The organism is Lutibacter maritimus, from assembly GCF_900116115.1.
GTDB lineage: Bacteria > Bacteroidota > Bacteroidia > Flavobacteriales > Flavobacteriaceae > Lutibacter > Lutibacter maritimus.
This window is the reverse complement of sequence record NZ_FOZP01000001.1, coordinates 539,444-654,786: the sequence shown is the minus strand read 5'-3', so window position 1 is coordinate 654,786 and position 115,343 is coordinate 539,444. Positions and strand designations below refer to the sequence as shown.

The following is a 115,343-nucleotide window of genomic DNA, read 5'->3' as shown; positions in this document are numbered from 1 at the left end:
GGCAATTTATTCTGAAAATCCAGAGTATGATGATACGTATCTTCAAAATTATTTAAATATAAATATAAAACCAGAATTATTACGTGTAAATGGAGTAGGTGCTTTAAATGTATTTGGAGGAAAAGATTACGCGATGCGCGTTTGGTTAGATCCGAATAAAATGGCTAATTACCAATTGGTTCCTTCAGATGTTATTGCAGCAATTAATGAACAAAGTTTAGAAGCTGCAGCAGGTTCGTTAGGCCAAAATGCCGGTGAATCTTTTGAATATGTAATAAAATATAAAGGACGTTATAAAACAGCTACAGAATATGGTGATATCATTATTAAAGCTTTAGAAAACGGTCAGTTTTTAAGGGTTAAAGATGTTGCTAAAATTGAATTAGATGCGTTTTCGTACTCAAGTACTTCGCGTTCTAAAGGTTTTCCATCATTAAATTTTGGTGTATTTCAAACACCAGGTTCTAATGCTCAGGAAATCATTAAAAATATTTATAACAAATTTGATGAATTAGAAAAAGATTTTCCTGAAGGTGTTCATTATTTAGTAAATTATGATACCAATAAATTTTTAACAGCATCAATAGGTAAAGTTAAAACAACCATAATTGAAGCATTTTTATTGGTTTTTGTGGTGGTGTTTATTTTTTTACAAGATTTAAAATCTACAATAATACCAGCAATTGCTGTACCCGTTTCAATTATTGGAACGTTCTTTTTCTTAAATTTATTCGGATATTCCATAAACTTATTAACGCTATTTGCTTTAATATTATCTATAGGTATTGTTGTTGATGATGCTATTGTTGTTGTGGAGGCTGTACACGTAAAATTAGAAAGAGGAATGAAAGATGCGCGAAAAGCATCAGTTTCTGCTATGAGCGAAATAAGTGGAGCAATTGTTTCAATTACATTGGTTATGATTGCGGTGTTTTTACCAATTACTTTTATAACAGGACCTTCGGGTGTGTTTTATCAACAGTTTGGTGTAACACTTATGATTGCTATATTTATTTCGGCCTTAAATGCACTAACATTAACTCCTGCATTATGTGCAATATTTTTAAGAAAATATAAACATGCTGATGAAAAAAATCAAAGTTTATTGCAACGTTTTTATGGTGCATTTAATACGGGCTTTAATGCTACAGCAAACAAGTATGCAAAATCTTTAGGTTTTTTAATTAAATTTAAATGGGTTACTGTTGGTATTTTAGCAATAAGTATTGCAATTATTGTTTTTATAGGTAAAATTATTCCAACTGGATTTGTACCAACAGAAGATCGTGGGGTTATTTTTGCAAATATAGAATTGCCAGCAGGTTCATCTTTAGATAGAACATTTCAAGTAACTGAAGAGCTTTCAAAAATAATTAAAACCATAAAAGGAATTAAAACAGGTTCATTTGTAAATGGTAGAAATTTTTTTGCTGGTGAAGGAAGTTCTAACGCATTAGGATTTATTATTTTAGAAGATTGGGCAGATAGAAAATCGGCTCAAGAATCTGTAAATGCTATTGTTGGACAACTTTTTCAGAAAACAGCAACTATAAGTGAAGCTAATATCATTTTTTTTACACCACCTAGTGTTCCAGGTTTTGGTTCATCTGAAGGATTTGAAATGCGTATTTTAGATAAGTCTGCTGGTGAATTAAAAAAATTAGATGAAACATCTAAAAGCTTTTTAAACACCTTAAGGCAACAACCTGAAATTGCGTTTGTTTCAAACTCATTTAGTACAAATTACCCACAATTAGAATTAAATATAAACGAAGAAAGAGCTAAACAAGCCGGCGTTTCTATCAATACTATTTTAGCTACTATTCAAGGATATATTGGTGGTTATTATGCTGCCGATTTTAGTAGATTTGGAAAGCAATTTAGAGTATTTATTCAAGCGTTACCAGATGATAGAACTAATGAAGCTAGTTTAAATAGTATGTTTGTTAAAACTCCAAGTGGTGAAATGGCACCTATTTCTCAATTTGTAACTTTAAATAGAGTTTATGGACCTCAAACAATTAATCGTTTTAATTTATTTAATTCTGTTACTGTAAACGGATCTCCAGTTCCTGGATATAGTTCAGGTGATGCAATTAAGATAATTGATAAATTAGCTGAAACTGAATTACCTGATGGTTATTCAATTGCTTATTCTGGAATTACACGTGAAGAAATAGCTTCTGCTGGGCAAAGTATTATTATTTTCATTATTAGCATACTCTTTGTTTACTTTTTACTTGCAGCCCAATATGAAAGTTACTTATTGCCATTATCGGTTATATTTTCATTGCCAGTAGGTATTGCCGGAGCATATTTAACCACCTATTTTTCAGGATTAGAAAACAACATTTACTTTCAAATTGCTTTAATTATGTTAATTGGTTTATTAGCTAAAAATGCCATTTTAATTGTAGAATTTGCAATACAAAAACGTAAACAAGGATTTACATTAACCGATGCAGCAATAGAAGGAGCAAAAGTAAGATTGCGTCCAATTTTAATGACATCATTTGCTTTTATTTTGGGGTTATTGCCATTGGTGTTAGCAAAAGGAGTTGGTGCAGAAGGAAATAATTCTATTGGTACAGGAGCTGCTGGTGGTTTGTTGATTGGAACTATTTTTGGAATTTTTGTAATACCAGTTTTGTTTGTTGTATTTCAATGGTTACAAGAAAAAATTACTGGTGCTCCAACACCAATTATTGTTGAAAATTTAGAAGAAAAAGCTTAAAAATGAAAACACAAAAAATATATAAAATACTTTTAATTATTGGTTTGCCAATACTTTTATCATCGTGTTTTGCAGCAAAAGAGTATAGTAGACCAGAAACGATTATTTCAGAAAATAGTTTTAGAACAGATGCCATTTCTAAAGATAGTTTATCAATGGCTGTAGTTTCTTGGAAAGAACTATTTACTGATCAATTTCTTCAAAAATATATTAATGAAGGGTTGATAAATAATATTGATAATAGAGTTGCTTTACAACAAATTATTGCTGCTCAAGCTTATTTAAAGCAAGGAAAAGCAGGTTATTTACCTACTTTAAATGGAAGTTTGCAATTTAATCATCAAGAAAATTCAGATAATATGGGCTACGCTATATCATCTGCAAATCAATATAGTTTAGGAGCTAATTTATCTTGGGAAGCTGATATATGGGGAAAGATACGAAGTAATAAACGTGCATTTGAGGCATCGTATTTGCAATCTGTTGCTGCACATCAGGCAATAAAAACTACCTTGGTTTCTCAAATAGCTGCTGTTTATTATCAATTATTATCGTTAGATGAACAGGTGAAAATAACTAAAGAAACTATTGAAACCAGAGAAAAAGGTTTAACAACAACACAAGCGCTAAAAGAATCTGGATATGTTACCGAAATTGCAGTAAAACAAACAGAAGCTCAATTATATACAGCAAAATCTATTTTAATTGATTTAAATGAGCAAATTCATTTGTTAGAAAATACCATGTCTATTTTGTTGGGAAAATCTTCATCAAAAATTGAAAGAAGTACTTTTAGTGAACAAAAAATAGCGATTCCTTTAGAAATAGGAGTTCCAGCTTTGTTACTGAGTAATAGACCAGATGTAATAGCAGCAGAATCGCGTTTTATGCAGGCATTTGAGTTAACAAATGTGGCAAGAAGTAATTTTTATCCAACTATTACTTTAACTGCATCTGGTGGATTTCAAAGTTTAGATTTTGATAATTTTTTTAATGCTAGCTCTTTGTTTTCAAATGTATTAGGTGGGCTAACTCAACCAATTTTTAATAGTAAAAAAATTAAAACGCAATATGAAGTTTCAAAAGCACAACAAGAGCAAGCGTTGTTGAGATTTAAAGAAACGCTGTTAAATGCTAGTAAAGAAGTGTCTGATGCAATGTATAGTTATAAAGCTGCAACAGAAAAAATTGCAATTAAAGAAAAAGAGTTTAATGCTTATAATACAGCAAGTAGCTATTCACAAGAGTTATTAAATAATGGTTTAGCAAATTATTTAGAAGTGCTTAATGCACAAGAAAATGCTTTGAATTCGCAACTAGGATTAATAAACGCACAATTCAATCAATTAAAATATACTATTGATTTATATAAAGCATTAGGTGGTGGTTGGCGATAAATTTTGAGTTTGGTTGATTAAAAAGCCTTTTAGTTTTGATACTAAAAGGCTTTTGTTTTTTTACGAAAATGCTAACTAATACTATTTAATTTATCCTCTTCTACTTCTTGAATCGGAGTCTGAACTACGCACTTTAGATTTTGAAGCATTATTTTTAGTTCTACTTGATTCTCTAGTATTTTTATTAGAAGTATTAAAAACACGTTTATTATTATCTGAACTTTTATAATTTCTGTTTTCTACTTTAGTTCTATCTGTTTTTACAGATTTTTCAGGTGAACGTTTAGTAATTGTTGCAGTTCTATCATTTGAATTTCTATTACCGTTTGTTCTATCTTTATAAACTGTTCTATCAACATTATTTCTATTTTTATCTATAGTACGTTCAACATTTGTATTTCTATTAGTACTATTTTTACCGTAATTTATAGATCTGTTTGTTGCGTTTCCTCTATTAGTATTATTGTTTGAAGTATTAGCAGTTCTTCTATTGGTACTTTCCACTCTTGAATAACTTCTATCATCATTTATTTTAGGAATTTTAATAGTTGCTACTCTTGAATGATTAGTGTTTCCATTATTTCTTTGATTATAATTTCTATAGTTTTTATTGTAATATTTATTTCTAGAATGATCACTATAATATGTATAACGTATTGGTTTGTAGTGATTTCTATATGGTTTGTAGCTTACAATTCTAAAATCAAACAATGGTCTTACAAAGTAATTATGATATGGATGGTACACATAATGACGGTTGTATGTATTTATATATCCTGAACAATGTGAATATAATCCTCGGCTATTATAATAAACGTGCAATCCGCCTAAAGTTATTAATCTACCATTTCTATAATTTATTTGTGTATTTCCAATTCTTGAAACTCTACCATAATAATCATAATCTATATAAATATCTTCAACTTGAATAACTGCGCCAAAATCGTCATATTGTACATAAGCATCATAGTTATAACCAGAGTTAAAAGTGATATCCATGCCGTTTCCGTGATATCCTACATGCAATCCGTTTCTTGGGTTAATGTAAAAATCAAATTCTCCATTTTGGAAAATGGCAAAAGTTACGCCTCTTTCTACAAAAGTGAATGAATTATCATAATTATTATAATCTGGATATACATATGCAGAACTTACAGTATTGTTAGTTGAAGCAATAGATCCAAAGCTAACTAATACAAATGTTGCGAATAAAAATAATGTGTTTTTCATAATAAAAAATTTAAAGGGTTCATACTAAATATTATTGGTTAGCATTCTGCATAATAGGAAGCAAACAGCGTGCCAAAAAAATATGCCCAATAAAATTGGGCATATATAGTTCTTAAAATCAGGGTATTAAAAATATATTTTAAATGTTTTTAGGTAGCTCACCTGTTAAAGAATTTAAAAATGAAATCAAGGAATTCAAATCTTTTTCTGAAAGATCTTTATTTAATTGTATCTTTCCCATTATTCTAATAGCTTCTTTTAAATCTGAAACGCTTCCGTCATGAAAATATGGATATGTTTTTTCAATATTTCTTAAAGAAGGTGATTTAAAAACATATTTATCATTTTCATTTTTTGTAACTTCAAACTTTCCTTCGTCAATTTTTGTGCTTTTTGTATATTTCCAATAATTATCATACACTCCAAATTTTTGATAGATATTTCCTCCTAACACATTTCCAGAATGACAAGCTACACAACCTGTACTAATAAATAATTTTAAACCTTCTTTTTCATCAGTTGTTAGGGCATTTAAATCTCCATTAATAAATTCATCAAATCTAGAAGGAGTTACTAACGTTCGTTCAAAAGCTCCAATAGCATTTTGAATATTTTTATAGTTAATAGGGTTTTTATCAGTTGGGAAAACTTTTGCAAACAGGCTGTTGTACTCATCAATTGCAGATAATCGCTCAACAACAATAGTTTCACTTGGCATAGCCATTTCTACCGGATTTAAAATTGGTCCGCCAGCTTGCGCTTCTACATCAGGTTCTCTACCATCCCAAAATTGTGACATGTGTAATGCTGCATTAAAAACTGTTGGTGAATTTCTAGCACCAAAACCACCATCATTTCCTGGTGAAGTCCTCAAATTATCAACACCATATGTTTCTAAATTATGACACGTGTTACAACTTTGCGTATTGTCTTTAGATAATCTGTTATCGAAAAATAGTTTTTTACCTAACTCCACTTTTTCTTGGGTTACTTTATTATTCGGATTTTCAACTATTTTAGGTAATTTACCAAACATAGAGGAAGCTGTTTTTTGTAAAGCTACGTACTCTGGATTTTCGTCTACTTTTTTATCATTTTTAGATTCTTTACAACTAATCATGCTAATTATAAAAACGAACAGTATAAATATATTTTTCATTATAAATATTTTAAAAAATTAATATAAATTTATTTAAAAATGAATGGGTTAAAGCAACTTAAATTACCTAAGGAAGCAAATAAAGTGACATAAATTATAAATTGCTTTTGTAGACATTTTAATTTGAATACTTTTACTTTTTATTTTTATGAATTGAATAATTTTATAAACGTCATATTACCAATTCCGCTTCAAAAGCAATTTACCTATAAAATTACAGAAGCCGAAGCTGCATTTTTAAAGTCAGGAATGCGTGTTGCTGTAGAATTTGGAAAATCTAAAATTTATACAGCGTTGGTATATACTATCCATAACGAACCGCCAGTAGGTTATGAAGCCAAAGAAATATTTCAAATTTTAGATGAAACTCCTATTGTAAATGAAATTCAGTTAGCGCATTGGGAATGGATTTCAAATTATTATATGTGTTCTTTAGGTGAAGTTTTTAGAGCAGCATTACCATCAGCCTTTTTATTAGAAAGCGAAACAGTAATTCAGCAAAATATTGGGTTTACAACTGAAGAACTATTAAATGATGATGAGTTTTTAATTTATGAAGCGCTGCAACATCAAACGCAATTAACCATAAATCAGATAGTTGAAATACTTGGAAAAAAGGCAGTTTTTCCAGTGATTAAAGATTTAATTGAAAAAAATGTAATCAACGTAAAAGAACAAATTTACGAACAATACAAACCTAAATTAATAAAATATGTTCGGTTAAATGCTGTTTGGAATGAAAAAGAAAAACTTTCAGAATTATTAGAAACTTTAAGCAGAGCGCAAAAACAGCGCGATGTTATTTTAACATATTTTCAGCTTCAAACCACTAAAAAACCAATAAAGGTTGTAGATCTTCAAGAAAAAGCGAATAGTTCAGCAGCTGTTATAAAATCGTTGGTTGATAAAGATATTTTGGAATATTATTTTATTCAAACCGATAGAATAAATTTTGATGGTAATTCAAAAGAAATAAAAATATTAACATCACATCAAGAAGAAGCTTTTTTAGCTATTAAAAAATGTTTTGAAACTAAACAAGTAACTTTGTTAAAAGGAATTACAAGTAGCGGGAAAACAGAGATTTATGCTAAATTAATAAAGCAACAATTAGAACAAGGGAAACAAGTTTTGTATTTATTACCAGAAATTGCCCTAACCACCCAACTAATAGAGCGTTTGCAAATTTATTTTGGTGAATATTTATCCATATTTCATTCTAAATATTCTATGAATGAACGTGTAGAAGTATGGAATAATGTTTTAGAAAATAATCAAAAAGCACAACTTATTTTAGGAGCACGTTCCTCGTTATTTTTGCCATTTTCTGATTTAGGTTTAATTATAGTTGATGAAGAGCACGAACCATCGTTTAAACAATATGATCCGTCGCCACGATATCATGCTCGTGATGCTGCAATTGTTTTAGCAAATCAACATAACACAAAAGTATTGTTGGGTTCTGCAACGCCAAGTATAGAAACATTTTACAACGCGCAACAAGGCAAATATGGGTTTGTAGAGTTAAACAGACGTTTTGGAAATGTATTATTACCAGAAATAGAATTGGTAGATGTTAAAGAAAAGCATCGAAAAAAAAGAATGAAAGGTCATTTTTCTGATCGATTATTAGAAATGATTTCAGATGCACTTAAAGAAAAAGAGCAAGTTATTTTATTTCAAAATAGAAGAGGATTTGCGCCAGTTGTTGAGTGCGAAACTTGTGGCGTTTCTCCACAATGTCCGCAATGCGATGTTAGCTTAACCTTTCATAGTTATAGAAAGGAATTACGTTGCCATTACTGTGGTTACCGTCAAGCAATGTTGCATAATTGTGGTGCTTGTGGCAGCGAAAAATTAAATACAAAAGGTTTTGGAACTGAACAAATAGAGTTGGAATTGCAGGAACTGTTTCCAAATGTTAATATTGGTCGAATGGATTTAGATACTACACGAGGAAAATATGGCTATCAAAAAATATTAGGGCAATTTCAGGCTCAGGAAATAGATATTTTAGTGGGAACGCAAATGCTATCAAAAGGATTGGATTTTGCAAATGTATCGTTGGTTGGTATTATGAATGCCGATAACATGCTAAATTTTCCAGATTTTAGAGCGCATGAGCGTAGTTATCAATTAATGGTGCAAGTTTCGGGTAGGGCAGGGCGTGATCAAAAAAGAGGGAAAGTAGCTATACAAACATTTAATCCGTATCATCAAATATTGCAACAAGTTTCTACAAATTCTTATGATGAAATGTTTAAGGAACAGTTGCAAGAACGCTGGCAATACCATTATCCGCCATTTTATAGAATTATTAAAATTACGTTACGACACAAAAATTTTAATTCTGTAGAAGATGGAGCAAATTGGTTGGGGAAATCTTTAACTGCTAATGTAAAAGAACAGATTTTAGGACCTACAACACCAGCCATTTCGAAAATTAGAAATTATTATATTCGTCAAATTATTATAAAAATTCCACCAAAACAATCTATTGCAGCATCAAAAAATAAAATAATTAGAGTGGTAAATGCTTTTCAGGCAATAAAAGAGTTTCGTTCAATTAAATTAACAATTGATGTAGATAATTATTAAATTGGCGTTGATTTTATGCTTTTAGTTAAGTTGCTAAAAATCTATATTAAATTTGTGGCTTTAGCACTTGCCATTTAATTAAATAACAGTATATTTGCACCCTTAAAAGTAAAAACTTAAATAATTAATTATGAATCATTACGAAACTGTTTTCATTTTGAATCCCGTTTTATCTGATGTTCAGGTAAAGGAAACAGTAAAGAAGTTTGAGGACTATCTTGTTTCTAAAGGTGCCGAAATGATATCAAAAGAAGATTGGGGGCTAAAAAAATTAGCTTACACAATCCAACACAAAAAAAGTGGATTTTATCACTTATTTGAATACAAAGTTGCTGGAGAAGTAATTGCTCCGTTTGAACTTGAATTTAGAAGAGATGATAGCATTATGCGTTATTTAACCGTAGCGTTAGATAAACATGCTGTTGCTTGGGCTGAAAAGAGAAGACAAAGAAATAGTAACGCTAAAGCAGCTAAAAAATAAGAGATATGTCTATAGAACAACAAGCAAAAGGAGGAAAAACTGGTGATGTTCGTTACCTAACTCCGTTAGATATTGATACTAAAGAAGTAAAAAAATACTGTCGTTTCAAAAAGAACGGTATCAAGTATATTGATTATAAAGATGCTGATTTCTTATTATATTTAGTAAATGAGCAAGGTAAAATTTTACCTCGTCGTTTAACTGGAACTTCATTAAAATATCAACGTAAAGTGTCTGTTGCTATTAAAAGAGCACGTCACTTAGCTTTAATGCCATATGTTGGTGATTTATTAAAATAAAAGAAGAAGGATTATGGAAATTATATTAAAACAAGACGTTGAAAACTTAGGTTTTATTGACGATATTGTAACTGTAAAAAACGGTTACGGACGTAACTTCTTAATTCCTCAGGGATTAGCAGTATTAGCAACAACATCAGCAAAAAAAGTATTAGCTGAAACTTTAAAGCAACGTGCTTTTAAAGAAGAAAAGTTAATAAAAGACGCTACTGTTATTGCAGACGCTTTAAAAGAATTAGATATTAAAATTACTGCAAAAACTGCTGATAGTTCAAAATTATTTGGTTCAGTTAACAATGCAGATGTTGCAGAGGCTTTAGCTGCTGCAGGTCAAGTAGTTGATAAAAAATATATTAAAGTTGAAGGTGGTAATATTAAAAGAATTGGAAAATACAATGCTACTATTAGATTACATAGATCAGTAGTTGTTGAATTACCTATTGATATTATTGCTGAAGCAAAATAATATTTATAACTTTTTAGTTATTAAAACCCACTTTATAGTGGGTTTTTTTATGATTAAATTATACCAAAAGGGTTAAAATTTAATATATTTGAACCGCTTTTATTTGGCGGTTTTTTATTCAAAAAAATATGAAATACAGACTTTTAACAAAAGAACAATTACAAGAACTACACGAAGAATTTTCAAAGTTTTTAGCAACCCAACAAATTGATTCGGAAGAATGGAAAACTATAAAAAAAGAAAAACCATCTATGGCAGATGAAGAATTGGCTGTTTTTAGTGATGTTGTTTGGGAAGATGTACTAACAAAAACATCCTTTTTAGAACATATATCAGAAAATCACATGAATTTGTTTAAATGTGACGCAACTAAAATTTTTAGAATTTATATAAAACTAAATGATTCTTCAAAAAGCTTTTTAAATAATGATGATTTTAACTGGTTTATTAATAATCCATTAGATAATTCTATTGAATATTTTAAGGCATCAAAAAAATATGATTTAGAGAGAAATTTAGAACTTTTTAAATTAATAGAGTTAGGAAGTGTTATTTCAAAAGGTGAGTTATATACTTCTATAAGTCAATTAATTGATTAACAACTTTTGGAACACCTGTAGAAGCATTTTCTGCGATAATTTTTAAATTAGGAAAATAGTTTTTTTGAATAACTGGTTGAGGGTCAATAAAATAAATATGAGTAGCTAAACTTACATAATTAATTAAATTGGCAGCAGGATACACTTGCATAGACGTACCAACTATAATTAAAACATCAGCCTGTGAAGTAATTCTTGCGGCAGTACTAAGCAAAGGTACTTCTTCTCCAAACCAAACAATATGAGGACGTAGTTGTGAGCCAAGCTCGCAGGTATCACCAATATTGATATCGTTTAAGCATTCATAAATTAATTTTGGATTTACCGTGCTTCTAGATTTTAATAATTCGCCGTGTAAATGAATAATATTTGTACTTCCAGCGCACTCATGTAAATCATCAATATTTTGAGTTATAATAGTTACATTGTATTTGTACTCTAATAATTTTAAAGCTGAATGAGCTAAATTTGGTTCAACAGTAAGTAATTGTGAGCGTCTTTGATTGTAAAAATCGAGTACCAATTGTTGATTTTTTTCCCAACCAATAGGCGAGGCAACTTCCATTACGTCGTGACCTTCCCATAAACCATCAGCACCTCTAAATGTTTGTATGCCGCTTTCTGCACTTATACCTGCACCTGTTAAAATAACAATATTTTTCACTCTTAATTTTTTTTTTAAAAGTAAAATTTTAATTGATAAAAACAATACAATTTTTTATTTCCTCAATCAAATTATTTAGTTCGCTCATTTAAAAATGTTTGTAGCCAATACTCCAATTTTTTAATTGTTCTTTTCTGAGTGTTTAAATCATTATGAATTCCCATAAAAAAAATTCTAACCAATAATTAAATCAGTTAGAATTTTTCAGCTAATCTTCTTTCAAAATGTTGTTAATCACAATCATAAACATATTGTGTTGTACTCGTAATATTAAATCCAAAAGTAATAATAGTTGCTACACTGGTGCGTAATAATTTTTGTGCATCAATTGTATTTGTTACTTCTCCTATTACAGTGCCGCTTCCATCTTTTGAAACGGTACTTTTTAATTGACAATCTTGATACGTGTGTACATCGGTTTGCGTAATTGCATTACTTGCATTGTAGGTTTGAACTAACTGCGGAAAACTTCCGGTAATATTCAAGAAATTTGAATAAACAGTATACCCAGTTAATGCTCCTGTAGCTGTATAATTATCGGTACGTGTAAGACGCATAGATGTGTCATAGGTACTTATAGTATAACTCGTTAATGTTCCTCCTGCATCATAAGTATTTGCTCTTACCGTTTTATCACCATTGCTATAGCTATATTCAATAGAGTTTTGAAGAGTACCTCCAACTCTAGATTCATCCTTAATTCTTCTTCCCTGTGCATCATATTGAATGCTTACTACAACATTTCCAAAGCCAGTAAAAGTATCAATTGAAGCAATCATTTTTTTCCCATTCACTGTGGTATAGCCATAGGTGATTGTTGTTGTAACACCTGTAGAAACGGTTGTTGTTTTTTGAACATAACAATCAGGTAAATTACACGGATTACTATTGCCTCCAGATTCAGCCGTTACAGTAACTTGTTTTGTTATTTCATTAGTTCCTGTAGCATTTGTAACTACTAATTTTACGTTATAATTACCTGCCGTAGTAAAGGTAAATTTAGGATTTTGAGCAGTAGAGCTAAAACTTGTTCCTGCTGCCGACCATTGGTACGAAGTGGCATTGGTACTTGTGCTAGTAAATGTTACTTCTTCGCCTATTTTTGGGCTTGCTGGTGCAAAATTAAAGTTTGCAACCGGCGCTGGTAACGTTGCTGTTACAGTAACTTGTTTTGTTATTTCATTAGTTCCTGTAGCATTGGTAACTACTAATTTTACGTTATAATTACCTGCCGTAGTAAAGGTAAATTTAGGATTTTGAGCAGTGGAGCTAAAACTTGTTCCTGCTGCCGACCATTGGTACGAAGTGGCATTGGTACTTGTGTTAGTAAATGTTACTTCTTCGCCTGTTTTTGGGCTTGCTGGTGCAAAATTAAAGTTTGCAACCGGCGCTGGTAACGCTGCTGTTACAGTAACTTGTTTTGTTATTTCATTAGTTCCTGTAGCATTTGTAACTACTAATTTTACGTTATAATTACCTACCGTAGTAAAGGTAAATTTAGGATTTTGAGCAGTAGAGCTAAAACTTGTTCCTGTTGCCGACCATTGGTACGAAGTGGCATTGGTACTTGTGCTAGTAAATGTTACTTCTTCGCCTGTTTTTGGACTTGTAGGTGAAAAGCTGAATCCTGCAACTGGTGCTGGTTGTACTGCCGATACTGTTACTTTTTTGGTTATTTCAGCTGTTCCTCCAGGTCCTGTTGCTATTAATTTCACATCAAAGTCACCTGCCGCAGTAAAGGTAAATTTAGGATTTTGAGCAGTAGAGCTAAAACTTGTTCCTGCTGCTGACCATTGGTACGAAGTGGCATCAGTACTTGTATTGGTAAAGGTTACTTCTTCGCCTGTTTTTGGACTTGTAGGTGAAAAACTAAAGCCTGCAACTGGTAAGGCTAACACGGTAACTTTTTTAATAATTTCCGTTGTTCCTCCAGGTCCTGTTGCTATTAATTTCACATCAAAATCACCTGCCGTTGAGAAGATGAATTTTGGATTTTGCGATGTAGAGGTTAAGCTCGTTCCTGCTACCGACCATTGGTAAGAAGTAGCATCAGTACTTGTATTGGTAAAGGTTACTTCTTCGCCTGTTTTTGGGCTTGTAGGTGAAAAACTAAAACCTGCAACTGGTAGGGCTAACACCGTAACTTTTTTAATAATTTCCGTTGTTCCTCCTGCTCCTGTAGCAACTAATTTCACATTGAAATCGCCTGCTGTAGTAAAGGTAAATTTTGGGTTTTGAGCAGTAGAGCTAAAACTTGTTCCTGCTGCCGACCATTGGTATGAAGTTGCATTGGTACTTGAATTACTAAAAGTAACTTCTTCATTTACCTTAGGACTTATAGGAGAAAATGTAAATTCAGCTGTAGGAGGTTCTTCCTCTTCTTTGGAACAACTTACAGCGATTGTTAGGACTATAAAAGAAAAAAAGATTCCTTTTAATATGGTTGAAAAATGATGTAATTTCATAATAAAAATGATTTTAATTAGATTAATAGCTTTTTATTTCGATAAAATTATTTTTTTTAATTCGTAATTGTTATACGGCATTTGCCCTATATTTTTTATAAGAAGTTGCTATTTCTTAAAGAAATCATTAAAAACGTGCTTTTTTTTATCGTTTCTCTAATTTTATAATAAAACACAAGCGCCTTAAAAAGCGCTTGTGTTTATAGGTTTTGTACAACAGATACCATTGTTGGTGCTAATTATTCTTTATTACTATTTTAACGATTCAATTATACATTATTTCTAACATATATAACCATCAAAATTTACTGTGTTTGCAAATCGTATAACCACAGCTTCAATATCCTAATGATACGTAGCAATAGTTTGGTATCCAGGTAGTAAGCCAGTGTGCTCATACTTATAAATGGAAGTGTATATTTTTTGCTCTTTTTTATTTCTGAATACAGAGCCATCATTCAATGTTTCAATAAATTTGCTCAAATCTTCTCCTGTTGCTAGTATTGAGTCTGTATCAATGTAATGTTGATATAATTTCGCGCTTAAATCAAGGAAGTTAACAGTGACTTTTCCTAATATTGGAATATCTTACTTTACTCTCATTGTTTATTTTTAATGTTGCCTACTCATTTATATGACCACCAAAGTCACACAAAGCTACCCCCATCTTGTTTGTATATGTGCGATAGCAATCACACAAAAAATATTTTAAACTATTCTATTTTTATCATTGCAATTCACCAAAATGGAAACATCATCAGCTTTCAATTTTTTTATAAGAGTTGTAATTTTTCAAGAATAGAAGTAATAAAAAATAAGAAATTAATCACTTTTTTAGTGGTAAAATTAAAATTTTGTTATTTCTATACATACTTCAATAAATGTATGCTGATACTTTTTGAAGCCCTTATGTATAGGCTAAAATAGCTTAATTGTAATTGTAATTGTAAATTAATTAATATAATGGTTATTTTTATGCTTCATAAAACTAACGGTAACCATTATGATTAAATTCGCTATTAGTTGGTAAAAGTGTTTAAATCTATTAAAAACGTTAAAACCATGATAAAAACACTTTTTGGGAGGCTTTTTTTATATTATGAGCACCTTTTTTTAAAAGTTGGGCAACTTATTTCAATAGTTTTGCAACTTATTTTATTTGTTGTGCAACTTTTTCCAAAAAAAAACGCTCAAATAGTTGTGCTATTTGAGCATTTTTATGCACGTTTTTGATGTGCGTTTTACACGCCAAAGTTGCTAAAATTGCGTTGTTTTTGTCGGTTTATTTATACAAACCTAAGGTTGTTATGGACTTATTTTGCTTAAATAAAAAGTGTATTGCGTTGTTTTTAGTTGCAATGTGTTAAGTAGGGGCATTGGGGTGTATAAGGGTTTTTTCATAGCAGGTATTTTTTATTTTTTTAATTCTTAAATTTACAAAATAATGGAATTATAAATAGTATTTTTATTTTATTTTATTTTAATAACAATTTTATGTTGAAAAGTATATTTTTTTCCAACAACAATGCGCAGTACAATTAATTTTCTTCTATTGGTTTTGGTAGGTTTTATTGCAACTTTGTTAAAATGATAATGGTTTCTTTAATGTTTACAGTTTACAATTGTTTTGTAGGGTTGTAATGTTGAATGATAGTTGCAATAGGGTTCCATTTTTTAGCGGATTGCAAATAGCCAACAGTTATTAATTTTAATTATCCAACCAACCGAAAAATACCGTTTTATTGATGTTTTCCAGTGTTTGGGGCTATTCTTTTATACTCAAAAACCCGTATAGGGAATCTTAAAACCAAAAGAAAATCTGTACCTTTGGTTGCTAATAAAATTAAAAATGATTGATCACCAATACATAGCCTATTTAGAAAAATTGGTAACAGCTAAGCGAAAGGACTTGTTTAAAAAAGTTTTAGAAGAGCGCACTAAGCATTTTACAGTGGCTGTTGAAGATTTATTTCAGCCACATAATGCGAGTGCTGTTGTAAGAAGTTGTGAAGTTTTTGGGGTTCAAGAAGTTCATATTATTGAAAATAAGTATAAATTTTATGCTTCAAGAAAAATTGCAAAAGGCGCTCAAAAATGGTTAGATTTTTCTTTATATAATGAGTTAAACACAAACAATACATTAAAATGTATTGATAATTTAAAAGCAAAAGGTTATAAAATAATTGCAACTACACCACACAACAATTCTTGTGTTTTACAAGATTTTGATATTACACAAAAATCGGCGTTCTTTTTTGGAGTTGAAAAAGCGGGATTATCACATAATGTTTTAGATAATGCTGATGGATATTTGCAAATACCTATGGTTGGATTTACAGAGAGTTTAAATATATCTGTTGCTGCTGCAATCATTCTTCAAAACGTAACTGAGCGTTTGAAGCAATCAAAAGTACAATGGCAATTGACTGAACAAGAAAAAGCAGAAAAATACCTCGATTGGCTGGAAAAATCAATAAAAAGTATTAAGAAAATAAAAACAAATTATTATTCTAAAATTATTTCTGAATAGTAATTTTTTCAATAAAAGCTACTGAATCACAGTTTTTTACAATAATTGAAATATGTTTTAATTCATTATTTCCAGTAATTGAATATTGAATGCAAGTGTCTAATTTAACTTTGTTCCACATATCCGCATCACCATCTTTTAATATTTGAGAGATAGTGGCTGTATCAATTTCAAAAGTTTTTAGTGTTGATAAAGCTTCATTAGAAAAAATGCGTTCTTTCAATCGAATATTTTTAAGTAATCTGGCATTAGGACCGTAATCAAAAGTGGTATTCTTTTTTCCTAAAAAAAACACTACAATAATAATTCCTACTGTTAACCCACCTAAAAAAAATGGTAATCGTTGCTTAAATGTCATGCTACAAAAATAATAAATTTATATCTCTAAAAGGTAAATTAAACCAATCAGCAACTGTTTTGTTTGTTAAAATTCCGTGATAAAAATACATGCCTCTTTGTAAACTTTTATTTATGCGAGAGGCATTTTCAAAACCTCCTTCTTCAGCAATATTCATTAAATAAGGAGTGAAAATATTACTAATTGATACTGAGGCAGTTCTGGAATATCGAGACGGAATATTAGGTACGCAATAATGTATTACTCCGTGTTTTATAAAGGTTGGATTTTTATGTGTTGTAACTTCAGAAGTTTCAATACAACCGCCTCTATCTATGCTAACATCAACTACTACAGCACCTTCTTTCATTTGTTCAACCATGGTTTCAGTAACTAAAACTGGCGAACGAGCATCGCCACGTGCTGCTCCAATTACAACATCGCAACGCATTAAAGCTTTTTGAAGTGTTTTGGGTTGTATTGTTGAAGTATAAATTAACTGACCTAAATTATGTTGAAGTGCTCTTAACTTGGTGATTGAATTGTCAAAAACTTTAACACTTGCTCCTAAACCAATGGCAGATCTTGCCGCAAACTCAGCTACTGTTCCTGCTCCTAAAATTACAACTTCACAAGGCGGAACACCTCCAATATTACCAAGTAGCAAACCATTTCCACCATTATCATTGCTCATTATTTCTCCGGCAATTAATATGGAAGCAGTTCCTGCAATTTCACTTAATGATTTTACAACCGAATAAACACCATGTTCATCTCTAATATAATCAAACGCAATGGCTGTAATTCTTTTACTTGCCAAAGCTTCAAAATATTTTTTTGTTTGCGTTTTTAATTGCAAAGCTGAAAATAAAATACTTTGCGGATTAATATATTGAATTTCATCTAAAGATGGTGGTTCAACTTTTAAAATAATATGGCAACCAAAGGCTTCTTTAACATCGTATGATATTTTTGCACCAGCTTCAGAATATTCTTTATCTGAAAATTTAGCGCCATCTCCTGCGCCCGTTTCAATAACAAATTTATGTCCTTGTGCAGTTAGTGCCGCAACTGCATCGGGTGTCAAACAAACTCTTTTTTCTTGATAATGCGTTTCTTTTGGTATTCCAATAACAAGTGAACCTTTGTGTTTAGCAATTTCTAAACACTCTTCTTGTGGAATTAATTCGAATTTACTGAACGGAGAAGAAATTTGTTTACCCATTATTTTTTAGTGTAATAGTTCGTAGTTGATTTTTATTTGATGTAATTGTAATACTTACAGCATTTAAAGGTACTAAATTTTCAACTTTATTTGGCCATTCTACTAAACACCAGTTATTACTATAAAAATATTCTTCAACGCCCATATCTAAGGCTTCATCTTCTTTATTAATTCTATAAAAGTCGAAATGATAAATTTTTTCTCCAGTTGTAGTATGATATTCGTTTACTAAAGAAAAAGTAGGGGAGCTAACGTTATCATTTACGCCTAATTGTTTTACAATTTCTTTAATAAGTGTTGTTTTTCCAACACCCATTTCGCCATAAAAAAGCAATACTTTGTTAGCTGCGTTTTTTATCACTTCATTTGCAATTTCAGATAAATCTGATAATGTATAATTTAAAATCATTATATGTAACTATAAATTAATTAAGCACAAATATAGTAAGTATTAAATAATGTTAAATTAATTATGGTATAAGTTATTAAACTATTTTGGTTCAAAAATAGCACAAGGAATTATCATTTCTTCTAAAGAAATACCTCCGTGTTGATAGGTGTTTTTATAATATTGAACAAAATGATTGTAATTATTTGGGTACGCAAAAAAGTAATCTTCTTTTGCAAAAATAAAGGAACTACTAATATGAAGTGTTGGCAGCATAATATCCTTTGGATTTTTTACTGCAAAAACCTCTTTATCTTCATACGTAAGACTACGTCCTGTTTTGTAACGTAAATTAGAACTGATATTTTTATCGCCAATTACTTTTGTAGGTACTTTAGAATTTATGGTTCCGTGATCGGTAGTAATTATAAGTTTTAAACCTAATTTTTGGGCTTTTTGTATAATTTCTAATAAAGGAGAATTTATAAACCAGCTATTTGTAAGCGATCGGTACGCCTTGTCATCACTTGCTAATTCTTTTATAACTTCCATTTCAGTTTTAGAGTGTGAAAGCATATCAACAAAATTATAGACAATAACCGTTAAATCATTTTCTTTAGTTGCGTTAAAGTTTTCAGCTAGTTGTTTACCATTTTTTATATTGGTAATTTTATGAAATCCTACTTTTAAATTTTGTCGCAATCTTTTTAATTGTTCGAATAAAAATTCTTCTTCAAATAAATTTTTACCACCTTCATCCGTATCATTTTTCCAATAATTTGGATGCTTCTTTTCCATTTCAAGCGGCATTAAACCAGAAAATATAGCATTTCTGGCATATTGTGTTGCTGTTGGTAAAATACTGAAATAAGATTTTTCTTCTTGTTTTTTATAATAGTTATTAATGGTAAGTTCCAATATTCTAAACTGATCATATCTTAAATTATCAATCACGACCAATAATGTTCCTTTTGAATTTAAAACTTCTGGTAAAATTATTTTTTTAAATAAAGTGTGTGATAAAATTGGAGCATCATCATCCTGTAACCAGTCTTGATAATTAGATTTTATAAACTTAAAAAAAAGTGAATTAGCTTCTTTTTTTTGACTTTCTAATATTTCAACCATTCCAGTATCTGAAATATTTTCCAATTCTAATTCCCAGTAAATTAGATTTTTATAAATTTCAACCCATTCGTCTATTGAATTAACCATCATTAAATCCATAGAAATTTTTCTAAACTCTTGTTGATAATTTAACGTCGTTTTTTGTGAAATTAATCTAGAATGATCTAAGTTTTTTTTTAAACTTAAAAGTATTTGATTTGGGTTTACGGGTTTAATTAAATAATCGGCAATTTTACTACCTATAGCATCTTCCATTATATATTCTTCCTCACTTTTTGTAATCATAACAATAGGAAGATTTTGATGCTTATTTTTAATTTTAGAAAGCGTTTCTAAACCACTTAATCCGGGCATATTTTCATCTAAAAAAACAATATCAAAACCATCGGTTTCGCATAAATCAATAGCATCTGCACCATTGTTGCATTTAGTAACATTATAGCCCTTTTTTTCTAAAAAGAGAATGTGAGGTTTTAATAAATCTATTTCATCATCTACCCATAAAATTTTTATTGCGCCCATATTACTATATTTGTATATTATTTAAACATTGATTTTGATAGAAAAACAAACCAACAAACTAAAAATATTAAACGATCCAATTTACGGATTTATTACTATTCCTAATGCTTTAATTTACGATTTAATAGAACATCCTTATTTTCAACGTTTAAGAAGAGTTTCGCAAATGGGATTATCTTATTTGGTATATCCAGGAGCGCACCATACCAGATTTCACCACGCAATTGGTAGTATGTATTTAATGCAAAACGCCATTAGAATTTTACGCTTTAAAGGTGTTGAAATTTCTTTAGATGAAGAAAATGCAGTATACATTGCTATTTTATTGCACGATATTGGTCACGGACCATTTTCTCACGCTTTAGAAAAAAGCATTGTAACAGGTGTTACACACGAAAGTATTTCATTAAAATTTATGGTAGCTTTAAACGAAGAATTTAAAGGTAAGTTAGCTTTAGCGATTACCATTTTTAAAGATGAATATCATAGAAAATTCTTACATCAATTAATTGCTAGTCAATTAGATATGGATAGGCTTGATTATTTGAAAAGAGATAGCTTTTATACAGGTGTTGCTGAAGGAAATATAAATTCAGAAAGAATTTTAACCATGTTAAATGTAAAAGATGATACATTAATGGTAGAAGAAAAAGGAATTTATTCTGTAGAAAAATTTATTGTAGCACGCCGATTAATGTATTGGCAAGCGTATTTGCATAAAGCAGGTTTAGGAGCAGAAAAATTAATGGAAAAAGTGTTAGTTAGAGCTAACGAATTAACCTTAAAAGGTGTTGAATTACCCGCTAGCAAAGCTTTTAAGTACTTTTTAAAAAATCAAATTAATGAAGATAATTTTACCAATGAAACTTTAAAAACCTTTTCAAGATTAGATGATTATGATGTGTTTTCATCCATAAAAGAGTGGATTTCTAATGACGATTTTATTTTATCAACATTATCAGAAAATTTAATAAATAGAAAGTTACCAAAAGTTAAATTACAAAGTCAACCATTAAGTTTAACACAAATAAATAAAGTTAAAAATAAAGTAAAAACCAGTTTAAATTTAAGTGATAACGAAGTTGATTATTTTGTGTATTCAGGCGAAATTTTTAACCAAGCATACGATTCAACTAAAAATAATATCCAAATTTTATATAAAAATGGCAAGATAAAAGATATTACAGAAGCATCAGACCACTTGAATATTCAAGCATTATCTAAACCTGTTTATAAGTACTATTTCTGCTATCCAAAGAAATAGGTATAGTTCAACTTTTTTTTTACTTTTGTCGTGATGAAATTTACAGCAAATCAAATAGCAGAAATTTTAGAAGGTGAAATTGTCGGAAATGAAAATGTAGAAGTTTTTAAACTATCTAAAATAGAAGAAGGAGAAGAAGGTTCGTTAACCTTTCTATCCAATCCAAAATACAAAAATTTTATTTATGCTACAAAGGCATCAATTGCCATTGTAAATAAAGATTTTGTACCAGAAAAAGAAATAACCACAACCTTAATTAAGGTTGATGATGCTTATAAAGCATTTTCTAAATTATTAGAATTTTATAACCAGGTAAAACTTAATAAACAAGGTATAGAGCAACCAACAGTTATAAGTGAAACCGCTATAATAGGAAAAAATTTATATTTAGGAGCTTTTTCTTACATAGGTAATAATGTAAAAATTGGAGATAATGTAAAAATTTATCCAAATGTTTATATTGGTGATAATGTTGAAATAGGTTCAAACACAACCATATTTGCTGGTGGTAAAATTTATTCTGAAACCATTATTGGTAATAATTGTTCCATTCATTCAGGAGCAATAATTGGTGCTGATGGCTTTGGATTTGCACCTAATGCTGAAGGGCATTACAGTAAAATTCCACAAATTGGTAATGTTGTTATTGAAGATAATGTAGATATTGGTGCAGCTACTACCATTGATCGAGCAACTTTAGGTTCTACAATTATTAGAAAAGGCGTTAAATTAGATAACCAAATTCAAGTTGCACATAACGTTGAAATTGGTATCAATACAGTTATTGCTGCTCAAACAGGTATTGCAGGCTCAACAAAAATTGGAGAAAATTGTAAAATTGGTGGACAAGTTGGTATTGTTGGTCACATTACAATTGGAAATAACGTACAAATACAAGCCCAAAGTGGTATTGCAAGAAATATTGCCGATAATGATGTTATTCAAGGCACACCCGCAATAGGTTACAGTGATTTTAATAAATCATATGTATATTTCAAAAAATTACCACAAATGGCAGCAACATTGTATTCCATTGAAAAAGAAGTTAAAGCTTTAAAAGAAGAAGAATAATGTGTAAAAAACAAAAAACAATCAAAAACGAAGTAACGCTATCTGGTGTTGGTTTGCACACAGGTAATAAAGTTACAATGACATTTAAACCTGCACCAATAAATCACGGCTATGCTTTTGTTAGAATTGATTTAGAAGGTGAACCTATTATTGAAGCCAGTGCAGAATATGTTATAAACACACAAAGAGGTACAAATCTTGAAAAAAGAGGTGTTTTTGTAAATACATCAGAACATGTACTTGCTGCAGTAGTTGCTTTAGATATAGATAATATTATTATTGAATTAAATGCACCAGAACCTCCAATAATGGATGGTTCATCTAAACATTTTATTGCTGCTTTAGAAAAAGCTGGAATTGAAGAACAAGACTGTGAAAGAGAAGAATATATTGTTAAAGAGGTAATTACATATAAAGATGAAGAAACTGGCAGCGAAATTATATTAATGCCAAGTTCTGAATATCAAATTACTACAATGGTTGATTTTGGGACAAAAGTTTTAGGAACTCAAAATGCAACACTTGAAAGACTTTCTGATTTTAAAGATGAAATTGCAGATGCTAGAACATTTAGTTTTCTTCATGAATTAGAAATGTTATTAGATAATAATTTAATAAAAGGAGGTGATTTAAATAATGCAATTGTTTATGTTGATAAAGAAATATCAAACGAAACAATGTCAAAACTAAAAACAGCATTTGGTAAAGAAACTTTAACAGTTAAACCTAATGGAATTTTAGATAACTTAACATTGCGTTGGGCCAATGAAGCAGCTCGTCATAAATTACTTGATGTAATTGGAGATTTAGCGTTAGTTGGAACAAGAATTAGAGGTAAAGTTATTGCAAATAAACCAGGACATTTGGTAAATACTATTTTTGCCAAAAAACTGCAAAAAATTATAAAACAAGAAAAACGTAATAACGTTCCTTCGTTCGATTTAAATTTACCGCCGTTAATGGATATTCATAAAATTATGAGTATTTTACCACACAGACCACCTTTTTTATTGATAGATAGAATTATAGAACTTTCAGAAAATCATGTGGTTGGTATGAAGAATGTGACAATGAATGAGTCGTTTTTTGTTGGACATTTTCCAGATGCACCAGTAATGCCAGGAGTTTTACAAGTTGAAGCAATGGCGCAATGTGGTGGTATTTTAGTATTGAGTTCAGTGCCAGATCCTGAAAATTATTTAACGTATTTCATGAAAATGGATAAAGTTAAATTTAAACAAAAAGTATTACCAGGTGATACTTTAATTTTTAAAGCAGAACTTATAACACCTATAAGAAGAGGAATTTGCCACATGCAAGCATGTGCTTATGCAAATGGTAAACTTGTTGCCGAAGCAGAATTAATGGCTCAAATTGCAAAAAAACCAACAGAATAATGAATCAACCTTTAGCATATATACATCCAGGAGCAAAAATTGCAACCAATGTGGTAGTAGAACCATTTACAACAATTCACAATAACGTAATTATTGGTTCAGGAACTTGGATAGGTTCAAATGTAACCATTATGGAAGGAGCAAGAATAGGAAAAAATTGTAGAATTTTTCCTGGAGCAGTAATTTCCGCAATTCCACAAGATTTAAAATTTGATGGAGAAGATTCTTTAGCAATTATTGGAGACAATACTACTATAAGAGAATGTGTAACTGTTAATAGAGGAACCAAAGCATTAGGCAAAACTCAAATTGGTGATAATTGTTTAATTATGGCAACATCTCATATAGCGCATGATTGCGTGATTGGAGATAACTGTATTTTGGCAAACGGTTCAGTAATTGCTGGTCACGTAACCGTGGGTGATTATGCTATATTAAGTGGGTTGGTTGCTGTACATCAATTTATACATATTGGAGAACATGCAATGGTATCTGGAGGATCTTTGGTTCGAAAAGATGTTCCTCCGTTTGCAAAAGCAGGAAAAGAACCATTATCATACATTGGTATAAACTCAATTGGATTACGAAGAAGAGGATTTTCAACTGAAAAAATTAGAGAAATACAGGATATATATCGTATTCTTTACCAAAAAACATACAATAATACACAAGCTTTAGAAATAATTGAAGCTGAAATGGAAGCAACCAAAGAAAGAGATCAAATAATATTATTCATAAAAAACTCTCAGCGAGGAATTATGAAAGGTTACACAGGTAGTTAAAAATAAAGATAATATATAAAATATGGCAACAACATCAGATATTAGAAATGGATTATGTTTAAGATATAATAATGATATTTTTAAAGTAGTAGAATTTTTACACGTAAAACCAGGAAAAGGTCCTGCTTTTGTAAGAACAAAATTAAAAAGTTTATCATCAGGAAAAGTATTAGAAAATACATTTCCGGCAGGTAGAAAAATTGAAGATATTAGGGTAGAAACAAGAAAATATCAATTTTTATATCCAGAAGGTGATGTGTTTCACTTTATGAATACAGATGATTATAACCAAATTACGCTTGGTAAAGAAACGCTTGATACTCCTGATCTTTTAAAAGAAGGAGAAATTGTAACAGTTATTTTTAATACTGAAGACAACATGCCTTTATCAGTTGATATGCCGGCTAGTGTTGTTTTAGAAATTACACATACTGAGCCAGGTGTTAAAGGAAACACTGCAACAAATGCAACAAAACCAGCAACAGTTGAAACTGGAGCATTAATTAACGTACCTTTGTTTATTAATGAAGGAGATAAAGTTAAAATTGACACAGCAAAAGGTGCTTATTTAGAAAGAGTTAAAGAATAATTGTATGAAACTTCCTCGTAAATATAGTTTGCAAGAGATTGCAGAACTATTAAATGTAACATTTGTAGGACCTGAAAGTTTTCCTATAACTGGTTTTAATGAAATTCATGTTGTAGAAGAGGGAGATATAGTATTTGTAGACCACCCAAAATATTATGACAAAGCATTACAATCTAGAGCTACAGTAATTCTAATTAATAAAAATGTAAAATGCCCTATTGGAAAGGCATTATTAATTTCTAACGATCCTTTTACAGATTTTAATAAGTTATCTAAATACTTCAATTCATTTAAAAGTTCAAATAATTCAATTTCCGAAACAGCAGTAATTGGTGAAAATACTATAATTCAACCAAACTCTTTTATAGGTAATAATGTAGAAATTGGAAATAATTGTTTAATACATGCTAACGTAACAATTTATGATAATTGCAAAATTGGTAATAATGTTACCATTCATTCAGGTACTATTTTAGGTGCAGATGCATTTTATTATAAAAAAAGGCCTGAAGGTTACGATAAACTATTATCTAGCGGAAGTGTTATTGTTGAAGATAACGTAGATATTGGTGCTTTATGTACAATTGATAGAGGTGTAACAGCAAATACCACAATAAAAAAAGGTACAAAAATTGACAATCAAGTACAAATTGGTCATGACACCATTATTGGCGAAAATTGTTTAATTGCTTCACAAACAGGAGTGGCAGGTTGTGTTATTATTGAAGATGATGTTATTTTATGGGGACAAGTTGGAACAAATAGTGGAATTACTATTGGAAAAGGAGCTATAGTTTTAGGACAAACCGGAGTAACAAAATCAATTGTTGGTGGGAAAACTTATTTTGGAACACCAATTGAAGAGTCTCGAAAAAAATTAAAAGAAATTGCAGAAATAAAACAATTATTAAAAAATCAAAAAAGGTAAATATTTTATCATAAAAGCATATAATATTTTACATTTGTAAATAGTTTAATAAACTTAATTTTAAAACACAGTTCAATGAGCGTATTAGTTAATAAAAATTCGAATATTATAGTTCAAGGTTTTACAGGTAGTGAAGGTACTTTTCATGCTACTCAAATGATTGAATATGGTACAAATGTGGTTGGAGGCGTAACTCCAGGTAAAGGTGGTCAAACCCATTTAAATAAACCAGTTTTTAATACTGTTCAAGATGCTGTTGATAAAGTTGCTGCAGATACTACAATAATATTTGTTCCACCTGCTTTTGCTGCCGATGCAATTATGGAAGCCGCTGCAGCAGGAATAAAAGTTATTATTTGTATTACAGAAGGTATTCCGGTTGCAGATATGGTAAAAGTAAAAGCGTATATTGCTGATAAAGATTGTAGATTAGTTGGTCCAAATTGCCCTGGAGTTATTACACCAGAAGAAGCTAAAGTTGGAATTATGCCAGGATTCATATTTAAAAAAGGAAATGTTGGAATAGTTTCTAAATCCGGAACTTTAACTTATGAAGCTGCGGATCAAGTTGTGAAAAAAGGATATGGTATTACAACCGCAATTGGAATTGGAGGAGATCCAATTATTGGTACTACAACAAAAGATGCTGTTGAATTATTGATGAATGATGATGAAACAGATTGTATTGTAATGATTGGTGAAATTGGCGGTCAATTAGAAGCTGAGGCTGCACGCTGGGTAAAAGCAACAGGAAATAAAAAACCAGTAGTTGGTTTTATTGCCGGACAAACAGCGCCGAAAGGTAGAACTATGGGACATGCCGGAGCAATTGTTGGTGGTGCGGATGATACAGCTCAAGCAAAAATGGCTATTTTAAAAGAAAACGGAATTCATGTTGTAGATTCTCCTGCAAAAATTGGCGCTAAAGTTGCTGAAATTTTAGGATAAAAAACAATTTAAAAGAATATTATTAAAGCCTTCGAAACTATTCGAAGGCTTTTTTTGTTACATAAATTTAAAAAATATGCATTAATATTGTAATGTTAAGAAATAATATACTACTTATAACTAAAACAACTTTAATGAAAAAAATACTTTCAAAAAATAATATTTCAAATGCTATTTTTATTATCGCTTTGGCAATAATAATTTACCCACCTACAAGAGAATGGTTTATGCGTCAAATTGCATTTTCACCTTCAATTAATACATCAAAAGAAAAAGTTATAGACAATTATCAATGGCAATTAAAAGGATTAAATACTAAAAGTATAAACTTTGATGAACTTAAAGATGAAGTTGTTTTTGTGAATTTTTGGGCAACTTGGTGTCCTCCTTGTAGAGCCGAAATGCCAATAATTCAAGAATTATATGATACTTACAAAAATAAAGTATCATTTGTATTTGTAACAAACGAAAATTGGGAAACTGTAAATTCTTACTTTGTTAAAAACGATTACAATTTACCAGTATACAATTCCTTAAGTAATCCGCCGCAATTATTTACTGAAACTAATAGTATTCCAGCTACTTACATAATTAATTCAAAAGGAATTGTTCTTGTTAATAAAACAGGTGCTGCAAATTGGAATAGCAGTAAAATTAGAAATTTATTAGATGAATCTATAAAAAATAAATAATAACTGTAGCGTTTTAAATTTTTTTACCGTAAAGACTATTAGATACTATTTTAAAAACTATAAATCTTTAAAAGAATTTAAACCATGAGAAAATACTTATTATTATTTGTAATTTTAGCAACTTTCAATAGTTGTAATGATTCTGATTGCGACCTTTATTCTACAGGTCCTCCAATAACATATGTTGAACTAGTTGATAGTGATACTGGTGAAAATATATTTACATCAGGTGAGTATCAATATACAGATATTGAGGTTGTTAATGCTGAAGGGGAAACTGTAACATCTGATTTTATATATGAAAATGATTATAATATTATTCGATTTATTCCGTATACTTATTCTAGTTCAAATGTTATTTTCATTAAAGTTGAAGATAATATAAATGAAGACGACATAAATGTTAAAATAACTTTTGATATTAAAAAAGTTGAAACTGAATGCTATACAAATTATTATATTGAAAATTTAGAAGTAGAAAACTATCTTTCTGAAACAGATGCTAACACTGGTTTATTAACTATAAAAGTATAATTTTTATAGAATTAACTTAACTTTGCTTTTCACTTAAACCAATATTTATAATGAATACTATGAAATATAAATTTTCATTAGTTTTTTGCATTTTATTTATAATTACATCTTGTAGTAATGCTGACGATACGGCTGTGTACAATGATTTTTTGAATAATACATCAAGCTCAAATGTGATATTACGCATTAACAAATCACTTTTTGATAATATTGATAATAATAGAATTAATAACGTATCAGAAGGAAATTTTATTAAAATAAATAATGGTAAAAAAAATGGCGATTTTATTGAATTATCTGTGTCGTATAGCGGAGGATGTAAAACACATAATTTTGAAATTATTTGGGATGGTATTGTTTATACAAATGAACCTTGCAATATGAATTTTCTTTTAGTTCATAGTGGTAATAATGATAGCTGTGAAGCTTATATTACAGAAACTATTATTATAAACTTAAAAGAATTATTGGGTGATGTTACCTACAGTAGCAGTTGTAGTTTTAACATATTTAATACTTACAATACATCTAATATTCCTAATATAAAAATTTAAGTGTAAAAAAGCGAAGTGTAAATTCATTAGGAATTGAACTAATTTGAAACCAAAAATAAGTAAAGACATCCTTATTGAAAAACTCTTAATTGAGTGTGAAAAAGGAAATGTATTATACCAAGAAAAGCTTTATCAGCATTTTTATGGATATGCTTTGACTATTTGCAGGTTATATTCTTATTCTGATGATGAAGCAGTTAGTATTTTAAATGATAGCTTTTTAAAAGTTTTTACATCAATTCAAAAAAAACAATATAATAAAGATTTACCTTTTGAAGCTTGGTTAAGAAAAATTTTAATTAATACAGCAATTGATTATTATAGAAAGAATTTTAAACACAATAATCATCTTGATATTGACGAGGTTATTTATTTGGAAACAGATGCTGCAAATGCAATTGACAATTTAAAAGTTGAAGATATTTTAAAATTACTAGATCAACTACCTGAATTACATAGAATTGTTTTTAATTTATTTGAAATTCAAGGATATAATCATCAAGAAATAGCATTACAATTATCTATAGCAGAAAGTTCATCTAGAGTTTTTTTAACAAGAGCCAAAGCGAAGTTAAGAGTTTTAATTCATAAAAACTTTTAAAATTAATGAATAAAGATTTTGATAAAATATTAAGCAAAAAAATAAAGGTAACTTTTGAAAATCAAAACTTACCATACAATCCTGAGCATTGGAAAATGCTACTTGCTAAAAAAAATAAAAAGAAAAAAAGAGTTTTATTTTTATGGCGTGTTGCTGCAATTTTTGTTTTTTCATTATTAGCCGGTGGATTTGTGTTATTTTTTAACAAAACAACAAATTTTGAAAATTCTTCAACACCAAAAATTATTTTTGAAAGTAAAAATGATTCATTAAAAAAAGATAGTTTAAAATTTAAAAATGAAATCCTTATCACTTCAAGTTTTAAAGACACTTTAAATAAAGTTAACCAGCAACAAAAAAGTTCAGATACTGTATTTAATGTTCAGCAAAAAAAGATTTTAAACCAAAATAATACAATAAATAAGTTTATAAAAAAGAATGAAATAACGCTAAATAAACAAATTTTAGAAAAGCGATCCAATAAAACTTTTGCGAATGAAATTTTGCAAAAAGATAGTTTAAATAACGTAGTTTATTTAGCTTTAAATGATTCTTTAAACACTAATAAAATTAAACTAGCTGAAGTTAAAAAGGATTCTATAACTACAAAAAAAGATTTTATTGCAACCCTTGACGCTCTCAATAAGCCTAAAACTGATGAAATTGAAAAGGAAACAAATAAGCATCTTAAAATTGGAGTTGATTTTGCTCCAATAATTAATTATACATCAGAAAATGAAAATTCAACAATAGGTTTGGTGAGTGGTTTTTCAATAGATTATCCAATTTCTAGTACAATAGATATTTCAGCAGGAATTTTATATTCTAATCAAAAATTTGATTTAAATCAACCTTCAAATTATTTAAAAGATGCCGTAAGTTTTTCAAATTCAAGTCAATTAGTTGATAAAAGCGCAACGCTTGAAGGAATTGAAATTCCAATAAATATTAAATATAATTTTTCAATTGATAATAAAGCTGTTTTTGTATCATTAGGATTTTCATCAACCTCTAGTTTTAATGAAAATATAGAATCAAAATACAAACTGAACACCAGTACACAAACAAGAACCAAAGATGCTTCAGGAAATAATATTGTTAAATATGAATTATATTATGTTGATAAAACTATTTTAACACCAAATACTTCAAAAGCATTCAATTTTGCGAATATTATTAATGCTTCATTAGGAATTAATATTCCAACAAAAAACAATCAATCTATCATTGTTGAGCCTTATTTAAAGTATTATTTAGCACCAATTTCGCAACAAAAAATGGATGTTATTGGAGCAGGAATACATTTGCGTTATATTTTTAGTTTACAAAAAAATAATTGATATTTTTTGTAGCGTTTTAAAACTTTACAACGTAATAGATATAAATAGGTTAAAGCTTTTTACCACAATTTAAAAAGTTTAATGTAAAATCTCTATGCTTATTCATTTGAATAAGCTGAGATTTTACAAAAATGTTAAATGAATGCTAAAAAAAATTAAAATGAAAAAAATCCGTACTCTTGTATTTATAGTAACTGCACTTTTAATTGTAAGTTGTAATAATGATATTTCAACTAGTGATGATTATTTAATGACCGATGATTTTAGTTCAAGCAGTGGAGAATATCCAGAAGGAGGGCAACAAGAACAAGCCGGTTTAATAACTGCAGGAGAGTGGAATGATTTAGCAAATTGGGATTTTTGGAACAACCTTTTAAATGGACAATCGTATTCAGATAAATCAGCCTATTGGAGTTTTTATACCAATAATAGAGTTTCTGTTCAGGTTAAACAAAATAGCAACCCAGCTGTAAATGTTACTGTTGCAATTAAAAAAAATCAAGATGTAATATGGGAAACTAAAACAGATAATTTTGGAATTGCAGAGTTATGGATTGGACTTTTTGATAAAGAAACAACAATTGATGTTGCCGATTATTCTCTATTTATAAATAATCAACAAGTTGACACTCCTGTAAAATGTTTTGAAGATGGTATCATTTCTATAGAATTAAATTCAATACAAAATACTTCAAATAAAGTTGAATTAAGTTTTATTGTTGATGCCACAGGATCTATGGGAGATGAGTTAGAATTTTTAAAAGACGATTTAAAAAGCGTTATTCAAAGAGTAAAAAATGAAAATTCAACTTTAGATATTTTTACATCGACCGTTTTTTATAGAGACGAAGGTGATGCGTATGTAGTAAAACATTCCAATTTTACAAATGATATTTCTTCAACACTTAATTTTATAAATCAACAAAGTGCAGATGGAGGAGGTGATTTTCCTGAAGCGGTTGATACAGCGTTAAATGCAGCCGTAAATAATTTGCAATGGTCCGATAATTCAAAAACAAGAATTGCCTTTCTTTTGTTAGATGCACCGCCACATTATACTAATCAGATAATTAATACACTTCAAAATTTAATTAAAAAAGCATCACAAAAAGGTATAAAACTTATTCCTGTAACGGCCAGTGGAATTGATAAAGAAACAGAATTTTTAATGCGTTTTTTTTCAGTTTCTACTAACGGAACATATGTTTTTATTACCAATCACAGTGGTATTGGTAATGATCATTTAGAAGCTAGTGTTGGAGCATATGATGTTGAAACTTTAAATGATTTATTAGTTAGACTGATAAATAAATATGCTCAATAATTTTGCGCATAAAAAAACCTGTATACATCTAAACAGGTTTTTATATTTTTAAGAAATTAATTTTAAGAAGCATATAATCCATAACGTCTGTATCTATCCCATTGTAATCTTTTAGTGTTTGAAAAATTTACTAAATGTACTTTTTTAGTATTTTGTTGTGGTAAGTTTTGTTCTAAAGTTTTCATAATAAGTAGTTTTAAATGTTTTTGTTTACTTAAATGACGACCATAAAACATTATTGTTACGCTATTGTGTATAACATAGTACTAAATTAACATTATTTTAACTAAAAGTCTGCAATTAAGGAATTTATTACTGACACAGTATTAGTAATCTTTTTGAATATCTTCAAAAATTTCATTTAAAGTTTCAATTAAAATATTACAACCAATATAAATTTCATCATCTGAAATAGTAAGAGGAGGAGAGATTCTTATTGCTTTTGTTTCAAATAATAGCCAATATAATAACAATCCTTTATCTAAACATTTTAAAATAACTTTAGATGCAATTTCACTTGTTTCAACTATTATGGCTAGCATTAACCCTTTTCCTCTAATTTCAGAAATTAATGGATGTACTAGTAATTTTTTAAATAAAGATTCTTTATATTCAATTTGCTGTAAAACATCAGCATTAAATAATTCTTGTAAAGTAGCAAGTGCAGCTGCTGCAATAACAGGATGACCTCCAAAAGTAGTAATGTGGCCTAATTTTGGTTGTTGTTTTAAGCAACTCATAATTGTATTAGAAGAAATAAAAGCACCAATTGGCATTCCACCACCTAAACCTTTACCTGTAACAATAATATCTGGAATAACATTGTAGTTTTCAAAGCCAAATAATTTACCTGTTCTTCCAATTCCAGATTGAATTTCATCTAAAATTAACAAAGTTCCAACTTCCTCACACTTTTGTTTAATAATTTTAAAATAATCGTTTTCAGGCTCAATAAATCCGGCTCCACCTTGAATAGTTTCAAAAATTACAGCAGCTGTTTTTGAGGTGATTTTTGATATTTCTGATAAATTATTAAATTCAATAAATTTAATACCGGGAATTAAAGGTCTAAATGCGCTATTTTGTTCTTCGGCACCACAAACGCTCATAGATCCTTGTGTATTACCGTGATACGCATTTTTTGCAGCAATAATTTCGCTGCGTCCAGTAAATCTTTTTGCCAATTTTAAAGCGCCTTCTGTAGCCTCAGTTCCAGAATTTGTTAAATAGGTAGTATTAAGGTTTTGTGGTAATTTTTCGGCTAAGAATTTACATAAATCTAATTGTGGTTTTTGAATAAACTCTCCATAAACCATCACATGCGTGTACTTATCTACTTGATTTTTAATTGCTTCAGAAATTTTTGGATGATTATGCCCCAACGTATTTGCTGAAACTCCTGCAATAAAATCTAAATATCTATTTCCTGTTGTATCATAAACATAACTTCCTTTGGCTTCTGCAATTTCAAGAGCTAAAGGACTTGGGCTTGTTTGCGCCTGATATTTTAAAAAATCTGCTTTCAATTTTTATGTTTATTGTGTTATAATTTTTTTATCCGTTTTTTTGGGAGGAACAATTTCTTCATCATGAATAAAAATATCTTCCATTTTTTTTGGTCGTTCTGTTTCACGCCAAATAAAACCTTTTAAAAGTTTATCTTTTTCTAAAAATTTGGATGGAGGATATGTATTTCCTGAAGGTTTAATATTAAAATCAATGGTTTCAATTTCATTGTTATTCATGGTAATAAAAATATTTCTACTACTTTGCATTTTTACAATACCAATTAAAACCTGAGCCTCATCTCGCATATAATAAATAACCTCACTATTTCCAACATCATCAAGGGTTTTTAGCTTATTATTTTCAAATTTACCATACATGTTTTTACCTTTTAATTGGCTGTAACCTGCAGAATCTTTTTGTATCATAAAAGCATTATTTAATACTTTTAATGAATCCAATTGTTCTGTTTTAGCGTTAGAAATAAAATGAATAGTATCTCCAGTAATTTGGTTTCCTTGAGCCCACATTACTGGGTTTTTTAATAATTTGGTTAAACCCGTTTTTTCATTTGTAATTAACGAATCGCATTTTCCTTGTAAATCTACCTTAAAAAATTTCACTTTATTAAAAGCTCGTACTATGCGTTCATCCACTTTGCCGGTTACCATTAATTTATTGCCATGAATGTATAGAGAGTCTTTTTCAACTAATGATATTGCAACAGCTTTATCGGTGATGTACACGGAATCTTTTAATTTGTAATATTCAGCATAACCACCTTTTATCACCGAGTGGTTTATAGTATCTAAAACTTTAATATTGCCAGTTGCCGAGGCAAATTCCTTATTTTTATTATAGTATAAACTGTCTCCCGAAATAATTCTATCCTGATAATATATCTTTGAATTTTTTAAGAAATGTGAAATATTTGTTTTAGAATTATGATGACCGTTTTCTGTATAAATGGAATTTTTATCATTTGTAATGGTTGATGGTCCAGTTAAATCTGCAATACCAGTATATGTATTATAGTCTAACTGATTGGTTATTAGCTTACTGTCTTTATTTGTAACTTCAACATTGGTATATGCTTGAAACTTTTTAGTTTGTAAGTAATAATAGCCAATTTTACTTGTTAAAACATTTGTGGTGTCTTTAATTTTTCCACCTGTTACATAATGAAGTAATTGTTTTTCTCTGTCAAACTTTAGAGTATCTGTTTCTAAAGTCATCATTGGATCTTTTAAAACAACTTTTCCCCATGATGTCGCAAACTTTTTATTGCCATCATAATCAACATATTTGCTGTACTGTATAACAGTATCTCCTTGGTTCATTATTACATTTCCTAAAGCTTTTATCAGTTTTTTTTCTTGATATATATAAGCTTTATCACAACGAAGTGTAGCACCATCGTGTTCAACAAAAACATTACCTATTGAAATTGTTGCCCCAGGATATTTTGGATCAGTCAAAGTATTATCTGCTTGAAGAATTTTTATTCTCTTTGTTTGAGAATAACCTAATGAGCAAATAATGAAAAAAGTAAGAAAAATAATTTTTTTCAAATTATAAATATTTAGAGCCAAATTTAATTAAAACTTAAATTAAAAGTTATAAATGTACGTTAAAAAAAAGCTTCAAATTTTTTGAAGCTTTTTAATACTATCGCATTATTGTTTGTTTTCTATCTGGGCCAACAGAAACAATTTTAATTGGAACTTCAACAAAATCTTCAATAAATTTAATATAATCTTTTAGTTCTATTGGAAGTGTGTCTTCAGTAGTCATTCCAGTTAAATCTTGTTTCCAACCTTTAACTTCAGTATAAATAGGAGTAACGTTATGTTCTTCAATATTGTAAGGTAAGTAATTAACTTCTGTACCTTTATAATTATATGATGTACAAACTTTCAATGTGTCAAATCCAGATAAAACATCACCTTTCATCATCATTAGTTGAGTAACACCATTTACTTGAACAGCGTATTTTAAGGCTACCAAATCTAACCATCCGCATCTTCTTGGTCGGCCAGTTGTTGCGCCAAATTCGTTTCCAACTTTTGACATAGTTGCACCTGCTTCATCAAATAATTCTGTTGGAAAAGGACCAGATCCAACTCTAGTAGTGTATGCTTTAAAAATTCCAAAAACTTCACCAATTTTATTAGGTGCAACTCCTAAACCTGTACAAGCACCTGCGGCTGTTGTGTTTGATGAAGTTACGTATGGATAAGTTCCAAAGTCAATATCTAATAATGATCCTTGAGCTCCTTCTGCTAAAATTGTTTTATTGTTTTTAATAGCATTGTTTAAATATTCTTCGCTATCAATAAAAGTTAGTTGTTTTAATACATTAATGGCTTCGCAAAATTCTGCTTCTAATTCTTCTAAATTATACTGAATATCAACATCAAAAAATTCTATCATTTTAATGTGCTTTTCAGTTAAAGCAGCATATTTATCTTTCCAATCTTCTAATTCTAAATCTCCAACACGCATTCCGTTTCTACCAGTTTTGTCCATATAAGTAGGGCCAATTCCTTTTAGTGTAGAACCAATTTTTGCTTTTCCTTTTGATGTTTCACTAGCAGCATCTAACAAACGGTGTGTAGGTAAAATTAAATGTGCTTTTCTTGAAATTAAAAGTTTTGTTTTAAAATCTAAATTAAACTGAGATAGGTTTTCCAATTCTCTTTTAAAAATTACAGGATCAATTACAACGCCATTTCCAACAACATTTACAGCGTCTTTATGAAAAATTCCTGAAGGAATGGTATGCAAAACGTGTTTATGTCCATCAAAAATAAGTGTATGTCCTGCATTTGGGCCACCTTGAAAACGAGCAATTATGTCATAGTTTTTGGTAAGAACATCTACAATTTTACCTTTACCTTCGTCTCCCCATTGTAGTCCTAATAATAAATTTACAGCCATGTTGGTTTTTTATAATATGTTAGTTGTTTTGTTTTTTTGTTCCGTAGAAATAAAGTGAGTGATTTTGAATTTCAATATTAAAAGTTTCTTCAATAGTTTTTTTAATAATTTGAATTCTAGGATCACAAAATTCAATAACTTCACCTGTATCTGTTAATATTACGTGATCGTGCTGTTTGTCAAAATACGATTTTTCGTAATGTGCTTGATTTTGCCCAAATTGATGTTTTCTAACTAAACCCGATTCTAATAATAACTCTATGGTGTTGTATAAAGTAGCTCTACTAACACGGTAGTTTTTATTTTTCATTTGGATATATAAAGATTCTATATCAAAATGATGATTGAGGTCATAAATTTCTTGTAAAATAGCAAAACGCTCAGGTGTTTTTCTATGGCTATTCGCCTCTAAAAAATTCACAAAAACATTTTTTACAATTTTTTGATTGTCATTACTCATAAATTCAACTTTTTAGGTTGTAGAACTAAACAACAAAGTTACTTCTTATTTTTTAAAATTAAACCAGAAAAAAGCATATTTATTAACGTTTAATTGTTTATAAATTAATGTTTATAAATTCTATCGACCGTTTCAATTCCTTCTATTTTTTTTATACTATCGCTTAATTTTTGTAATTGACTTTTATTTTGGACACTTACGGTTATTTTACCATCAAAAATTCCATCTAAACCAGAAATGTTTAAACTTAAAATATTTACACTCATATTTTTTGAAATAACCTGAGTTATTTCGTTTACCATTCCTACGTGGTCAACTCCATGAATTTTTAAGATAGCTTTAAATTCTTGTTTTGAGGAATCTATCCATTTTGCTTGAATTATTCTGTATGCATAATTTGCCTGTAAACTGATAGCGTTTGGGCAATCTTTTTTATGAACTTTAATACCATCGTTTATGGTTACAAACCCAAAAACCTTATCACCAGGAATTGGATTACAACACTGCGACATTTTAAAATCTAGGCGTTCTTCTTCACTTCCAAAAACCAATGAATCATATTTGTCAACAATTTCATCTTTATCTACAGCATCTGGATTTTGAGCGCTTCTTTTAATTCTATTTTTGAAGAAATTAACAAAGGCATTATTTCTATGAGAAACAAAATCTTTTAACTCATTATTGTCAATAGATCCATTACCCATTCTGTAAAACAAATCTAAACTTGTTTTTAACTTAAAGAAAACAACTAATTCATTCACAACTTTTTCATTTAAAGTAATTTTTAAATGACGAAGTTTTCTTGTTAAAATTTCTTTTCCTTCTTCAGCGGTACGTTTTTGACCTTCTTTTAAAGCACTTTTAATGCGTGTTCTTGCTCTTGCAGTTACAACAAAATCTAGCCAACCAACATTGGGTTTTTGGTTTTTTGATGTAATAATTTCAACTTGGTCACCACTAAATAATTCTTGACTTATGGGTTTTAATTTTCCATTAATTTTTGCGCCACGACAATTCATTCCAACTTGAGTATGAATTGAAAATGCAAAATCTAAAGCGGTTGCATTTTTTGGCAATGCTTTTAATTCACCATTTGGAGTAAATACAAAAATTTCTTTTGCATATAAATTTAACTTAAAGTCTTCCACAAAATCAATCGCGCTACTATCTTGATTTTCAAAAGTTTCCTTAATTTTATTCAACCAATCATCTAAACCACTTTCACGTTCATTTTGGTTTTTATATTTGTAATGAGCCGCATAACCTTTTTCTGCAATTTCATCCATTCTAGATGATCGAATTTGAACTTCAACCCATTTTCCTTGCGGTCCCATTACAGTAATATGTAATGATTCATAACCTGTAGATTTTGGTTGACTAATCCAATCTCGCATTCGGCTTGGATTCGGTCTAAAATAATCTGTTACAATAGAATAGATTTTCCAAGCATCAAATTTTTCATTTTTTATGGTTGATTTGTAAATAATTCTAATAGCAAACTTATCATAAATTTCATCGTAAGAAACCCCTTGCGAAAGCATTTTTTTACGAATGGAATAAATGGATTTTCGTCTTCCTTTTATAAAATAATCAAAACCTTCTTTATCTAAAGCTTCTTTAATTATACTAGAAAAACCTTCAATATATTGATCTTGCAGATCTTTATTTTGCCTAATTTTATCTTGAATTTCTTTATAAATTTCAGGCTCGGTATATTTTAAACCTAAGTTTTCAAGTTCAGTTTTTATGTTATAAAGCCCTAAACGATGCGCTAATGGGGCATAAATATAAAGCGTTTCTGATGCAATTTTTAATTGTTTGTCGGTTGGCATTGCATCCATAGTTTGCATATTATGCAATCTGTCTGCAATTTTAATTAGTATAACCCGAACATCATCATTTAAAGTAAGTAGCATTTTTCTGAAATTTTCAGCCTGTACCGATGCATCTTGATCTTTCTTTAAATGTGATATTTTTGTAAGTCCGTGTACAATTTTTGCTACATTTTCACCAAATAAACGTTCAATATCTTCAACAGTATAATCTGTATCTTCAACAACATCGTGTAAAAGTGCCGAAATTATTGAAGTTGTATCTAAACCAATTTCATAAGCTACAATTTTTGCAACAGCAATTGGATGATAGATATAAGGTTCACCAGTTTTTCGTCTTTGACTGCTATGTGCTTCCACAGCTATATCAAAGGCTTTTCTAATTTCCCTTTTATCTTCATCAGTAAAAGTTTGGTAGGCACCTTTTAAAAGGTCTTTATAACGCCTAGCAATTTCTCTATTTTCTTCTTCTGTACTGATATTGTATGACATATTTTAAAAATAATACTTTAAACCAATTAAACAATAGGTAATCACTATTTTTTTAAATTTAAAATGCGTTGTAATAACGGAGGATGTGAGTAGTGAAACTTAACATACAAACTGTTAGGTGTTAAGTTACTTAAACTATTTTTTGAAAGTTTTTTTAACGCAGAAATTAATGCGTTTTTATTAAAATTATATTTTGCATAATTATCTGCTTGATATTCAAATTTTCTTGATAGAATATTCATAAAAAAACCTGTTATTTCTGATATTGGACTGTATAAAATAGTAAAAGCTATTAATCCAATATGAAAACTTGGTTGTTCAACTCCTAATGCTTGAGATAAAACAGAATTTCCTATTAGTAATGATAAAATGTATAATGTTAAACCCATTAAAAGCAACGATAAAACTAGGTTATAAATGATGTGTTTCTTTTTATAATGACCAATTTCGTGCGCTAAAACAGCCACAATTTCATCAGTTTCTAAATCATTTATTAAGGTATCATACAGAGTAATTCTTTTTTGAGCGCCAAATCCTGAAAAATAAGCGTTTGCTTTTGTTGAACGTTTTGAGCCATCAATAACAAAAATATTATCAATTTTAAATCCTACTTTTTTTGAGAAATTTTCTATAGCAGTTTTTAAATCACCAGCTTCTAATGGTGTTTGTTTATTAAAAATGGGTACAATTAATTTTGAATAAAATAAGTTCATAAAAATTGTAAAAACAGCAATTAAAGCCCAAGAAAACAACCAAAAGTTATTAGTTGTAGCTTGGTAAAACCAAGTGATTAAAGCTAAAATTCCGCCACCAATAATTACCATCATTAACCAACCTTTAATTTTATCAAAAATAAATGTTTTTAAAGTAGCTTTATTAAAACCATATTTTTCTTCAATTACAAAAGTTTTATAATAAGAAAAGGGTAAAGAAATTAAATCGCTTGCAAAAACTATTATTCCAAAAAAAAGTAACGTGATAATTATTTGATTATTTGAAATACTTCTAACAATAGTATCAACAAAAGCAAAACCATCAAAAATAAAAAATAGCACAGTAGTTAGTACAGAAAATCCACTTACAATTGTTGAAAATTTGTGATTTTCCTTTTTATATGCTTGTGATTTTTTATATTCTTCTTCATTATAAATTCCTTCTAATTCTAATGGAATTGGATCGTTAAAATGTTTTGCATTTAAATAATCTAAATACGTATCAAAAAAATACTTAAAAAGTATAATTCCAATTAAAATATAGAATACTATTGTAGGGCTCATTTTTTGTTTATTTTTTTAGTTGACGTTGTCTTACACCTTCAAAAATTATAATGGCTGCGCTTACAGATACATTCATAGAATCTATTGCTCCGCGCATTGGAATTATAATATTTTTAGTGGTATTTTCTAACCATTTGCTAGTTAAACCAGTTGCTTCAGTTCCAACAACAATTGCGCTTGGTTGGGTGTAATCTATAGTTTGATATTCTACGGATGCTGTTAAGGCTGCGCCATATATATTTATATTTTGTTGCTTTAAAAAACTAATAATTTCTTCGCTTGTTCCAGTTGCAATAGTTGTTGTAAAAATACAGCCAACACTACTTCTAATAATGTTTGGGTTATACATGTCTGTTTTAGGGTTTGCAATTAATACAGCATCAATTCCAGCGGCATCAGATGTTCTTAATAATGCACCAATATTTCCTGGTTTTTCAGGTGCTTCAACAACTAAAATTAATGGGTTTTTTGTTGATAAGTGCAACTCATTTAAAGTTAAATCTTTAGTTTTTGCAACTGCTATAATTCCTTCGGTTGTATCTCTTAAAGCCAATTTTTTATAAACTTCGCTAGAGATTTCAATAACTTCTACACCAGAAATATTTTCAATTTGATTTACTAATTTTTCAGTAAAAATTGAAGCATCAAAAAGTATTGTTTCAATTGTATAACCACCTTTTATAGCTAAATTAATTTCGCGCAAACCTTCAATTAAAAAGGTTTGTGTTTTTTTTCTAACACGTGATTTATCCTTTAATTGTACTAATTCTTTTATGTACGGATTTTGTGTGCTTGTAATCACTTTTTTCATACTGCAAAAGTAAATTTTAATTGATTATAACTTGTTGATTTTATAATAATTTACAAGCAATACAACCATTTTACTATAGCTTTTAATTCCATCTTCTTGATTATTGGCTTTTAAAAAGTTATCATAAAATAGTTTAAAATATTTCTCTGACCAATTTTGATACGATTCCCAAAAATCTTGATTTTCTTGTAAATCTTTTAAAATACCAATGTTCAAGGTAGATTTTAGTTCCTCAAATTTTTCAGGATGTGTGTAAAAAAGGTCATTTAAACAATAACGCAATGCATTTAAGTAAGCGCCATATTGAAAATATTTATCGGATGAATTAATTGCTGCTAAATAACCAATAAAATTAGCTTCGCTTTCTGGTCCAATGCCAATTTGGTGAGCCAATTCATGACAAACAGTTGCGGTATACGTGTTTTTTGGAATTAAATAATTTGCTTGAGCTTCATTTGTAAATGGATTTAGATATCCTGCAAAACCCATATAAGTAAGTGGAACGCTAAATAATGAATTTTTTATTGTTAAATTTTGATGATAAAATATGGGATAATTTTGTTGAAATTCATCAAAAACCAAGTAAGATTTCTCTCTAATTTCCTCTTTATTTGCTAAATTTTTAATTATAATAGTGTCGTTTTGTGTAATTGAAATATGTGTTGCATTTAATTTTTCAATTAATTGCGCGGTTAGCTGTTCCAAATCATTAGTTGAATAGGGTTGTACTTCAAAATTTAATTTTTCTGAAACTGGTATTCTATAATAATTTAATCCCCAATTAAAATGAAAAACAAAAAAGATTATTGAAATAATGGCGCCGGATTTCCACAACGTATTTTTAAGGTTAAATGATTTCTTTTTAATTGTAATTGCCACGTTCTTAATAAGATAGATGATTAATATTAAATATAAAACATCACCAATTGAAAATGGTATCCAACCAAATAAAAGTTGGTATATTTTATTTAAAAATATATACAATCCTTTAGAATAGAAACGCTCAATAATGCTTGGAAATTGGGCAATTAACTGTACAAATGCCCATTGCATAATTAATAAAATTACCAATATTTTACTTATTTTCTTTTGTTCCATATTTCAAAAGTACTGAATTAAAAATGAGTTTCGTATAAAATTAGTTATTAACAATTAACGCACTTTTCAACAAAATGTGTGTAAAAAATATTAAAAAAACACTCGTATTTCAGCTATTAAAAATTACTTTTGCTTTTGTTGAAATAGAAAATATTTTATAACAAAAGTTAGCACAATATTTTGTATATTAAGCGTGGTAAAATTAAGTTCAATTCAGTTAAAAGTTAATAAAATCTAGTGAAAAATTTACAGCCTATTCCATCAAAATCTTTAAAAAAAGCTACTGTTATAAGCCTTGAAAAAGGTAAAATTCCACCACAAGCTGTTGAATTAGAAGAAGCTGTGTTAGGAGCTATGATGATTGATAAAAAAGGTGTTGATGATGTCATTGATATTTTGCATCCAGAGGCTTTTTATAAAGAATCACATCAATTTATTTATGAAGCTATTTACACTTTATTTCAAAACTCTGAACCTACTGATTTATTAACAGTAGCTAATCAATTGCGTAAAACAGGACATTTAGAATTAGCTGGTGGAGATTTTTATTTGGTTGGCTTAACCCAAAAAGTATCATCTTCTGCACATATTGAGTTCCACGCGCGTATTATTTTACAAAAATATATTCAACGAAAATTAATTTCAATTTCTTCAGAAATTATTGAAGAATCTTATGATGAAACTGTAGATGTCTTCGATTTGTTAGACTCTGCAGAAACTAAGTTGTTTGAAGTTACACAAGGAAACTTAAAAAAAGGGTCTGAAGATGCACAAGGTTTAGTTAATCAGGCAATTAAAAAAATTCAAGAAATTTCTAACAAACAAGGAATGAGTGGTATTGCCACTGGTTTTACACGTTTGGATGAGCTAACATCAGGCTGGCAACCTTCTGATTTGGTAATTTTAGCTGCGCGTCCAGGTATGGGGAAAACAGCATTTGTAATGTCTATGGCAAAAAATATGGCAATAGATTTTGATGAACCTGTAGCAATTTTCTCATTAGAGATGTCATCAGTACAATTGATAACCCGTATGATCTCAAGTGAAACAGGAATTTCTTCAGGTAAACTAAGAAAAGGAAACTTAGAGCCGCATGAGTGGGAACAATTGAACGTAAAAGTTAAAAATTTATCAAAAGCACCAATTTTTATTGATGATACACCATCATTATCAATTTTTGACTTACGAGCAAAAGCCCGCCGTTTAGCATCGCAACATGGTATAAAAATTATTATTATTGATTATTTGCAATTAATGACTGCAGGGTCATCACAAAAAGGAGGTGGAAATAGAGAGCAAGAAATTTCAACTATATCAAGAAACTTAAAAGCATTAGCTAAAGAATTAAGTATTCCGGTAATAGCGCTTTCGCAGTTGTCACGTGCCGTTGAAACCCGTGGTGGTAGTAAAAGACCATTACTATCAGATTTACGTGAGTCTGGAGCAATTGAGCAAGATGCTGATATTGTATCTTTTATTTATCGTCCTGAATATTATGGCCTTACAGAATGGGATGATGAAGAAAGGACACCTTGCGAAGGACAAGCGGAGTTTATTGTTGCAAAACATAGAAATGGTGGTTTAGACAATATTCGTTTAAAATTTACAGGTCATTTAGCACAATTTAGTAATTTAGATGAAGATTATGGAAATGAGTTTCATTCAAAAATGAATAGTGCTATTTCTCAAAGTCAAATCCCATCAGCAGAAGATGCTTTTGGAGCACCAGATAATTTTGATGATAATGATGTGCCATTTTAATAAAAATATTAAGCTAAAAAATATATCTAAAACAGTATCAAAACTAAAATTGATACTGTTTTTTGTAATTATCTATTCTCAAAATTTATTGGCTTCATTTATTTTAATTCCTATGGATGAAGTTACACAAACCAATCATTTAAAAGCCTACGGAATAACTTATTGGTCTTTAAATCAAGGAAATAAAGCAAAATGGTTGTTAAATTATGAAGGAGGTTCTTTTTTATTAGAAGACAATGAGGCTACCAGAAAAGAATGTAAAATTAGAGGAGTTACATTTCAGGTGATTTCCGATACACAAGCAGCAACAATTTTAGAAGAAATAAGCAGTCCATCAAAAAATATGGAAGCTGTTGATTTAGAAAAAGCTCCTAAAATTGCAGTATATTCACCAAAAGATAAAATGCCTTGGGATGATGCTGTAACAATGGTTTTAAATTATGCCGAAATTCCTTTTGATGTGGTTTATGATGAAGAAGTTTTAGGAGATAAACTATTGCTTTATGAGTGGCTGCATTTACATCACGAAGATTTTACAGGTCAGTTTGGAAAGTTTTATGGAAGCTACAGAACAACACCTTGGTATATAGAACAAAAAAAGGCTGCTGAAGAATTAGCCAAAAAGCTTGGCTATAATAAAGTATCTGAAGAAAAATTAGCAGTTTCATTAAAAATTAGAGATTTTGTTGTTGGCGGTGGTTTTATGTTTGCAATGTGTTCTGCAACGGATAGTTTTGATATTGCTTTAGCTGCTGAAGGTTTAGATATTTGTGAAACAATGTTTGATGGAGATCCTTCTGATATTGATTATCAAAATAAATTAGATTTCAATAAAACCTTTGCTTTTAAAGATTTTACGTTGGTTAAAAATCCAACAGAGTATGAGTTTTCTTCTATAGATATGACTGCAAAGCGAACTATTCCACGAACTTCTGATTACTTTTCGTTACAAGAATATTCTGCAAAATGGGATCCAATTCCAACAATGTTGTGCCAAAACCACACACAATTAATTAAAGGTTTTATGGGGCAAACAACTTCGTTTGATAGCAATGAAATAAAATCTAACGTGTTAATTATGGGTGAGATAAAATCAAATAAAGAAGCTCGTTATATTCATGGAACTAAAGGAAAAGGAATGTTTACGTTTTATGGTGGTCACGATCCAGAGGATTATCAACATAAAGTTGGAGATGCTAAAACAGAATTAGACTTATTTCCTAATTCGCCAGGGTACAGATTAATTTTAAATAATGTGTTGTTTCCTGCTGCAAAAAAGAAAAAACAAAAAACCTAACCATTGTTAATAACACACAAATAAGTTTCTTTTATTTTTTTGGTAAAACCAACATCAAAAATACTATTTTTGCGTTTTAAATTTAAATTATAAAAATGTCAACTACACAACAATTGCAAGATTTTGCACAACAAGTACGAAGAGATATTGTTAGAATGGTTCATGCTGTAAATTCAGGACATCCAGGAGGCTCATTGGGCTGTAATGAGTTTCTAACAGTTCTTTACCAAGATGTAATGGAATATTCAACAGATTTTAAGATGGACGGAATAAATGAAGATGTATTCTTTTTATCAAATGGTCACATTTCACCAGTTATGTATAGTGTATTGGCAAGAAGTGGATTTTTTCCGGTAGCAGAATTAGCAACATTTAGATTGTTAAACTCACGTTTACAAGGACATCCAACAACGCACGATGGTTTGCCAGGTATTAGAATTGCATCAGGATCGTTAGGTCAAGGAATGAGTGTAGCATTAGGTGCTGCACAAGCTAAAAAATTAAATGGAGATACTAAATTAGTATATTCTTTACACGGCGATGGTGAATTGCAGGAAGGTCAAAATTGGGAAGCAATTATGTATGCTTCAGCTAAAAATGTAGATAATTATATTGCAACTATTGATTATAATGGTCAACAAATTGATGGATCTACAGATCAAGTATTACCAATGGGAGATTTGAAAGCTAAATTTGAAGCTTTTGGATGGATTGTTTTAGAGATAGAAAAAGGAAACGATATAGAAAGTATTAAAAATGGTTTAGCTGAAGCAAAATCATTAACAGGAAAAGGAAAACCTGTATGTATTTTATTAAAAACAATGATGGGTAATGGTGTTGATTTTATGATGCATACACATGCGTGGCACGGAAAAGCACCAAATGATGCACAATTAGAAACTGCATTAAACCAAAATCCAGAAACTTTAGGAGATTATTAATATCAATTATTGTTGATATTTTAACTATAGAAACCTCTTTCAAAAATATTTATGAAAGAGGTTTTAAATTTTAAGCTATTTATAACGCTTCTTTTTAAGTTATTTGTAAGATTACAGTTATATTTACGTCTGTTCAAAAAAATAATTAAATGAAAATAGGAATTGTTTGTTATCCAACATTTGGAGGTAGTGGAGTAGTAGCAACTGAATTAGGAATGGCTTTAGCTAAAAAAGGTAATCATGTTCATTTTATAACATATAAGCAGCCTGTTAGGTTAGATTTTATTTCTAATGACATCCATTTTCACGAAGTATTTGTTGAAGAGTATCCTTTATTTCAATTTCAACCCTACGAATTGGCTTTATCAAGTAAAATGGTTGAAGTAGTTTTAGCCCATAAATTAGAAATTTTACATGTACATTATGCCATTCCTCATGCGTATGCTGCCTATATGGCTAAACAAATGTTGAAAGAGAAAGGTATTGATATTAAGGTGGTTACAACTTTACATGGTACAGATATTACTTTAGTTGGAAGTCATCCAAATTATAAAACTGCAGTAGAGTTCAGTATTAATAATTCTGATGTGGTTACAACAGTTTCTGAAAGTTTAAAAAAGGATACGTTGCGTTTATTTAATATTAGAAAAGATATTAAAGTGATTCATAATTTTATTGATTTTGAAAAATATCCTGAAATACATTCAGAAGAATGCCAACGGGGTAATATTGCTAGTGATAATGAACGTATTATATCACATATTAGTAATTTACGCCCTGTAAAAAGAGCAAAAGATGTTATAAAAATATTCTATAAAATTCAACAAGAAATTCCTTCAAAATTGTTGTTGGTTGGTGAAGGTCCAGATAGAGAAATTATTGAAAATTTAGCAAAAGAATTAGGAATTATAGATAAAATTCTATTTTTAGGAAATAGCAACGAAGTAAATAAACTTTTATGTTATTCAGATTTGTTTTTATTACCCTCAGAAACTGAAAGTTTTGGTTTGGCAGCATTAGAAGCAATGGCTGCAAGAACACCGGTAATTTCAACAAATTCAGGAGGTTTACCAGAAGTCAATATTCAGGGGGTTACAGGTTTTTTAAGCAATGTTGGAGATACTGATGAAATGGCTAAAAACGGTATATTTATTTTAAAAGATGAAGAAACCTTGCAACAATTTAAACAAAATGCATTAGAACAAGCAAAACAATTTAGTATGCAAAATGTGCTGCCTAGTTATAAAGAAGTTTATCGAGAAGTTGTAGCCGATTGTTGTTAAACGTTATAAAAATCTAAAGCAGCAATTAAAAGTTCTTTTTCAACTTTACTATCTAATTTAAACTTTTCAAAATCAGATAGTAAAACGAAATTAACTTTACCACCAACATTCTTTTTATCGTGGATTAACAAATCTAATATTGGTTGATAATCAGCAGGTTCAATAGTTATTTTTCCATAAATTTTAATTAGCACTTCTTTTATTTCAGCTAATTTATTTTCAGGAAAATTTAATAATTTTTGAGATATAAAAGTTTCGGTAATCATTCCAATAACAATCGCTTCACCGTGGGTTAGCTTTTCTTTAGTTTCAGTTTCTAAAAAATAAGATTCTACAGCGTGCCCTAATGTATGTCCGAAGTTTAAAATTTTACGCAAGCCAGTTTCTTTAGGATCTTCAGTAACTACCTCATTTTTTATTTGAATTGAACGATGAATTAATTTACTTATATTTTTGATTGACAATTCATTAAATGATATTATTTCATTCCATAATTTAACATCATAAGAGAGTCCATATTTTAATATTTCAGCTAAACCAGAGCGTAATTCTCTTTCTGAAATTGTATCTAAATAAGTAGTATCTATAAGCACCATTTCTGGGTCAGAAAACAAACCAATTTGGTTTTTTAAAACACCTAAATCAACCCCAGTTTTTCCACCAACAGAAGCATCAACCATACTTAATAAAGTTGTTGGAATATTTACAAAAGCAATTCCTCGCTTAAAGCAAGATGCTACAAAACCACCTAAATCTGTAATTACACCACCACCTAAGTTAATTAATAAGCTTTTTCTGTCAGCGCCTAATTCTGTAAGCGCATGCCAAACACCTGAGCAGGTATCTAAATTTTTATTTTCTTCACCAGATTCTATTTCAATAATCTCTATAATTACCTTACATTCAAGTTTTTGCAGTAGTATTGGTAAGCAGTTTTCATTCGTATTTTCATCAACTAAAACAAATATAATTGATGGATTATAATTGGCTACAAAACTGTTTAATTTCTTGTAAGCATCATCTTGAAAGTTAACGTAGTAATTATTGGATAAAATAGGTGTCATTTTGGATAAAATTTGCGCAAAATTAAAGATAAAAATTTAAAAATATGAACTGTTTGAAAACTATCTTTGTATAAATACTTATATAATGGAAAAAATATTTAATAATACAGAAGTAGCTTTTGCTTTAAAAACTAATTCAGAGCTTGATAGAGCTTTTTATTTGTTTGAAATGATAAAAAGGGAGCCACTTGTTAAAATTGGAACGGCTGTAACAAAATTTGCTTTAAAAACACATCTTCCTGTTGAAGGTATTATTAGAGCAACCGTTTTTGATCATTTTTGTGGTGGTGTTACTGAAAAAGATTGCATGCCAACTATAGATAAAATGTATACAAAAAATGTACATTCAGTCTTAGATTATTCAGCAGAAGGGAAAGAAGTTGAAGAACAATTTGATTTAGCAATGGAAAAAACGTTAAATACCATAAAATTTGGTACAGAACGTAAAAGTATTCCATTCGCAGTTTTTAAACCTACTGGATTTGGTAAATTAAGTTTATATCAAAAAATGACAGAAGGCACACCTTTAACTGCTCATGAAGAAGTTGAATGGAAAAGAATTAAAGAACGCTATAATATTGTTAGTAAAGCTGCTTACGAAAGAGATGTGCCATTATTAATTGATGCTGAAGAAACTTGGATGCAAGGCGCTGCAGATGATTTAATTGAAGCAATGATGAAAAAATACAATAAAAAGAAAGTAATTGTATTTGGAACATTACAGTTATATCGTTGGGATAGATTAGATTATTTGAAAGAATTGCACACAAGAGCTAAGGAGCAAGGTTTTAAAATTGGAATGAAATTAGTGCGTGGTGCTTATATGGAAAAAGAACGCGAACGTGCCGATGAATATGGTTATAAAGATCCTATTTGTAAAAATAAAGCTGCAACCGATAAAATGTTTGATGATGTTTTAACCTACATGTTTAAAAATATTGATGACATGGCTATTTTTGCAGGAACTCATAATGAAGAAAGTTCGTACTTATTAATGGATTTAATTGCAAAATCTGGATTAGATAAAAATGATAAAAGAGTTTGGTTTGGACAATTGTATGGTATGAGTGATCATATTAGCTACAATCTTGCAAAAGAAGGCTTTAATGTAGCAAAATATCTTCCTTTCGGACCAGTGAGAGATGTTATGCCATATTTAATTAGAAGAGCAGAAGAAAACACATCTGTTGCTGGGCAAACTAGTAGAGAGTTAAATTTATTAAAAACAGAACGAGAAAGAAGGAAAATTTAATCCAATATTTTAAATATAAAAAAAGAGCTACTAGTAGCTCTTTTTTTATGCCTTTGTAAATCAGCATATTAATTTAAAATTATTATTTAAACTAATATAGTAAAAAACAAAATAAATCAACTACTTTTGCACCTGCTTAAAAAATCAAATATGCAATCTATTAGAAACATCGCTATTATAGCACACGTTGACCACGGTAAAACAACTTTGGTTGATAAAATAATTGACCAAGCTCATATATTAGATGAGCGTAAAGTAAGAACTGATTTATTATTAGATAATAATGATTTAGAAAGAGAAAGAGGAATTACAATTCTTTCTAAAAACGTTTCTATAATTTATAAAGGTGTTAAAATCAACATTATAGACACTCCAGGTCACGCCGATTTTGGTGGAGAAGTAGAGCGTGTTTTAAAAATGGCTGATGGTGTATTATTATTAGTTGATGCTTTTGAAGGACCAATGCCTCAAACACGTTTTGTACTAGGTAAAGCTTTAGAATTAGGATTAACTCCAATTGTAGTTGTTAATAAAGTAGATAAACCAAATTGTACACCAGATTTAGTTCACGAAAAAGTATTTGATTTAATGTTTGCATTAGATGCTACTGAAGAACAATTAGAATTTAAAACTATTTATGGCTCTGCTAAAAATGGTTGGATGAGTGATGATTGGAAAAATGAAACCGACAACATTGTTTCTTTATTAGATGCAATTATTGAATATATCCCTGAAGCCCCTTATTTTGAAGGAACACCACAAATGCAAATTACATCTTTAGACTTTACTTCATTTGTTGGTAGAATTGCAATTGGACGTGTATTTAGAGGAGATTTAGTTGAAGGAAAAGATTATATGCTTTGTAAAGCTGATGGTTCTACTAAAAAAGTTCGTATTAAAGAATTACATACTTTTGAAGGTTTAGGAAAAGACAGAGCTGAAAAAGTAAGAAGTGGTGATATTTGTGCAATTACAGGTGTTGATGGGTTTGATATTGGAGATACAATTGCCGATTTAGAAAATCCTGAACCATTACCAAGATTAAAAGTAGATGAACCTACCATGAGTATGTTATTTACAATTAATAATTCTCCATTTTATGGTAAAGAAGGTAAGTATGTAACATCCAGACACTTAAGAGATAGATTATTTAAAGAAATTGAAAAGAATTTAGCGTTAAGAGTAGAGGAAACAGATACTGAAGATAAATTTAATGTTTTTGGTAGAGGAATTTTACATTTATCAGTTCTTATTGAAACAATGCGTAGAGAAGGGTACGAGTTTCAAGTTGGAAGACCAAAAGTAATTATTAAAGAAATTGATGGTATTAAATGTGAACCTTACGAAACGTTGGTTATTAATGTGCCAGAAGAATCTGCAAGTAAAGCAATTAACTTGGTTACTTTAAGAAAAGGTGATTTGCTAGTAATGGAACCAAAAGGAGATTTACAACATTTAGAGTTTGATATTCCTTCGCGTGGTTTAATAGGTTTGCGAAATAAAATATTAACTGCAACACAGGGTGAAGCAATTATTAACCACAGATTAAGAGGTTTTGATGCTTTTAAAGGAGATATTTCAACATCAAATAATGGTGCAATTGTTTCTTCTGAAACAGGTAAAGCAACAGCTTATTCTATTGATAAATTACAAGATAGGGGAAAATTCTTTATTGATCCAAACCAAGAAATATATAAAGGACAAGTTGTTGGTGAAAACAACAAGCAAGAAGATATGGCAGTTAACCTTATAAAAGGTAAAAAACTGACAAATGTACGTGCTTCTGGTACTGATGATGGTGTAAAAATTACCCCAAAAACAGATTATTCGTTAGAAGAATGTATGGAATATATAAAAGATGATGAGTATTTAGAAGTTACTCCACAAAGTTTACGTATGCGTAAAATTTCTTTTAGATAATTTAAAATATACTATATAGTTAATAAGCTCTCAATTTTTGAGAGCTTTTTTTGTTTAAAAAATATTGTTTTATAGCAACATTTGTTACAATTATCAATTTAAACCTTTCTAAAAAATAGTGGTCAAAGAGTTATTATAATTAATTAAATATTTAAATTTATGAAAAATATATTTTTAGTAATTGTTATACTATCCTCTTTAATAATTACAAGTTGTTCAAATGATGAGATAGATGCTGTTACTGCAACAGGAATCAATGATGAAACAGCCACACAAATCAGTTTAACGACTAATGAATTAGATGATTTATTATTTTTACGAGAAGAAGAAAAATTGGCAAGGGATGTTTATTTATTTTCTTTTGAAAAATATAATATGCAAATTTTTAAAAATATTTCTAATAGTGAAGTTCAACACATGAGTAATGTACTACAGTTATTAAATACATATAATATTGATGATCCTGCATCAACAGAAATTGGGGTTTTTAATAATTCGGCACTGCAAGCAATTTATAATGAGTTAATTGAGCAGTCAAGTATTTCACTTATAGAAGCTTTAAAAGTGGGAGATAAAATTGAAGATTTAGACATCAGGGATTTAGCATTAAATGAGCTAAGAACAGATAAATCAGATTTGCTTTCGCTTTATGGTTCATTAAAATGTGGTTCAATAAATCATTTAAGAAGTTTTCATAGCCAGGTATTACAAAATAATGGAGAATATATGCCAGAATTTATTTCTCAAGAATATTTTGATAGTATTGTAACAACATCAAACGAAAAATGTGGTTCTAATTAATATAAACATATATAAATGAAAAAGCTATTTTTAACTTTAATAATAGGCGGATTATTATTATCAAGCTGTACAGATTCTAAAAAAGAGGTAAAACAAATTGAAAAGGATGGCGGTATAGCTAGTTTAACTGAAAATGAAGGTTTAAAACTAATGCAGCAAAATTGCTACGCTTGTCATTCTGTAGTTTCAAAATCACATGACGAAATTATTGCGCCACCAATGGCTGCTATAAAAAGAAGGTACTCAATGTCTTACCCAAATAAAATGGAATTTATGGAAGCATTTACAAACTGGGTTATAGATCCCAAAGAAGAAAATGCATTAATGAGAGGGGCAGTAATGAAATTTAAAGTAATGCCAAAACAGAACTTTAATAAAAATGATATTGAGAAGATTTCTGAATATATTTTTGAAAATGAAATAGAAACTCCAGTTTGGTTTCAATCACATTTTAATAATCAACATTCTAGCGGAATGGGAAATGGAAAGGGTAGAGGCAACAGGCTTTTTAATTAATTTTATACTTTATTAGTAGTGGTAATTCAAATTTATTAACAATTTTTTATAATATTTAAAAAAAATACATTTTTATCAGTTGTATATTTTTTTTAAGTATTTCACATTATACAATTACCAAAAGCCCTTTAAAATATAGCCTTTTAGCTAATTATTAAGTACTTATATCAGTATTTAAATATTTGTTTAACTTCAAAAAAACATTTTTTTTTCAGTACAAATGCAAAGTTTTTAACAAAAAAATTTGTTTAATATAATAATTGTATATACATTTGATGTCTATACAATAGTAGTATAGAAAATTGTTGTCCCCCCGAAGTTGAATAAAAATGATAAAAAGGATGAGTTAAACTTACCTGGTTATACAATAGATAACATATTACAAACAGGTAATTGGATGACTGAAACATATTCAGACCATCTAAAACAATACGCTTTATCAATTCAACAATATCAAGTTTTACGTTCTTTGAGAGATTTAAATGGTGAGCCTACTGATTTGTTAACCCTTTCAGCCCAAATGGTTAGTAAAAACAGTAACACCACTCGTTTAGTTGAAAAATTAAGGTTAAAAAAATTAATATCAAGAGTCCAAAATGAAGAAAATAGGAGGAAAGTAGATATTACTATCACAGACAAAGGTATAGCATTACTTGAAGAGATAGATACAATTCAACCACAATTTGAAACTGGAGTAGTTAATACTTTAACAGAAAGCGAAATTAAAACTCTAAATATATTATTAGAAAAATTAAGAAATAAATAAATCACCCCAAAATAAAAGTTTTTTTTAATTAACTATTTACACCCCTAAATATTCAATTAAAAAAATCTCAAAAGTTAGTAAGAATAATTAAAAAAAATTAAAGTAAGAATTAATGAAAAAGTAAATCAACCCCTTAAGAGGTAGTCACACTGTAGTCACATACTTATTTAAAGTGATCCGAAAATGCTTTAAAAAGTTAGATGGTTAGTAAGAACCTTGTTTCTACCTCTTTTTTTTAAAATTAAATTAGTGTAATAGTAATAAATCAACCCCAAACACAAAGCCAAAACCCCAAAGACATGAATAATCAATCATTAATCTTTTTAAGATTTCTATTTTGCGCTACAACCCATAATAGCAGCAAAAATCCAGAAAAAAACAACATTTCTACGTTGTTTGAATATTATAGTATTCAAGATTTTTGCAATTCACTTACAAAACATATATTTTTTTTTCAAAAGTTATATCTGCAAATTCTTTGCGGCCGTAAACTATTTATCAACATTCAATTATCCCCACAACGGTAATAATAACGATAATATTTACGGTCGCTTTTTCATAATAATAAAATCAACAAACTTTAAACCCCAAGAAAATGAATTTATTAAAATCTAACCTGTTACTGCTAGTTGCAGTTGTTTTAACTATGTCAGCTTGTTCTAATGAAGATGATGGAATTTATTTTGATAAAGTAAATCAAATTAGTGAACTAAAAGTTGAATATTCTGAAATCGAATTAGAAATTTTAGATCTAGTAAATAATTATAGAAGTGAAAGAGGATTGAATGAATTACAAACCTTAGATTTTATTTCAACAATTGCAAAAACACATACCACTTATATGTTAGAAACAGGTTTGGTAAACCACGATAATTTTCCAGAACGTAATGAAAAATTAGTTAGAACTGTTGGTGCTAAAAATGTAGGAGAAAATGTTGCATATGGCTATTATTCAGCGCAAGGAGTTTTTGATGCTTGGATAGCAAGTGAGCATCACAGAGAAATTATTGAAAATGATAGTTATACACATTTTGGAATTTCAACAGAATGCAATACTACTGGAAGAAATTATTTTACACAAATGTTTATTAAAAAATAACTTAAATTCAAAATATTATGAAAACGGTTAAGAGTAAACCCAAAAGTAAAGAAAGTAAACACGAAAAAAATATAATTAATGCATTAATGCCTTACTTTGAATACAAAAATAAAAAAGGTATTGTGATTAAATATTTACTATAAAATATAATTTGAGAAAATTGTTGTCCCCAAACAACACAAATGTTTAAAAAAGGTTGTTGTTAAAAAAAAACAGTTGTAAAATCATTAGAAATTCGTCGTCCCCACAACGTGTAGTATTTTTAAAAAGATTAAAACAACTGTTTTTATTAAAATTTTGAAAAAAACAGCCGCAAAACCTTTGAAAAAACTGTCGTCCCCACGATAATTTTTTTTTAATTAGTAATACGACTGTAAATTATTCCTTAAACTTTGTAAGTAATTTATAAAGCTTAAGGAATTTTCGTTATAATTTGTAAATTTATAGTTTTACACTAAATAAAGCAATTTTTTTAAAAAGATAATATAAACAAATTTGCAGGTTTTAAATGATACATTTTTTTAAAATATAACTAAAATTCTAGCTTAAAAAAGTATTAATAATGGATAATGTATGTTATGAATTTAAACATCAGGTTGAAAGTAATGAAATTGACAGTTTAAACCATGTTAATAATATTAATTATTTAAACTGGGTTCAGTTAGCAGCTAATAAACATTGGGCTTCTCTAACAAATTCAAAGTTTGATAATAAGTATGTTTGGGTGGTTTTAAGGCATGAAATTGATTATATTTCACCCGCATTTTTAAATGATATTGTTACTATAAAAACTTGGATTGGCGATACTTATGGAGTTAAATCGGATCGATTTGTTGAAATTAGTAGAAATGGAGAGTTATTAACAAAAGCTAAAACTACTTGGTGTTTATTGGATAAAAAATTAATGAAAGTAGTTCGTATACCAAATAATATTTTACAACTGTTAAACGAATTGAAATTATAATTTTTTATTTTTTTCTTCAATCCATTTGGATAAGTATTTGGTGCTTTTCATTTTATGATGTAACAACATTAAGCCAATAAAATTATTTTGTCGATGTTTTTTTAATTCTTTTACTAAATTTTCAATTTCTAATAATAATATTGAGCTATATTTTTCTTTTGAAAAGTTATGTTTAATAATATTTATGCCATTTTTTTGCGCTTCAAGCCATGTATTTTCATTTACATATAATTCTACAGCTTTTTCAGCAAATTTTTCGGCATCATCTTCAATAAATCCATTCCAATTTAAATCACTTTGCATTGCTTCGGCACCTATTGTAGTTGTAACGCTAGGAGTTCCAAATTGCATAGCTTCTAATAATTTTCCTTTTAAACCAGCACCAAATTGAATAGGAGCGAGGCACACTTTGTAGTTTATGTATGCGTTTTTAGAATCTTCAATCCAACCTTTTATAAAAATACGATCTTTAATATTTTGTAATTGGTACACCTTTTCTGAAGCGTAAGCACCATAAATATGCATTTCAGCTGCAGGAAGTTTATTTTTTATTATTGGCCAAATATATTTTTTTAAATACAAAACAGAATTGTAGTTTGGCTCATGTCTGAAATTTCCAATAGTTGTAAAGTGTAATCTGTTTGAAAAAGTAGGATATTCACTTAATTTATTTACTTCAGTATTATTAAGTAAAAAAGGTAAATAAAATAATAATGATTCATTAATATTAAATTCTTTAATTAGAATGTTCATCTCAAATTTTGAGATAATAAGTGTTAAATCGCATCTATAAATACTTGCAATTTCTCTTAGCGTAATATCGTTAATTAAAAAAGCTTTAAAATCATCCTTATTTTTTTTAATAGCTGTTTGTCTAGCGTTTCTTAAAAAATGTAAATCTTCTGTATCTAAAATTTTTAATGTATTTGGACAAACTTCATCAACTCTCCATCCAAACTGTTCTTCAGTAAAATATCTGTCAAACAATACAATTGATGGATTTATTTGTAGTAATAGTTTATCAAAATTTTCATTGTTTAATTCAATTTCAAATGATTTTATCCCTGAATATTCTAATTGAAAAGAATGTGTGTTTTTTTTAGAAGCACTGACAAAAGTAATGGTGTAATTTTCCTTTTTAAAAAGATCTATAATTTGAAGCATCCTTTTTCCAGCTGCTGTAGAGTTTGGTTCTGGCCAAACAAATCCAATTATTAAAAGGTTTTTCATATAGTTCAAAATTATAATTAAATAAAAAAAAGACCTATAATTTATAGGTCTTTTTTAAAATTTTGTATGAAATTAGATTAAAATTCTGTGTTTAGATAATTTATTAGAATACCAAACTAAAAATAACGCAATTAAAATTACTACTGTAGGCATTATTGCCTTTTCTCCAGTAATTTCAACATAATTTTGAATAAAAAAAGAATAAATTGATTGCACAACAACACCTACTAAAGACATTATAAATAAAGTTACTGCCCATTTTTTACGAAGTAGTAGCGCAATACTTCCAAGTGTACCAGCAAATACAGCAATGGCAAATGCTGCTGTTACCCAAGCAGGTACATTATTATACCAAGCTTGTTCAGCTTCTGGTAAAAGAGCTAAAGCTTCATCTGTTATATATGCTTGGCTCAAATAAGCTATAACACCCATTATATTCCATAATAAAGCGATAACGCTTATAACCCAAAAAATTACCGTTGGTTTTGTTGATGAATTTGACATAAATTTAGATTTTAGTTATTAATAGTTATTATGAAAGTAATGAAAAATGCTATTATAAACAAATATGACAATTTTTTAATAATTTAATTTTAAAATTAGTTAAAATAAGATAATGAAGTTTTGTAAAATTGAAATTTTATTAGTAATTAAAAAAAACATTATTCTTTTCATTCTTATTTCTTTTTTATATTGAAAATAATTAAAAATAATCAAAACTTAATTTTATATTTGCAAATGTTTACTTTTTTTAATATAATTAAAGTAACCCTATAAATTGTTTAGGACTAACAATATAAATACAACTTAAAACATAAAAATAATTAATGGCAGGATCACAAGAAACCTTTGGTAAAAAAGAAAGAGAAAAAAAGCGTTTAAAAAAGAAACAAGATAAACTGCTTAAAAAAGAAGAACGCAAGGCAAGTGGTCAGGAAAGTATGTTTGTTTATGTTGATGAATATGGTCAACTTACAGATACGCCTCCAGATCCGTCAAGAAAAATTAAGGTGGATGCTGCAAGTATAGAAATTGGAATTCCTAAAAAAGAAGATAGAGTTGAAGAACCAGATGTGCCAAATGAAGGAAAAGTTTCTTTTTTTGATACTTCAAAAGGGTTTGGTTTTATAATAGATGCAAAAACTCAAGAAAAATTCTTTGTACACGTTAGTGGTTTATTAGAAGAAATCAAAGAAAATGATAAAGTAACTTATGAACTTGAAAAAGGCTTAAAAGGTTTAAATGCCGTTAGAGTTAAAAAAATATAATTTATTTTAAAAAATAAAAAAAGCCGTAAAATATATTTTACGGCTTTTTTTATACAATAAAGTGTTTTTAATTCAATCTATTAAAGAAGTCTGCAGGTAATTCTTTATCAACATGCATTCCAGTTTCATATTTTGAATCACCTTTATAACCTTTAAAATCTTCAATAATTACAGAAGGTTTCTTTTTAGCAGAAGTTTTAGCACTTGGTACAATTTGTTCAATCGCTTTTGCTAACAGCGGTTCAGTTTCTATACCAAGTTCTTGAAAATCAGAAACATATTCAATTATTTCAACAGTTGGATCAAAACCATCTTTATCATTAACACCTAATTTATTAACAGTTTCTAAAACAATTGGCTGTATTGCCCAAGTGTGTCTTGGGTTTAAATTAGCACCAGTTCTTCCAAATGTATCAGAATCGTATAAAGTAATAGACCCTGTATATTTTCCAGATGTTTTAGTACCTATAGTTATTACATTTATATACGGATTTAAACCATTGATAATTAATTCACTAGCAGAAGCTGAACTTCCAGTTGTAATAACAAAAACTCTATTTAAATTTAAACTATTAATAGGTAATTGTATAGTACTTCCATTTGAATTTTGTTTAGTAATTTGGTTTTCAAAACTATTAACCAGCCAATCAGGATGGTTAGATTCAAACCAACTTTGCAATTCAGTGTTCCATTTTTCTTTCGCAAATAATTGTCCATTAAACTGCCCTGTAATCATACTTGCTAAATAAACGGATGTTTGTACAGAACCACCACCGTTATATCTTAAATCTAAAATTAATTCAGTTGCTCCTTCAGATTTTAATTGTCCAAAAGCTTCATTTAATTGTTGATCATAAGTGCTTGTAAATGCATTATACATAATATAGCCAATTTTTGTTCCACTGACATCTAATGTTTTAGCTATTAATACTGGATTTTCTTGGTAGGCACTTTTTGTTAAAGTAACCGATTTTCCGTTAGAAACAGGAACTCCACCGTTTAAATTCGCAAAATTCATAGTGTAAGTATCTTGTGCAAGAAGACTACTATAATTATCAACTGTTAATTGTATCCCATCAATAGCATCAAAAACATAACCACGTTTAACATCTTTTGTTGATGCATCAGAATTTGGTTGTATGTAGCGAACATAACCTAAAATATTATAATCACTACCAGATTCGTATGATAATCTATATTTAACACCATTACTAGTACTAATTCCTTGAAATGAATTTTCTAAAGCAATATAGTCATCAACAACCCAAGACCACTTATCAGTATTTTCTCTGTTGTAAATTAAACTTTCAAAAAAATTATCTGGATCTGGATATGATTTTAAAAAATTATAATAACTCTCATTATTATCATCTTTAGAATTTGCCAGAGCAGGAACATTGTCTTTCCATAAATAATATGCATTCATTCCTTCCCAAATAAAGTCTTGTATTTCAACCTGAGAAAAATCTATTGCTGTTGAAGAGTTTGGGGAATCATCACTTTTATTACATCCTAAAAAAAATGTAATAGTTAATAAGCTAAGAGCTAATTTATAGCTAACTTTTTTCATATTGTTATTTGAATTTAATTTTCATTTAATTTTGTCGCAAGATATTAAAATTAATTACATTTTTTTAATGTTGCTGTTACAAAAACGAAAGTTGTTCGTCATAATTGTGTAATCGACTTAAAAAGTAAAAAACCAAACTTAAAATGAAGCAGTCAGAGTTTTTAAAAACTGTAATGCCTTTTAAAGATAAAGTATTTCGATTGGCTAAAAGGTTATTAGTATCTACTGAAGAAGCAGAAGATGCAACACAGGAGCTTTATTTTAAGCTTTGGAAAAATAAAAACAAATTAGCAGATTATAATAGTATAGAAGCGTTTGCTATGACTATGACAAAAAATTATTGTTTTGACAGATTAAAATCTAAACAAGCAAGTAATTTAAAATTAGTACATAGTAATTATCAAGAAAATGGCACGTCATTACAAAAACGTGTAGAGTTAAATGACAGTGTAAGTTTAGTTCATAAATTGATTGAAAACTTACCTGAACAACAAAAAATAATAATACAATTAAGAGATATTGAAGAATATGAGTTTGAGGAAATAGCAGAAATGTTACAAATTAATCCAACAGCCGTAAGAGTTTCATTATCTAGAGCAAGAAAAACAATTAGAGAACAATTAACAAAACAACATAATTATGGAATTAGCTAACATAGAAAAGTTGTTGGAAAAATACCTAAATGCAGAAACTAGCATTGCAGAAGAAAAAGAGTTAAAAAACTATTTTTCGCAAGGTAATGTAGCGCCACATTTAAAAGAATATGAAACATTATTCGGATATTTTTCAACTAGTAAAAGTGAACGATTTACAAAAACCATTCAATTAAAAACTAAAAAAACGAATTGGAAATGGTTATCTGTAGCCGCCTCAGTAGTTTTACTAGTAAGTGTTTACACTGGTTATCAAAAAAACCAAGAGCAAAAAGCTGAAAAAATTATGGCCGAAACACAAATGGCTTTAGGAATGCTTTCAGCAAATTTAAACAAAGGAACTGTTGCTGTAGCACAATTGCAACAGTTTGAAACCACAAAAAACAAAGTATTTAAACAACCTAAATGAAACAAAAAATGAAAAAATTAATCTTATTAGTAGCGATAGTTACCTTGCCATTTGCAAATTATGCACAATCATCAGTTTTTGATAAATTTGAAGATATGGATGATGTAACAACAGTAGTAATTACTAAAGAAGCCTTTAAAATGGCTAGTAAATTTGGAGGAAATAGTCCTGAAGCAAAAGAATATATTGACATGGTTAAAGGCCTTAATAACTTAAAAGTTTTTACCACAGAAAGTTCAGCTATTGCAAAACAAATGAATGATGTAGTTACTGGATATTTAAAATCTTCAAAACTTATTGAATTAATGAGAGTAAAAGATAAAGATGCCAATGTTAAAATTTATATTAAACAAGGTAAAGACGAAGATCACGTTAGTGAACTGTTAATGTTTGTAAGTGATATACAAAATAAAGCAAACCAAGAATCTGTAATTTTATCTTTAACTGGAGATATAGATTTGAATAAAATTTCAAAAATTACTGAAGGCTATATTCCAAATAGTGGAAAACAACTTAAAAAACAATAAAATGAAAGTATTTTCAAAAGTAGCAGCACTATTAATTGTAACTATCGTATTTTTTAGTTGTAATTCTGGTCCATCATTGCAACAATATTATGTTGATAGTAAAGAAAATAACGAATTTATTTCTATTGATTTACCAGCAAATATTTTACAATTAAAAGATGAAGACGTTTCTGAAGAAATTAAAAACACGTTAAAAACTATTAAAAAAGTAAACTTTTTAGCATTGCAGATTTCAGAAACAAACAAAGATTTGTTTACTTCAGAAAAAGAAAAAGTAAAACAAATTTTAAAAAACCCGAAATACAAACAATTAATGCGAATGAATGGAGGAAAAGGAAATGTTAGCATTAACTATTTAGGAGATGAAGATGCTATTGATGAAGTTGTAATTTTTGGATCAGATAGTAATAAAGGCTTTGCATTAGTTAGAGTAATTGGAGAAAATATGAATCCGAGTGATATTCTAAAAATTTCTCAGCAAATTAAGTTAGACGGAGATTCTAATCAACTACAACAATTAGAAAGCTTAATGAAAAGCATTAATTAGTAAACTACATTTTAAAATTATTAAAAAGCCATACTGTTTAGTATGGCTTTTTTTTAAGTTATTATTAACGCCTTAGCACAATTAAAATAGTATTTTTGAAACTTTAATTTAAATATCATATGAAAAAAATAATACTAGCTTTCATAGTGCTCATTTCAGTTCAAATAGGCGCTCAAAATAAAGTATATCAGCCAGAAAGAGAAAAAATTAACGATTTAGTGCACACCAAATTAAAAGTAGATTTTAATTTTCAAAAACAACAGTTAAACGGTGAAGCTTGGATTACTTTGCAACCTCATTTTTACCCTACAAACAAAGTTACTTTAGATGCAAAATCATTTGAAATAAAAGAAGTTAAAGTAAATAATGTAAAGTACGGATTTAATTATTCTGATAATGAAATTACTATTGAATTAGGGAAAGTTTATAAAAAAGGTGAACAATATGAAGTGTATGTAAAATATATTGCAAAACCAGAAGAAGTAACCCAAAAAGGAAGTAAAAGTATTACAGATGCTAAAGGGTTATATTTTATTGATCCTAATGATGAAGATCCTAATAAGCCTACTCAAATATGGACACAAGGAGAAACCGAATCCAGCAGTTGTTGGTTTCCAACAATAGATTCTCCAAATCAAAAAACTACACAAGAGATTTACATGACTGTTCCTAGTAAATACATAACACTATCAAACGGAACACTAAAAAGCCAAACTAATAATGCTAACGGAACGCGAACAGATTACTGGAAAATGGATCAAAAACATGCGCCATATTTGTTTTTTATGGGTGTTGGTGAATTTAGTGTTGTAAAAGATACTTGGAAAAACATTAATGTAGATTATTATGTTGAAAAAGAATATGAAAATGTAGCAAAAGACATTTTTGGAAATACACCAGAAATGATTACTTTTTTCTCAGATATCACCGGAATTGAATATCCATGGGATAAATACAGTCAAATTGTTGTGAGAGATTATGTGAGTGGCGCTATGGAAAACACCACAGCAGTTGTTCATGCAGAAGATGCGCAACAAAAAAAAGGACAACTAATTGATGAGAATGAATGGGAAGGAACTATTGCCCATGAATTATTTCACCATTGGTTTGGTGATTTAGTAACAACAGAAAGTTGGGCAAATTTAACAGTAAATGAGTCTTTTGCAACGTATAGTGTATATTTATGGTTTGCACATAAATACGGAAAAGATAGAGCAGATGCACATATGTATCAAGATGTACAAACTTATTTACAAAGTGATAGTGAAGATAAAAACTTGGTTCGTTTCTTTTATCATGATAAAGAAGATATGTTTGATACTGTAAGCTATCATAAAGGAAATGCAATTCTACATATGTTGCGTGATATTTTAGGTGATGATGCTTTTTTTCAGGGTATTAACTTGTATTTAACTGAGCATAAATTTGGCACTGCTGAAGCGCATGATTTACGTTTAGCTTTAGAAAAAGTAAGCGGTAAAGATTTAAACTGGTTTTTTAATCAATGGTATTTTGGAAACGGACATATTAAAATGAATGTAACCTATGATTATAATACAATTAATAACAAAGTAACGGTTAACATTCAGCAACCAGGAAAAGTTTTTAAATTTCCTTTAACTATTGATGTTTACGAAAATGTAGGTGTAAAAAGCACTTACAATGTTTGGGTTGATAGCGAACAAAATTCATTTACTTTTCCTTTCAATAAACTTCCAAAATTAATAAATATTGATGCAAAACATATTTTATTAGCTGAAATTTCCGATAAAAAGAATTTAGAAAATTATATTTTTCAATTTAACAATGCACCACATTATTTAGATAGAAGATTGGCTTTAGAGGAAATAGTTAAACAACAACAAAATTCTAAAGATGCTTATGAAACAGTAATTAAAGCACTTAATGATCCTTATTTTGAAATTAGAAAAATTGCATTAGAAAATATAGATTTATTTCAAAAATACAACAAGAAAGATGCTATTTCAAAAATAGAATATTTGGCTCAAAATGATAAAAGTACGAGAGTACAAGCTGCAGCTTTAAAGGTTTTAGGTAAATTATTAGATCCAATTTACAAACCGCTTTTTGAGAGAGGAATGGACAATCCATCATATGCAATTACTGGAGCTTCATTAACATCACTTTATTTAATAGATAAAACAAGCGCAATAAGCAATGTAAATACTTTAAGTGAAGATGTTAAAGAGAGTTTAGCGGATGCAATTACAACTATTTATATTAGTGAAAATAATAAAGAAGAATTGCCATTTATAGCAAACCATGTTTTAAAAGGAATGTTTTTATCTGAAGATCCAAAAATACAACAATTGTATAACGGTGCATTTAAATGGATTGCGGAAAGTGATAATAAAGATGCAATAAATAATTTAACGAATGATTTTGTAAAACTTGGAAATCAATATAAAAAGTACAATTTTGATAAAATGGCAGTTAATATGTTAAATCAAATGGTTCAAATGCAGTTATTATCATCAAACAAAAATAAAGATGAATTAATGTTAATTTTAAAAACTGGAATTGCTAAGTTATTAGAGTAAAAAACGCTTTAACAATTAATAAAAAGGCTTTTGATATTATCAAAAGCCTTTTTTTAGTTAAAGTTGTTTGTAATTTTTAAAAGTTCCATTTTTAAAAAAAATAACAATTCTATCAATTTCTTCTGACTGAAGACTGGTTGATGTTAATTGTTCTTTCAAATGCTCAGAAGGTTTAGTTTGTTCATTTCCTTCAGAAAATAAGTTTAAAGGAGGAGTAGGGTTTGTCTTCGTTTCAGTTTTTTTTGGAAAACTACCAGTGCCATTTAATAGCCAATATAATTCCACCTCTGGAAACTCCTTCAAAATTTTCAAAACAAACTCTAAACTAGGTTTGTTTCTTCCAGATAATACATGTGAAATACTAGAACGCTGTACATCTATTTTTTCGGCAAATAATGCAGCGGAAAGTTCATAGTAATTCATAATAATATTTAATCGTTCTGCGAATTTATCAACATTTACCATAAGTTACATTTGTAAACCGTTTATTAGTTACAAATGTAGCGCATTGCAATTACTAAAACAAATTTACCATTACATATTTGTTTATAACTAACATTTTAATGTAAATATATACTTTATATAATATAATATAACTACATAATATATAATCAATTATAAATTTAGTATAAGTAAAACTTATAACTAATTGCTTGACTGTAATACGTACAAATAAGTAACCAATAACTATTGTTACATTTGTAAAAATTTAATCAAAAATATTGATTTACAAATGTAAACTATTGATTGATTACATTTGTAAACTTAAAATATTACAATGAATATAGTGCAGTTGAATAATTTAGAAGATTGGTACTTAGCCAATTTTGAATCGCAATTAAAAGGCAGACAAATTTTGTTTGATGATATACATCCATTAATTAATAATTTGTCTTCAAAATTTAAAAAAGAACAAATAGGCTTTTCTGAAAATAAAATACCTATTTATAAAATTTCAATTGGTTTAGGATCAATAAAAATATTTTCGTGGTCACAAATGCATGGAAATGAAAGTACAGGAACAAAAGCTGTATTCGACTTATTTAAGTTGTTTGAAACACCTCCTAGCAGTCATAAAAATTATATTGAAACAATATTAACCAATTGCACACTTCAGTTTATTGTATTATTAAATCCAGATGGCGCAATAAATTTTACACGTGAAAATGCGCGAAATATTGATTTAAATAGAGATGCTGTTGATAAAAAAGCGGTTGAAAGTAAATTGTTACGCAAGCATTTAGATAGCTTTAAACCTCAGTTTTGTTTTAATTTACACGATCAGCGTTCAATTTTTAATGTGGAAGGAACTCCAAATCCGGCTACTATATCATTTTTAGCACCATCAGAAGATGTTGAACGAACATTAACCGAAGGAAGAAAAGAGACAATGAGTGTAATTGTTGCTATGAATAGTCTGTTACAACAATTAATTCCAAATCACATAGGAAGATATACCGATGAGTTTTATCCAACTGCAACAGGTGATAATTTTCAAAAACTAGGTTATAATACAATTCTAATTGAAGCAGGGCATTTTAAAAACGATTATGACCGAGAAATCACTAGAAAATACAATTTTTATGCCCTTTTACAAGGTATTTATTTTATTTCAACAGCAAGTTCATTTAAAAACTATAAACCATATTTTCAAATTCCTAACAATGACAAAATGTTTTTAGATATAATTTATAAAAACATTCAAGTTGTTGAAAATAATGAAACTACAAAAACAGACCTAGGAATACAATTTAAATTTAAAGTAATTAACGGAAAATTAGTAAGATACGAGGCAATTGAGCAAACTGGAGACTTATCTGATTATTATAGCGATAACGTTGTAAATGCGGAAAAATTAAATATTAATGAATTAAAATTATCAAATTCGTAAATATTTTATGTAATTATCCGATTTTTTTAATAAATTTGCTAAATATTTTATATTTAACAATAACGTAGTATGAAAAAATTTATGTTAGATGAGATTGATCATCAAATTTTAGATATTCTTATTGAAAATGCAAGAACACCTTTTACGGATATCGCAAAAAGTTTAGTAGTTTCTGCAGGAACCATTCATGTGAGAGTGAAAAAAATGGAAGATGAGGGTATTATCAAGGGTTCAACACTTACGCTAGATTATGAAAAAATGGGATACTCATTTATATCTCATGTAGGTATTTATTTAGATAAGACATCTAAAACAATGCAAGTTGTAAACGATTTAAAAAAGATCCCTAACATTACAGTTGCTTATATTACCGCAGGAAAATTTAATGTTTTCTGTAAAATTAGAGCAAGAGATACTACACATGCAAAAGAAATTATTTTTGAAATTGATGATATTGATGGAGTTTCAAGAACGGAAACAATGATTTCTTTAGAAGAAAGTATTAATGATAAAACACGTTTAATGCACTCAATTTTTAGAGAGCTTTAAAACTAAAATAACATTTTAAAAATACCTTATCATTTTTTGTGATAAGGTATTTTTTTTTACTGCAATAGTGTAAATTTGATACAACCAATTTATATATAATGAGATCTCAATTAAATGCTGTTAACAAATTAGTTTATTTTCAAGGTAAATATTCAAATTCTGAATTGATAGATTTATACAAGTCTATGTTAAAACCTCGCTTAATTGAAGAGAAAATGCTTATTTTATTACGACAAGGTAAAATTTCAAAGTGGTTTTCAGGTATTGGTCAAGAAGCAATTGCTGTTGGCGTAACAAAGGCATTAAGTTTTGATGAATATATATTACCTATGCACAGAAATTTAGGCGTTTTTACCGAAAGAAATGTGCCTTTACACAGGCTATTTTCTCAATGGCAAGGTAAAAAAAGTGGTTTTACAAAAGGTAGAGATCGTTCTTTTCATTTTGGAACACAAGATTATAAAATAATTGGAATGATTTCTCATTTGGGACCTCAATTAGGGATTGCAAATGGTATATCGTTGGCCGATGTTTTAAAAAAGCAACCCAAAGTTTGTGCTGTGTTTTCTGGGGAAGGAGGCACGAGTGAGGGAGATTTTCATGAAGCTTTAAATGTTGCTTCGGTATGGAATTTACCAGTTTTATTTTGTGTTGAAAATAATGGATATGGTTTGTCAACTCCTATAAATGAGCAGTTTAAATGCGTTAACATTGCAGATAAAGGAATTGGTTATGGAATGGAAAGTTATATTATTGATGGTAATAATATTTTAGAAGTTTATTCTAAAATTACTGATATTGCTGAAAGTGTACGTGCAAACCCACGTCCAATTTTAATTGAGTTCAAAACTTTTAGAATGCGAGGACATGAAGAGGCAAGTGGTACTAAATATGTTCCTAATGAATTAATTGAACAATGGGCACAAAGAGATCCAATTGACAATTATCAACACTTTTTAAAAGGTAATAAAATACTTACGGATGAGTTGGAAGTATCTATAAAAGAGGAAATTCTTTTTGAAATAAACGATAATTTACAAATTGCTTTTGATGAAGAACAGCTTAAATCAACCATTGAAAATGAACTAAGTGATGTATACCAAACCTTTAATTTTAAAGAAATAAAACCTTTAACAAAAACTTCAAATATACGTCTTATTGACGCTATATCTCAAGGATTAATGCAGAGCATGAAACGTTATGATAATTTAATTATAATGGGACAAGATATTGCAGAATATGGAGGCGTTTTTAAAATTACAGATGGCTTTGTTGCGCAATTTGGAAAAGATAGAGTCAGAAATACTCCCATTTGTGAATCATCAATAATAGAAGCTGCGTTTGGTTTGTCAATTAACGGTATAAAATCTGTTGTTGAATTACAATTTGCAGATTTTGTTTCTTCTGGATTTAATCCTGTTGTAAATTTATTAGCAAAATCATATTACCGATGGGGACAAAATTCTGATATTGTTTTAAGAATGCCATGTGGTGCTGGAGTTGGCGCTGGACCATTCCATAGCCAAACTAATGAAGCTTGGTTTACAAAAACTCCAGGCTTAAAAGTTGTTTATCCGGCTTTCCCTTATGATGCGAAAGGCTTGTTGGCAACAGCAATAGAAGATACAAATCCAGTATTATTTTTTGAACACAAAGCTTTATACAGATCTATATATCAAGAAGTTCCAGAAGAATATTATACACTTCCATTAGGAAAAGCTTCGACAATTAAAGAAGGAAATGATTTTACAATAATTACGTATGGTGCAGGTGTACATTGGGCAATTGAAATAGTTGAAAAAAATAATCTTTCTGCAGAAATAATTGATTTAAGAACATTACAACCTTTAGATGTTGAAACTATTATTAAAGCTAGTAAAAAAACAGGTAAAGTATTAGTTTTACAAGAAGATACCTTGTTTGGTGGAATCGCATCAGATATTTCAGCTATTATTACTGAAAACTGTTTTAAATATTTAGATGCTCCTGTAAAAAGAGTTGGAAGTATTGAAACACCAATTCCATTCACTAAAAATTTAGAAAACAATTACTTGCCAAAAGACAGATTATATAATGAGATTATAAACTTGCTAAATTATTAAAGTATTTTCAGGTTATTGATTTTTATCATACAATTCCATTTTCATAAATTTTAACTTTAACAATAATTGCTGAACTTATGGAGTTAAAGGAAAAAATTGCATTTTACAAAGTATGTTTTGATTCAATGCAAGCAGGAATATTGGTATTTAACAATGAGCGAGATATTGTTTTGGCAAATATTCCTATTTCGTTAATTTTTGAATATTCTTCTGAAGAATTACGAAAATTTAAAGCTTGTAAACTTTTTAAAAACTGTGGTGTTTTAAAAAATTTTATTATACATTCTGACAAACAAAAATACAAAACACTTGTTGAGTTAATTGGTGTTAAAAAAAGTGGACAAGAATTTCCTGTTGAAGTCAGTTTTGGTAAAATTGAATATGAAGGCAAACCTTATTTTAAATTATTATTAACTGATATTAGTTTAAGAAAAAAACGTGAAAAAAAAATAAAATCTTTAAATTATCAACTAGAAGAAGAAGTAAAATTGCGGAATATTGAACTTGAACAAGTTATTGAAAAATTAAAAAAATCTTTAAGCAAAGAAAAAGAACTTAATTTTTTAAAAACCAAATTTATAGCACTTGCTTCCCATGAATTTAAAACGCCTTTAAGTGCTATTTTAAGCTCGACTGAATTAATGGCTAAATATGCCGATTTAAATAATTTTGAAAAACGTAATGAACATTTAAGTAAAATAAAATCAATGATAAATCACCTAAACAACATGTTAGATGATTTATTAACCCTTGAAAATATTGAGTCTGGTGAAATTAATTTAAACATCACAAAATTTAATTTAAATGATTTAATTAGAGATATTTACAAAAACAGCAAACCTTTATTAAAGAAAAATCAACAATTAATTTTTAATAATAATGATGATAAAGAAATTTATCATGATTATAAAATTATTACCATAATTCTTACAAACCTACTATATAATGCTATAAAATATACCAATGAAGATGGCTCAATTAAAGTTGAAATTAAATCAAACAAAAAAAACATTTATTTCACAATTGAAGATAACGGAATTGGCATTCCAATAAATGAACAAAATTTAATATTTACCAGATTTTTTAGAGCAAAAAACGCATTGTATTATCCTGGCACAGGCATTGGATTAAATATTGTAAAAGGATATATTCAAAATTTAAATGGAGCAATTTCATTTGAAAGTACTGAAAATAAAGGCACAATTTTTAAAATTCAATTGCCAAAATTAAATACCTATGAGCAAGAAAGTATTACTAATTGAAGATGATAGAATTGTAAGGGAAAATACTTCCGAAATTTTAGAACTTGCCAATTATAAAGTTAAAACTGCAGAAAATGGTAAAGTGGGCGTTTTATTGGCAAAATCTTTTTTACCTGATATTATAATTTGTGATATTTTAATGCCTGAACTTGATGGATATGGAGTATTACAAATTGTATCAAGAATACCTGAGCTTGACCAAATACCGTTCATTTTTTTAACTGCTAAAACACATCATCAAGATTTAAGAAAAGGAATGGAATTAGGTGCTGATGATTATATAAACAAACCTTTTGAAGAATCGGAATTATTAAGAGCTGTTGAAACACGGTTAAAAAGAGTAGAAGCATTTGAAAGTAAAATAAAAAGTAAAAATGAAATTCCATTATTAAACAATAAAAAAATAAAATCTAATATAGATATTAAAGATTTTGATCAATTTTTAAATCAAAAACCAATTTTTAAATATAAAACTGGCGAAACAATTTATTGTCAAGGAAACCAAAGCAATCACATTTTCTTTATAAAAAAAGGCAATGTAAAAACTTATAAAATAAACGAAATAGGTAAAGAATTTATTACTGGGATTTATACTGACCAGCAATATTTTGGCTATGCATCATTTGTAAAACAACAGCCTCATGCAGAATATTCTGAGGCAATTACAAGCACACAGTTGTATAAAATAAATAAAGATGAAGTTGCTGCAATTATAAATAATAATCACCATGTTTTATATCAATTTATAGATTTTTTGGTTGAAAAAACGGTTTCATACAAAAACAAAATGTTATTATTAGCTTACGGTTCAGTTAGAAAAAAAACTGCAGAAGTTTTATTAAGTTTACAGAAAGATTTTTTATCAAATTCTAAAAATGAAATAAGCATTAGCAGAAGTAATTTAGCCGATTTAATTGGTGTTGCCAAAGAAACTTTAGCTAGAACTTTACACGATTTTAAAGTCGAAAATTTAATAGATTTTACTTCAAAAACTATTACTATTTTAAACAAAAATGCACTTCAAAAAGTACAATAGTTATTAAAATTATTGACAACAATCAACAATAACGATGATTACAATCATTGCTATTTTTACATTCTCAGCGTAATTTAGACTCACAAAAGTTAAACTAAATTTTTTATTATGTCATTAATAAAATTTAACCGACGTTTTCCTATGTTCGATGCTATGTTTCCAGAAATATTAGACACCGATCGCTTATTTAACGAGGATTTAGTTTTAAAAGACAACTGGGTTCCAGCAATTAATGTAAAGGAAAACAAGAATGACTTCGAGATTGAAGTAGCTGCGCCAGGTTTTTCAAAAAAAGATTTTGAAGTAACCATTACAGATGAAATTTTAACAATTTCGGCTGAAAACAAAAATTTAAAAGAAGAAAAAGAAAAAGATTATTCACGTAAAGAATTTTATTACAATTCATTTAAACGCTCATTTACATTACCAAAAGTAATTGATTTTAAAAAGAAGATTGATGCTAAGTATGAAAATGGTGTTTTAAAAATTCATTTGGAGAAATTGGATGTTTTAAAAAATGAAGAACATAAAAAAGTGATTGAAATAAATTAGTCTTCTTTTATTAAACCCAAGAAATCCTTGAGTTTCTTGGGTTTTTTAAAATTTTAAACATGAAAATTATGAAAACGCTCATTCCAAAACAAAAAACACCTTTTTTAAAAGACGGTATTGAAGTATTACACGCAAAAACCAATAAATGGATTTCTGAAATTGAATTTATAAAAATTGAACAAGACTTTTTAAAAGAAATGCTTTCAGAGCATATTATTAGTTTGTGTGAAATGGAAAATTTTAAAACTGCGAAGCTTTTCTTAAATGGTGTTGAGCATGAGGAAAAATTAGGTGCAAAATTACTTGCTGATATTCAAGATCACAAAATGAATTTAGCATTGTTAATGGAAAACATTTATTTGAAAAAAGAAGACGATTTTAGAAAAAAACACGAAGAAATTAAAATTGAAGTTTTTAACTATATACAAAACTTTAAATATATAAAAGAACAAGTATTTAAATTAGTATTGCACATAATGAAAAAGGAGAAAGCTCAAAAATTACTTTCTAAATAATGCAAGTAAATTTGAATATTTAACCGTTTTCAAATTTTAGTTCTTTGAAATTTTACAGCAATTTAATAGTTAATTATCTAAAAACATAAATTTTAAGTAGCTATTAAATTAGCAATTTGTAAGTCAAGTTAATTATTGGGGTGAGATTTATTTGGTTAATAATAATTGAAATTGTAAAATTTTGAAGTAGTAAAATATGTAGAACATAAGTTTGAAAGCGGTTTTTTTTTAACATTAGATATTTTCCGTTTTTAAATTTATTCTTAAAAACTGTTTCATTAAAATTCAACTATTTAGCCATCCATTGTGGTCGTGACAATTAAAAAAGCTAAATAACATATTTTAAACTACATACGTTAAAACAGTTAATTTTAAAGTTTAAATTTAAAAACGGTTTTTTATTTTAAATATTCCAATTAAATTTTTCAAATATTTTATACCAATCATCAGGAAAATTAGCTTTTAAATTTAATTGTATTCCTGTAAAAGGATGTTTAAATTGTAAAGTGTAAGCGTGTAAAAAAAGATTGGCACAGGCAAATTCAGTTTCAAACATTCTATTATGAAATCTGTCACCATATTTATAATCACCTATAATTGGATGACTAATTTTATTCATATGAATTCTTAATTGATGCATTCTCCCTGTTGTTGGAATTAATTTTACCAAACTATATCTAGAATTTTCATAAGGATGTACAGCAATATCACATAAATAAGTTGCTAAAGGCTCACATAAAGTTTCAGCATCTTTGTAAACTTTGGTATCAGCATTTTTAACTGGAGAATTTATTACAATACTTTCGGTAAAAAAACCTCTAACAATTCCTAAATATTTTTTTTGAATGTCATTTGAATTAAATAAATCTTGAAAAACAACTACATTTTCCTTTTGTTTTGCCAAAACTAAAATACCCGAAGTTTTTCTATCTAACCTATGTATAGGGTAAAATGACTTATTAAATTGCTTTTCAAGTAAATCTAATAATGTAGCGTCTTTAATATTACGTGCGTAATAAGAATTATGTATTAAAATATTATTAGGTTTATTAATAACAATAATATAGTTGTCTTCAAAAAGAATTTCAATTTTCATGTTGCAAATATAGTAGTAAAAAATATTAATTTGATTGCTTCACAAAAATCATAAATAAACAATATATTTAAGTTTTTTTATGATATTGCTAAAATCAAATATGTGAATTTTATAACTATTTTATAATAAAATGTAATTTTTTATATGCATTTAACATGTACATTTGGAGTATATATTTAAACAATCTAAAAACAAAAAAAATGAAAAAAATAATAACATTTGTACTTTTAGTTTCAATAGTTTTTTCTTGTGGAACACCTAAAACGGTAATTCAGTCGAAAAAAGTTATCAAAGGATATTGGACTTTAAGTGAAATTACTTACAGTGAAATGGGAACATTTGATGTAACTTTATTAAATGATGCCTCTAAAGAGTGTTTTATAGGAAGTACTTGGCAATTTATTCCGAATAATAATAGCGGAATTTACACTATTAATGATGCACATTGTGTGCCAACAGGTGATCGTAATTTTATTTTTACTATTCAAGAAGTAGATGCCAATACTGGACTTTACGATTTTTTACTAAAACCTACGAATGTTAAAGGTAAATCCGAAAATGATTTAGGGTTTAGACTTCAATTAACACAACTTTCAGAAACTACCATGAGATGGGAACAAACTATTTCAGTAGAAGGAAAACCATTTAAAATTTATATGAACTTTAATAAAATTAACGAATAATGAAAACAATTTTAAAAAAAATAGCAATTCTTACATTATCATTAACTGTAGTGATAAACTTAACAAGTTGCAACGCAACAAAAAACGCAAATAATGCACAAAAAGGCGGTGTAATTGGTGCAACTGGAGGAGCAATTTTAGGTGCAATTATAGGTAATAACACAGGTAAAAAAGGTAATGGAGGTGAACTTGGTGCTGTAATTGGTGGTGTTGTAGGAGGAACAGCAGGTGTTTTAATTGGTAAAAAAATGGATAAACAGGCTCAACAAATTGAAGAAGAAATACCAGGAGCTACAGTAGAAAGAATTGATGATGGTATTGTTGTTACTTTTGATGAAAATAGTGGTGTATTTTTTGAAACTAACAAATACAATATTAATGCAGAATCTGATATGTTATTAACTAAATTGGCAAATATTTTAAAAGAATATCCTGATACAAACGTTTTAGTTGTTGGACATACTGATAGTTCTGGTGCAGACGCTTATAACATGACACTTTCTAGAAATAGAGCACAATCTGTAACCAATTTCTTTACTTCAAAAGGTTTGAGTTCTAATCGTTTTGTAACCAAATGGTTTGGTGAAGAACAACCAATTGCTGACAATACAACAGCTGAAGGTAGAGCAAAAAATAGAAGAGTTAATTTAGCCATTATTCCTAATGAAAAAATGAAGGAAGATGCAAAAGCAGAAAGTGGAGAAAATTAAACCAAATTAAAAGTTTTTTAAAAGCTGTTTCTTTAAAAGAAACAGCTTTTTTTATTTCAGAATTAACATTCAATTTAAGTACCTTTAAAACTTCAAAAATTAGATATAATTTGCAATATTTTACAGAAATTTTAGCACCATATCATTTATCAGTTTTAAGTTTTATTGTTGCATTTTTGGCAGCCATCTTATTAGGCATAGGAAAAGCAGGAGTTAAAGGGCTTGGCGTGTTAATTGTGCTTTTGATGGCTTTTGTTTTTGGTGGAAAATCATCTACTGGAGTATTAATTCCATTAATGGTAATTGCAGATATTTTTGCAGTAATTTATTACCACAGACATACGCAATGGCACTACTTAAAAAAATTACTTCCAACAATGTTTTTAGGAGTTTTAATAGGAGTGTGGGTAGGAAATGATATTTCTGAAGTACTTTTTAAACAAATAATGGCTGTTTTTATTTTAATTACAGTTGCAATAATGATTTGGATGGAAAAAAAGAAAGTTACTGACATTCCAAAGCATTGGACTTTTGCCAGTGGAATGGGACTTTTATCTGGTATTACATCTATGATTGGTAATTTAGCCGGTTCATTTGCCGATATTTACTTTTTAGCAATGCGTTTACCAAAAAATGAATTTATAGGTACAGCAGCTTGGCTGTTTTTTATTATAAACGTATTTAAATTGCCTTTTCATATTTTTGTTTGGAAAACATTAAACTTAGAAACATTCAACTTAAATTTATTAATGATTCCAGGAATAATTGCAGGTTTTTATATTGGTGTTACTGTTTTAAAAAAAATAAACAATCAACTATACAGAAAATTAATTTTTATAGCAACTGTAATTGGAGCACTATTAATTCTGATTAAATAATTATGGAAGAACACTTTTTTCAATGTCCGTATTGTTGGGAAGAAGTATCTATTTTATTAGATCCTTCGGTTAAAAAGAATGTATTTATTGAAGATTGCGAAGTTTGTTGCAATCCGTTAGAATTTTCAGTTCAGTTTGAAAATGAACAATTAATAAACTTTACAGTCAATCAATTTCAATAAAAAAATCATTCGCTAATAACTTGTTTTAACTGACTTAAAGACATCATTCCAGATTGTCTGAAAGTTTGTTTTCCATTTTTAAAAACCATAAAAGTAGGAACACCCTGAACCTGATACTTTGCAGCTAACTCTTGGTTGCTATCTACATTTATTTTTATAATACTTACAGTATCTTTTAATTCGGTTTTTAATTGCTTTAAAATAGGAGCCATATTTTTGCAAGGTCCACACCAGTCAGCATAAAAATCAACTAAAACAGGAACTTTTTGATCGATAATTTCGTTGAATGATTTTTTCATTTTACTAAACTTTAAACAATACTTAAAGTTACAAAATATTCTATATTAAACATTTTTTTTTGATGCTTTTAAATAAAGCAATAACAGAACGGAAAGAAATCCACAAATTGAAAACCCAACAAATATTGGTAGGGCAGTAGTAGCTGTAAATTTTCCGATAAATATACTAATTGGAACAGCCATAATAGTAGAAATAAAACCTGTAATTGCAGCACCAATACCGGCAATATGTCCAACAGGTTGCATAGCCAATGCTCTTAAATTTCCAAACAAAAATCCGATAGAAAAAAATTGTAATCCAAAAAAAATCAATAAAATATAAATAGGAGGGTTGGAAGTATTATAAAAAAGAATAACATATAATAATGACACACTAAAGAAAGAGAATAGTGCTATGGTTACTAATTTCTCCATGCCATATTTTATCACAAGCGTTCCGTTTAAAAAAGTTGCAGTTCCAATAGCAATAGCCAAACCAGCAAATATATAAGGAAACTCATCCATCAATAAATATTGTTCCTGAAAAATATGTTGTGAAGTGCTTAAATACACCATAAACGAGCCAGTAATAAACCCAGAAATAACTGTAAAACCAACAGTTGCTTTCGATTTATAAATTTCTTTTAGCCCATTTACAAAAACATATTTTGAAAATTTTACACGGTTTTCTATGGCAAGTGTTTCAGGTTGTCGTTTCCAAAACCAAAAAGTAATAAGCACACTAAATATTAGTTGTATGTAAAATATAGCTTGCCAGTTATAATGATTTAAAATAAATTGCCCCATAGCTGGTGCAACAATTGGTACTAAAATAAAAACAACAGTTATAAACGACATAATACGCGCCATATAATCGCCACTAAAAGTATCTCTTACCATAGCAATACTAATTGTTCTTGGTGCTGAAAGTCCAATTCCTTGTAAAATTCTACCAAAAACCATTACTTCTAAACTTGTTGCTGATACACAAATAAGACTGGCAATAATGAAAATTCCAAATCCTAAATATACAATTGGTTTACGTCCAATAGTGTCAGAAATTGGTCCAAATAGTAAAGGACCAATCCCTAATCCAAGAAAAATCATTGTAATTAACAGCTGATTATCAGCTGATTCTGAAGTGCCAATTGTAAAACCTATAAAATTTAATGCTGGTAATAAAGCATCTATCGCTAAAGCTACAATAGACATTAATGAAGCCATTAAAGCTATAAATTCAAATTGTGATGGAATCTTTTTTTGCATGCTGCAAATGTACAGTAATTGTTGAAGTTGAAAAGATATTTTATAATTGATATAAACAATTGCTTCATAAGAATTTGTAATTTGCAACTTAGAAAAATAGTTATATGGATATAGGAATTATTAAAGATGCAATAAGTGGTACTGATATTTATATTTTAGACCAAATTTTAAAAAATAGGTATCAAACTGGAGATTCAATATTAGATGCAGGTTGTGGGAATGGTAGAAATTTAAAATGGTTTTATCAAGCAGGTTTTGAAATTCATGGAATTGACACTGAATTACAAAGATTAAACTTTTGTAAAGGATTGTATGCAACACAAAAAGAAAATTTTATCCAAGCAAGTATTAGTGAGTTACCATTTAAGCAACATAGTTTTAATCATATATTATGTAATGCAGTTTTACATTTTGCTGAAGATTTTAATCATTTTTTAAATATGTTTGAAGAATTATTACGTGTATTAAAACCAAATGGAAGTTTATTTATAAGAATGGCTTCCGAATTTGGAATTGAAAACCAGGTTGAATTATTAAAAAATGGAACTTACAATTTACCAGATGGTTCAACAAGATTTTTATTAACCAGTACTGTTTTAGAAGATTTAAAAAATAACAAACGAATTATGTTGATAGAAGATGTAAAAACAACGATTGTTCATAATAAGAGGAGTATGACAACATTGGTAATAGAAAAGTTATAAAAGAGTTATGGTATACATCAAATTAAATATTCTATTTAACATAATGTAAATTATAATACATATTAATAATATTATTTTAGCCAATAGCTGAAGCAATAATTAAGAATGAAAGCGCGCTGGGAATTGCTGTATAGCTGTATTTCAGACTATTTAGTGTAATGTCATAAATAAACAGGCTAATGTTTATATCGATAGATAATGTGTAAATATCCCAGAAGCCTTTAATTTTATTACACTCTCTATATTTATTTTTTAAAGCTGTGTTCGTGATTACTTCGTAGTTGCTACTATCAAGCACTTTATTAATTAGTTAAATAGAATTTAAAGTACTTAATATAGATTGTAATTGTTAATAAATAAATAAATAAATACACATTATAAGCCTAAATTCATTCTTTTTTGTACTTTTATCTGAGTGCTTATAATCACTTATTTCTAAGCTATTTAACTATTATTGTAAATATAGTACATTTTTATACTATTTTATCTACATTGTTTTATCAAATTATCTACATTAATTTAAAGTATAATATACTTTATTAAAAAGATCTATACGTATCTTTTATAAGATTTATTAAATGGTTGTACAGAGTTTATTAATATAAATTACAACGTTTAATATATATAAGCACACTCACCTATTGTTTTAGCCATATTATCATAGTCTTATTCTTATTTTATATTGAAAGAATAATTAGCAATTCACTGACTTCAGATGTATTGTTGATAATCTATTTCTTCCACTCCAGTAATATCATCAATAGTTTGAAATAAAGGGATGAAATGTCTAAAATATTCTGCTTTTTTAAGTGATTTTATATACTTTGAAAATTTAGTTTTCAGACCACTTGAGTCTTTAATTTTATATAAACCTGGAATTCCAGAAGGCTTTACTAGTTCATAATTAAGTAAAATTTCATCGTCAAAATAATGTTCTATTGCTAAATAGAAATGTTCTCTTTCTTGTTTTACATATAATTCTCTAAACTTTGGAATAGGGAGTTTTAAACCATAAATATTAGCATCTTTCATTTTTTTAACTCTTTTGTAATCTTTGTAAAAGTCAAACTGTAATCCGTCAAATTGATTGATACCCTCAGTGTCATGGTCAAATAATCCAATAACAAAAGTATTATCGAGGGCAAGAGGTTTTGCCTTGTCTAATATAAACTTCACTTCTTTTGCTCCACCACTTTTGTTACCAGCAGGCTTTACTTTCCAATAAGGTATTTTATTATTTGTGAGTATTGTAAATGCGTGTTCTAAAATTTCTGCATCCGTAGATCCCTCAGTAATCAATGTAATTTTTTTATTAGATTCTATTAAGTCAAGATTAGAAAACCTTAACCTATTGGCTGGCAATTTAATCAAATCTTTAGTAACATTTTTCATTTTAAGATAAGCTTTACCCAACTGTTGCTTAATATCTTTATGATCTGAACTGCTATTGAAATATAGTGCAAATTCAGCAACTGTGACTAGATATGGATCCTTAAGTATTGAAGTTTCATCTAATAGTTTTTGAAGATATTGGGAATTACTAATCCTTTTCGAGTGGAAAATGGCAGCTATTGTTAATAGTTGATACCCTGTACTTGTTTCACCTTCTTCTTTATACTTTTCTAATAATCTATTAAAAGCTAAACTTAAAGGTTCAGAAAGTGTAGATGATAAAAAGTTTAAGTAAAAGTAGTACATATTAAAAATTGATAATGCCGGAAGTCGCATTTTCTTAAATAATAAAATATCCCCATCCGAAATAATTTTTTTATACCATTCGTGAAGGATTAAGCTTTGATTTAAAGACAATAAAACAGCTTCTTCTCTAAGTTTATTATCTGTTTGATATAAAGCTTGCAATAAATAACCAAGTCCTAATATTGCATTATTATGCTCTTCTAACTTTGATGCTTCTTTAATTTTTTCTATGATATTTCTAAGGAAATCAGGCATATCTTTTGACTGACCAGCAAAAAATATAGCTACGTTTTGCCAGTTTAAATCAAGGAAATTATCTACTAAATCTTTTTCCAAATTTCTTTTATGTTTGAAAATTTCTAAAGAAGCGTAATATTCTAGAAATGATTTATGTGAAAAGTTGACGTATTCTTCTTCTTCAATTTTTAATATACCAGAATTATCTATAAAAAAATGTAGAAATTCTTCAATTACTTCAGTTGCTACACTACTTGATTTTGCTTCAAAATACTCTTTAAAAAATTTAACAAAATTTATCTTTGAAAATGGTCGACCATTATTGTTTTGTAAGATTTCTAGAGCATAAATAGATAAAATGCGTTCTCTGAAATTAAAGTCAATTATGTCAAACTTTTTAGTTGCAGTAATCTTTCCTAAAATAAGTTGATTGAAGTTATCGTAAATGTCAGAAATTGTAGCAGGTATCTCATAATTTTCCTTTTCATAAACTAATGCAATAAGAGATAGTGAAAGCGGTGTTAATGGCAATCTCTCTAAAATCCTATGATCTTCCAAAGCATCAATTAGATTACTTGAAATACCATTATCATTAAAGAATCTTGAAGTAAATTCTTTTATCTGAGTATCATTAAACTTCCTTAATTGAAAAAAACTAACATCTTTACAGTATGAGTTTATTTTCCCTGTTTTTATAGATCTGGTCGTTAATATATAGCGAATATTTTTAGACTTAGATAAATCATTTAGCTGTTCAACCACATTTATTTGTTCTTTTTCTTCAAAATCATCAATATTATCAATTAATAATAAGATATTATAAGATTGAATAATTTCATTCCAATCACCTGGAACTTTATCTTTTAATAGTTTTGTAGAAGCTGCCTGAATATTGAAATCTGAATTAAAAAGTAATATTGGAGAAATAAAAATAGGTAGTGTTTTTAATTCTTGCTGTTCTTCAATTTGAAGTCTACCTATTTCTTTTAATAAAGTACTTTTGCCAGAGCCTGTATCACCTTCAATAACACAAGACTTTGTCCTTTTCATAATATCAATTTCTTGAACTCTATTAAGTTGCGTGCTATTACTTTCTAAATCACTTTTAATTTCAAATATTCGAGGTTTTACATAAATTTCAATAAGCTTTTTGGCCTTAGCCTCAAGTCCTTGTATATTTAGTAATGCAGATTTTTCGACCATTTCTTCTAAAAAATATTTTTCATAACTTACTAAATCAAAATTTTCATACATCCAAAAGTTAGGAAAATGAGACTCTATTAAGTCTGATAAACTTTCTCTTTGCATAATTTCTAAATTGAAATTAATAGCTCCATTTATTGTGCTTTCTACAGATTTAGAAATACTAAAACCTGAAATTAGCATCATCGAATTAGGATTTGTTGCTTTGTGTGCTAACTTTAGTTTTTCTATTAATTCTTTTGCTTCTACATTGCTTCCTGAAAGAATTTTTTGATAAAGATAAAAGGTAGTAGTTAATACAGACAACCCCTCTTTTGTTTCACCCGTGATGATATTAACGGTGCTGCTTTTTAAATTTTTATATCCTTCTTTTTCCAAAAGACTGAAAACGACTTCTTTCAACCTTAATATTGAAAGTGTTTCTAACTGATTTGCCTTTATATTCATAGTTTATTTTTTATCTTAACAAATATAAGAATAATCTCATTCCACACACATTACACTTCCCTCCTTTCGTCAATCAATATAATAAGTGTTTACTCGCTTCTATTTTATTTTTCAAATAGGTGCTCGTGAATCTGCTAACATTATTGTGAAAATTATAGCTGCAATCTTAATTAATTTTCATTTACTAATCATTCAATTGCTTTTCATACAATAGAAAAATGAACATCTCCCGTTTATTTCATTTGCAGGTAGTATATTTGTCCTAATTATTATAAAAAAGACACCAATGCCTTTTAAAAAATTACATACTAATATAAAAGAGAAGTTAGAAAATCTAGAAATAGCAGCACCTACTCCTTTTCAACGTAAAAGTATTCCTATAATTAAAAGTGGTGCTAATGTTTATTGCATTGCTCCAAAAGATAGCGGAAAAACAACCGCGCTTATACTTACTACTTTGCAAAAATTAAAATGTGAAGCAGTTGGAAATACACCAAGAGCTATAATTCTTGTGGAAAACAAGGAAAAAGCCTTAGAATTATATGCTGATTTTTTAACATATACCCAACATAATTCGTTACGTGTTTATGTGGGCTATGAACAACTTCATATTGATGTGCAAAAATCAGAAATCTTTGAAGGTATAGATATTCTTATTTCTACACCTATAACAATAAATAAGTTGTTTTTAACAAATGGAGTAAGCACCTCACAGTTAAAAATATTTAGTGTTGATGACGCAGAATTTTTAGTTCAAAATACAGCGTATAATGCGCTAATGTCTATAACTCAAAGTATTGATAAATGCCAATTTGTGATCTATGCTGAAAAAATGCATCCAATATTAGAACGCTTTGAATCTTATTTTATGGAATATTCTAAAAAAGTTATAATTTAGGTATAACAATAAATATGCTTTAAATTTATTCCATTCCCTTTTTTATCAAAAGGTCCATAATAAATTGTGTTTCCTTATTGTTTTCTTTTTTTACCTTAAATATTGTAGTTACAGCATTTTTAATATCTTTATTTGGTGAATTAGCTTCAAGAGTTTCAAATTTTCGTTCAATAGTACTTTTAATTAAAGGAATAGTGTCTTCATAACCTATAAAAAGAATACGGTTTAAGGCTATTTTATTAAGTAAAAGATTTACTTCAAATTCGCAACCTTTGTTTTTTTCGGAAAACCCACGCAAGTCCATTAAAACTACACTGGCAGTTTTTATTAAAGTTTCTACAGTCATTTGCCAAGTATTATCGTAACATGATATTGGTGTTTCTTTAAATGTACCATCTAATTTTACTGGCTTGCGTTTTAATCTCTCTAATTCAGAATGCAATGCACTTTCATTTTGAATAAATCCACGTTTCATATTTCTAATACTCCATATTATAAATACAATAGCTCCAATTATCATCAAAAAAATAAAAGGACCAAATGCTCCTGGTGCTGAATTTTCTAGTTGGGTATAAATTGCAAATATAAGTACCATAACAACTGGAAAACTATGCTTAAATTTCTGTTTCCAAAATACTTTATAAAATGATGGATCTGACACTGTGAAATACGAACCAAAATGTTTCCAAAATTTTGCCAAACGTGAAAATGTAAATAATGAAGTCTTTTTAATTAAAAATACCCTTAAAATTAACAGTGTTAAATTTGGTTGATTTTTAGCCTTAGTATTTAAACGATACAGCATAAAAATATGAAATCCTACAGCAATTAATAATTTAATACCTGTAGAAAACTCCATAATACTCATAAATATTCCAGCTGTTAAAGCTATTAATAACAATGCAATGGATATCAAAAATTTCCATTTAGTTTGAAATACAGCAAATATAAATTTCCATAAAGGTGCTATAACATCAAACAAACCATTTTTGTAAGCTGTAAATTGATGTCTAAATCCTATTTGACCCATTGTTGTCCAAATTAAAAAGAAGACGAGATATAAAAAATATGAAAGAGCAAAAGGCATGTCTAGTTCCCATTCAAAAAGAAAATCTTCAAATACAATTACACCAACAATAGTATAGACCAAAATAATAAGTAAATCAGTAATATATTGATGTTTCATCATTTTTTTAGCACGTAAAACTATTGATTCTCGTTGTGCTGATAATGTAGAAATGTTTGTTTCAGAATTGTAATATTCAAAAGTGAGTTTTTGTTTGTTAATTAATTCTGGTGTTGGCATTTCATTAATTGCATTTTTTTCAACTTTAGAAGATTTAGATAGCATCCAACGGTTCATAAAACGAATTAAAATAAATCGAGATATATATGCAATAATAGCTGCAATAACTACAATTCCAACCCTACTAGCTATACTATCAGTTGGATCAATTAAAAATAAAAGAATATGTAATTGAATTTGACAAAATTTAAAAAAAATTTGGAATACAATAAATGAATACATAATACGATAGTTTTAGTTAGTAGTAATTAGTTGAATACCAATATAGTAATAATTGTTCTTATTTGTAAAAAGTAAGAATATTAACTTAAAAAACTGGTATGTAAAAACTTGATAAAATCATCATTAGGATTGTCAGTATCCATTAAACAGGTATAAGCTTTATAAGCATTTGTGTGCATAGATATTTTTTCTCTAATTCCAGACATTTCAGCAGCTTTTGTATAGTATTCTTTTGCTACATCCATGTTATCTAAGTACAAATTAGCTTCAGCAATAGTAGCATATTTCCATAAATTATTTCTGCAGGCATTTGCAGCTTCTAGGGCTTGATTTGCATATTTCAGCATTTCGGTTTCGTTATTTTTAGCAACAATACTTAAAAAAGCAAGGTTAATAGCTTGATAATAAATCTGACTTAAGTTATTATCTTTCAGAGCAACCGTTAAACCTTTCATATAATAATCAATTGCTTGTTGTGCATCTTCTATTTTATGGTTAAGTAAATAAGATCGTTTATATCGTCCACCAATAATTCCAAATAAATCACCATTATCTTTTGCTAATGAATGATTTGTTATAAGTTCTAAAGCTTCGTCTTTTCTATCGGCACCTTCTAAACTAAAGACTAATTGTCTTAAACCATTAATATCAAGTGCATTTGCATTAGGTAGCAATTTTTTAATAACAGCATCATATTTACCTAATGCTATGTTAATTTCTTCGCTATTAGTATATTGATTATAAAATGTATTATTTGTTAATGTGTTTACAATAAGATTATAAGAGTCATTAAACTCATCTTTTGGTTTAACCATAGATGAATGATTTCCTGCAACAATTTCGCAATATTCTTTTGGAAATGATCCAAAACTAGATGCTATATCTACATATTCATCATCTATAGCTGCAGCAACTTTTAATTTAAATGGATACTTGTTTTTAAAAATACTGTCCCATTCATTTCTCAATGAAACTATAAAATCACCCGTACTGCTTAATTCTTTGTATTTGTTATTCCATAATTTAGTGAGTTGTGCAGCTTCTATACCATAGTTTGGTGTTCCTAATAAAATTAAATGAGAAATTTTACTTCTAAGTTCTTCATTTGAATTTATTATTGCTTTTTGAGCAATTAATCCACCCAAACTATGTGCAACAATGGCAATTCTGTCGTATTTATCAAATTTATATCTGAAAGATTTAGCTAAATACTTAGAAATTTTATCAATATCTTTTATCCCACCCCAAATATCTTTACCAAACTCTGGATCTACATTTGGTGAATATCCCATTGGTTTCATGTCCCAGCCATTCATTCTTTCATCTTTCATCAATAATTCAGGAATTATACCAAATGTATCGGCTGCTTCGCCTGAAAAACCATGAACAAAAAGCAGCAAGTTATTAGATGACTCAGTTTCTCGATAGGATGTAACAACTTCTTTTAATTCTTTACTCGATTTATCTTCTGATTTTTCTGAAGTTTGGATTGATAGTTTTTTTCTAATTTCTTTTGGAACATAACTGAGCACAAAATTATCATACAGCTGAAGATTTACGTATGGGTTTTGCGCTTTACCTCCTTGCATTGCTATTTTGGGCACTTCTTCTTGCAAATACGATAAAACTTCATAAATTCTAATAAATGGATCTTTAAATTCCGATTTATTTTTCCCCTGAACGGCATCTATTAAACATTTGGTAAAAATACTATTTTGACCTGTTGGTTGATATGATAATTGATCTTCTCTGCAAGAAGAAATTATTGAAACCCCTCGTTCATTGTCTATCTTTTGACCTAAACCATCTGCAACTTCAGAACTCTTTGCGCTTAAAGTAATTCCCGATTTACTTTTAATTTCTTCTTTTTGATTAAAAAAGCCACCTTTTGTCATTCCTTCCGCATGGCAACAATCTAAAAAGAAAATAAGTCGTTTAGATTTTAACCCATTTAATTTCTCTTTTAATTCAGAAGCACTTACCCAAGAATTTCTAACAGCTTCAGCTGGTGATCCAACTATTCCATATGGTTGAATAAAATATTCACCCAAACCATAACCTCCATGTCCCGTATAATATAAAAAAACAGAAGAGTCTTCATTGGTCATTTGTTGTAGTTTATCGAAAGCATCCAATATATGTTTTCTGGTAGTTTCTTCACCACTTAAAAAAATAATATTGTCTGGATGATACGCTGAAAGGTTTTCATCTACCAACATATCATAAATTCCCTTTGCATCAATTAAAGTATCTAGTTTATCATCTTTAACACCAATTAAAAGCGCATACGCATTGTTTAATCTTTCCATAATATTTACAATTTTAAGTTGTTAAATAATAGTTGAACTTTATTTACCTGCGCTTGACTAATTGTTTTATCGCTTGCATTAGTTAAATCAATTAAAGTTTGAAATAATTTTGCATTTTTAGCAGTTATATTCCCAGATTGTAACAATTCATTTTTAAGCTCAATACTTGATTTGGATAGTGTAGAAATATTATTTTCTTGCGATTTTAAAATAATGCGATGGTTTAAGTTGTCTCTCAGCTGCAACATTTGTTGAAAAGGCGTTTTAGGTATTTCAGGTTGCTCCTCCTCTCCTATTTTAAATGCTGATTTAGCAATTAAATTATTCTCATCTTGTGTTGGTAAAAAATTTTCAATTGCTTTATCTATTTGTTGATCAAATTTTAATGAAATTCCTGTTGCAGTAGCATCAATACCACTTAATTTACGCATTATATCTGAAAAATGTTTTCTGAAAATTATAAATATAATTAGCAACGTAAATGGCCAAATTAGATGTTCAATTAATTTACTAATAAAATCTAAATTTGATGTCACAGCATTTAGTTGTTGTGTAGAATCTTGAATAGCCATTTTAGTTAGTTAGTTAGTTAGTTAGTTAGTTAGTTAGTTAGTTAGTTAGTGCCAAAAAGTTAGAATCTCTTTAAATTTAGGATTATCAAAATATGACACAAAAATTGGATCGTTTAAATAAGATGTTGGGGTGTATAAGTAGCCTTGAGATACTGCTTTTAATAAATGTTTCATTACTAAATCTTCATTTTTAGTAATTGCATAGTATTGTGCCAAAGCGTAATCAATTTTTCCGTATTGATAAGGCATTTGTAGTTGTTTCAATTTTTCAATAACAGCTTCAGATTGTTCTATATTTCCTATTTTATATTCGCAACTTGCAAGTTTAGAAAGTGCGTTTACATTATTTGGTTCTGAATTTAGTTGCTGTTGGTATAATTTTGCTGCTTTATTATAATTTTGTGTATAAAAATATGCTAACGCCAAATTTCCATCTTCATCATTTTCTTTGCAAGAGGCAATTAATTTATTAAAATAAAAATCAGCTTTTTCTTTTAAATTTAATAGCAAATACTCTTTTGCTATGTGTAAATATAAATTTTGAATATCGTTGATAGCACTTGAAATCTCTGCTTTTGACATAAATTCATCAACTTTAATATCATTTTTAGAACGAATATATGCTGTAAGTAATGTTCTTTTTAATCTGGTTTTGTTAACTTTTTCATTTATATTAACCAATAAATCAATGGCGGTATTGTAATTGCCTAATTCAATTTCTGATAAAGCTTTTACATAAATTCTATATTCGCAATAAGCACAATTTTCAACATCCATACCTTTTGTTGAAATTACTTGAAAAATGGTATTGACATCGGCTGGTTTATTTACAAATTGAAGTGCTATTGTCATTTGACTTGAGTTTGACAACAAATCAAAAGGAGTTATTTCATATTCTTTTTGCGAGAAATTATAAACCTTTTTATTATCTCCTTTTAATAAAGCTTCATATAAATTAAGTAAGTTTAATTGCCTTTGGTTGGTGTAGGAAGTTGGTGTAATTTGTTTTAATAGCGAATCTGATTTTTTAAAATCGCCAATATTATAGTAATACGCAACTTTTAAAACTTTTGGTTCAAAATAATTATCATCAATAGCTATTGATTTATTTATGAGTTCTATATATAATTTAGAATTAGATATGTTCTCTTTTGCAGCAATTAAATATTTATACGCCTCAAATTTTGGAGGAGAATTTTCTTGTAAATTTGAAATTTTATTATCTTCAGAAATAAGATATCCTAATATAAGTTGTGTTAGTTTTTCAATACATTCAAGAGGCGTTTCTGAATCGCATTCAACTAATTTAAATGATATTAATTGAATATTTTTTGCGCCATCAGTAATTGAGCCTTGAAACAATAATTTATTTTCTTTTAAATAAAAATTTCCAGAAATTAATTTTCCAGCACTAAAATATTCTTTAATAATTCGCTCATTATCAAGCGGTGTTAAATTGGTTGAAGTGTTTATTAATCCAACATAATCATCTAAAATTTCAGGAGAAACTACTTGACCAACGTTGTTTTCTGTAATTCTGTGCACTATCCAATCGGCAGTCATTTTACTAACTATATCATATTTTTTATCGCCAGTATTATTGCCAAATTTTAACACAGCAATTTTATCACTTATTTCAATATTTTGAGATTTTTTAGTGTTACTAAAATTATTATTAATAATTAAAGCTACTATTGAAAGTGAAACAATACTTGTAATTATTAATACTGTAAAATACATTTTTTGAAAAGGACTATTTTTTAGCGTACGATTTTCTAAGTCACCTTCATCGTTAATAATCATTTGTTTATAATTCAAATGAACTAAATGATATTTCCAAACTAAAAAACCATTAACAGGAAATCCGATTAATGCCAAAATAATAAAAAAAGTAACTGTTTTTTGAGGTAAACCCAATGGTTGCCACGTAACTGCTAATACTTGAAGAAGTACCCAACAAGATACAATGTAAATAGAAAGTTTTTTAAAAACTTCCTTATCATGGCATTCTTCTACAAAGTTTTTCAAATTCATTTTTTTGCTTGCATAATTACGTTTAGCACTCTATATCAATCCCTTATTAGTTGTAGAATTGAAATATTTTTACTAATATAGTAAAATATTAACTAAAAAAAATATCCGATGTCTAAACAAAAAAATGAAAACATAAAGCCTAAAACCGGCATTACTATTGAGCCAAAAACTGGTATTACTATTGAGCCAAAAACTGGTATTACTATTGAACCTAAAACCGGCATCACTATTGAACCTAAAACCGGCATCACTATTGAACCTAAAACTGGTATTACTATTGAGCCTAAAACTGGGACTTCTATTAAACCAGAGTAATTTTCAAATTAAAAACATAATACAAAAGCCCATCAAAATATTTTGATGGGCTTTTGTAAAATTTAAAGTCTCTATATTAGATCACTTTAGGTTTAATCGTATCTTCCTTATTGTACTAACTTTAATTATAAAATAATTTAAATGAGTTTTTATCAGCAAATTGCGCCCTTTTATCACCATATTTTTAAAATTAATGTGAATCAAGTTGATTTTATTAAGTTAAAAATACCTGAACATAATAGTACTGTTTTAGATATTGGTTGTGGAATTGGAACACTTTCATTTGAATTGGCAAATTATTACAAAAATGTATTGGGAATTGATATGGATGCTGAAATGATACGAGCAGCTTCAAAAAAGAAGCTGGATAAATCAAAATCCATTCAATTTCAACAAGTAAGCATGCTTGATTTAGAGGCTTTTTTAGATGAAAATTCTGCGGATGGTATTATTTGTTTTGGAAATACATTAGTTCATTTAAATTCGTTAGATGAAATTGCAAATTTTTTAAAACAATCAAAAGGTTTATTAAAAACAAACGGCAAATTATTATTGCAAATAGTTAATTATGATAGAATTATTGAAAAAAACATAAAACAATTACCACTTATAGAAAATGATGAAATCATATTTGAACGAAATTATTCTTATCGTAAGTCAGTTAATAAAATTGATTTTAATACGCGATTAACAGTGAAAGCTACCCAACAAATAATTGAAAACAGCATTGAATTATTACCATTGTTAAAAAACGAACTAACACTTTTATTGAATAATGCAGGTTTTAACCATTGTAACTATTATGGAAATTTTAATATGGAATCATTTTCAATTGATAGTCCAGCGTTAATTATACAAGCTTGGTAAATAATTTGCATACTTGAAGCTTGTTTAATTTTAACTCAGAAAACTACCCTTCTTTCCTTAAAACTTCTAGCGGCGGACTTTTTAAAACACTGCTGATATTACTTAAACCGATTACTAAAACCAATAAAGTAATACCTGGTAAAAAAACTAAAAATGGAATAAGAGATGGTATAAAAGGCTCTTTAAATAAAAATACAGCCAATAACTGACTACTAAGTAGTGACAGTAAAATACCTACTAAACTACCTAACATTCCTAAATAAATATATTCTAGCGCAGTAATTTGCAAAATTTGTTTGCGCTTTGCTCCTAAAGTTCTTAACAACACACTTTCTTTAATCCGTTGGTGTTTGCTATTTCTAACTGAACCAATTAAAACAATAATTCCTGTAAGAATACTAAAGAAAGCCATAAAATTAATAATCCAAGATATTTTAGATAAAATATCTTCAATTACAGTATAAACTTGTCTTAAATCTAACACAGATATATTTGGAAATTTCTTGACTAAATCTTGTTGTAAAGCTGCTGAACTAGATTCATTGGGTACATGAGTAGTTAATACGTTAAATTGAGGTGCATTTTCTAAAACACCCGTTGGAAATACTATAGAAAAATTTAATTGCATGCGTCCCCAATCTACTTTTCGAATGCTTCCTATAACGGTTTTCATTAAAACTCCTTGTACATTAAAAATTAAGGAATCACCAATCTCTAAATCTGCATCTTTAGCAATGTTGTCTGATATTGAAATTAAAATTGGTTCGCCATGCTCTATTTTTCGAGTCCATATTCCTGCAACTAATTCTTCTGAATCTAATATTGAATCACGATACGTTACCCTAAACTCATGATTTAAAATCCATTGATTCATTGTTGAAGTAGTATCTTTTCTAATATCGTTCACCAATTCATTTTTAATTTGATGCAATCGCATAGTAACTATAGGAATATTATCAATAATCTCAAATCCTTTAGAAAGTACGGTGTTAATAACAGCTTCTTTTTGTGCGTTTTGCACATCTAATAAAATAATATTTGCATTGTCTGAACTATTTTCAATTGCTGTTTTTGCTAACAAAATATCTTTAGTAAAATACAAAGTGCTAATTAAAAAAGTACCTAAACCAATGGCTAAAATTAATACCATTGTTTGATTGTTTGGTCTAAATAAATTTAATAAACTCTGACGCTTTGTAAAACCCCAATTATTAGGAAAATACTTTTTTATAAGATTCATAAAAAAACTCGAAATTCCGGCCATAATTGCAAAAACAATTAAAATCCCCACTGTAAATGCCAGTCCAAATAAAGCATCTTTTAACAACCAAAATGAAAATAAAAAGATAAAAAGTATAATTGCTGCCAAGGTTAAAAGTCTGGCTTTTCGTGGTTTTACTAAGTTTTCATCTGTTCCTCTTAAAACTTCTAACGGAGAAACATACCAAGTACCTAGCAACGGTAATAAAGCGAATAAAACGGACATTAAAATACCTAAACTCACTCCCATAATTAAAGGTTGAACTGTAATAGATATTTGCACATCAAAAGGTAAAAATTCTTGTAAAAAATAAGGAAAAGCATATTGTAATACAATTCCGATACCAGCGCCCAAAATTCCTCCAATAAAACCAATACAAATAACTTGTGTTAAGTAAATTAAGAAAGTTTGTTTTCTGGTAGCTCCTATACATTTTAAAACAGCAACATTCTTTAATTTTTCTTTAATATAAATATGAACAGAACTTGCAATTCCTACACAACCCAATAAAAGAGCGATGAATGCTGCTAAATTTAAAAACCTACTAACGTTATCATACCTTCTACCTAAGCGCTCACTTGTACTGGTATGTGTATCTAAATCTGCATTTTCATCATCTAAAATAGGATCTATAGTTTTATCCAAAAGCTCCAAATCCATAGTTGGTGGTGCTACAAAAAAGTATTGATATTCTTTTCTACTTCCTAATTGTAACAATTCTGTATCATCAATAAACCGAAAAGGAATAAGTACTGGCGGTGCTACAGAAGTAAAAACTGCTGTGCTTCCAGGAATAGATTTTAAGGCACCATTTATAGGAAAAGTGAGTTTTCCTAATTTAATAGAATCTCCCGGTTTTAAATTAAATTGAAGCATTAGAGTTGCATCAACTAAGGCGCCACCTAAATCTTGATATTGTTTTGCAGCATTTATTGGCTCAGTTTCTAAAGTACCGTAAAAAGGGAAATCACCTTCAATGGCGCGTACTTTTACTAATTTTGTTCCTTCATTTTTTGGAAATGCCGCCATAGAAACAAAATTCACTTCTGAAGCCGCAACATTTAATGAATCTATTATAGCTTGAACTTTTTTATTTGGAAGTTGCCTACTATCAATTATAAAATCAGCACCCATTAAGGCTTTACTCTGATTTTTTATATTTTGTTTTAAATTTTCACTAAACATTTGAATGGAAACAACTGCCGCAATACCCAAAATAATAGATGCCATAAAAAGCATTAATCTGGAAAGGCTCGCTTTTCCATCGCGCCAAGCCATTTTAAATAGCCATAAAACAGAAGCTTTGTTCATTAAACTACAATTGTTTTTTTGTTAGACATAATTTTTCCTCCTTTTAACCGTAAAATTTGTTGTGTTCTATTAGCTAAATCTAAATCGTGCGTAATAATAACTAAAGTAGTACCTGCTTCTTTATTTAGTTCAAACAATAATTGAATCACTTTTTCGCCAGTTTCTTCATCTAAATTTCCAGTAGGTTCATCTGCAAATAAAATAGAAGGTTTGTTTGAAAAAGCTCTAGCTAAAGCTACACGTTGCTGCTCACCACCTGATAATTGGGATGGATAATGGTCAAAACGATCTGACAATCCTACTTTTTGTAATAATTCCATACCAATTTTAGCTGCATTTTTTTCGCCCTGCAACTCTAACGGTACAATTATATTTTCTAATGCAGTAAGTGTAGGTAATAATTGAAAGTTTTGAAATATAAAACCTACTTCTTTATTGCGTAATTGAGCGCGCTCATCTTCATCTAAATTTTCTAAATTTCTACCGCATAACTCTATTGTTCCGTTACTTGGATAATCTAAACCGGCACATAACCCTAGCAAGGTTGTTTTTCCACTACCCGAAGGACCAACTATTGAAAAAACACTTCCTTTTTCAACCTCAAAAGAAATATGAGATAATACTGTTAATTTTTTTAAACCACTAGTGTATATTTTCTCTAGTTCGTGAATCTTTAATATCTTTGTCATAGTACTTATCAATTATAAATGTTGCCAAAAAATGCTGAAATTGAAAAATAATCAATTGATTTTAAATATGAAGAATAATACAATGAAGATTTTCCTAAAGTTTTGTTATTTTTTACTTTTGATAATTGTATTCTCTTGTAAATCAGATAATAATAAAAATCAGGATACAACTGAAAAAACTTCTGTTGAAACTGAAACCACTGAAGAAAAAAGCAGTGCTACAAAAACAATTTTAGTTTTTGGCGATAGTTTAACTGCTGGTTATGGTTTAGAGGATGTAAATGATGCTTTTCCTTCAATTCTTCAGACAAAAATAGATTCACTTTCATTAAATTATACAGTTATAAATTCTGGTGTTAGTGGAGAAACAACTTCAGGAGGAAAAAGTAGAATCGATTGGGTACTAAATCAAAAAGTAGATATTTTTATTTTAGAATTAGGTGCTAATGATGGATTGCGTGGAGTTCCTTTAACAGAAACAAGGAAAAATTTACAAGCGATTATAGATGCTGTGTTAGCAAAAAATGCTGCAACTAAAATTATTTTAGCTGGAATGCAATTACCACCAAATATGGGCCAAGATTATACTACCGAGTTTAAAACCATTTTTCCTGAACTAGCCGAGAAAAACAATCTTTATTTAATTCCTTTTTTATTAAAAGATGTTGGTGGCGTTCCTGAATTAAATCAAGCAGATGGTATTCATCCAACCGTTGATGGGCATAAAATATTGGCAACAAATGTTTGGGCAGTTTTAGCACCAATAATTAATTTATAAAAATTTTAATAGTATAAAATTTAAAAGCCTCATTTATAACTAAATGAGGCTTTTAAATAAAAAATAATTCTGTTTTATTTTATCATTGGCAACTCAATTCTAGATTGGTATTTTAAACTATGGTGAATTTTGTTGTGTGCAATAACGCCTTCTTTTTCGTCATAATTGTTGCCTCCTGTATTTAAATTTCTTGCAAAACGAGGAAAATTACTACTAGAAACTTCAATTCTAATTTTATGTCCTTTTTTAAAGAAATTACTTGTGCTCATGGGTGTTAATTTTACTTCATAAACAGTTCCTTTTTCCATAAATACTTCTTTATCATAACCTTCTCTGTAACGCACTCTTTGAATGGTTTCGTCTAAATTATAAGCGCTTCCGTCAGGATAAACATCAATTAATTTAATTGTAAAATCGGTATCTTTTGCATCCGAAGAAACATAAAGTGTAGTATTTATAAAACCAGAAACTTCAACACCTTCTTTTAAAGGATCTGTTGAGTACACTAAAATATCTTCTCTCATTTCCATCTCTTGTTGGTCAAAAGAACCTCCTTTAATTGCATTACCAGTGCAACAAACATTTCCACCGTAAGAATCTACTGGTTTTAAAGGATCGTATGTGAAAGAATCAGCTTTGTTATTTCTAGCTTTTTTTAAAGTCAATTTTCCATCTCCGTTTAAAGTATTTGCTTTTCCATTGCTATCTAAGTAAAAAGTTGTCATTTTAGCTGCTTGTGGCGGCCAAGTTTCAGAAGATTTCCATTCGTTTAAACCCATTAAATAGTATTGAACTCTTGGAGTTTTTTCTTTAAAATCGTTCTTTTCACCTTTCAACCAAAAATCAAACCAAGCAGTAATTTGCTCGTCATAATTTAAACGTGCATCACCAACACTTCGCTCTCCAACAATTGTATTTTCTGTTGCTCTAGTGTATGAACAATGTAGCGTTGGAGCAATTACTAAATATTGATTGTCTCTAATTTCAGGATCTGAATGATTGTTTCTAACGTGATTAAACAATGCTAAATTTGGACTTATAGAAACGTCGTACCAAGAAGCAAACCAAAAACTTGGAACGCTAATCTCTTTATCATCATGGTATAAACCTCCTTTAAACCAATCGGCATCATTGGGTTTTCTGCGTACCATTTTGTCGAAGACTTCTTTTTTACCATGTATATTTTTTAATATATCTTGAATTGGCAAATGTTTTAACGCAACAGCCATATCTACTGTTGGATTCTCAGGTGCTAAATCATAAAATCTTGAAATTCTAATTAAATCTTCTTGTGTTGCTCCTGCAGGAATTCGAGGTTTAAATTTATCATGTTCAACACCGTATAACCAAGAGAAAAACAATAATTGTTCAACACCTCCTCTATACCAGTTTCCTTGCTCAAAATATTCTCCTACTCTACCAACACCTGCACCAAAACCTTGAGGTACCATTGCAGCATGAGATGGATGATCTAAAGCTGCTACTGCCATTTGCCATTCTGCAGTTGAAGAACATCCAAGTGTTCCAATTTTACCATTTGACCAACTTTGGTCTTTCATCCAGCTAAAAGCGTCATAACCATCGGTTAGTGGAACTCCTAAAATATCCCATTCTCCTTCTGAAAAATAGCGTCCGCGTTCATTTTGAACAACATAAGCATATCCTTTTAAAACAAAATTATAAGCTGTTTCTAAAACTCTTGTTCGTTCTTCTCCATCAACCCATGAATTAAAATTATAAGGTGTTCTAGAAAATATAATCGGAACAGGTTTATCTGTTTTTGGTCTGTAAATATCTGTAGCCAAACGAACTCCATCTCGCATAGGCATCATAACTTTTTGATCTACTATTGCAATTTCATTCAGCTTCTCATGAATGTCGGTTTGCGCTTTTATTTGGAATGATGTAAAAAATGTAATTCCAATAAACAGCAAATTTGTTATACAACTTTTTTTCATTTGTTAAGTATTTTTACAGTTGATTTTAAGATTTTAAATATACCAAAAAAATTGACTTATAAATTAATGCTAATATTTGATTGAAAAACATTAATTTCTCAATCAATAATTAATTTACAACATCTGTAAAGTGTATTAATTATTTATGTATACTTTTAGTTTCGATTATGATACAAAAAAATCTTTTTTATAGTTCTTTTAACTTACAAGCATTAGCTAATATTGCAGTAATAGCTGATAAATTAGGATTGGATATGTGGCAAGATGAAACAGAAGATTAAAAGAGTTTGTTTTTAGCTTTAAATTATTTAACGCTGCTATTTTAAATATTTTAATTTTTTAAATAAGCATATATATTTAAAGAATTTGCAACAAGTAACCAAATAAAATAAGGCGCAATTAATAAGGATTTTTTACCCATATCAGCATTAAAATTGAATAAAAAGTAACCAACTAAAATTGTTAATGATATTAATATAAATAGCGCAACTCCAATCATATGTATATTAAAGAAGAAATAGTTCCAAGAGATATTCAGAACAAACTGTATAAAAAATAAAATCCAAATATAAGTTACTGGTTTATAACCTACAAGCGAAGTCATGTAAAATGAAAAACACAGCATAATTGTTGTCCAAGCTACTCCAAAAAGCCAACCTGGCGGACTCCAAGGTGCCTTATTTAAATTTAAATACCAGTTGGTTGTTGGTCCTTTATCCATTAGCCAACTTCCAATAGCTAATGCTCCAAAATTTAGTATTAAAAAAAGTAAAAGCAATTTATAATTATACATAATGTTGTTTTTAAGATTTCTTTTCCACTTATAATTTATATTTCTATAAATTTATCATTAAAAAGGAAATTCTACAAAATTTCTTGGAGTTTCATATAATTTTATTTTTAACTCTAAATCATTACCTATATGTTTTTTAAGTAAAAAATAAATAACCATTGCAATATTTTCTGCTGTTGGATTTAACTCTTTAAATTCTTCCACATCTAAATTTAAGTTTTTATGATCAAATTTATCAAGCACTTCAGTTTTAATGATGTCTGACAGAATTTTTGTATCTATCACGTAACCAGTTTCGCTATTTACAAATCCTATTACTTTAACTTCTAATTCATAATTGTGCCCATGAAAATTGGGATTATTACATTTCCCAAAAATCTCAATATTTTTTTTGTCAGACCAATTTACATTGTGCAATCTGTGCGCGGAATTAAAATGTTCCTTTCGCACTACAGCTGTTTTAAATTTCATAATTATTGTTTAATTATATATATTCAAAGTTAAACATAAGCTTTATAATATATTTTTAAAAATAATCATTATTATTTATTATTTAATAGTTAATAACAATAGTAATATATTTTGTATTCAAAAATATATTGTTTAATTTACAGATATATACATTAAACAAAAAACTCTAAAAAAATGGTTAAAAAATCAATAATTACAGAATCCAGATTAATAGAATTTTATATGGATTATGTTTTAAAACATAATAAACAACCTGCATCTGTCTATATTTTTTCTAAAGAAAATAATTTTGATGAGGCACTTTTCTATAATTTTTATGCAAATTTTAATGCTGTTGAAAAATCAATTTTTAATGAATTCTTTAAAAACACATTACAAATTTTAACTAAAAATGATGATTATGAAACTTATGATTCAAGAACAAAACTTTTAAGTTTTTACTATACTTTTTTTGAAAATTTAACTGCAAATAGAAGTTATGTAGTTTACGCTTTAAATAAACACAAAAACAGTTTAAAAAACTTAAGCGCATTACAAGAATTAAAAAAATCATTTTTAGCATTTATAGATACTTTAGAATTTGAAACCTTTAAAATTGAGCAAGAAACAATTGCAAAAATGCAAGAAATGGGAATAAAAGAGTCTTATTGGATTCAGCTTTTATTAACATTAAAATTTTGGTTAGATGATAGTTCTGCAGGGTTTGAAAAAACTGATATTTTTATTGAAAAATCTGTAAATACTAGTTTTGATTTAATGGATATTAAACCATTAAAAAGTGCTATAGATTTTGGTAAATTTTTATTAAAAGAAAAAATGAATTTTAAAGTTTAAGCTGTAGATGAAAACAATTGATAAAATACCTGTTACCAAAATTCAAAGAGCATCTAAATTAGCGCAAACTGGTGCAAAAGTTGGCATAAATTACATTAAATATTATGGCGATAAATTAATATCATCAGAAGTTGAAGCAAAACAAAGATTAAATCAAAACAATGCTGAAGATATTTATGATGGTTTAAAAAAACTTAAAGGAAGTGCACTTAAGGTTGCTCAAATGTTAAGTATGGAAAAGAGTATTTTACCGCAGGCTTATGTAGAAAAATTTTCATTGGCACAATTTTCTGTCCCTCCTCTTTCAGCACCTTTAGTGGTAAAAACTTTTAAAAATTATTTTGGAAAAACTCCCAATGAAATTTTTGACGAATTTAATCCGAATTCAGTAAATGCAGCAAGCATTGGTCAAGTTCATAAAGCTAAAAAGGATGGTAAAACTTTAGCTGTAAAAATTCAATATCCTGGAGTTGCGGGAAGTATTGCTTCCGATTTAGCTTTGGTTAAACCAATTGCTATGAGTATGTTTAATATTAAAGGTAAAAATTCTGATAAGTATTTTAAAGAAGTAGAAAATAAATTAATTGAAGAAACAAATTATATTTTAGAAATTGAACAAAGTAAGGCTGTTGTTGCAGCTTGTGAGCATATTCCTAATTTAAAATTTCCTAATTATTATGAAAATTTATCTTCTGAAAGAATTATTACAATGGATTGGATGCATGGAATACATTTATCTGAATTTACTGCAATTAATAATAATGAGAATTTAGCAAATCAACTTGGACAAGCGTTGTGGGATTTTTACATGTTTCAAATTCATGAGCTTAAAAAAGTACACGCCGATCCGCATCCAGGAAATTTTTTAGTTTCAAACGATGGCAATTTAATTGCATTGGATTTTGGTTGTATGAAAAGTATTCCAGAATCGTTTTATATTCCATATTTTGAACTTGCAAATAAAAATAATCTTGAAAATAAATCTTATTTTCAAGAAAAATTATTTGAATTAGAAATTTTAAAAATAGAAGATTCGCCTGAAGAAATAATATTTTTTAATGAAATGTTTCACGAAATGTTAAGTTTGTTTACACAACCATTTCATCAGCAATATTTTGATTTTTCTAATCCTGAATTCTTTGGTAAAATTGCAGAATTAGGTGAGCGATATTCTAAAAATACGGAATTACGTAAAATGAATGGTAATAGAGGTTCTAAACACTTCATTTATATTTATAGAACTTTTTTTGGTTTGTATAATTTAATGTTTGATTTAAAATCAAATAAAATTAAAATTCAAAATTTCAAATCACTATAATAATTCATTATTCAACAAATAAAACTAAAAATTATAATTTTCAGGTTCATATAAAAAATTTTATAAAGTCATTTATTGTTTTTTTTCAATGCTTTTTATTAAAAAACTTAAAACAAGTTCATTTAAAAAAGAAGATTAAATATTTTTTTTAAATACTATTTAATCTTAAAATCTTTCTTAATTTTGAAGAAACCCTTTTTACAATGAAACTTCGTTTATTAACTTCCATACTTTTATTGTTTTTAATAATTAATAAATCACATGCTCAATATAAAGTAATGTTTGGTAATGATTATCCGCCTTACAATTATTTAAATGATAAAGGTGAATTAGTAGGTTTTAATGTAGATATATTAAATGCCATAAAAAAATTATACAAAACACCTATAAATGTTGAAGCTAGTGATTGGAAAACAATTAATGACTATTTAAGCAAAGACAGTATTCAAGGTATTGGAGGTGCTAACTTTCCGGGGTATTCAGATGATTATATTTACACTAGATCTGCAATAAATACATCGCATTGTTTTTTTTATAATACAAACTTCACTTCTAAATTTTCACTTGAAATTTTAAGAACAACTAAAGAGCCTTTAGTAGGTATTTGGAAAAATGAAGTACTAAGTCATTATGTACTATCAATTAACCCAACAGCAAAGTTTATTTATGTAAATGATTACAATAGTCTTTTAAAACTAATTGATAGAAAGGAAGTTACATGTATTTTTGGACAACGAGTTGGAGCGATGTATTATGCTAAACAACTTGGTAAAGATTATGTGAGGCCTTTAGAACATCGAATTTTAGAACGCAATATGGGTTTTAAAGTTTCTAAAAATGCACCAGAGTTGGCCAAATTATTAGACAATGGATTAGAAATTATTTTAGCGAATGGAGAATATCAAAAAATATATGATAAATGGATTGCAGCATATGATAAAGATTATAATTCACCCCAAATTAATTTAAAATACATACTCTTTATTGGTGCTTTTGTTAGTTTACTTGTATTTTCATTACTAATTTTTAATCGTGTTTTACAAATACGTGTTCAAGAAAAAACACAAGATTTAAGAGATCAGCTCCAATTAAATTCAGAAATGATGATAGAGCTTGAAAAACAAAAAAACATTGCTGAAGAAAGTGATAAAATGAAATCTGCTTTTTTAGCTAATATGAGTCACGAAATTAGAACACCAATGAATGGTATTTTGGGTTTTGCGGAACTTTTAAAAACAAACTCCTACTCTGTTGAAAAACAAGCACAATTTATTGGAATTATTCAGCAAAGTGGTAATAGAATGCTTGAAACTATTAATAATATTATTGATGTTTCAAAACTAGAATCGGGTCTTGAAAAACTAATTATTAAACAAGTAAACATTAAAAAAGTTATAGATGAACTTATAGACTTTTTTACTATTGAAGCAAAAAAGAAAGGATTAAAACTCACTTTAATTGAAGACACTTCGGGTTTAACTCAACCATTTTTTACAGATGAATACAAACTAAATTCAATACTTACAAATCTTATTAAAAATGCATTAAAATTTACAAAAGATGGGTTTGTAGAAATTTCGTATAAATTAACTAATGAGTTTGCTGAATTTAAAATTTCTGATAGTGGTATTGGAATACCATATGATAAACAAGCCTCCATTTTTGAACAATTTGTTCAAGCAGATTATTCACATTCAAGTGGTTTTGAAGGATCAGGTTTGGGACTTTCCATATCAAAAGGATATGTTACTCTTTTAAAAGGTAATTTAAAATTAGAATCAATTCCAGCAAAAGGAACAACATTTTATGTAAGCATTCCTAATTCTGTTTCTAATACTAATCATATAGATCAAGATATAGCACAACAATCATCAAACAACATACACTTAAAAAAACATAATTTTATAGTGGCTGAAGATGATGAAACTTCTTTTTACTTTTTAGAACAAATTTTAGAGCCTTTTTCAAACAAAATTATAAGAGCAAAAGATGGTAAAGAAGCTATTGAAAAAATTAAAGAATTCCCAGATACATCCATTATATTAATGGATATAAAAATGCCAAAACTTAATGGTTTTGAAGCAACCGAAGCAATAAGAAAATTTAATAAAAAAGTGTTTATTATTGCACAATCTGCTTATATTCAGGAAAGTATTCAAATTAGTGCTACTAAAGCTGGTTGTAATGCATTCATTTCAAAACCAATTGATAAGCAAAAGTTATATCAACTGTTAGAAATGGTTAAAGTTTAAATTTCTAAATAAATAAAATTATTAGCAATAAATTACTTTTCTTAAATTGTTGGGTTCATAAAATATTTAGCTAAGCTACTTTCATTTTAGTGACTTTAAATAGTTTTCCCAATTATTTCATTGCATCTTTTTGAGTATTGAAAAATAATTGCGAAATAGGAATAATTAATAATCCTGATATTAAAAATAAAACAAACGCTGTTTTTAAATTAAATAAATGCGCTAAATAGCCAACTAATGGCGGACCTAAAAGCATTCCAACAATTCCATAAGTTGTAATTATTGAAACTATTAAACCTGCAGAATATTTTTTTGATTTTCCAGCTAAAGCATATGTCATTGGAATAATTGCCGCTACTCCAATACCAACTAAACTAAACCCAATAATTGCTGGCCAAAAATAAGGGAAAATAATAACCATACTAATTCCTGATGAAATAAAAGTAGCACTTATAACATACGCTTTTTTCATACCTATTACATCAATAATTTTATCGGAAACAAATCTAGAAAATGCCATAAAAAACATAAAAATAAAATATCCTAAGGTAAAAACATCTTCTTTAATAACTTCTTTAAAGTAAACACCGCTCCAATCAAACATACCTCCTTCACACACTGCTGCTAAAAAAACTAAAATACCTAAAAGTAAAATAAATGTATCGGGTTTTCCAATAATTAATTTATTTCCAGTAGTTGGTTTATCACTTTTCATTAAAAACTGATAAGAAATTAAAGCAATAGTTAGTGAAAAAATAGCAATAATTAGCAAGTGGTGCTTCATTGTTACATCAAATTTTACCATTAAGGTTGAAAAGCCAACACCAATTAAACCACCTAAACTCCACAAACCATGAAATGAACCTATAATTTTTTTTTGAAATGTATTTTGAAGGGCTATTGATTGTGTATTTATGGCAATATTAATAATTCTCATACTAAATGAAAATAAAAATAATGAAACTGATAAAAAGAGTATATTATTTGAATATCCAATAAAAAATAACGCTAAACTGTAAAATATAAAGGAAACTATAAGCGGATTTCTACTGTTAAATTTTGAAACCAACCAACCAGAAAAAGGCAATCCAATTAAAGAGCTAATTGGCATTATAAATAATAAGTTACCTAATTCAGCTTCATTTAAATTGTAAAATATTTTTATAGTAGGTATTCTTGAGGCCCAAGTTGCAAAGCAAACTCCTGATAAAAAGAAATAAGCACTTAGTGAAATTCGTTGTTTTATTTTTAATTCCATTCACACATTAAATAAAATGCAAAAGTGCATCCTTATTTTTTAAAAATAAAAATTAAAAGCTGTTATTTTTAAATAATTTTATGCTTTAGCTTTATCAATTTCAAAAGAAATAACACAATTTTTAAAACGTTATTTCATCAAGTTATTTTTTGAAAAAAATAATTAAGGATAGATAATAAATAAAGTGTGAGAAGCAATTAACTCATTGTTACATAGTCATCATCTTCAAATTCATTTTCTTTAAATTCAACATTTAAATAATCTAAACTTGCTTTTAAAGTTGAAAAAACTTCTACTTTATTTTTAAAATGAGGGTCTTCTTTTACTAAAATTGAAAACATGGTAGAATTTGGTGTTTCTGTCAAAATTGCCCATTTAAAATTTGGTGGTAATGGTTCTCTTTTAAGTACTTCAACATAATCCATCATTTCATCAAAAGTCATTTTAAAATCGGCACCAATAAGGTTTGTTAAAACTTTATAAACAACAAAAATCTTTGGATCATTACGATAAGATTTATGGAATTCATATAATTTTGATGCAGTAATTGTATTATTCAGCACATCAACTAACAGAAATCTTTCTTGGTAAATCTTATACTTTAAACTCATTTTGTTAGTTTTTTATACATCATACTTTAAATATAAAATAAAAAATAAGATATTCAAAATATAAAAATATAATGTATTGCAATCGTGTTTTAAAATAAATATTAAAGAAAAATTTAGCTAGGAATTTGTTGGCTTAAACAATGTAGCGTACCAAATCCCCAGATTAAATCTATTGCGCTAATACCTATTATTTGTCTATCTGGAAAACAGTTGGCAATTGTATTTAAAGCAATTCTATCCTTACCATCGTTAAAAGTTGGTACTAATACAGTTTTATTTAATATTAAAAAGTTTGCATAACTAGCCGGAATTTGAATTCCATCAAAAATAAGTGGATTTGGCATTGGAAGTGTCACTATTTTTGGAGATTTCCCATTCTCTAGTTTAGCGTTTTGCAGCCTTTTTAAATTATCTTGTAAAGGTTTGTAATTTGCATCTTTTTCATTTTCTTCCACAACAGTAATTATGGTATCTTCATTTACAAATCTACATAAATCATCAATATGCCCGTGCGTATCATCACCAACAATTCCATCACCTAACCAAATAACATTGTTAATCCCCAAATATTCTTTAAAAACAGCTTCGTAATCTTCTTTTTTAAAACCTTTATTTCTTACTTGAATTGCTGGATGTAATAAACATTCTTCTGATGTTAATAGCGTTCCTTTGCCGTTAACATCAATTGCACCACCTTCTACAATTACAGGTTTTCCTTTGTAAGTAACTTGTGTTAAAGGAATATTTAAAAAGTTTGAAACATGTTTAGGAACGTATTTATCTAACTGATAATTAGTGTATTTAGCCCAACCGTTAAAGTTAAAGTTTAAAGCTTCTCTACCATTTTCATTGTAAACAATTATAGGGCCAGAATCACGCATCCAACTACGGTTTGTTTTATAAATGATAAATGAAACATTAGAAACATTTACATGAGCAGTTTCTAACATTTGTACAACTTTGGCTTTTAATTTTTCTGTAGCCACTACCAAAATAACTTCTTCAACAGTAGCAACTTTTTTAATAAATTCTACAAAAGCCCATTGAATTGCTTCATATTTTCCTGGCCAATCGTTTCCATTATGAGGAAAACATAGTAAAATACCTTGTTGTTTTTCCCATTCAGCAGGAAATCTTCTAGTTGAATTTACCATTTTAATCTATTGATCTTTTAATAATTTCACCATAGGAATCAATTCTTCTATCTCTAAAAAACGGCCAATTCTGACGTACATTTTCTTGTAAATCTAAATCAACTTCAGCAATTAAAATTTCTTCCTTATCGTGCGAAGCTTGAGCCAGAATTTCTCCTTGTGGTCCAGCAATAAATGAAGATCCCCAAAATTCAATTCCTTCTGTTCCTGGAATATATTTTTCTAATCCAATTCTATTTGCTGCAGCAACATACACACCATTTGCAACAGCATGACCTTTCATAACATTCATCCAAGCTCCGTGTTGATTTACGCCATATTGCTCTTTTTCAGTTGGATGCCAACCAATTGCTGTTGGATAAAATAACACTTCTGCACCTTGTAGCGCTGTTAATCTAGCTGCTTCAGGATACCATTGATCCCAACAAATTAATGTTCCAATTTTTCCTTTTTTAGTTGGAAATGCTTTAAAACCAATATCTCCAGGTGTAAAATAGAATTTTTCATAAAAATGTGGATCGTCTGGTATATGCATTTTTCGATATAAACCGGCTTCACTTCCATCAGTATCAATAATATATGCACTGTTGTGATAAATACCAGCCATTCTTTTCTCAAAGAAAGGAACAATAATTACAACACCTAATTCCTTTGCTAATGCACTAAAAGCTATAAATGAAGTACCATATAATTCTTCTGCAATAGAAAAATTAGCTGTGTCTTCACTTTGGCAAAAATAATGACTACTGTACAATTCTGGTAGCAATATAACTTCAGCACCTTTAGCGGCAGCATCTTTTATCCAGCTGATACATTTTTTTAAATTATTCTCTGCAACATCATTTAAATTTAGCTGAATTACAGCAATTTTATAGGTTTTATTTGGCATTTTAATAGCTTTTAGAATGTAAAAATATAAATTTTATTTTATTGAGCGTATATAAAGTTTTTCAACTTTTTCACGCGCCCAAGGTGTTTTTCGTAAAAAAGTTAAACTAGATTTTATGGTTGGATTAGATCTAAAACAGTTAATTTTTATTCTTTTTCCTAACTCTTCCCAACCATACTCTGCAACTAAATACTGAACAATTTCAGCTAGTTTTATCCCATGTAACGGATCGTTTGGATGTTGTTCGCTCATAATTATAAATTTACCAATCTATTGGACGATAATCTTTTAAAAACTTACCACACCAATGTTTTCCTGTATTAATTCCATCAATTAATGGATCCATAACTCTTGCAGCTCCATCAACAATATCTAAAGGTGGTTGAAAATCGTGTACTTCAATTTTATGTTTTGATAAATCTACTGGATCTTCATCGGTTACCCAACCCGTATCAACAGCATTCATATAAATTCCAAAATTTGCCAAGGTTGATGCTGATGTATGTGTAAGCATATTTAAGGCAGCTTTTGCCATGTTTGTGTGTGGGTGACGGTCTTGTTTTCTAAATCTATGGAATTTTCCCTCCATTGCAGAAACATTTATGATATGCTTTTTACCGGTATTATCTTTTTTCATTAATTCTCCAAGTCGGTTACACAACACAAATGGCGCAATAGAATTAACCAGTTGAACTTCAACCATTTCTGTAGTTTCAATTTCTCCAATACGCAGGCGCCAACTATTAGTTTTACGCAAATCAACTTGTTGCAAATCTGCATCTAATTGTCCTTCTGGAAACACTTCGCTTGCCGCCAAAGAGTTATCAAAACTATACGGAATTTGTGATAATTTAGCAGATGCTCTTAAACCAATTCCAGGCTCAATACCGTGCCAAGTTACTGGCATATTTTTATTGGTTGAAACAGTTTCAGTCAACAATTTTAATTCATTTAAACAATTAATATGATTGGATAACAAATCTTGTGCAGATTTCGGTAAATGCTCAAATGGCATTTCTTCTTTTTCCATTAAATGATGAAAAAATCCTGCTGGTCTTCTTACCGTTTGCGCGGCGTTATTTATTAAAATATCTAATCTATCGTACTGTTGTTCAATATAATTACAAAAAATCTCTACACTAGGAATATGTCGTAAATCTAACCCGTGAATTTTTAAACGATCTTTCCACTTGCTATAATCATCTTCTTTTGAAAAACGTAAAGCAGAATCTACAGGAAAACGTGTAGTGGCTACAACCGTTGCTCCAGCACGTAATAACATTAAAGTTATATGATACCCAATTTTTAAACGAGAACCTGTAATAACAGCTACTTGTCCAGTTAAATCTGCGGTTTGAAAACGTTTTGCATAGTTAAAGTCGCCACATTCTGTACACATTGTATCGTAAAAATGATGCAATTTTGTAAATTCTGCTTTACAAACGTAACAATTACGAGGAGATTCTAGTTCAAGTTCCTTTTCATTTTGCCCAGTTAAATCAATCATTATAGGCGCCGAAAACACACTTGCTTCTCGAGCACTTCTTATACCCGTTTCTTTACGAGCATGCCTATCCTTGGCAATCATTTTTCGTTTTTCAGCTTTTTTAGCGTCTTTTTTTCTTCTAGAAAACTCGTCTCTATCTGGGCGTGTTAGTAGTCCAGCCGCTTTAATAAGTGCAACTCTCTTTTCTTCTGAAAGTTCAAAAAGTTGATTGGTATCAATAACTAATTGCTGTAAAATTGCAATACAAGAATCTAATTGTTCATCGCTAATTTTAGAAAGATTCGGCTGATTCATTTTATTAATTTAAAGGTGCAAATATAATTGAAATAGCAAATAAAAAGACTTAAATTTTAAAAATGTAATTGACTGAATTATAGCCTAAAAAACATTTTTTTAACTATAACCAATTACTTTTTTAAAAAATATTGATATTTAGCAGTAATAACTTTTAATCTTCTGGAGGATAGCCATTTATTTCTTCAAAAATAGTATCGAAATTTTCTAGAAGATAGGCTCTTAATTTTTTTCTATAATCATCATTCAGCCAATCAATAAAGTTTTTGGTGCTTTTACAAATACACCTGATATATTGTTGAATTCTATATTCAATATCTTCACCTAATTGATTCATTAAAATTAATGCATCATAAACATCTTCACTGTTTTCAACACAAATTTTTGCGTGTTGTATAATAGAACGTTTTAAAACTTCTTTTGAAGATTCACCACTTTGGATAGCATCAACATACGTACTTTTAATATCAAAATACACAACTTCTGATTTAGCAAACTGCGCTCGTAATTCAGGAGACATCTCATATCTAAAATTGCTTTCTAGCTCCTCGTCATTAATTAAATTATCTAAATAATAATTTGGAGATTTGAATATTTTTTGCCAGTTTAAATTTGAGCCCCACATTCCAAATCTATGGAAATTATTTCCTAAATCTATGACGTTAAAGGTTGTTTTGTCTTTTAAAATACGAGATCCTCTTCCAATCATTTGATAGTATAATGTGAGTGATCTAGTTGCTCTATTTAAAATTATGGTATCAACAGTTGGTTCATCAAAACCAGTAGTTAAAATACTTACAGATGTTAATATTGCATTAGGTGTTTTTTTAAACCAACGTAAAATATGTTCTCTTTCTTTTTTTGATGATGTATTATCTAAATGTGCAATTTCATAACCTGCAGCTCTGAAAGTGTGATAAACGTTGAGTGATGTATTAATTCCGTTATTGAAAATTAAGGTTTTTTTACCTTTAGAACGCTCTTCGTACGCTTCTAAAAGTTTTCCTAACATTTCATTATTGGTATATAAATCATCTGATGATTTTACCGTATAATCGCCATTTGCACCAACAACTAATGAAGTTAATCCAACATTATAAGAATAGGTAATTGCGCGTGCTAAAAAGTTACTTTCAATTAATGACTCAATAGATTCTCCAACAATTAATTCTTCATAATTATCATTCATTGGAAGTTGAATGTTTGAACTTAATGGCGTTGCAGTTACACCTAAAAAGAATGCTTTTGAAAAAAACTTAAAAATTTTAGTAAATGAGTTGTAATGAGCTTCATCAATAATTACCAATCCAACATCAGAAATATCTAACTTATTATCATTCAATCTATTATTTAAAGTTTCAACCATTGCTACAAAGCAAGAATATAAATGTTGATCATCTAAATTAGCTTTGCTATGAATTACTTTATTTACCACCTCAAATTCTGTAAGCATTTTAGATGTTTGCTTACATAATTCAATTCTGTGAGTTAATATTAAAACTTTTTTATTGTGATTTTTTAAATATTGCCTTACTATTTCAGAGAAAATAACTGTTTTTCCTCCTCCAGTAGGCAATTGAAATAGTAGATGATAATCTTCTCTGGCTTCATCAAAACGCTTAAATATCTTCTCTATAGCTTCTCTTTGATAGCTATATAAGTCTTTACCCGTTTTTCTTTCTTCTAATTCAGTAGATCTTACAGACACATTTTTGATTTTAGTAATAGCTTGTAAAAATACAACGAATTATAGGCTTTTACCTAATAATTTAGATAAAAAATATTTTTTGAATTAAATTTTGGTATAAAAAGTTCTGTTGGCTTATAAATTATTATGACAATAAGCAACTTAAATTTAAACAGTTATTTGCATAAATTTAATACCCAATTCTTTTTGAATTTCTTGAATTTTATTTATTTCGTTTGGTAAAATTAAGGCAATTGAAAATCCAGTTTTACCAGCTCTAGCAGTTCTTCCGCTTCGATGGGTGTAGTATTCTAATTGTTCTGGTAATTGATGATGTATAATGAATGCTAAATTATTTACATCAATTCCACGGGCAGAAACATCTGTAGAAATTAAAACCTGTAAACTTCCGTTTTTAAAAGCACGCATAACTTTATCGCGTTCTTTTTGTTGCATATCGCCTTCTAACGCTTCAACAGAAAACCCTTCTTCTTTTAAAGTGGCAGTTAAACTTTGTGTACCCGCTTTGGTTCTACAAAATATAATTCCTCTATCAGTTTGTCTTCTTTCTAATAGTTTAATTATAAGGTTTACTTTTTCTTTAATATCCGTTTGTATAAATTGATGTGTAATTTTTGCATTTACCAATGCATTTTTATTTACAGCTATTTTTGGAGCATCTCCATCAATATAAGTTTTTATAATTTTTTGAATTTCTGTAGGCATAGTAGCTGAAAATAACCATGTATTTCTAGAGCCGCTTGTGTATTTTAAAATTCTGTTTAAATCTAGTTTAAAGCCCATATTTAACATTTCATCAGCTTCATCTAAAATTAAGGTGTTAATTTTCTTTAAATCAACTTCTCCTCTTTCAATTAAATCTATAAGTCTGCCAGGTGTTGCAACAATAATATGCGTGGTTCTTTTTAAAGAACTTAATTGTTTTTCTATTTTTTCACCACCATACACGCCCTCTACAAAAATTTTCTTATCAGCATATTTTGTAAACTTAAATAGCTGCTTTTTAATTTGTTGCACTAATTCTCTTGTTGGAGCTAAAATAAGTCCCTGTATTGATGGTAAATCTGGATTAATAGTATGCAATAAAGGTATTCCAAAAGCGGCTGTTTTTCCAGTTCCAGTTTGTGCTAATCCAACAAAATCGGTTTTAGATTTTAGTAAAATTGGAATTGTTTTTTCCTGAATTTCAGTCGGATTTTTAATTCCAAGTTCTTTAAGTGCAGCTATATACTGCTTTTGTACTCCTAATTCTAAAAATGTTGACATACCTTTTATTTTAAGGCTGCAAATGTACACTTTATTATATAAATCACTTGTTTCTTTAAATTTAGAAAATTTAAAAGTATTTATACCACAAAGTATCCACAATTTTTTAAGTATTTTTGTATGTAAATTTTAAAAATATGAAACTAAAAACTAGTTTAATTTTTGCTTTAATTATATTGTTTTCTTGTGAAAAAACATATACTCCAAGAGAAAATGTAACCGTTTCCATAGAAAAATTTAAGATAGACAGTACAAGTATTAGAGCAATAGAAATTATTAATGATTCTACAATTGTTTATGCGGGTTCTATAGGAGATTTAGGTATAATTTCTGGCTCTGGAAAATTAAAATCAACTCAAAAAATTGTAACCGATACTATTATTCCACATTTTAGAGCATTGGCGTATACAAAAGAAGCTGTATATGCTTTAAATGTTGGAAATCCTGCCTTATTATATCAATATAAAAATAACAATATTGATATTGTGTATAAAGAAGAAAATGATAAGGTTTTTTACGATTCTATGCAGTTTTTTGATGAATTAAACGGTATTGCAATGGGAGATCCAACAGATAGTTGCCTTTCTATTTTAATAACCCGTGATGGCGGAAACACTTGGGGAAAAATTAACTGTGACATTTTACCAAAAGTTGAGCTAGGAGAAGCCGCTTTTGCTGCAAGTAATACAAATATTGCTATTGTTGGAGAAAATGCGTGGATTGTATCAGGAGGTTTAAAAGCACGTGTTTTTCATAGTTCAGATATGGGTTTAACTTGGAAAGTTTATGACACTCCAATAATTCAAGGAAAACCTACAACTGGTATTTATTCTGTTGCTTTCGCAAACGAATATGAAGGAATTATTTGTGGTGGTGATTATACCAATAAATTTGGAAATTCCGCAAATAAAGCTATTACAAAAGATGGTGGGCGAACTTGGAAACTTGTCTCAGAAAATAAAGAACCTCAATACGTTAGTTGTGTGCAATATGTTCCTGAAACCGATGGAAAGGAAATTTTTGCTGTATCTACAAACGGAATTTTTTATTCAAATAATGCGGGTGAAAATTGGAAAAAAGTAAGTGATGAAGGTTTTTACACTATTAGAATTGTTAATAAAAATACTGCGTGGCTTTCTGGAGAAGAAGTTATTGCTAAAATGACAATACAATAATTATTTAAACGTAAAAACATGAGAAAGTTTAGCGTATTTTTTTTATTAATAATTGTAATTATAAGTTGTAAAAAAGAATCAGATTTAAGTAAAGAGTTTGATTGTGATTATGAAGGGTTAAGTAATTTAAAAACGTATTCAGACTTTAAAAATAACTTTAAGATACATATTCCAACTTCTTGGAAAACAACTAAATATTATTCTGATGTGCAGTCGGAAATTTTTACAGCAGATACTTTAAAACAACTTACTGAAACCTATATTTTAAAAACCTCATATGCTTTAGGTTCACTTAATTTTGATACAGATTTCTATCAAAAAACGGATTCAATTATTCATCAAAATAACTTAAAAAAAATAAAATCAGGAACCACTACATTTATTGAATTACCTACTTTTTGGTATGTTGTAAAAGGTGAGAAAAATGGTTTTTCATATCATCAATTTAACTTAATATCAAAAAAAGGTGATCTCGCCTACTTCACTGCTTCAGTAGAAATTTATGGCGATTTAAATGTTAATGAACGTATTTGTGAATCCTTAGCTTTATTAGAAAAAATTGAATTTTTACAATAATTTAAGACATTTACATTGTAAATACTTATTCGAATACTTACTTTTGATAAAAAATTATAAATAATGCAAAAAATAATAGATCGCTTCGTAAAATATATTAAGGTAGATACACAATCTGACCCAGAAAATCCTGCTTTTCCAAGCACTGAAAAACAATGGGATTTAGCTAAAATTTTGGTAGAAGATTTAAAAGAAATTGGAATGGAAGATGTTACGTTAGATGACAATTGTTATATAATGGCAACTTTACCTTCAAACGTAGATTTTGAAGTTCCTGTAATTGGTTTTATAGCACATATTGATACAAGTCCAGATTATACTGGCACAAATGTAAATCCACAATTTTATCCAAATTATGATGGAAAAGATATTGTTTTAAATAAGGAACAAAATATCGTGTTATCTCCAAGTTATTTTGATGATTTATTGTTATACAAAGGTCAAACTTTAATAACAACCGATGGTACTACCCTTTTAGGTGCTGATGATAAAGCTGGTGTTACTGAAATTGTATCTGCTATGGAATATTTAATTCAACATCCTGAAATTAAGCACGGTAAAATTAGAATTGGCTTTACTCCTGATGAAGAAGTTGGTAAAGGTGCGCATATGTTTGATGTTGATAAATTTGGTGCAGAATGGGCATACACAATGGATGGAAGTCAGGTTGGTGAGTTAGAATTTGAAAATTTTAATGCAGCTGGTGCCAAAGTTACTATCAACGGAAAAATTGTACATCCTGGTTATGCAAAAGGAAAAATGATTAATTCAATGCTTATTGCAAATGATTTTATTTCAGGGTTACCAAAAAATGAAGTTCCTGAAAAAACTGAAGGGTATGAAGGTTTTTACCATTTACATACTATGGAAGGTGAAGTTGAAAAAACCAATCTGGAATATATTATTAGAGACCACGATATAAAATTATTTGAAGAAAGAAAAGCTACTTTTCAAAAAGTTGCTGATGACTTAAATAAAAAATTAGGTTCAAATATAGTTGAAGTTGAAATTAAAGATCAATATTTTAATATGCGTGAAAAAATTGAGCCAGTAATGCATATTGTTGATATTGCGGAAGAAGCAATGAAACAGTTAAATATTAAGCCATTAATTAAAGCAATTCGTGGCGGAACAGATGGTTCTCAACTTTCTTATAAAGGGTTGCCTTGTCCAAATATTTTTGCTGGAGGTCATAACTTCCACGGAAGATATGAATACGTTCCTGCAGAATCTTTAAAACTAGCTACTGATGTAATCATTAAAATAGCACAAATAACTACAGAAAGAGCTCAATAGTTTTTTTAAAAAAAATATTTTAAAAGGAAATGTTAAAATTTACATTTCCTTTTTTTATTGTATTTAACAAGTTGTTAAATATTGTTATTTTCTCAAATTATATTTTTAAAACTAATTTGGTTTTATACATTTGAAACTTCTAAAATTAACTAAATGGAAAATCAATTATTGGTATCACTTTCTGAAAAATACGGAAGTCCTCTTTATGTTTATGATGCTGAAAAAATTATTTCGCAATACAACAGAATTACAAGCGCATTTGCTAATGTTAAAAGCTTAAAACTAAATTATGCTGTTAAGGCAAACTCAAACATTAGTATTCTAAAACTTTTTAAAAAATTAAACTCAGGTATTGATACCGTTTCAATTCAAGAAGTGAAATTAGGGTTAGAAGCCGGTTTTGCTCCTGAAGATATTATTTTTACTCCTAATGGTGTTTCTTTAGAAGAGATTGAAGAAGTAGCAAAATTAGGTGTTCAAATTAATATTGATAACATTTCTATTTTAGAGCAATTTGGGTATCATTATCCAAATATTCCTGTTTGTGTTCGAATAAATCCACACATTATGGCTGGCGGAAATCATAAAATTTCTGTGGGTCATATTGACTCTAAATTCGGAATTTCAATTCATCAATTACCATTAATTAATAGAGTTGTTGATAATACAGGAATGACAATTAATGGAATTCATACACACACAGGTTCTGATATATTAGATATTGATGTGTTTTTAGCGGCTACTGAAATTATTTTAAATACAGCCAAAGATTTTAAAGATTTAGAATTTATTGATTTAGGAAGTGGATTTAAAGTTCCTTATAAAGAAGGCGATATTTCAACCAATATTGAAGAATTAGGAGAACGTTTGTCTAAACGATTTAATAAATTCTGTAAAGAATACGGAAAAGAGTTAACCTTAATGTTTGAGCCTGGTAAGTTTTTGGTAAGTGAAGCTGGTAGTTTTTTAGTAAATGTTAATGTTGTAAAACAAACAACATCAACTGTATTTGCTAGTGTAGATAGCGGTTTTAACCATTTA

General features: G+C 28.5%; 105 protein-coding genes (2 of these 105 running past the window's edge). 62 read left to right on the top strand and 43 right to left on the bottom strand.

Annotated features, from left to right (window positions below):
• Both BM335_RS03130 and BM335_RS03125 read left to right on the top strand, forming a co-directional pair.
• Nucleotides 1–2,734, top strand: the 3' portion of a protein-coding gene (locus BM335_RS03130) for an efflux RND transporter permease subunit (protein ID WP_090223058.1). 419 nt of this gene lie to the left of the window's left edge; 2,734 of the gene's 3,153 nt are visible here — the last part of the coding sequence; the start codon falls outside the window, past its left edge; its stop codon occupies nt 2,732–2,734.
• A gap of 2 nt (nt 2,735–2,736) precedes the next feature.
• The gene (locus tag BM335_RS03125) at nt 2,737–4,131 is read left to right on the top strand and encodes an efflux transporter outer membrane subunit (protein ID WP_090223056.1); all 1,395 of its coding nucleotides are present in this window, start codon (nt 2,737–2,739) and stop codon (nt 4,129–4,131) included.
• Between the two features lie 90 nt (nt 4,132–4,221).
• Here the strand turns inward: BM335_RS03125 and BM335_RS03120 are convergent, their stop codons facing one another.
• Both BM335_RS03120 and BM335_RS03115 read right to left on the bottom strand, forming a co-directional pair.
• Complete coding sequence (locus tag BM335_RS03120; RefSeq protein WP_090223054.1) at nt 4,222–5,361, bottom strand: hypothetical protein; 1,140 nt, start codon at nt 5,359–5,361, stop codon at nt 4,222–4,224.
• Nucleotides 5,362–5,500: 139 nt separating this feature from the next.
• Nucleotides 5,501–6,520 carry a cytochrome-c peroxidase gene (locus BM335_RS03115; protein WP_090223052.1) on the bottom strand — a complete coding sequence of 340 codons (1,020 nt, stop codon included), beginning with the start codon at nt 6,518–6,520 and terminating at the stop codon, nt 5,501–5,503.
• Between the two features lie 153 nt (nt 6,521–6,673).
• On the opposite strand from BM335_RS03115, the gene priA reads away from it, so the two are divergent.
• The 5 genes from priA to BM335_RS03090 all read left to right on the top strand — a co-directional run bounded on the left by priA (nt 6,674) and on the right by BM335_RS03090 (nt 10,963).
• Complete coding sequence (gene priA / locus BM335_RS03110; RefSeq protein WP_177219141.1) at nt 6,674–9,118, top strand: replication restart helicase PriA; 2,445 nt, start codon at nt 6,674–6,676, stop codon at nt 9,116–9,118.
• 130 nt (nt 9,119–9,248) lie between these two features.
• Nucleotides 9,249–9,599 (top strand): 30S ribosomal protein S6, encoded by a 351-nt coding sequence (rpsF, locus tag BM335_RS03105; protein ID WP_090223050.1) that lies wholly within the window; start codon nt 9,249–9,251, stop codon nt 9,597–9,599.
• 5 nt (nt 9,600–9,604) lie between these two features.
• Nucleotides 9,605–9,898, top strand: a complete 294-nt coding sequence (gene rpsR, locus BM335_RS03100) for a 30S ribosomal protein S18 (protein ID WP_090223048.1) — start codon at nt 9,605–9,607, stop codon at nt 9,896–9,898.
• Between the two features lie 13 nt (nt 9,899–9,911).
• Entirely contained in the window at nt 9,912–10,364 is a 453-nt protein-coding gene (rplI, locus tag BM335_RS03095) for a 50S ribosomal protein L9 (RefSeq protein ID WP_090223045.1), read from the top strand.
• A gap of 128 nt (nt 10,365–10,492) precedes the next feature.
• Nucleotides 10,493–10,963, top strand: coding sequence for a DUF6495 family protein (locus BM335_RS03090; protein ID WP_090223042.1), 471 nt, complete (start codon nt 10,493–10,495; stop codon nt 10,961–10,963).
• Here BM335_RS03090 and BM335_RS03085 read toward each other — a convergent pair.
• Both BM335_RS03085 and BM335_RS03080 read right to left on the bottom strand, forming a co-directional pair.
• Complete coding sequence (locus BM335_RS03085) at nt 10,941–11,627, bottom strand: SIR2 family NAD-dependent protein deacylase (protein WP_090223259.1); 687 nt, start codon at nt 11,625–11,627, stop codon at nt 10,941–10,943. The genes BM335_RS03090 and BM335_RS03085 overlap by 23 nt on opposite strands.
• A gap of 230 nt (nt 11,628–11,857) precedes the next feature.
• Nucleotides 11,858–14,092 carry a PKD domain-containing protein gene (locus tag BM335_RS03080; RefSeq protein WP_090223040.1) on the bottom strand — a complete coding sequence of 745 codons (2,235 nt, stop codon included), beginning with the start codon at nt 14,090–14,092 and terminating at the stop codon, nt 11,858–11,860.
• Between the two features lie 1,849 nt (nt 14,093–15,941).
• On the opposite strand from BM335_RS03080, the gene BM335_RS03075 reads away from it, so the two are divergent.
• A complete protein-coding gene (locus BM335_RS03075) occupies nt 15,942–16,622 on the top strand; it encodes a TrmH family RNA methyltransferase (protein ID WP_090223037.1) in 681 nt (226 codons plus the stop codon).
• Here BM335_RS03075 and BM335_RS03070 read toward each other — a convergent pair.
• From BM335_RS03070 to porX, 4 genes are all read right to left on the bottom strand, one after another.
• Nucleotides 16,609–16,980 (bottom strand): hypothetical protein, encoded by a 372-nt coding sequence (locus tag BM335_RS03070; RefSeq protein WP_090223035.1) that lies wholly within the window; start codon nt 16,978–16,980, stop codon nt 16,609–16,611. The genes BM335_RS03075 and BM335_RS03070 overlap by 14 nt on opposite strands.
• Nucleotide 16,981: 1 nt before the next feature.
• A complete protein-coding gene (locus BM335_RS03065; RefSeq protein ID WP_090223032.1) occupies nt 16,982–18,184 on the bottom strand; it encodes an alanine dehydrogenase in 1,203 nt (400 codons plus the stop codon).
• Nucleotides 18,177–18,593, bottom strand: coding sequence for a tRNA (adenosine(37)-N6)-threonylcarbamoyltransferase complex ATPase subunit type 1 TsaE (gene tsaE / locus BM335_RS03060; protein WP_090223029.1), 417 nt, complete (start codon nt 18,591–18,593; stop codon nt 18,177–18,179). The genes BM335_RS03065 and tsaE overlap by 8 nt, the downstream gene beginning before the upstream one ends.
• An 81-nt stretch (nt 18,594–18,674) precedes the next feature.
• Nucleotides 18,675–20,222 carry a T9SS response regulator signal transducer PorX gene (gene porX, locus BM335_RS03055; RefSeq protein WP_090223026.1) on the bottom strand — a complete coding sequence of 516 codons (1,548 nt, stop codon included), beginning with the start codon at nt 20,220–20,222 and terminating at the stop codon, nt 18,675–18,677.
• A gap of 34 nt (nt 20,223–20,256) precedes the next feature.
• Here porX and BM335_RS03050 point away from each other — a divergent pair, with 34 nt between their 5' ends.
• The 13 genes from BM335_RS03050 to BM335_RS02990 all read left to right on the top strand — a co-directional run bounded on the left by BM335_RS03050 (nt 20,257) and on the right by BM335_RS02990 (nt 32,246).
• Nucleotides 20,257–21,486, top strand: coding sequence for an HD domain-containing protein (locus BM335_RS03050; RefSeq protein WP_090223023.1), 1,230 nt, complete (start codon nt 20,257–20,259; stop codon nt 21,484–21,486).
• Nucleotides 21,487–21,519: 33 nt separating this feature from the next.
• Nucleotides 21,520–22,557: a UDP-3-O-(3-hydroxymyristoyl)glucosamine N-acyltransferase gene (gene lpxD / locus BM335_RS03045; protein WP_090223021.1), complete on the top strand. Its 1,038-nt coding sequence runs from the start codon at nt 21,520–21,522 to the stop codon at nt 22,555–22,557.
• On the top strand, nt 22,557–23,954 hold the full coding sequence (locus BM335_RS03040) for a bifunctional UDP-3-O-[3-hydroxymyristoyl] N-acetylglucosamine deacetylase/3-hydroxyacyl-ACP dehydratase (protein ID WP_090223018.1): 1,398 nt from the start codon (nt 22,557–22,559) through the stop codon (nt 23,952–23,954). The genes lpxD and BM335_RS03040 overlap by 1 nt, the downstream gene beginning before the upstream one ends.
• The gene (lpxA, locus tag BM335_RS03035; protein WP_090223016.1) at nt 23,954–24,736 is read left to right on the top strand and encodes an acyl-ACP--UDP-N-acetylglucosamine O-acyltransferase; all 783 of its coding nucleotides are present in this window, start codon (nt 23,954–23,956) and stop codon (nt 24,734–24,736) included. Before BM335_RS03040 ends, lpxA begins: the two co-directional genes overlap by 1 nt.
• A 22-nt stretch (nt 24,737–24,758) precedes the next feature.
• Entirely contained in the window at nt 24,759–25,325 is a 567-nt protein-coding gene (efp, locus tag BM335_RS03030; RefSeq protein ID WP_090223013.1) for an elongation factor P, read from the top strand.
• A 4-nt stretch (nt 25,326–25,329) separates the two neighbouring features.
• A complete protein-coding gene (locus tag BM335_RS03025) occupies nt 25,330–26,253 on the top strand; it encodes a UDP-3-O-(3-hydroxymyristoyl)glucosamine N-acyltransferase (protein ID WP_090223007.1) in 924 nt (307 codons plus the stop codon).
• 75 nt (nt 26,254–26,328) lie between these two features.
• A complete protein-coding gene (gene sucD / locus BM335_RS03020; RefSeq protein ID WP_090223004.1) occupies nt 26,329–27,201 on the top strand; it encodes a succinate--CoA ligase subunit alpha in 873 nt (290 codons plus the stop codon).
• Nucleotides 27,202–27,335: 134 nt separating this feature from the next.
• Nucleotides 27,336–27,893, top strand: a complete 558-nt coding sequence (locus BM335_RS03015) for a TlpA family protein disulfide reductase (protein WP_090223257.1) — start codon at nt 27,336–27,338, stop codon at nt 27,891–27,893.
• A gap of 84 nt (nt 27,894–27,977) precedes the next feature.
• Nucleotides 27,978–28,427 carry a hypothetical protein gene (locus tag BM335_RS03010; protein ID WP_090223002.1) on the top strand — a complete coding sequence of 150 codons (450 nt, stop codon included), beginning with the start codon at nt 27,978–27,980 and terminating at the stop codon, nt 28,425–28,427.
• 59 nt (nt 28,428–28,486) lie between these two features.
• Entirely contained in the window at nt 28,487–28,981 is a 495-nt protein-coding gene (locus tag BM335_RS03005; RefSeq protein ID WP_090222999.1) for a hypothetical protein, read from the top strand.
• A gap of 43 nt (nt 28,982–29,024) precedes the next feature.
• Complete coding sequence (locus tag BM335_RS03000; protein WP_218157798.1) at nt 29,025–29,582, top strand: RNA polymerase sigma factor; 558 nt, start codon at nt 29,025–29,027, stop codon at nt 29,580–29,582.
• Between the two features lie 5 nt (nt 29,583–29,587).
• Complete coding sequence (locus BM335_RS02995; RefSeq protein WP_090222997.1) at nt 29,588–30,922, top strand: outer membrane beta-barrel protein; 1,335 nt, start codon at nt 29,588–29,590, stop codon at nt 30,920–30,922.
• A gap of 160 nt (nt 30,923–31,082) precedes the next feature.
• On the top strand, nt 31,083–32,246 hold the full coding sequence (locus BM335_RS02990) for a vWA domain-containing protein (protein ID WP_090223251.1): 1,164 nt from the start codon (nt 31,083–31,085) through the stop codon (nt 32,244–32,246).
• Between the two features lie 62 nt (nt 32,247–32,308).
• Here the strand turns inward: BM335_RS02990 and BM335_RS15950 are convergent, their stop codons facing one another.
• The 9 genes from BM335_RS15950 to BM335_RS02950 form a co-directional block, all read right to left on the bottom strand.
• Nucleotides 32,309–32,431, bottom strand: coding sequence for a hypothetical protein (locus BM335_RS15950; protein ID WP_262493853.1), 123 nt, complete (start codon nt 32,429–32,431; stop codon nt 32,309–32,311).
• A gap of 141 nt (nt 32,432–32,572) precedes the next feature.
• Nucleotides 32,573–33,772 (bottom strand): aspartate aminotransferase family protein, encoded by a 1,200-nt coding sequence (locus tag BM335_RS02985; RefSeq protein ID WP_090222994.1) that lies wholly within the window; start codon nt 33,770–33,772, stop codon nt 32,573–32,575.
• Between the two features lie 9 nt (nt 33,773–33,781).
• The gene (locus BM335_RS02980) at nt 33,782–35,323 is read right to left on the bottom strand and encodes an OstA-like protein (protein WP_177219140.1); all 1,542 of its coding nucleotides are present in this window, start codon (nt 35,321–35,323) and stop codon (nt 33,782–33,784) included.
• A 97-nt stretch (nt 35,324–35,420) separates the two neighbouring features.
• Nucleotides 35,421–36,692 carry an adenylosuccinate synthase gene (locus BM335_RS02975; protein WP_090222988.1) on the bottom strand — a complete coding sequence of 424 codons (1,272 nt, stop codon included), beginning with the start codon at nt 36,690–36,692 and terminating at the stop codon, nt 35,421–35,423.
• A 19-nt stretch (nt 36,693–36,711) separates the two neighbouring features.
• Complete coding sequence (locus tag BM335_RS02970) at nt 36,712–37,152, bottom strand: Fur family transcriptional regulator (RefSeq protein ID WP_090222986.1); 441 nt, start codon at nt 37,150–37,152, stop codon at nt 36,712–36,714.
• Nucleotides 37,153–37,256: 104 nt separating this feature from the next.
• On the bottom strand, nt 37,257–39,476 hold the full coding sequence (locus tag BM335_RS02965; protein ID WP_090222984.1) for a RelA/SpoT family protein: 2,220 nt from the start codon (nt 39,474–39,476) through the stop codon (nt 37,257–37,259).
• 44 nt (nt 39,477–39,520) lie between these two features.
• Entirely contained in the window at nt 39,521–40,753 is a 1,233-nt protein-coding gene (locus BM335_RS02960) for a M48 family metallopeptidase (RefSeq protein ID WP_090222982.1), read from the bottom strand.
• 7 nt (nt 40,754–40,760) lie between these two features.
• Nucleotides 40,761–41,564, bottom strand: a complete 804-nt coding sequence (locus BM335_RS02955) for a TrmH family RNA methyltransferase (RefSeq protein WP_090222979.1) — start codon at nt 41,562–41,564, stop codon at nt 40,761–40,763.
• Between the two features lie 24 nt (nt 41,565–41,588).
• Nucleotides 41,589–42,662, bottom strand: coding sequence for a DUF3810 domain-containing protein (locus tag BM335_RS02950; protein ID WP_090222977.1), 1,074 nt, complete (start codon nt 42,660–42,662; stop codon nt 41,589–41,591).
• 237 nt (nt 42,663–42,899) lie between these two features.
• Between BM335_RS02950 and dnaB the strand changes: the two genes are divergently transcribed.
• The 4 genes from dnaB to bshA all read left to right on the top strand — a co-directional run bounded on the left by dnaB (nt 42,900) and on the right by bshA (nt 47,944).
• Nucleotides 42,900–44,423: a replicative DNA helicase gene (gene dnaB / locus BM335_RS02945; RefSeq protein ID WP_090222975.1), complete on the top strand. Its 1,524-nt coding sequence runs from the start codon at nt 42,900–42,902 to the stop codon at nt 44,421–44,423.
• Nucleotides 44,410–45,720, top strand: a complete 1,311-nt coding sequence (locus BM335_RS02940; RefSeq protein ID WP_090222972.1) for an asparagine synthetase B — start codon at nt 44,410–44,412, stop codon at nt 45,718–45,720. Before dnaB ends, BM335_RS02940 begins: the two co-directional genes overlap by 14 nt.
• Before the next feature lie 95 nt (nt 45,721–45,815).
• Nucleotides 45,816–46,661 carry a transketolase gene (locus tag BM335_RS02935; RefSeq protein WP_090222970.1) on the top strand — a complete coding sequence of 282 codons (846 nt, stop codon included), beginning with the start codon at nt 45,816–45,818 and terminating at the stop codon, nt 46,659–46,661.
• A 149-nt stretch (nt 46,662–46,810) separates the two neighbouring features.
• Nucleotides 46,811–47,944: an N-acetyl-alpha-D-glucosaminyl L-malate synthase BshA gene (bshA, locus tag BM335_RS02930; protein ID WP_090222967.1), complete on the top strand. Its 1,134-nt coding sequence runs from the start codon at nt 46,811–46,813 to the stop codon at nt 47,942–47,944.
• On the opposite strand, the gene aroB is transcribed toward bshA, so the two are convergent.
• On the bottom strand, nt 47,941–49,008 hold the full coding sequence (gene aroB, locus BM335_RS02925) for a 3-dehydroquinate synthase (protein WP_090222965.1): 1,068 nt from the start codon (nt 49,006–49,008) through the stop codon (nt 47,941–47,943). The two genes, bshA and aroB, sit on opposite strands and share 4 nt — an antisense overlap.
• Nucleotides 49,009–49,093: 85 nt before the next feature.
• Between aroB and BM335_RS02920 the strand changes: the two genes are divergently transcribed.
• From BM335_RS02920 to BM335_RS02890, 7 genes are all read left to right on the top strand, one after another.
• Complete coding sequence (locus BM335_RS02920; RefSeq protein WP_090222963.1) at nt 49,094–50,260, top strand: proline dehydrogenase family protein; 1,167 nt, start codon at nt 49,094–49,096, stop codon at nt 50,258–50,260.
• A 150-nt stretch (nt 50,261–50,410) separates the two neighbouring features.
• The gene (gene typA / locus BM335_RS02915) at nt 50,411–52,180 is read left to right on the top strand and encodes a translational GTPase TypA (protein WP_090222961.1); all 1,770 of its coding nucleotides are present in this window, start codon (nt 50,411–50,413) and stop codon (nt 52,178–52,180) included.
• Nucleotides 52,181–52,339: 159 nt separating this feature from the next.
• Nucleotides 52,340–52,981 carry a DUF2202 domain-containing protein gene (locus BM335_RS02910; RefSeq protein ID WP_090222959.1) on the top strand — a complete coding sequence of 214 codons (642 nt, stop codon included), beginning with the start codon at nt 52,340–52,342 and terminating at the stop codon, nt 52,979–52,981.
• A 15-nt stretch (nt 52,982–52,996) separates the two neighbouring features.
• Nucleotides 52,997–53,497: a c-type cytochrome gene (locus tag BM335_RS02905; protein ID WP_090222956.1), complete on the top strand. Its 501-nt coding sequence runs from the start codon at nt 52,997–52,999 to the stop codon at nt 53,495–53,497.
• 319 nt (nt 53,498–53,816) lie between these two features.
• The gene (locus tag BM335_RS02900) at nt 53,817–54,263 is read left to right on the top strand and encodes a MarR family winged helix-turn-helix transcriptional regulator (RefSeq protein ID WP_090222953.1); all 447 of its coding nucleotides are present in this window, start codon (nt 53,817–53,819) and stop codon (nt 54,261–54,263) included.
• A 595-nt stretch (nt 54,264–54,858) separates the two neighbouring features.
• Complete coding sequence (locus tag BM335_RS02895) at nt 54,859–55,362, top strand: CAP domain-containing protein (RefSeq protein ID WP_090222951.1); 504 nt, start codon at nt 54,859–54,861, stop codon at nt 55,360–55,362.
• Between the two features lie 562 nt (nt 55,363–55,924).
• Nucleotides 55,925–56,326, top strand: coding sequence for an acyl-CoA thioesterase (locus BM335_RS02890; RefSeq protein WP_090222948.1), 402 nt, complete (start codon nt 55,925–55,927; stop codon nt 56,324–56,326).
• Here BM335_RS02890 and BM335_RS02885 read toward each other — a convergent pair.
• Nucleotides 56,321–57,556 (bottom strand): glycosyltransferase family 4 protein, encoded by a 1,236-nt coding sequence (locus tag BM335_RS02885; RefSeq protein ID WP_090222945.1) that lies wholly within the window; start codon nt 57,554–57,556, stop codon nt 56,321–56,323. The genes BM335_RS02890 and BM335_RS02885 overlap by 6 nt on opposite strands.
• A gap of 72 nt (nt 57,557–57,628) precedes the next feature.
• Complete coding sequence (locus BM335_RS02880; protein WP_090222943.1) at nt 57,629–58,060, bottom strand: hypothetical protein; 432 nt, start codon at nt 58,058–58,060, stop codon at nt 57,629–57,631.
• 323 nt (nt 58,061–58,383) lie between these two features.
• On the opposite strand from BM335_RS02880, the gene BM335_RS02875 reads away from it, so the two are divergent.
• Entirely contained in the window at nt 58,384–58,824 is a 441-nt protein-coding gene (locus tag BM335_RS02875; RefSeq protein WP_090222938.1) for a cold-shock protein, read from the top strand.
• 67 nt (nt 58,825–58,891) lie between these two features.
• On the opposite strand, the gene BM335_RS02870 is transcribed toward BM335_RS02875, so the two are convergent.
• On the bottom strand, nt 58,892–60,394 hold the full coding sequence (locus BM335_RS02870; RefSeq protein ID WP_090222935.1) for a S41 family peptidase: 1,503 nt from the start codon (nt 60,392–60,394) through the stop codon (nt 58,892–58,894).
• A gap of 143 nt (nt 60,395–60,537) precedes the next feature.
• Between BM335_RS02870 and BM335_RS02865 the strand changes: the two genes are divergently transcribed.
• The 5 genes from BM335_RS02865 (at nt 60,538) to BM335_RS02845 (ending at nt 65,091) form a co-directional block, all read left to right on the top strand.
• Nucleotides 60,538–61,047: an RNA polymerase sigma factor gene (locus BM335_RS02865; protein WP_090222933.1), complete on the top strand. Its 510-nt coding sequence runs from the start codon at nt 60,538–60,540 to the stop codon at nt 61,045–61,047.
• Entirely contained in the window at nt 61,034–61,456 is a 423-nt protein-coding gene (locus BM335_RS02860) for a hypothetical protein (protein WP_090222931.1), read from the top strand. The genes BM335_RS02865 and BM335_RS02860 overlap by 14 nt, the downstream gene beginning before the upstream one ends.
• Nucleotides 61,457–61,464: 8 nt before the next feature.
• Complete coding sequence (locus BM335_RS02855) at nt 61,465–61,983, top strand: DUF4252 domain-containing protein (RefSeq protein WP_090223248.1); 519 nt, start codon at nt 61,465–61,467, stop codon at nt 61,981–61,983.
• A gap of 1 nt (nt 61,984) precedes the next feature.
• On the top strand, nt 61,985–62,530 hold the full coding sequence (locus BM335_RS02850; RefSeq protein ID WP_143102374.1) for a DUF4252 domain-containing protein: 546 nt from the start codon (nt 61,985–61,987) through the stop codon (nt 62,528–62,530).
• Between the two features lie 119 nt (nt 62,531–62,649).
• A complete protein-coding gene (locus BM335_RS02845; RefSeq protein ID WP_090222926.1) occupies nt 62,650–65,091 on the top strand; it encodes a M1 family metallopeptidase in 2,442 nt (813 codons plus the stop codon).
• A 57-nt stretch (nt 65,092–65,148) separates the two neighbouring features.
• Here the strand turns inward: BM335_RS02845 and BM335_RS02840 are convergent, their stop codons facing one another.
• The gene (locus BM335_RS02840; protein ID WP_090222923.1) at nt 65,149–65,556 is read right to left on the bottom strand and encodes a helix-turn-helix domain-containing protein; all 408 of its coding nucleotides are present in this window, start codon (nt 65,554–65,556) and stop codon (nt 65,149–65,151) included.
• Between the two features lie 313 nt (nt 65,557–65,869).
• Here BM335_RS02840 and BM335_RS02835 point away from each other — a divergent pair, with 313 nt between their 5' ends.
• The 7 genes from BM335_RS02835 to BM335_RS02805 all read left to right on the top strand — a co-directional run bounded on the left by BM335_RS02835 (nt 65,870) and on the right by BM335_RS02805 (nt 72,998).
• Nucleotides 65,870–66,982, top strand: coding sequence for a M14 family zinc carboxypeptidase (locus BM335_RS02835; RefSeq protein WP_090222921.1), 1,113 nt, complete (start codon nt 65,870–65,872; stop codon nt 66,980–66,982).
• Between the two features lie 69 nt (nt 66,983–67,051).
• Nucleotides 67,052–67,531, top strand: coding sequence for an Lrp/AsnC family transcriptional regulator (locus tag BM335_RS02830; protein ID WP_090222918.1), 480 nt, complete (start codon nt 67,052–67,054; stop codon nt 67,529–67,531).
• 98 nt (nt 67,532–67,629) lie between these two features.
• Nucleotides 67,630–69,633 carry an alpha-ketoacid dehydrogenase subunit alpha/beta gene (locus BM335_RS02825; protein WP_090222915.1) on the top strand — a complete coding sequence of 668 codons (2,004 nt, stop codon included), beginning with the start codon at nt 67,630–67,632 and terminating at the stop codon, nt 69,631–69,633.
• Between the two features lie 77 nt (nt 69,634–69,710).
• Entirely contained in the window at nt 69,711–70,895 is a 1,185-nt protein-coding gene (locus BM335_RS02820; RefSeq protein ID WP_090222913.1) for a PAS domain-containing sensor histidine kinase, read from the top strand.
• Nucleotides 70,870–71,931, top strand: coding sequence for a response regulator (locus tag BM335_RS02815; RefSeq protein ID WP_090222910.1), 1,062 nt, complete (start codon nt 70,870–70,872; stop codon nt 71,929–71,931). The genes BM335_RS02820 and BM335_RS02815 overlap by 26 nt, the downstream gene beginning before the upstream one ends.
• 108 nt (nt 71,932–72,039) lie before the next feature.
• Complete coding sequence (locus BM335_RS02810; protein WP_090222907.1) at nt 72,040–72,483, top strand: Hsp20/alpha crystallin family protein; 444 nt, start codon at nt 72,040–72,042, stop codon at nt 72,481–72,483.
• A 68-nt stretch (nt 72,484–72,551) separates the two neighbouring features.
• Nucleotides 72,552–72,998, top strand: coding sequence for a hypothetical protein (locus BM335_RS02805; protein ID WP_143102373.1), 447 nt, complete (start codon nt 72,552–72,554; stop codon nt 72,996–72,998).
• Nucleotides 72,999–73,401: 403 nt separating this feature from the next.
• Here the strand turns inward: BM335_RS02805 and BM335_RS02800 are convergent, their stop codons facing one another.
• The gene (locus BM335_RS02800) at nt 73,402–74,094 is read right to left on the bottom strand and encodes a pseudouridine synthase (RefSeq protein ID WP_090222902.1); all 693 of its coding nucleotides are present in this window, start codon (nt 74,092–74,094) and stop codon (nt 73,402–73,404) included.
• A gap of 200 nt (nt 74,095–74,294) precedes the next feature.
• Here BM335_RS02800 and BM335_RS02795 point away from each other — a divergent pair, with 200 nt between their 5' ends.
• The 4 genes from BM335_RS02795 (at nt 74,295) to BM335_RS02780 (ending at nt 76,547) form a co-directional block, all read left to right on the top strand.
• A complete protein-coding gene (locus BM335_RS02795) occupies nt 74,295–74,777 on the top strand; it encodes a lipocalin family protein (protein WP_090223246.1) in 483 nt (160 codons plus the stop codon).
• Complete coding sequence (locus tag BM335_RS02790; RefSeq protein ID WP_090222900.1) at nt 74,777–75,487, top strand: YiaD family glycine zipper/OmpA-like lipoprotein; 711 nt, start codon at nt 74,777–74,779, stop codon at nt 75,485–75,487. Before BM335_RS02795 ends, BM335_RS02790 begins: the two co-directional genes overlap by 1 nt.
• Before the next feature lie 110 nt (nt 75,488–75,597).
• On the top strand, nt 75,598–76,365 hold the full coding sequence (locus tag BM335_RS02785) for a sulfite exporter TauE/SafE family protein (protein WP_245780594.1): 768 nt from the start codon (nt 75,598–75,600) through the stop codon (nt 76,363–76,365).
• Between the two features lie 2 nt (nt 76,366–76,367).
• Entirely contained in the window at nt 76,368–76,547 is a 180-nt protein-coding gene (locus BM335_RS02780) for a zinc ribbon domain-containing protein (RefSeq protein ID WP_090222897.1), read from the top strand.
• 5 nt (nt 76,548–76,552) lie between these two features.
• Here the strand turns inward: BM335_RS02780 and trxA are convergent, their stop codons facing one another.
• Nucleotides 76,553–76,846, bottom strand: coding sequence for a thioredoxin (trxA, locus tag BM335_RS02775; protein WP_090222895.1), 294 nt, complete (start codon nt 76,844–76,846; stop codon nt 76,553–76,555).
• Between the two features lie 45 nt (nt 76,847–76,891).
• Entirely contained in the window at nt 76,892–78,091 is a 1,200-nt protein-coding gene (locus tag BM335_RS02770; protein ID WP_090222892.1) for a multidrug effflux MFS transporter, read from the bottom strand.
• 104 nt (nt 78,092–78,195) lie between these two features.
• Between BM335_RS02770 and BM335_RS02765 the strand changes: the two genes are divergently transcribed.
• Complete coding sequence (locus BM335_RS02765) at nt 78,196–78,795, top strand: class I SAM-dependent methyltransferase (protein WP_090222889.1); 600 nt, start codon at nt 78,196–78,198, stop codon at nt 78,793–78,795.
• 711 nt (nt 78,796–79,506) lie between these two features.
• Here BM335_RS02765 and BM335_RS02760 read toward each other — a convergent pair.
• Nucleotides 79,507–82,380 carry an NACHT domain-containing protein gene (locus BM335_RS02760; RefSeq protein WP_090222887.1) on the bottom strand — a complete coding sequence of 958 codons (2,874 nt, stop codon included), beginning with the start codon at nt 82,378–82,380 and terminating at the stop codon, nt 79,507–79,509.
• A gap of 286 nt (nt 82,381–82,666) precedes the next feature.
• On the opposite strand from BM335_RS02760, the gene BM335_RS02755 reads away from it, so the two are divergent.
• Entirely contained in the window at nt 82,667–83,278 is a 612-nt protein-coding gene (locus tag BM335_RS02755) for a DEAD/DEAH box helicase (RefSeq protein WP_090222884.1), read from the top strand.
• A gap of 25 nt (nt 83,279–83,303) precedes the next feature.
• On the opposite strand, the gene BM335_RS02750 is transcribed toward BM335_RS02755, so the two are convergent.
• From BM335_RS02750 to BM335_RS02735, 4 genes are all read right to left on the bottom strand, one after another.
• On the bottom strand, nt 83,304–84,806 hold the full coding sequence (locus tag BM335_RS02750; protein WP_090222881.1) for a hypothetical protein: 1,503 nt from the start codon (nt 84,804–84,806) through the stop codon (nt 83,304–83,306).
• A gap of 80 nt (nt 84,807–84,886) precedes the next feature.
• Entirely contained in the window at nt 84,887–87,115 is a 2,229-nt protein-coding gene (locus BM335_RS02745) for a caspase family protein (protein WP_090222878.1), read from the bottom strand.
• 5 nt (nt 87,116–87,120) lie between these two features.
• Nucleotides 87,121–87,687, bottom strand: coding sequence for a hypothetical protein (locus BM335_RS02740; RefSeq protein WP_090222872.1), 567 nt, complete (start codon nt 87,685–87,687; stop codon nt 87,121–87,123).
• 45 nt (nt 87,688–87,732) lie between these two features.
• Nucleotides 87,733–89,721 carry a tetratricopeptide repeat protein gene (locus tag BM335_RS02735; protein ID WP_090222869.1) on the bottom strand — a complete coding sequence of 663 codons (1,989 nt, stop codon included), beginning with the start codon at nt 89,719–89,721 and terminating at the stop codon, nt 87,733–87,735.
• A gap of 108 nt (nt 89,722–89,829) precedes the next feature.
• On the opposite strand from BM335_RS02735, the gene BM335_RS02730 reads away from it, so the two are divergent.
• A complete protein-coding gene (locus BM335_RS02730) occupies nt 89,830–90,036 on the top strand; it encodes a hypothetical protein (RefSeq protein WP_090222867.1) in 207 nt (68 codons plus the stop codon).
• 141 nt (nt 90,037–90,177) lie between these two features.
• The gene (locus BM335_RS02725) at nt 90,178–90,903 is read left to right on the top strand and encodes a class I SAM-dependent methyltransferase (protein ID WP_090222865.1); all 726 of its coding nucleotides are present in this window, start codon (nt 90,178–90,180) and stop codon (nt 90,901–90,903) included.
• A gap of 43 nt (nt 90,904–90,946) precedes the next feature.
• Here the strand turns inward: BM335_RS02725 and BM335_RS02720 are convergent, their stop codons facing one another.
• Nucleotides 90,947–93,442: an ABC transporter permease gene (locus BM335_RS02720; protein ID WP_090223241.1), complete on the bottom strand. Its 2,496-nt coding sequence runs from the start codon at nt 93,440–93,442 to the stop codon at nt 90,947–90,949.
• Nucleotides 93,443–93,474: 32 nt separating this feature from the next.
• The gene (locus BM335_RS02715) at nt 93,475–94,164 is read right to left on the bottom strand and encodes an ABC transporter ATP-binding protein (protein WP_090222863.1); all 690 of its coding nucleotides are present in this window, start codon (nt 94,162–94,164) and stop codon (nt 93,475–93,477) included.
• Nucleotides 94,165–94,231: 67 nt separating this feature from the next.
• On the opposite strand from BM335_RS02715, the gene BM335_RS02710 reads away from it, so the two are divergent.
• Nucleotides 94,232–94,942 carry an arylesterase gene (locus BM335_RS02710; RefSeq protein WP_245780593.1) on the top strand — a complete coding sequence of 237 codons (711 nt, stop codon included), beginning with the start codon at nt 94,232–94,234 and terminating at the stop codon, nt 94,940–94,942.
• 74 nt (nt 94,943–95,016) lie between these two features.
• On the opposite strand, the gene BM335_RS02705 is transcribed toward BM335_RS02710, so the two are convergent.
• On the bottom strand, nt 95,017–96,900 hold the full coding sequence (locus tag BM335_RS02705; protein WP_090222858.1) for a CocE/NonD family hydrolase: 1,884 nt from the start codon (nt 96,898–96,900) through the stop codon (nt 95,017–95,019).
• 167 nt (nt 96,901–97,067) lie between these two features.
• On the opposite strand from BM335_RS02705, the gene BM335_RS15650 reads away from it, so the two are divergent.
• Nucleotides 97,068–97,181 carry an alginate lyase family protein gene (locus tag BM335_RS15650; RefSeq protein ID WP_177219139.1) on the top strand — a complete coding sequence of 38 codons (114 nt, stop codon included), beginning with the start codon at nt 97,068–97,070 and terminating at the stop codon, nt 97,179–97,181.
• 50 nt (nt 97,182–97,231) lie between these two features.
• Here the strand turns inward: BM335_RS15650 and BM335_RS02700 are convergent, their stop codons facing one another.
• The gene (locus tag BM335_RS02700) at nt 97,232–97,693 is read right to left on the bottom strand and encodes a TspO/MBR family protein (protein WP_090222855.1); all 462 of its coding nucleotides are present in this window, start codon (nt 97,691–97,693) and stop codon (nt 97,232–97,234) included.
• A gap of 57 nt (nt 97,694–97,750) precedes the next feature.
• Complete coding sequence (locus tag BM335_RS02695) at nt 97,751–98,164, bottom strand: 6-pyruvoyl trahydropterin synthase family protein (RefSeq protein ID WP_090222853.1); 414 nt, start codon at nt 98,162–98,164, stop codon at nt 97,751–97,753.
• 174 nt (nt 98,165–98,338) lie between these two features.
• Between BM335_RS02695 and BM335_RS02690 the strand changes: the two genes are divergently transcribed.
• The 3 genes from BM335_RS02690 to BM335_RS02680 all read left to right on the top strand — a co-directional run bounded on the left by BM335_RS02690 (nt 98,339) and on the right by BM335_RS02680 (nt 102,568).
• Nucleotides 98,339–98,998, top strand: coding sequence for a TetR family transcriptional regulator C-terminal domain-containing protein (locus BM335_RS02690; protein ID WP_090222851.1), 660 nt, complete (start codon nt 98,339–98,341; stop codon nt 98,996–98,998).
• A gap of 7 nt (nt 98,999–99,005) precedes the next feature.
• Nucleotides 99,006–100,316 carry an ABC1 kinase family protein gene (locus BM335_RS02685; RefSeq protein ID WP_090222849.1) on the top strand — a complete coding sequence of 437 codons (1,311 nt, stop codon included), beginning with the start codon at nt 99,006–99,008 and terminating at the stop codon, nt 100,314–100,316.
• A gap of 203 nt (nt 100,317–100,519) precedes the next feature.
• On the top strand, nt 100,520–102,568 hold the full coding sequence (locus BM335_RS02680; protein ID WP_090222846.1) for an ATP-binding protein: 2,049 nt from the start codon (nt 100,520–100,522) through the stop codon (nt 102,566–102,568).
• Nucleotides 102,569–102,680: 112 nt separating this feature from the next.
• On the opposite strand, the gene BM335_RS02675 is transcribed toward BM335_RS02680, so the two are convergent.
• The 8 genes from BM335_RS02675 to BM335_RS02640 form a co-directional block, all read right to left on the bottom strand.
• Complete coding sequence (locus BM335_RS02675; protein ID WP_090222843.1) at nt 102,681–103,826, bottom strand: MFS transporter; 1,146 nt, start codon at nt 103,824–103,826, stop codon at nt 102,681–102,683.
• Between the two features lie 197 nt (nt 103,827–104,023).
• On the bottom strand, nt 104,024–104,437 hold the full coding sequence (locus tag BM335_RS02670) for a hypothetical protein (protein ID WP_090222840.1): 414 nt from the start codon (nt 104,435–104,437) through the stop codon (nt 104,024–104,026).
• Between the two features lie 113 nt (nt 104,438–104,550).
• Nucleotides 104,551–105,591, bottom strand: a complete 1,041-nt coding sequence (locus BM335_RS02665) for an agmatine deiminase family protein (RefSeq protein ID WP_090222838.1) — start codon at nt 105,589–105,591, stop codon at nt 104,551–104,553.
• Nucleotide 105,592: 1 nt separating this feature from the next.
• Entirely contained in the window at nt 105,593–106,480 is an 888-nt protein-coding gene (locus tag BM335_RS02660; RefSeq protein ID WP_090222836.1) for a carbon-nitrogen hydrolase, read from the bottom strand.
• A 33-nt stretch (nt 106,481–106,513) separates the two neighbouring features.
• Nucleotides 106,514–106,732, bottom strand: coding sequence for a VF530 family protein (locus BM335_RS02655; RefSeq protein ID WP_090222833.1), 219 nt, complete (start codon nt 106,730–106,732; stop codon nt 106,514–106,516).
• A gap of 10 nt (nt 106,733–106,742) precedes the next feature.
• Nucleotides 106,743–108,281: an SDR family NAD(P)-dependent oxidoreductase gene (locus tag BM335_RS02650; protein WP_090222830.1), complete on the bottom strand. Its 1,539-nt coding sequence runs from the start codon at nt 108,279–108,281 to the stop codon at nt 106,743–106,745.
• A 154-nt stretch (nt 108,282–108,435) separates the two neighbouring features.
• A complete protein-coding gene (locus BM335_RS02645; protein WP_090222827.1) occupies nt 108,436–109,989 on the bottom strand; it encodes a DEAD/DEAH box helicase in 1,554 nt (517 codons plus the stop codon).
• A 147-nt stretch (nt 109,990–110,136) separates the two neighbouring features.
• A complete protein-coding gene (locus BM335_RS02640) occupies nt 110,137–111,255 on the bottom strand; it encodes a DEAD/DEAH box helicase (protein ID WP_090222825.1) in 1,119 nt (372 codons plus the stop codon).
• A 137-nt stretch (nt 111,256–111,392) separates the two neighbouring features.
• Between BM335_RS02640 and BM335_RS02635 the strand changes: the two genes are divergently transcribed.
• The 4 genes from BM335_RS02635 to lysA form a co-directional block, all read left to right on the top strand.
• Nucleotides 111,393–112,430 (top strand): sialidase family protein, encoded by a 1,038-nt coding sequence (locus BM335_RS02635; protein WP_090222822.1) that lies wholly within the window; start codon nt 111,393–111,395, stop codon nt 112,428–112,430.
• A gap of 18 nt (nt 112,431–112,448) precedes the next feature.
• On the top strand, nt 112,449–113,006 hold the full coding sequence (locus BM335_RS02630; protein WP_090222819.1) for a hypothetical protein: 558 nt from the start codon (nt 112,449–112,451) through the stop codon (nt 113,004–113,006).
• Nucleotides 113,007–113,069: 63 nt separating this feature from the next.
• Nucleotides 113,070–114,302, top strand: a complete 1,233-nt coding sequence (gene pepT / locus BM335_RS02625; RefSeq protein WP_090222816.1) for a peptidase T — start codon at nt 113,070–113,072, stop codon at nt 114,300–114,302.
• 153 nt (nt 114,303–114,455) lie between these two features.
• Nucleotides 114,456–115,343, top strand: the 5' portion of a protein-coding gene (lysA, locus tag BM335_RS02620) for a diaminopimelate decarboxylase (RefSeq protein WP_090222814.1). The gene runs 321 nt beyond the window's last position; the window shows 888 of its 1,209 coding nt (coding positions 1–888); its start codon is at nt 114,456–114,458; its stop codon lies beyond the right edge, outside the window.

Coding starts and splice junctions, on each gene's coding strand:
- BM335_RS02935 (WP_090222970.1), top strand. CDS start 45,816: ATGTCAACTACACAACAATTGCAAGATTTTGCACAACAAGTACGAAGA.
- BM335_RS02905 (WP_090222956.1), top strand. CDS start 52,997: ATGAAAAAGCTATTTTTAACTTTAATAATAGGCGGATTATTATTATCA.
- rplI (WP_090223045.1), top strand. CDS start 9,912: ATGGAAATTATATTAAAACAAGACGTTGAAAACTTAGGTTTTATTGAC.
- typA (WP_090222961.1), top strand. CDS start 50,411: ATGCAATCTATTAGAAACATCGCTATTATAGCACACGTTGACCACGGT.
- BM335_RS02695 (WP_090222853.1), bottom strand. CDS start 98,164: ATGAAATTTAAAACAGCTGTAGTGCGAAAGGAACATTTTAATTCCGCG.
- BM335_RS02690 (WP_090222851.1), top strand. CDS start 98,339: ATGGTTAAAAAATCAATAATTACAGAATCCAGATTAATAGAATTTTAT.
- BM335_RS02965 (WP_090222984.1), bottom strand. CDS start 39,476: ATGTCATACAATATCAGTACAGAAGAAGAAAATAGAGAAATTGCTAGG.
- BM335_RS02870 (WP_090222935.1), bottom strand. CDS start 60,394: ATGAAAAAAGTTAGCTATAAATTAGCTCTTAGCTTATTAACTATTACA.
- BM335_RS02995 (WP_090222997.1), top strand. CDS start 29,588: ATGAATAAAGATTTTGATAAAATATTAAGCAAAAAAATAAAGGTAACT.
- BM335_RS02910 (WP_090222959.1), top strand. CDS start 52,340: ATGAAAAATATATTTTTAGTAATTGTTATACTATCCTCTTTAATAATT.
- BM335_RS02665 (WP_090222838.1), bottom strand. CDS start 105,591: ATGGTAAATTCAACTAGAAGATTTCCTGCTGAATGGGAAAAACAACAA.
- BM335_RS02685 (WP_090222849.1), top strand. CDS start 99,006: ATGAAAACAATTGATAAAATACCTGTTACCAAAATTCAAAGAGCATCT.
- BM335_RS02865 (WP_090222933.1), top strand. CDS start 60,538: ATGAAGCAGTCAGAGTTTTTAAAAACTGTAATGCCTTTTAAAGATAAA.
- BM335_RS02955 (WP_090222979.1), bottom strand. CDS start 41,564: ATGAAAAAAGTGATTACAAGCACACAAAATCCGTACATAAAAGAATTA.
- BM335_RS03120 (WP_090223054.1), bottom strand. CDS start 5,361: ATGAAAAACACATTATTTTTATTCGCAACATTTGTATTAGTTAGCTTT.
- BM335_RS02670 (WP_090222840.1), bottom strand. CDS start 104,437: ATGAGTTTAAAGTATAAGATTTACCAAGAAAGATTTCTGTTAGTTGAT.
- BM335_RS03080 (WP_090223040.1), bottom strand. CDS start 14,092: ATGAAATTACATCATTTTTCAACCATATTAAAAGGAATCTTTTTTTCT.
- BM335_RS02720 (WP_090223241.1), bottom strand. CDS start 93,442: ATGGCTTGGCGCGATGGAAAAGCGAGCCTTTCCAGATTAATGCTTTTT.
- BM335_RS02960 (WP_090222982.1), bottom strand. CDS start 40,753: ATGAGCCCTACAATAGTATTCTATATTTTAATTGGAATTATACTTTTT.
- bshA (WP_090222967.1), top strand. CDS start 46,811: ATGAAAATAGGAATTGTTTGTTATCCAACATTTGGAGGTAGTGGAGTA.
- BM335_RS02790 (WP_090222900.1), top strand. CDS start 74,777: ATGAAAACAATTTTAAAAAAAATAGCAATTCTTACATTATCATTAACT.
- BM335_RS02725 (WP_090222865.1), top strand. CDS start 90,178: ATGAGTTTTTATCAGCAAATTGCGCCCTTTTATCACCATATTTTTAAA.
- BM335_RS02675 (WP_090222843.1), bottom strand. CDS start 103,826: ATGGAATTAAAAATAAAACAACGAATTTCACTAAGTGCTTATTTCTTT.
- BM335_RS02730 (WP_090222867.1), top strand. CDS start 89,830: ATGTCTAAACAAAAAAATGAAAACATAAAGCCTAAAACCGGCATTACT.
- BM335_RS02800 (WP_090222902.1), bottom strand. CDS start 74,094: ATGAAAATTGAAATTCTTTTTGAAGACAACTATATTATTGTTATTAAT.
- lpxA (WP_090223016.1), top strand. CDS start 23,954: ATGAATCAACCTTTAGCATATATACATCCAGGAGCAAAAATTGCAACC.
- porX (WP_090223026.1), bottom strand. CDS start 20,222: ATGGGCGCAATAAAAATTTTATGGGTAGATGATGAAATAGATTTATTA.
- BM335_RS02765 (WP_090222889.1), top strand. CDS start 78,196: ATGGATATAGGAATTATTAAAGATGCAATAAGTGGTACTGATATTTAT.
- BM335_RS03010 (WP_090223002.1), top strand. CDS start 27,978: ATGAGAAAATACTTATTATTATTTGTAATTTTAGCAACTTTCAATAGT.
- BM335_RS02680 (WP_090222846.1), top strand. CDS start 100,520: ATGAAACTTCGTTTATTAACTTCCATACTTTTATTGTTTTTAATAATT.
- BM335_RS02830 (WP_090222918.1), top strand. CDS start 67,052: ATGAAAAAATTTATGTTAGATGAGATTGATCATCAAATTTTAGATATT.
- BM335_RS02875 (WP_090222938.1), top strand. CDS start 58,384: ATGGCAGGATCACAAGAAACCTTTGGTAAAAAAGAAAGAGAAAAAAAG.
- BM335_RS02755 (WP_090222884.1), top strand. CDS start 82,667: ATGCCTTTTAAAAAATTACATACTAATATAAAAGAGAAGTTAGAAAAT.
- BM335_RS02950 (WP_090222977.1), bottom strand. CDS start 42,662: ATGGAACAAAAGAAAATAAGTAAAATATTGGTAATTTTATTAATTATG.
- BM335_RS03015 (WP_090223257.1), top strand. CDS start 27,336: ATGAAAAAAATACTTTCAAAAAATAATATTTCAAATGCTATTTTTATT.
- tsaE (WP_090223029.1), bottom strand. CDS start 18,593: ATGATTTTAAATTATACATTATCAGATTTATCTGAAATTGCAAATGAA.
- BM335_RS02835 (WP_090222921.1), top strand. CDS start 65,870: ATGAATATAGTGCAGTTGAATAATTTAGAAGATTGGTACTTAGCCAAT.
- BM335_RS02740 (WP_090222872.1), bottom strand. CDS start 87,687: ATGGCTATTCAAGATTCTACACAACAACTAAATGCTGTGACATCAAAT.
- BM335_RS02710 (WP_245780593.1), top strand. CDS start 94,232: ATGAAGAATAATACAATGAAGATTTTCCTAAAGTTTTGTTATTTTTTA.
- BM335_RS02840 (WP_090222923.1), bottom strand. CDS start 65,556: ATGGTAAATGTTGATAAATTCGCAGAACGATTAAATATTATTATGAAT.
- BM335_RS03090 (WP_090223042.1), top strand. CDS start 10,493: ATGAAATACAGACTTTTAACAAAAGAACAATTACAAGAACTACACGAA.
- BM335_RS03025 (WP_090223007.1), top strand. CDS start 25,330: ATGAAACTTCCTCGTAAATATAGTTTGCAAGAGATTGCAGAACTATTA.
- trxA (WP_090222895.1), bottom strand. CDS start 76,846: ATGAAAAAATCATTCAACGAAATTATCGATCAAAAAGTTCCTGTTTTA.
- BM335_RS03040 (WP_090223018.1), top strand. CDS start 22,557: ATGTGTAAAAAACAAAAAACAATCAAAAACGAAGTAACGCTATCTGGT.
- BM335_RS02770 (WP_090222892.1), bottom strand. CDS start 78,091: ATGCAAAAAAAGATTCCATCACAATTTGAATTTATAGCTTTAATGGCT.
- BM335_RS02860 (WP_090222931.1), top strand. CDS start 61,034: ATGGAATTAGCTAACATAGAAAAGTTGTTGGAAAAATACCTAAATGCA.
- aroB (WP_090222965.1), bottom strand. CDS start 49,008: ATGACACCTATTTTATCCAATAATTACTACGTTAACTTTCAAGATGAT.
- BM335_RS02700 (WP_090222855.1), bottom strand. CDS start 97,693: ATGTATAATTATAAATTGCTTTTACTTTTTTTAATACTAAATTTTGGA.
- rpsR (WP_090223048.1), top strand. CDS start 9,605: ATGTCTATAGAACAACAAGCAAAAGGAGGAAAAACTGGTGATGTTCGT.
- BM335_RS02760 (WP_090222887.1), bottom strand. CDS start 82,380: ATGAATATAAAGGCAAATCAGTTAGAAACACTTTCAATATTAAGGTTG.
- BM335_RS03070 (WP_090223035.1), bottom strand. CDS start 16,980: ATGACATTTAAGCAACGATTACCATTTTTTTTAGGTGGGTTAACAGTA.
- BM335_RS02715 (WP_090222863.1), bottom strand. CDS start 94,164: ATGACAAAGATATTAAAGATTCACGAACTAGAGAAAATATACACTAGT.
- BM335_RS02780 (WP_090222897.1), top strand. CDS start 76,368: ATGGAAGAACACTTTTTTCAATGTCCGTATTGTTGGGAAGAAGTATCT.
- BM335_RS02815 (WP_090222910.1), top strand. CDS start 70,870: ATGAGCAAGAAAGTATTACTAATTGAAGATGATAGAATTGTAAGGGAA.
- BM335_RS15950 (WP_262493853.1), bottom strand. CDS start 32,431: ATGAAAACTTTAGAACAAAACTTACCACAACAAAATACTAAAAAAGTA.
- BM335_RS02795 (WP_090223246.1), top strand. CDS start 74,295: ATGAAAAAAATAATAACATTTGTACTTTTAGTTTCAATAGTTTTTTCT.
- BM335_RS02820 (WP_090222913.1), top strand. CDS start 69,711: ATGGAGTTAAAGGAAAAAATTGCATTTTACAAAGTATGTTTTGATTCA.
- sucD (WP_090223004.1), top strand. CDS start 26,329: ATGAGCGTATTAGTTAATAAAAATTCGAATATTATAGTTCAAGGTTTT.
- BM335_RS02940 (WP_090222972.1), top strand. CDS start 44,410: ATGTGCCATTTTAATAAAAATATTAAGCTAAAAAATATATCTAAAACA.
- BM335_RS02850 (WP_143102374.1), top strand. CDS start 61,985: ATGAAAGTATTTTCAAAAGTAGCAGCACTATTAATTGTAACTATCGTA.
- BM335_RS02655 (WP_090222833.1), bottom strand. CDS start 106,732: ATGAGCGAACAACATCCAAACGATCCGTTACATGGGATAAAACTAGCT.
- BM335_RS03125 (WP_090223056.1), top strand. CDS start 2,737: ATGAAAACACAAAAAATATATAAAATACTTTTAATTATTGGTTTGCCA.
- BM335_RS02825 (WP_090222915.1), top strand. CDS start 67,630: ATGAGATCTCAATTAAATGCTGTTAACAAATTAGTTTATTTTCAAGGT.
- BM335_RS02885 (WP_090222945.1), bottom strand. CDS start 57,556: ATGAAAAACCTTTTAATAATTGGATTTGTTTGGCCAGAACCAAACTCT.
- BM335_RS15650 (WP_177219139.1), top strand. CDS start 97,068: ATGATACAAAAAAATCTTTTTTATAGTTCTTTTAACTTACAAGCATTA.
- BM335_RS03005 (WP_090222999.1), top strand. CDS start 28,487: ATGAAATATAAATTTTCATTAGTTTTTTGCATTTTATTTATAATTACA.
- BM335_RS02975 (WP_090222988.1), bottom strand. CDS start 36,692: ATGGCTGTAAATTTATTATTAGGACTACAATGGGGAGACGAAGGTAAA.
- BM335_RS02920 (WP_090222963.1), top strand. CDS start 49,094: ATGGAAAAAATATTTAATAATACAGAAGTAGCTTTTGCTTTAAAAACT.
- pepT (WP_090222816.1), top strand. CDS start 113,070: ATGCAAAAAATAATAGATCGCTTCGTAAAATATATTAAGGTAGATACA.
- rpsF (WP_090223050.1), top strand. CDS start 9,249: ATGAATCATTACGAAACTGTTTTCATTTTGAATCCCGTTTTATCTGAT.
- BM335_RS02705 (WP_090222858.1), bottom strand. CDS start 96,900: ATGAAAAAAAGTTGTATAACAAATTTGCTGTTTATTGGAATTACATTT.
- BM335_RS02650 (WP_090222830.1), bottom strand. CDS start 108,281: ATGAATCAGCCGAATCTTTCTAAAATTAGCGATGAACAATTAGATTCT.
- BM335_RS02845 (WP_090222926.1), top strand. CDS start 62,650: ATGAAAAAAATAATACTAGCTTTCATAGTGCTCATTTCAGTTCAAATA.
- lpxD (WP_090223021.1), top strand. CDS start 21,520: ATGAAATTTACAGCAAATCAAATAGCAGAAATTTTAGAAGGTGAAATT.
- BM335_RS03115 (WP_090223052.1), bottom strand. CDS start 6,520: ATGAAAAATATATTTATACTGTTCGTTTTTATAATTAGCATGATTAGT.
- BM335_RS02805 (WP_143102373.1), top strand. CDS start 72,552: ATGAAAACGCTCATTCCAAAACAAAAAACACCTTTTTTAAAAGACGGT.
- BM335_RS02970 (WP_090222986.1), bottom strand. CDS start 37,152: ATGAGTAATGACAATCAAAAAATTGTAAAAAATGTTTTTGTGAATTTT.
- BM335_RS02660 (WP_090222836.1), bottom strand. CDS start 106,480: ATGCCAAATAAAACCTATAAAATTGCTGTAATTCAGCTAAATTTAAAT.
- BM335_RS02750 (WP_090222881.1), bottom strand. CDS start 84,806: ATGTATTCATTTATTGTATTCCAAATTTTTTTTAAATTTTGTCAAATT.
- BM335_RS02745 (WP_090222878.1), bottom strand. CDS start 87,115: ATGGAAAGATTAAACAATGCGTATGCGCTTTTAATTGGTGTTAAAGAT.
- BM335_RS03065 (WP_090223032.1), bottom strand. CDS start 18,184: ATGGGTAAACAAATTTCTTCTCCGTTCAGTAAATTCGAATTAATTCCA.
- BM335_RS02880 (WP_090222943.1), bottom strand. CDS start 58,060: ATGTCAAATTCATCAACAAAACCAACGGTAATTTTTTGGGTTATAAGC.
- BM335_RS02635 (WP_090222822.1), top strand. CDS start 111,393: ATGAAACTAAAAACTAGTTTAATTTTTGCTTTAATTATATTGTTTTCT.
- BM335_RS02735 (WP_090222869.1), bottom strand. CDS start 89,721: ATGAATTTGAAAAACTTTGTAGAAGAATGCCATGATAAGGAAGTTTTT.
- efp (WP_090223013.1), top strand. CDS start 24,759: ATGGCAACAACATCAGATATTAGAAATGGATTATGTTTAAGATATAAT.
- BM335_RS03075 (WP_090223037.1), top strand. CDS start 15,942: ATGATTGATCACCAATACATAGCCTATTTAGAAAAATTGGTAACAGCT.
- BM335_RS02855 (WP_090223248.1), top strand. CDS start 61,465: ATGAAAAAATTAATCTTATTAGTAGCGATAGTTACCTTGCCATTTGCA.
- BM335_RS02630 (WP_090222819.1), top strand. CDS start 112,449: ATGAGAAAGTTTAGCGTATTTTTTTTATTAATAATTGTAATTATAAGT.
- BM335_RS02810 (WP_090222907.1), top strand. CDS start 72,040: ATGTCATTAATAAAATTTAACCGACGTTTTCCTATGTTCGATGCTATG.
- BM335_RS02890 (WP_090222948.1), top strand. CDS start 55,925: ATGGATAATGTATGTTATGAATTTAAACATCAGGTTGAAAGTAATGAA.
- BM335_RS02640 (WP_090222825.1), bottom strand. CDS start 111,255: ATGTCAACATTTTTAGAATTAGGAGTACAAAAGCAGTATATAGCTGCA.
- BM335_RS02895 (WP_090222951.1), top strand. CDS start 54,859: ATGAATTTATTAAAATCTAACCTGTTACTGCTAGTTGCAGTTGTTTTA.
- BM335_RS02990 (WP_090223251.1), top strand. CDS start 31,083: ATGAAAAAAATCCGTACTCTTGTATTTATAGTAACTGCACTTTTAATT.